The following is a 115,343-nucleotide window of genomic DNA, read 5'->3' on the forward strand; positions in this document are numbered from 1 at the left end:
AAGTTCTACAGTTATCGTAACATTGCAACCTTTATTTTCAATGGTCGGTGGTTATTTTTTATTTAAGGAACGGTTTACGAAAGGTGCAATTATAGGCTGCCTTATTGCAATTTCAGGAAGTATCGTGATTGGGTGGCAAGATTTTCAAATTAGTGGCGAGGCTTTATACGGCGATATTTTAGCTTTTATTGCTGCTGGCGTCATAACAGCTTACTTTTTCATTAGTCAACACGTTCGTAAAGACCTATCCCTAATACCATACTCGGTAATTAGTTATGGCAGCAGTTCACTCTTTCTCGGTATATTTGCTTACACGCAGCAGTCACCTTTCTTCAATTACTCTGCACAAACATGGTGGTCCTTTATAGGTCTAGCATTCATTGCAACGATTTTAGGGCAAACAATTTTCAATTGGTTATTAAAATGGATGAGCGCTACGGTTATCTCGATGAGTATTTTAGGAGAAACAATTGGAACTTGTATTTTAGCCTATTTCATTTTAGAGGAAACAATTTCTTTACAGCAAGGACTAGGAATTCTACTTATTTTCATTGGATTAGCATTATTTTTATTACAACCGAAACAATTGAATCACAATTTATAAACAAGAAAAGCATGACATTAGTTTGCCATGCTTTTCTTGTTTAGTTATTATTGAGGGGATTGTTCCATCTGCTTTTGCTGTAACCTTTGCTCTAACACATGAATCATAAAGAGAAAATGCTCTGCTTCTCTTGTAACATGATCAGCAAGCAATGGATTTATGACACTTCGAATTTGGCACGTTTGAATTAACTCTAACCCTGCTTTTTTGAAATTCCTTAACTCAACAGTGGCATTTTCACTATCCTTATTCATTTTTCCTATAATCGGATATGTCGGTTCTTTTTGATATAACATGGATTCAACATCTCTAGCTTGATTTAGAAGAACTTCAAAATCATCACCAAATTTCAGTGCTGTATGGACAAGATTTCTCTCCGATTGATCCAGTAATGATCCAATAAAACGGGAATGTTCCATCATAATACGTAACCAAAAAACATTCTCACTAATAATTGCATCTTGAATAGGATCCATTTTCCCCTCGTTAAACTTTTGGAGTGTTCGCATAAAATATTCTGCTTCTCGTGCAACATGATCCACTAAAAGTGGGAAATTAAACCCTTTCACCTTACAATTAATAATTAAAATAAGTAAATTTCTTTTATAATTACGAAAAGCATATACGAGTTGAATACTCTCTTCATTTAATTGCCGAACTGCTTGAACAGTTTGTGGAATAGTAAATGCTTTTTGCAGCTGCCTATCAAACAGATTATAAAATTGCTCAACTTGCTGAATCAAATTTTTATCGTTACGATTAAATCCCTCACCAAGAAATAAAGCATGCTCTTTCATTATACGTAACCAAAATCTATTTTCAGTTATAGATCGCTCAATAAATAATTGTTCTGTTAATGATTCAGATGGAGCCGCTTTCAATTCCGGTGGCAACAGCATCGCCCGTTGTGGGTCCATAATAAAATGGCCAGGAATAGGTTGTTCTTTTGACATTACAATCACTCCTTATTCCTTGAATGCACTATTTTGCTATGTATAAAAATAAATATAATTTAAATATACTTATACGATGATTTTTTCAAGGTTTTTGAAATTTCCACACATACATTTCCCTATCTCATACTTTTGTTTCCTGGCGCAGATTGATCTACACCTTTAATAAGTTTTGTTCATTCCCCTTACACATAGAAATAGATTCTATTAAGTCATATGCTTTCCGGATCAAGATGATTCCTAATGCTTCATCTGTTAAAATATCCGTTTAATAAAAATTGCTTTTTACTTTTAATAAACTAAAAAAGCATGGCGTCCTTTTGCCATACTTTTTTCAAAACAAATCGACATTTCCGTTCAATTTACACCTCTATTTATTATGTACAATCAAACCATTTGGCCTAAAACGACTCATCATGATTTCGTTAATAAAATTCCCATGAGCCTTCAAATTCCCAACCTTTATACCCTCTTCGATAAATCCAAATTTTTCATATAATACTTTGGCTCTAGGATTCGTTTCTAATACACCAAGTTCCACTCGTTCTAACATGAGCCAATTATCAGCTAAATCAAGCATTTTTGTAAGAAGTGCTTTTCCAATTCCTTTATTATGATATTCACTATCTACTCCGATGAATAAATCACCCGAGTGAGATCTTCGTCCTGGACTTTGGGTTAAACCGACAAATCCAACAACTTCTCCATCATACTCTGCTACAAATTCAAATTGATTCTGTGCTAAATTTCGAATTCTATTCTCCATTGCATCTACACGCATACTAGGTAGGAAAACCATATATGGTAAAACATCATCTTGAATGCATATACGATGAATTGCTCTAGCATCTTGTATTTCTACTGCTCTAACGTTAATCTCCATCTTTCTCCCTCCATTCAAATATCATTTCTAATATCCAATATTAAAATCCTGCCTACTCTTATTTCTTTGTGTTATTTTTATATAATTATTTCGATATAAAATTTATTTTTTGAACATCATCTCTTATATTCTTCTATTCTCTCGTTCAAAATAAAAAAATTACTTAGAAGATGCTAAGTGATTTTTTGTTTAACTTTTCACCCGATTATACAACTCAAGCAGTTCTTCTACTGGAATACCGTTTATTTTCATACCAGTTATATTACAATTTTCTATCTCAACGTTTTTAAGATTACTATTACTTATTGTACATTCTTCCAAATCACATCTTTCAAATAAAATAGGTTCCTTTTCCGCTCCAAGATTTGTATTCTTGAATTGAACTCCACCTAATGTCACCAAATTAAATTTACTTCCCGAGAGATTTAAATCCGCATATGAGGAGTTCCTTAAATTTATATTTTTAAACTTTGATTGACTTAAATTACAATTACTCATATTAATATTCATTACATTGCTATTAACAAATGAACTATCTTTTAAATTCACTTGATAATACTCTGTATTTGCCAAATTACAGTTTTCGTATTGCCCACTTTTCATATCTTTATTTTTAACTAAGTTCTCTTCACTTGAAGCTGCCTTTATTCTTTTCACATAGCAATATTCATCTTCCGTTTCAAAAATTGTTTCAAAGCCCATTTTTTTATAAAAATGGTGATTATTAATTTGTCTACTAGACGTCTCAAGATCCCAAATCCTTACGCTTGGAAACTCTTCTTCTATAAAATCAATAACCTGTGCTCCAATTCCTATTCCTTGATGTTTAGGTTCTACAAATATACGATCAATTCGACCGTAAGACTTACCAGAAATCGTAACTATAATTCCACCGACAATTTCTTCGTCCATTATCACTTTAAAATAATCCAATTCTTCGATCGAATACATAGTCATCTCAACTGAAGAATATCCTGGTGGTTGAATGTTATAATCTATTACACCCTCTTGGCCACATAGCCATTGTTTTGCTTCTTCATCGAATGTCCTTTTCATTATTTCTGTTAACTTTTTAGCATCTAGAATTGTAGCTTTTTCAATAAATATCATAGCCATTTTGAATCCCCCTTAATATCCCCTAAAAATAATTATAAAATAAAGAACATTAAAATAATATGTTATTAATTTATTAATTTATTAATTTATTAATTAATTCAATACAATTAAACCTACATAACATAAAAGCTCTAAATCGTGAACATTAATACAAGTCCATGATTTAGAGCTTTTATGTATTTTTTGTTGTTTCTTCGTTATGCACCTTCCGTACCATAATCTTCAATTGTTAACTTTACATTATATTTAATTGGTGTCTTACTAAACACTTTATCCCAATCCTTTTCAACTTTCTTCCATACTTTTGGATACTCGATTTTCAAACTAGTATTAAAGCCAGCAACATCAGTTTTATATTCCTTTTGAATTTTTTGTAATGTATGCTTCACTAATCGCTTCACTTCTTGCTGAGCAGATTGCTCCACCCTTTTGAGAAATTTATTTTTAAAAGCTTCCTCTGACTCAGACCAGTTTTCGGATAACCGTCCCACAGACTGTACATTGACATCGAAAGATATTTTATCCCCTTTGACATGGGGCGTAATTTTACTTTTTATAGATTTCACTTCATACATCACTAATTTTTTCGTCTTTTCATCATAACTTTTCACCAAACCACTTTTCCCTTTTGCAGTTATCCACATTAAGCCTTCTAATTCATTCTCGCTCAAAAAGCCACGAAGTTTTTTTGTGCTCCCTTTCATAACAGCAGCACCTACATATTTCACTTCTCCGTCTATAGAAATCACATTTGGCAAAAGAAAACTCGCTCCAGATTTCACCTTTCCTGGTAGTTTTGCAAGTGGCATCGGTGGTAAAATTCGTGAGGATCTATATTGATTATCCTCGATTTCAATTAAGCGAAATGCTGGAATTTCCCCTGATTCTTTTGATTTTAACGTATCACTAGCTAGCCCTTTACTAACCATAATAAAGCAACTCGGTCTCATCTCATTATCACGAACGTAGATGTCCAATAACTGCGTTAAATTATATGTTCGGGCGATACTTTCACTAACAACTATTACTTTCGTGTGATGAAAAATGATAGGCCTTTGCCTTCTTAATGCAACTTCACGTATTGATTGATGAAGAGAATCTCCTGTTTCTGCAACATTCATATAAGCTTTTTGTTGTGATACTCCACCTTTGCCTCCGTCTGATGATGATTGTGCTTTAACAAATTGATAGGTGGTTGTTATTAAATTCCTCTTTTTATATCCGCCGCCCTTTTCTTCAATTTCTTTCTCAATCTTTGTTTCCTTTTCTTTATCTATTGCTAAACCTACGGCGAAACCTAACTCCTCAATTTCATGACTACTCCAGCATCCTGTAAGTAATAAGAGAAAAACTATTGATGCTATGCTTATAATAATTTTTCTACCTTTAACATTTTGGTTCATGCCTTTTTTTCCTCCCCTTCGAAATCATAAGAAGAAGAAACGGAAGAATTCCAAATAAAATTATTGCTGCGTTACTAATCAAATTTCCAAATTCAAATAACTCATTTATGTTTTTTGGAATTTCAGCAACGATATATATTACTGGAAGTAATCCATACAAAAAGGAATGAATATTTTTATTAAAGAGCTGCGCTAACCCTAAAGCAGCTGCATAATAGCAAATTGTATATGTTGCAAAGATTTGCATAATCCATATCACTAGTAACAAAGATTCAAACCGTTCAAAAATTAAGCCCTGAATTTCAAAACTTCTCATAAGGTCAATTGTAGGCCATGTTCTCACCAATACACCATCGATAGAAAACGCTCCTATAACCATTACAACTGTAATAACATAAAAAAGTAAAGGAATCGAAGTGCCAATTATAACAACTTTTACACCTTGAGACGGTTTCTTCATAAATGCTAAAAGTAACAACATAATTTCTGCTCCCGAATATGCCATAGTTGTTGTTTTTAGACCTTTTAATGCCGGAACAATCCCTAATCCTAATACAGGACGAAGATTATCGAGTTCAAATATTCCAATACTCATAAAAGATGTAACTAAGAAAATAAAAACTGTAATTGGAAAAATAATTTCAAATAAACGTGCTATCGCATTTATTCCGCCTAAATTTAAATACAGACATATCCACATGAACGGCATAATAATAGCCCAGTCAGGCGTACCTTCTAGTAAAAAAAAACTTGTTATACCTTCCAACGATCTAAGCTCAAATGACGAAAGTGTTAAAAAGTAACCGATAATCAATAAACTAATTACCACCCCAAGCCATTTCCCTACAAGCTCCTGGCTATATTGATAAAATGTTTTTTCAGGAAATTGTTGACTCAATTTCACGATAATTATTCCTGCAACTATCGCAATTAATCCTCCTAAAATAACCGTTATCCAAACATCCGGTGTATTCACTTTCTCAGCCGCAGTTCTAGGCAAGGTGAGAATTCCGATAGCAAGTATATAATTGATAAGAATAACAACTGCTTGTGAAGTGGGAATTTTGTCCTTTGAGTTCGTAATCATTCCTCTTCACTACCTTTCCGTACATAGTCTTTTAAATTCAACATTTTTGGACGTCGCTTCATCATCTGAATTGGCATACGAACCATAAAATCCTTCCAATCAGTAAATTGATATAAGACAGCCGGGCTAGCATAAGGTACACCAAAACTTTTAAGCCTTGCAATATGACTGCATATAAAGAGGAAAAATAAAATAACTCCATATAACCCAAATATCGCAGCGAAAAACATAGCTACAAAGCGAAGAATACGTAATGGAATTGCTGTACTATAATGAGAAAGTGCAAAAGAAGAAATAGCTGTGGCCGCCACAACAATTACCATGATTGGACTCACAATTCCAGCTGATACAGCTGATTGCCCAATGATTAATCCTCCTACAATTCCCATCGCTGAACCAATAGGCTTAGGTAGTCGTAGCCCTGCTTCTCGTAAAATTTCAATTGCAATTTCCATAAATAATCCTTCTATAATTGCAGGAAACGGGACGCCTTCTCGTCCTCCTATAATTGAAATGGCTAACTTAGTTGGAATCAATCCAGGATGGAATGAAATAAATGAAATGTACAGAGCGGGAGCAAATAGAGAAATAATAGCTGTTCCAAAGCGCAATAAGCGAATCAGCGTACCTGGTATCCAACGTTCATAATAATCTTCAGGCGATTGCATCATCATACTAAATGTAACCGGAACAATTAATACAAAAGGGGTTCCATCCAATAAAATTGCAACCCTTCCTTCCATTAATGCAGCGATAACTTTATCAGGACGTTCCGTACTCTGTACTTGCGGGAAAGGACTAAGATAATTATCTTCAATAAGTTGTTCTATATAACCTGATTCTGGCACATTATCAATATTAATTTTCTCAATTCTCTTCTTAACTTCTTCTACTAATTCTGGATCAGCAATCTCCTTCATAAAGGTAACAACCAACTCTTTTTTAACTCGTTCTCCTACATGAAATTTCATTAAAGATAATCCTTCATTTTCACCATGTAACCGCAACAAAGCAGTATTGTCCGACAAAACTTCTGTGAAACCTACCCGTGGACCTCTGACCGATCCTTCTGATACTGGCTCTTCAACATTACGTGTTTTTCCTTTTTTTGTATTAAGTATGAATACATCTGATAATCCATCAATTAATAATGCTGTGGAACCAATTAGCACTTTTGACATCATTTTTTGGACAGATTGCACCTCTTCTACTCCACTAATAGGAAGAACTCGGTTTTTAATAAACTCTTTTGAAACTCTTTCTTCCTTATAGGATGATTCATCTTTATACTCATCAAAAAAATTACACATTAGTGATTTCATAATGTGCGTATCAATAAGATCTTTATCTGACAGCCCTTCTACAAAAACAAGAACTGCCCGGATGCTAGTCCCGCCAATGTTAAACTCTCGACAATAAACGTCCGAGTTATCAAGAGCTTCTTTTTTTATAACTTCTAAATCTAAGTTGAAATCACCTGTAAAATAGTCTTCAGAAACTTTTATCGCGTTATTCTCATATGTATTTCCTTGTTCTTGGCTTTGATTAACTATTGAATCCTGCGCTCTCACCTTCATCACTCTTTCTCAAAAAAACTTCCTATATACTCTTCTTTACATATCAATATTTGTTTTCACTTAAATGTAGTTCGTTATATTATTCTTTTTCTAATGTACGAATCCAACTAAAAAATCTTGAAATTATATATGGAATGAAAAGTACGATAAAGGCTTGCATAAAAACTTTCCACTCAGGTACATACAGAACAATCGTGTCCCACATTTTTATCATCCTATAACAATACATAATTTTAGAAATTCCTCACTCAATTGGAATTTCTTATGAATTATTATGTCTGATAAGAAAAATTTTAATGCACTTAAAACTTCATGTTACATTTCCTCTATATTTTTCGTTGCATATTCAAAATGGTCATTCTTTATCAGACAAACAAAAAAGAAGGTTGCCTAAAAATCAGTTTTACTGACCTTATCGGCAACCTTCTTTTATAAAGTATCTTCTTTTTGTAATTGCTTTTCTTCTTTCCAAAGCTTTCCTGGCCAAAATGCGAAGCGTCCTAAAACGACTGTAATAGCAGGCACTAGCAGTGGTCTTACAATAAATGTATCTAGCAGTACACCGATTGCTGTCACAATACCGAATTGAACTAGAACTTGAATTGGTAACGTACCTAACACCGCAAATGTTCCTGCTAAAATTAAACCTGCGGATGTAATTACACTACCTGTTTGTATAACACCATTTTTTACTGCATCCAAGTGATTTTGTTTCTTTCTGTTTTTCCATATTTCTGAAACCATAAAGATATTATAATCTTCACCTAAAGCAACTAAAAATACGAATGCGTATAATGGGATCGCGCCTTGTATTGCGGGAGCTCCCATACCAAAGTGAAGTACTATCCATCCTGCTCCTAGCGCTGAGAAGAATGATAAAACGACAGTTACAATTAAATAAATCATCGCGACGATAGAACGTAAGTAAACAAGCAATAATAAAGCGATAATACTAATCATCACAGGAATAATAACCGCTTCATCACGTTCTGTTATTTGTTTTGTATCATATAAGGAAGCTGTTTCCCCTCCAATCCACAATTGATTTTCTGCATTACTAATCCCTGTGTCTTTTAATACTTTTTTTACACTATTTTTCAATTCAGGGATTTGATCTAATGCTTCAATTGAGTATGGGTTTTCCACTAAAGAAACTTCATACATTTGCAATTGATTATTTTCTTTTCCCTTCATTGGTTCTTTCACTTTATTAACAAAGGATAATTTCTCTATTTCTTGTTTAATAGGTAAATCTTTTCCTTTTGAATCAACTACAATCTTTACTGGTGCTAATTCTCCAGCTGAAAAATGATCCGTGATTAATGTAAATCCTTCACGTGATGGCATATCTTTCGGGAATGATTCTAATAAATCGTACGTGTATTGAATACGTGGTACAAATGAAGCCAATCCTCCTAATAAAAATACAGTTAGCATAATAATTGTCCACGGTTTACGTACAACAATATCACCAAGCTTTTTACTAAAGTTCCCCTTTGTAGCTTTTACTTTTAAAACTTTCTTTTTCGCAAACTCTTCATTCATTGCAGTTGTTCTCGGTATGAATGGGAAGAATGCCACTCTACCAAAAATTAATAAAAATGCAGGAAGAATTGTTAATGCAGCGATTCCCATTATGAAAACAGCAACACTAAATGGTACTGCAAATCGATGAAAGGCTCCATAATGTGCAAGTAATAATGTTCCTAATCCAAGTACGACAGTTAATGCACTCATTATAATTGCCCCGCCAGATGCTTTAATCGCTAGTTGCAGTGCTTTATATTTACTTTCTTCTTCTAGTAAATACTCCCTATATCTCGAAATTAAAAATAGACAATAGTCCGTTCCAGCGCCAAACAATAATACTGTCATTATTGATATCGCTTGGGCATCTACTTTAATCCATCCATGATCGGCCAAAAAACCAAGTGTAGGACTTATAATACCGTACGCAAATCCAACGACAATTATAGGCAAAATCGCTAAAATCGGTGAGCGGTACAGTAAAATTAATAAAACTAATACAAGTAATACAGTAGCAACTAATAATTTCACATCAGCTTGACTAAATAAACTTACCGCATCCGTTTGAATACCTACAGGTCCAGATAATCGAACATGTAAACCAGAATCGGTAATTTTTTGTTTGAATGGATCTTCATCCACTTTACTATTCACTATTTTTCGTAACTCTTCTAAATTACCTTTTAATATATCCGTTCCAGCAGATTTATTAAAGAATATTGGTGTAACAAATGATGTACCATCTTTTGATGCACTTTTTGATAATACTTGCTCTGGAATTGTATCAAATGGTGGTAATGTTGATTGTTCTTTTAAAGGACTGGCCTTTAATTCTTTATAAACGTCTTGTATGAGTTTATAATCCTTTGACTGTAATCCACCATCTCGATGCCATACTACTAACAACGGATTTCCTGCATTATTAGGAAATTCTTTTTTCATAAGTGCTTCAGCTTGCTGTGACATAGCTGTTTCAGGTAAATTTTTCGGATTCGGTTCTTTCATACTGTTTACTTGTGGCAACGTAAATGAAAGTACCAATGTAATAAGAATCCAAACCGATAAAGTTATCCATTGCGTATTCTTCCCTGCTACAAGCTTCCCTAACATATTTAACGGGTGCTTTTTCATAAAAACCCACCTTCCTTTTCCCCACCAATATTAATTATATATACTGGTCGGTTAATTAATCAAGAATGATTAAAAAATTATGTTATAATTATCTCAATAATAAATGTCAGGAGCGAATGTATTTGGATCAAAAACAACGTCCTCTCGGAAGGCCTCGTCAAAATAAAAATACAAAATCTACAAAAGCAATCATTTTAGAAGTTGCAACTAGGTTATTTCTCACTCAAAATTATCAAGTTGTTTCGATGGATGAGGTCGCGAAAGAATGTGGTGTTACAAAAGCAACCGTCTACTATTATTATTCAACAAAAGCGGATTTATTTACCGCTACTATGATTCAAATGATGGTACGAATAAGAGAAAATATGGATCAAATCCTCTCTACAAATAAGACTTTGGAAGAAAGATTATTGGACTTTGCTACAGTATACTTGCACGCAACGATGGATATTGATATGAAGAACTTCATGAAAGATGCAAAACTATCCTTATCTGAAGAGCAATTGAAGGAATTAAAAAATGCCGAGGATAACATGTATGAAGTATTGGAAAAAGCACTCGAGAATGCGATGGCCCTTGGAGAAATACCTAAAGGAGATCCTAAATTTGCTGCCCATGCTTTCGTAGCTTTATTATCAATCGGGAATTTTAAAGATGAAAATCACAATCCTACTCTTGCAAATATAGATGAATTAGCAAAACAAATCGTTTCGTTTTATTGGAATGGGTTAAGTCATCAAAATTAAATTGATTATATTTAATAAAGAGCACGTTTGAAATTCCTTCCAACATGCTCTTTATTAATTTAAGGGTTTTATTTATATACTAGCAATTAGATTATACTTTAGCACCGATTAACAAAAAATTCTTATCTACAGCTTTTGAATTTGTGCATTTATATTCCCCTTACTTAATCCGCCATGGTAACAAACTACCGAATCAATTTTTAGATTTAAATACTTCTTCAAAGAATTTTGCGCTTCCTTTACGTCCAAAGTGGTTGGGGCATGAATTCCCCCTAAAATTCCGTTTACGCTATACATTGAATCCCCAGCGATAAGAGTTTTACTTTGTCTCAAATATAAACTAATATGACCAGGAGTGTGCCCTGGGGTATGAATAACAAGAATACCACCGCAATATGGAAGTTCTTGGCCGTCAACCAAAGTATCATCCACTTTTCCTTTCGGAGGATTCTGTACTTGTGCATCCTTCAATAAAGGTAACTCCCCCTCGATATATGGCTTATCTAGCTCATGAGCATAGACTCTTATATTACTTCCACAGTTATGTAATAGTTCAGGAAGACTACCTATATGATCTATATCTTGATGCGTCAAAATCACGGCTTTTAGTTTATCAAACGATACTCCAACCTTATCCATTTCTACTCGTATATCTTCAATTTGTCCAGGAAATCCAGTATCTATTAAAACTGCCATTTCATTATCCCATAAAAGAATTGGGTGAATAATATACTCTTGGAATTCAAGATGTAACATCTCTACTCCCTTAGCAATCTCCATGACTTTTGTCTCCTTTATTATTAGGTTTTTAAAATCTAAAAATAGATTTGAATACATAAAAAACTTAATAAATAAAACCCTGCTATCGTATAATATGTTTCGTCATACCAATCGAAAATTCCTCAAATCCAATTGATTCATAGTAAGATTTTAAATCTTCAACACACATAAGTTGTGGAATAACTCGTTTTTGTTCACAGTGCCGGATTAATCGTTCCACTATTTCCTTTCCAATGCCTTTGGACTGATATTCCGGTAATACACACACTCCGCAAATAATGCCAGTAATTACACCATCTGATATAACGCGTCCCATCCCTACTAACTTTTGGTCATCAAAAACATATATTGCATACCAACTTTGCTTACACATTTGCTCTAACTCGTTAACCGATAATTCAAGAGAATTCCATCCTAAAGATTCATACATAGTTAATAATTCATTGAAATCTTTAGGGGGGCAATCGTGTAATTTAAAATAGTTTTCATGTAAATACTCCCTATCATCCTTTTTGTTTTTATTCCATAAAATTTTTGACCGTCGTTAAACTGACTAGAACAATACTTCAATAAGAAAAAATGAAACTCCTTCTCTTTAAAAACACAAGGAACTTAATAAGATTGATACCATATATATTTCTCTATTTAATATTTGTTTAGTATATCAACTAATGGTGAGTATAAAATATATACATTTCAACCATCACCAAATACTGAATCTAAATTACAATTATAAGAAAAAGAAGGTATCTCATCTTTTTGAGATACCTTCTTTTATATCAATCTATCATTATATTATCAACCGAAAATCATACAGCTACATACGATAAGAACAAACAAAACTAATAAACTATTTGAGAAATAACCCATAGAATACTACCCCTTTATTTAATTATGTAAAAGATTTTACCATAAAATTATTAATAGTATAATGACTGAAAAAGACATTGGCTTCATTAGTTTTTTATGTATAAAGTAATATTTTATAATTTTTCCATTCTCCTCTCATAAAAATACTTTAACTTTTCCTCTACTATATTTCTCACGATTTAAATAACCTCATATTAGTAAATAATGACTAATATGAATGTAATTATTTGATTTTAAGTGAAAATAGCAATAAAATAATTACTAAATTGATAAAGGACACGAAAAATAGACGATACTATTAAACAATTTATTAGAAAACATCCGAATGCTACTATAGTAAATATCGGTTCTGGACTAGACACTACTTTTTCAAGAATTGATAACGGTACTATACAGCGGTATAACCTTGATTTGCCTGATGCGATCAATTTTCGCAAAATATTAATTGAAGATACACCTCGAAATATAAGCATTGCAAAATCATTCTTTGACACTTCTTGGTCCAACGCTATAAAATATGATCCGAAAGACGATATTCTTTTCATATCAGCAGGTGTGTTTTATTACTTTAAAGAAGAAGAACTGAAGGACGGGAGAGTGTTTTAATGAGAGTTCACGAAATACCCATTGTTAATAAAAAGGCTTACCTTTTACTGAATGTGGAAGGAGGACATGCTTCAGTTATAGTTTGTCACTATTTGGATTATAAATCAGTTCTTTTATCTTTATCTGGATTCTCGCCCAAACTAATGACCTCTTCTCCTTTTCAATAGTTTCGAGTTAGGTCCGGGATTTCTAAAGGTCGCGTACGTTCCAAACAATCTCACCGCGCTCGTCCCACGTACTGTGATGCCTCTCAAATCCTATCTTTTCTAACACCCGGAAGGACGCAACATTCCAAGCGCCTACAGTCGACCAAAGTCTGTGGCGCCCGGTAGCAATCGCAGCGTCTAGCACAGCAGATGCCGCCTCAGTCGCATAGCCTTTGCCATGAGCACTGCGGAACAACTCGTATGCGATCTCCGGCTCTTCCAGTGTGGAACGACCGATAATCAAGCCACAGTATCCGATGAAATCACCTTCGTCTCGTCGGCGAATAGTGAGAAGGGAAATACCATTTTCGACTGCCCTCTTACGCATCTCGATAAGTTGGCTACGAACGGCGTCAAGGGTTGGCATATCAACACCACGTTCGCCAATTAATTTTCTCATCCAAGCTGAATCGGATTCCTCCCACATATTCAGATCAAGTCGTTCAGTTTTCAGCTGGAACTCCATAGCTTTAAATAAAGCTGTCATAGTGGAAACCTCCTAGTTATGTTACTGCACTCATAATAGTTTCGCGCCTCATCAGGTTGGAAACCCGGTTGATTCGCGAATCTATTTTCCAACTCTCGCGAGAGTTTATAGCAACAGTATACAAAAAATTAGTGTTATTTCATGCATAAGTAATTACCCTACAAAATAGACCTTTTTGTCAAACTTTTTTCAAAACTAACTATAATATAAAGGCAAGAACATATTGTACATATCAAATAGGTCCTCTCCTTTACTTTTATTTACTTCAACAACTATAAACTAAATATAATTCGGACGAAGTCTTTTTTATTTATCTTTCAACTAAGCTAATTGCTAACTCACGTTTGTATCGAATAGATGTGAAACCTTCGCCTACAGGTAGCCCATAAGCTAGTCTTTCATCTTGATATTTAAATCCAACTGCTTCATAAAATGGAATTCCCATATCATTATCTTTAGCAACTGAAACCCATTGTTCTTTTGCACCACGTTCAATTTGATCATTTTTAATAATGTACACCATCTTCCAACATGTACTGAATCACTTATTTTCTCTCCTTATCGCTCATTTACTACCACCTAAATGTATATGTTCTAATTATTAACACCTTTTTCTTTTAAATTCTTTAGGCCCTATCCTCATTTATAGTAATAGCTTTCTTATTCGAAAAAAGATTTTTAAAAATTCCTACCCCTACAATTAATAGACCTATACCAATTAATTTATTTATTTGTATAGGTACTCTCCCCATTCCAAACAATCCAAATGTATCAATACATAATGCAACAACTAATTGAGTAATAAGGCTAATGAGCACCGTATAAGCTGGACCTAAACTCTTTATTGCACCCATTATACAAATAATTAATCCGATACCAAACAATCCACTTATATAAAATAAATAATTTGCAGTATAAAAGTTAATGCTTATACTTTTCTCTGTAATGATATGAAATAAAACAGAACTTATGAGACCTATTCCAAGAACACATGCAGTTGTAAGCCACTGTCCTACATTTTCATTCACTTTCGTATTAAAAACAGATTGTAAGCTAATTAATATTCCAGCTAATATAGCTAAACTAAATCCAATCATAATCCTTTTCTCCCTTTCATTACTCATATATATTATCTTTAGCAACTTCCTTCATTCTAGAAAAATCTTTAATTACAATAACTCCATTATTCTTTTCAATTAATTTTTCATTATAAAATTTTTGTAAAACTCGAATTGCATGCCTATAACTTACACCTATATAATCTGCAATACTTGATACAGAAGTTGAATCCAAATCCTCTTTATACATATTCCCATTACTATCTGTTGAAATTGAAAGTAAATAACTAGCTACACGTACTTCTACCGGATAAAGTAAATTTAGAGCTGTAAAACGAGTCGATATTTTTAACGTGTTCGCAATATTTTCAAGCAAAAAGTTCATAAATATAGGATCATGTAATAACTTGTTTCTAATAACCGTATTAGAAATGGAGATAGCTACAACATCAGAACAAGCTTCAACAACATTATGCGCTTTACTATTTTGTATTAGTTCAATATCACCGACAACTGCCAACGGATTTATAAAGCGAAGGATTAGTTTCTTTCCTTCTGGTGTAATCGTGTAAACTTTTACTTTTCCTTTAATAACAAAATATAAACGATGCATTTCATCATCTTTATCGCAAATAAGCTTGCCTTTTTCAAAATGATTTACTTGAAAATTGTCAGTACTTATTCCTGGAAAAATTCCAAGCATATTAAAAGCTTTCAAATATTGAATAATTAAGTCTGATTTATTATCCACTTACAATCCCTTCTTTCCTTACATATTAAACACAAAAATACCTAAAATCATTACTATTGTCCCCACAATATGGTATCTCTCCATTTGTATCTTTTTTATATGAAATAATCCTTTCATTTCAATAACAGTAGCTGTTAATAATTGAGCAACCATAAGTGTTCCAGCTGTTAATGTAACTCCCATTGAATATATCGCCATTGTTTCTGTACAAATAATCAAGCCACCAAGTGCACCAGCTGCTAAATATACTTTTTTTACACCCTTTAAATCTGTTACTTTCTCTTCTTTCTTTAACAAAAATATAGTTGTTGCAATAAGAAACCCAATTAAATGCGTCATAATACTCGTCGACCATATACCGATATCTGAACTAAGTTTCGCATTAAACGTACCTTGAAGTGTAATGAATACTCCTCCAAAAACTGCAAGTAAAATACCTTTCAAAAAATCACCTCCTAATCTTCTATCTATGATTTAATTAAAAGCTACAATGCTACAACGACAAAAGGACAAATGTCACATCGATATGAAAATAATTAGTGATGTACACGAAAAAACACATCTCAAAATATGTGAGATGTGTTTAAAACATTTTATCTATATATAATATTTTAGTAATTAAAACTACGCTACATTAACACCTTTATTCTTCAAAATAAACTTTCCAAATACGAAACGTACAAGAGGTCCCATTATTATTAATTGAAGTGGGTACGCCATAATAAAATTTTTAATAAAGACCGAAAAATAAATTGAAACGAATGAATCACCATGTAACCCATTATGTAAATACATCATAGCGATTCCGTAAAATGACATAAAGAATACCATTCCGATTACCATTGTTGTTGCCATCGCAATAATCATGTTTACTTTTTTTGATTTATCAAATGGTAATGCAAATACAATCTTTTTCGCACACGGTCCTACGATACATATTTCAATTAATAGCGCAATAATAAATCCAATTATTAGTTCTAATGCGATCTCCTTAATATGAATTGGCCCTCCTGCTCCATTCATTAATAAATTGTAAAACGTCATAACTATAACCATCCCAAGGCACATCATCATACCGAATTGGAGGTTTTCCTTTCTTGTTGTTGGCAATTTTCATCATCCCTTCTCTTTGAGTCTTTGTCATTATATCGATATTGGAAACTCCTTCGTAAGTGAACATTTTGTGAACGTTTTTAAAGCGTTTACGTGCATTTCTTTCAGGCTTCACTCCAATCCTCCCACTTTATAACTTTTCACTTATAAAGGTTTTATATATTTTAATGTTGAATTATTAAATTTAATATTGAATTATATGATAATTACTACTAGGAGGATAACCATGAATAAAGCAGAATTTTACGCATATCACATCGTTACAAGGAAAACAATGCGTATCGGACAAATCATTCATTTTGACAAAAATCAAACTAATACCCTCTATCACTTCTTTTTTGAAAGAGAACAATTAAATTCTAATGATGAAGACTCCATTCAAATTTTAAAAAGTCATTATCTCAATGAGGAATTACATATAAATAATGAAAATGCTAAAGTAGTTATGAATTATATAGATCAAACAATTAGAGCGGTTAGAGAAACGATTTTAGAAATGGTTAGACTGCAAGAATTTCCTGAATATCCTTCAAGGTTGTCTTGCTTATATGCTTCCAAAAGCTATGAAGATGCTTTGAAATGGAAAGCGCTATTTGATTCTTACAATCGAGAAGTTTTGCAGATTGTTAAACTACAAGTGATCGGTAGTTCTTTTGAAGGTGACGGAAATCTTTTACCGAAAGAAGATGGTATTCCTTTCGCTCAAAAAATTGAACAGGCTAGAGAGTATTGGAAAGGAAACGTTAGAAATGAACTTCCTGAGCTACTAATTAATGGGAGAATTGAAGTGGTAGAAATTATTGATGATTTTTCCCAAATTCATATTTAATTCCTGACTAAATATTATAGGATGGAGATTACAATGATGAAAAAAGTGTACTTCAATCATGATGGTGGTGTAGATGATTTAATTTCATTGTTCCTATTACTTCAGATGGACAATATTGACCTCACAGGTGTTTCTATTATCCCAGCAGATTGCTATTTAGAACCAGCGATATCTGCAAGTCGTAAAATTATCGATCGCTTCGGAAAAGGTAATATTGAGGTAGCAGCGTCCAACTCTCGTGGGAAAAACCCATTTCCAAAAGACTAGCGGATGCATGCATTTTATGTAGATGCTTTACCAATTTTAAATGAGTTTGGAAAAGTTATAACACTCGCGGCAGCTAAACCTGCACATCATCATATAATAGAGACTCTTCTACAAACTGATGGAAAAACAACTTTATTATTTACAGGGCCCCTGACTGACCTTGCTCGCGCATTATATGAATCTCCAATAATCGAAGATAAAATTAAACGTCTCGTTTGGATGGGCGGTACATTTCATACTGTGGGAAATGTACATGAGCCAGAACATGACGGAACAGCCGAATGGAATTCATTTTGGGATCCCGAAGCAGTAGCTCGTGTTTGGGATGCTAATATAGTAATTGATTTAGTAACTCTAGAAAGTACTTATCAGGTTCCACTAACTTTAGATGTACGTGAACGTTGGGCAAAAGAAAGAAAGTATATTGGTGTTGACTTCCTTGGTCAATGCTATGCAATGGTCCCTCCTCTCGTTCACTTTTCAACTAACTCTACCTACTATTTGTGGGATGTATTAACTGCTGCTTTTGTTGGGAGAGCTGATCTTGCAAAAACAAAAACGATTACTAGTATCGTTCATACATACGGACCCAGCCAAGGACGTACAGTGGAAACTGCTAACGGAAGACCAGTAAATGTCATTTATGATGTGAAACGTGATGCATTCTTTGAATATATTACTGAATTAGCTAAAAAAGCTGCTAATCACAACCAGTGTTGAAAGCCGTATAAACCCAGTTGATGAGCCAGCAAAAAAATTTAGAAATTGGTTGGGACTAAATATTTAATTATTAAAAAGAGTATTGAATTAATTTTCAATACTCTTTTTGTGAAGTCAAATTGTATTTGTTCAGAACAAGCACCAATTTATTTTGAGCTAGGTTTTACAGATTAACCATTTCATAACCATTTACAAAGTACGTTATTGTTTCTAGCTCATCTTCATTTAATTCTCTATCTAGTTCTTGTTTATATGCTGCCTTTATCTTCTCTTCATCGCCTTTATGAGTTTCCGTATAAGTTCCTACTGTTTTTAGCAATTGAATTTCTTGTAAAAACTCATCCCGATTTATAGCTGTCCCATGAGAAAGAATATATGTCTCAGCATCAAATTTCTCTAATTCTTGTATCAGTTTAAACGTTCGTTTCGTTGTATAGTTCCGCTTTGCAGAAAAGATATCTGCATATATACAGTCTCCTAAAAACAAAATCTTTTCTTCTTTAATATAAATGACAACAGAGTCATGTGAATGGTCTCCGCCCACATGCTTTAACACACATGTCACATCACCAAGGTCTAATTCAAGTTGTTTCTGAAAGGTTAAGGACGGCGGAAGAATTTGAATATTTCTTGGTTTTTCACTGAACTCTTTTTTTATACAGTCCGCACAAAATTCAATTTCTGTACCCTCTTTCACTCGTGCGTCCAATGCCTCATCCGACCACTCATAAGAAACAAGTGTGTTCATCTCTTTTTTTGTTTCAAAATGTGCGATAGACAATGCATTTTGTAATACAGGCAATCCAAAAATATGATCCCAGTGCCAATGCGTTAATGCTACAAAATCAGGATTTGAGATATTTTGCTCTTTTAGCATTTCTAAAAACAATTGTGTATGTGCTTCTGAATTACCTGCATCTATCATCAAAGTCTTTTCTTTTCCAACTACCATTCCTAAGATAGGTCTATCAGTCTCGGAAACAGGTGTCATATACCAAAATGCGTTTCCTATTTTTTTAATTTGCTGCATAACTATTGCCTCCATTTTATGACTGTGTAAAAATTCCCAGCCGAGAATTTTCTTTATTTTGATTACTAGTAAATAACAATGTCAGAAATGAAATCATTCTACATTTTTTATTATCTAGTGAAATACAAATACTAATTTTGACAAAGGCATCCTTTCTCAACATTTGTTACTTTTAATCTATTTTACGCTACGAATTTACATTTAAATTATATTACAATCTGTATAAATGAGATACATTTTACAATATCGAAGAGGTGTTGAACCTTGAATACAAAGGAAACAATCATTCCCTATTTCGGTAATGTGTTAACAGATAAAGAGTTGATTAATCAATGAATTTAATGAGGAAGGCTACCATGTTATCAGCTGAATAAAAGCAGCAACTATACAGTTGCTGCTTCCAACATTTCTTTTTGTATTTCAACACGTTTGATTTGGTGAGGGTCTTTAGAAAGAATTTTAAATGCATATCCTTCGCTATTTACTGTTTGCCCTTCCTGGATATCATAATTCTGCATCAGAATCCAACCACCAATCGTGTCAACATCACTATCATTCATATGTAATCCTAGTAAATCATTTAATTCGCTAATTAATACTTTACCTTCTACGACAACATGACCTTCCTTCATTTGCTGGATGGGCGGACGCTCATCTTCATCGTATTCATCACGGATCTCTCCTACAATCTCTTCCAAAATATCCTCAATGGTTACAATACCAGCCGTACCGCCGTATTCATCATATAAGACAGCCAACGGAATACGTTTCTTTTGCATTTGTAGTAAAAGATCATGTATTGGTATGGTCTCAATTACTTCAATTACTGGACGCGTATACGATTGAATAGAACTGAATTCTTTTGTTTCCTTATTCATATAACGGATAAAGAAATCTTTCACATTCACCATACCAATGATTTCATCTTTATCTTCCCCAAATACTGGGTAACGTGTGTACTTTTCATCACGGATTATTTTCATATGGTCTGCTAAAGAATTATCTACATGTAGCCCTATGATTTCTGTACGAGGGACCATGATTTCTTTCGCAATACGATTATCAAATTCAAAAATATTATTTACATATTTGTATTCAGCTTGATTAATTTCTCCACGTTCATAACTTTCAGAAAGAATCAATCGTAATTCTTCTTCTGTATGTGCTACATCATGCTCTGATGCAGGTTTTAAGCCGAACATTCCTGTTATCATCCTTGCAGAGCCATTTAACAAGCGAATAAACGGATACATGATTTTGTAGAACCAGATAAGCGGAGCCGAAAGTAATAAAGTAACCTTCTCAGCCTTTTGAATCGCGAATGTCTTTGGTGCTAATTCACCAACTACAACATGTAAGTACGTCATAATAGTAAAAGCAATTCCTAAAGATAATACACCTGCAATGGAAGGATTGATGTTCCACTTATCAAATAAAGGATGTAAAAGTCTCTCAATCGTTGGTTCACCTAGTGCCCCAAGTCCCATTGCTGTAACTGTAATCCCTAATTGACAAGCTGACAAATACTCATCCAAGTTTGATGTCACTTTCTTAGCTGCTAGCGCACCCTTCTTTCCTTCTAATACAAATTGATCAATCTTTGATCCTCTTACTTTTACAATAGCAAACTCAATTGCCACAAAAAATGCAGTACATGCGATTAAAACCGCTACCATGATTAAATTAAATATGTCCAACTAATTCCCTTAGCTTCCTTGAAACTAAAGGATTCACCTCCTGATATATTTTCTCTTTCCATACCTACAATTTCATACACATTAACATGAGATTGTATACAATCTACATTCTCAAAATGATGAGAGGTACTCTGAGAAAATCGAGGTCATTTAGCCACCTATCCGAGTCAACATCTGAGTCCAATACATTTCCACCGCCTTGATTAAATTATCTATATGTTAGCATGAGAAATAAATCCCAGTCAACGTTTACATTTTGTATACCCTGAAATTTAAACAAAAGCTTCTCTTCCCTGTTACATAAAATCTCTTAATGCGTGTACCAAACACTATAACATACCCTTCGCTTCCACTAACTATATTATTTTTTATTTACATTCCTTCTCACAGCAAAAAACAAAGCTCAGTAATTTTTGTCAGACTTTTCGAAAACATTTTGACACACATATTAGCCAATGCTAATATGAATAAAGAATAAACATATTAGTTATTACTAATACGAATGGAATGGAGAGGATACGATTGTGTAACTCAAATGACTTAGATATAAAAGCCAAATTTATTCGAGGATTTGCTGATAAAACTAGACTTCAGATTCTTCAATGTATGTTAGATGGTGAAAAAACGGTATCCGAAATTGTAGAAATCACTAAAGGAAATCAGTCAAATATCTCACAACACCTAAACTGTTTAAAAGGATGCGGCATCATCCTAGGTAGACAAGAAGGAAAGTATGTCTACTATTCTTTACGCAATACACAAATTGAACAGTTACTTACAATGTTCGATGTTGTCTTTCATGAGGTACAAAATGAAGTAGCATCATGTGATAAAAACGATAGTTGTTTATCTCAAAAAGGAGAGAACTGATATGACAGATAAAAAGGAGAGCGAAAAACAAACAAATTGTTGTGAAAATTCTTCCATAGCATCCACAAAAGAAGAATTAGCAACGGAAACTGCATCTTGTTGCTCTTCAAAAAAAGAGATTCCTATTGTGCCAGTTGTTAAAAACACTTCTTGTTGTAATGGTGAAAACAAAACTGAAAAAGAAAAAACTACAAAAGAAACATCGTCATGTTGCTCTTCTAAAACAGAGATTCCAATTATCCCTATTACTAAGGAAACTTCTTGCTGTAGTAGTAACAACAATTCTATTAAAACTGAAACTTGTTGTTCAGCTGAATTAGCCCTACCAAAAGAATCAATGACATCAAAATCTTCTTGCTGTAGTGATAACTCATGCGAAGACCCATCACCTCTTCTTAATACTCAAAAAATATCAGGAGATGGCGTACAAACTTATCTTGTAGAAGGTATGGATTGCGGTGCATGCGCTTTAACAATCGAAAAGCATCTACACAACGTTTCTGGCGTAGAGGAAGTTCGAGTAAACTTCGCTACTGGAAAAATGCATATTCGTCATGACCGAAATGTGGATGACATTATAAAAGAAGTGTCTAACGCAGGATTTGAGGCCTCTTTAGCAGGAACTCGTAGAGGAACGGCACCTGTTTCAAAATCAAAAAATACAACTTTGATTCTCCCAGGTTTATTTTTAGCTTTAGGATTTGGAGGAAGCTTTACAAACATATCCCCTCTTCTTATTACACTTCTCTATGCGGTGAGCATTGGAATTGGTGGTTATAAACCTGCTAAAAGTGCCTTTTATGCAATTAGAAGTAAATCACTCGATATGAACGTTCTCATGATATCAGCCGCTATTGGTGCTGCATTAATTGGTCAATGGCTAGAAGGCGCAACCGTTGTTTGGTTATTTGCATTAGGGGCAACGCTACAAAATAAATCAATTGAACGTACACGAGAATCTATTCGTGGATTAATTGATTTAGCACCATCAGAAGCTTGGGTAAAAGTCGGAACTGAACTTATAAAAAAATCCGTTGATGATATTGCAGTAAATACAACGATTGTTGTAAAGCCAGGTGAAAAAATCCCATTAGACGGCACAGTTATAGGAGGCACTTCTACTGTAAACCAAGCGCCGATAACTGGTGAATCTATCCCAATCGATAAACAAATTGGCGATTCCGTATATGCAGGAACAATCAATGAAGAAGGTTCGCTTGAGATTACAGTAACTAAACTTGTTGAGGGTACTACATTATCTCGAATTATTCATCTTGTAGAGGAAGCACAGGAAAATAAAGCACCGACAGAAGCATTTGTAGATCGTTTCGCAAAAATCTATACACCTATCGTTTTTGTATTAGCAATTGGTGTCATGATTATCCCTCCCCTTCTTGGTATGGGCGAATGGATGGAATGGATTTATAAAGGTTTAGAACTTCTTGTTGTTGCGTGTCCTTGCGCTTTAGTTATCTCTACTCCAGTTGCTATTGTATCTGCAATTGGAAATGCAGCAAGAAACGGTGTACTCATTAAAGGTGGTACAGCTTTAGAAATTGCAGGTTCTTTAAATGCTATTGCGTTTGATAAAACAGGAACATTGACTGAAGGAAAACCAAAAGTAATGCATGTACGAAGCGTAGATTGTACTGAAGATGAATTATTATCCATCGCAGCAACAATTGAAGAATACTCTAATCATCCCATTGCAAAAGCCATTACAGCATATGCGAAAGAACACCAAACTTCTATTCAAAGTGGAACCGACTTCCGCGCCATTGTAGGAAAAGGTGCGCAAGTCACGATAGATGGCGAAACATACTACGCTGGAAATAAAGTATTATATGAAGATTTTGGAGTTTCGCTTCAAATGTGGAACGAACCAATTCAGGAAATGCAAAGAATTGGTCAAACCGTGATACTTGTCGGAACGAACAAAGTCATTTTAGGTATGATTTCAGTAGCAGATTCCATTCGTTCTACTACTTATGGAACAATTCAAGAATTAAAACGATCAGGTATTCGGGAAACTGTTATGTTAACAGGAGACAATGAAGGAACCGCAGAACACATTGCACAAAAAGCAAAAGTAGATCGCTATTTTGCTGACTTACTTCCAGAAGATAAAGTTCATTCTGTCAAACAACTTCAATCTGAAGGGAAAACAGTAGCTATGATTGGGGACGGCATAAATGATGCCCCTGCCCTCGCTACTGCAAACCTAGGGATTGCAATGGGCGGTGCAGGAACTGATACCGCAATGGAAACGGCAGATATTGTATTAATGGCAGATAATCTTGAAAAACTTCCTTATACAATGAAACTAAGTCGGAAAGCATTGCACATCATAAAACAAAATATTTGGTTCTCATTGATTATTAAATTTATCGCCCTTGCCTTTATCTTCCCAGGTTGGCTCACTCTTTGGATGGCTGTCCTAAGTGATACAGGCGCTGCACTTATTGTAATCCTTAACAGTATGCGTTTATTACGGAACAAACAATAAGATAAGGAGCTACTGAGTAGCTCCTTATCTTATATACAAATTGAATTAGGATGTAGAAATGTTATCATTTAGTGGGCGTTTACAAAAATAAGCGTTACTGCGAGAACAGCTGAGTTACTATGAACCTATGCCAACACACTCTATCTTTTCCTCATCTTCTGATTTAAAGGTCATCCTCTTCTTGTTTTTCAAAATCACTCCATGTCCAATTGGTCCAATCATTGTTTACTTTCCCTACAGTTATCAAATTCACATTATTTAATTCAATCGCTTTAGCTAAACTTTGAAAGAATATGCTCTCACTCGTTTTTTGATCATCACTAATATCAGGATGTTCCCATTCTTCTGTTTGATAAAATAGATTTGGTTTAAATTCTGCATTGATTTCATCTAATATGTCCGAGGGCTGTATCCAGAATTTCTCCTTATATATAGAAGTTAAAAAACGAATAAGTTTGGTAGGATGAAATGAATCTGTTTCAATTCCTAAACGCTTATACTCTTCTATCATTGGTGTTAAGGTAATATGTTCTCCTTTCAAAAGTAGCTCCATATGAAAAGGATCTACAAGGAAACGATCTTCATCATCGTACCAATACTCTTCATTTACCAGCGTTAAGATTTCATCGAAACATGAAAAGAATCCTTTTTGTTTGCAATCTTATTCCCCATTTCACATCTTCGGTTAAATTCGATATATAGATTATAACGAATTGATAGATTTTTCTCTATAATCAAACACTATCATTTGGACTAATCTGCCTCGCCTGTTAGTAAGCTAAAAACAAGGGTATAAAATCGGAGTGTGATAATATGGAACGTTTATGGATTCCAATAATCGTTACGTTTTTTTCGTTCGGCGGGTTACTATTAGGAGGTGCTGTTGGAGTAGCAACACGCCAACTAATTGAAGAAAAGATGCATCGCTTATACGCATTATGTGGTGGGATTTTGCTTGGGCTTTTATCACTTGAAATTATTCCTGAGACATTTTCAAGCTATGAAATAATAGGTCCTATGCTCGGCATAGCTATCGGTATTTTAGTTATGAGCTTATTAGATAACTATTGTCACCATCCAATGATACATAACAAGGATCAACAAGCATGGCAAACCTTCCTTTTTCTTTCTTTTGCTATATTCATTCATAATATGCCGAGTGGGTTTGCGTTAGGTACAGCATTTACGAATCATAATGACTCTGCCATTCCTTTCTTACTTGCGATTGTCATTCACCATATTCCAGAAGGATTAGCTTTAATTATTCCATTTCTTTTTACAAAACATAAATATATTTCATTTTTATTAACAACTTTATTACTTTCTCTCATCCTAGGGACCGGTACTGTTTTTGGCATTTTGATGGACGGGAAAGCTCTCCATTTACAAGGACTTATTATGGGAAGCGCAATTGGTTCTCTTGGCTATGTCACAATTCACGAAATGCTTTGGAAAGCAAAGAAACAGCTCTCTTTCCTTACATTTCTCATGTGGGCAACTAGTGGTTTTTTACTAATAACAGTGTTTACTTTATTCGCTGGTCATCATTAAAGCGAATAAATTTATTATTTGTATATTTTTCCTTTTTCTCCAAAACATAATGTTATCTACCTATTATAAGGAGGAACAATTATGTTTGGAAAAACAGCCGGTGAAGCATTAGTTGATTTATTAATTGACTGGGGAGTAGAACACATATATGGTATGCCTGGAGATTCCATCAATTCAATAATTGAGGCTTTAAGAAAAAAACAAGATAAAATTAAATTTATTCAAGTTCGCCATGAAGAAGCTGGTGCATTAGCGGCGGCAGCCTATGCGAAATTAACAGGAAAACTTGGTGTTTGTATGGCTATTGCAGGACCTGGGGCCATCCATTTATTAAACGGTTTATATGATGCCAAACTCGATCAAGCTCCTGTACTAGCAATTTCAGGACAAGTAGAAACCGATTTACTCGGAACGGATTTTTTCCAAGAAGTAAACTTAGAAAGAATGTTTGATGATGTCGCGGTTTATAACCAGCGTATTATGTCAGCTGAACAACTACCTGCTGTAGTCAATCAAGCGATTCGTATGGCATATACGAAAAAAGGTGTATCCGTTCTTACTATTCCAGATGATGTTCCGAAATTCGAAGTAAAAAATGGTGCTCGTGTTACAAACACTTCTTTTACATTGCCTGAGCTATTTCCGCAAAAAGAAGATTTAGATGCAGCGAAACTCGCAATAAATGAAGCGACAAAACCTGTTATTTTAGCTGGAAAAGGAGCTAAACACGCGAGAGAATCTTTACTTGCATTCGCAGAACATATCGGTGCTCCAATCGTACTTACATTACCAGCTAAAGGAATTGTTCCTGATGAACACCCTCTTTGTATCGGTGGATTAGGATTAATCGGGACGAAGCCTTCTTATGAAGCAATGAAGCATGCCGATACTTTAATTATGGTTGGTACTTCTTATCCGTTCACTGGTTTCTTACCCGAAAAAGCAAAAACACTTCATATTGATACAGATCCCGCACAAATCGGGAAACGTTATACGACAGATATCGGCTTAGCTGGTGATGCTGATAAAACATTAAAATGGTTAATTGAAAATGTAGAAAAACACGAGGACCATTCCTTCTTAGAGCATTATCAAGAAATGATGAAAAAATGGGAAGAAAAATTACACAATCAAGAAGAAGATTCTTCGACTCCAATTAAACCACAGCGAGTTATGCATGCACTGCAGAAAGTGGCCGAAGATGATGCAATTCTTTCAGTAGATGTCGGAAATGTAACAGTGTGGACAGCAAGGCACTTCCGTATGACGAATCAGCAATTTATCATTTCTAGTTGGCTTGCAACACTTGGCTGCGGTTTACCTGGTGCACTGGCTGGACAAATTGCTTTCCCGGATAAACAAGTGTTTGCAGTTTGTGGTGACGGCGGATTCGGAATGACAATGAATGACTTCGTAACAGCTGTTAAATATAAACTACCAATCGTTGTCGTTGTATTAAACAATAATAAAATTGCTATGATTAAATTTGAACAAGAAGTTATGGGAAATATTGAATTTGGTACAGACTTAACGAATCCTGATTTCGCAAAATATGCTGAGGCGTGCGGTGGTATTGGATACCGCGTCGAACAGTTAGATGACTTACTTCCTGCCTTTGAAAATGCGGTAAAACAAAGTAAACCATGCATTATTGATGTAGTTGTAGATGTAAATGAAGCACCAATGCCAGCAAAAATCACATTTAGTCAAGCAGCTGGTTATACGAAACATATGATAAAAGAATTATTTGAAGAAGGTAAGATTGATTTACCACCACTTTAAACAAAAAAGATAGCTGAAAACAATTTGTCTTCAGCTATCTTTTTTATTTTTTCACCTCACTATGAAATGAAAAATCATTCATGGTAGGCTGTATTTGTTTCTCTACTTTCACTTCTTCCTTCTTCCGATTCGCTCTTCTAACATTTCCTAGCTTAATCGCATCTTGCATACTATTACTAATCAGATTTCCTGACAAAATTGTCATACTATAAAAAGCAATCGGAATAAGTACAATCCATGTATGAGTAGTTAAGTGACGGAAGTTTTGACCAATTAACCCTGTCCATTCTTTTGTTACACTATCTGCATCTATACCGCCAAAAAATAATTCCAACAAACCAAGATACAAGAGGAGTAATAAAGTACTTACAAATTGCTGGGCTACTAATAAAAGAAATGATGGTAACATATGCGGCCATACATGACGCTTCATTTAATGATATGTAGCTAAAATCTTTTTACGTCTCGCTAACCTTTTTAATTCTCTAAAGTTCGGATACATTTTATTTATTTTACAAATGTATCGCACATCCACTTATAAAATTTTTCTTTCTCTTCAAATTGTGGATAATGAGCTGATTTCTCAAAAGTAATAAATTCTTTTTGATCTGCTTCAATAGCATCAAAATATGTTTTTGCTGCATGAAATGAAGTGTTATAGTCATATTTCCCCATAAGGAAAAAAAGCGGTAGCTTCATTTTAGTCACCTTAGTAGGCAATGGATTCTTTAAATCCTTTTCTAATAAGACAGTTTGAGAATGTGATAATCCAACGTTATAACGAATTACGTCTAACAAGTTATATTCATTACTAAGTAACATCTCTATATTATCACCATCTGGATTTTCAATGAGTCTTGATGTTCCACCATATTTCGCAACATAATTTCGCGGAGTGTATGTATCGCCATTTTTAATTTTTTCAGTCAACCCATTTAAATAGGAGACCTCATCTGCGTTCCCAGCATTTTTCGCTTGATTGATAACAAACTTTAAACTATCCATTTCACTTTCTACTGTATCACTCATCTGTCCTATACCAACATACGCTTCATATTTTTCAGGAGCTTTATAGGCAGCTTGCATTCCAATATATGTACCGTAAGAATGCCCAATCAATATTACTTTTTCTTTGCCGAGACGTTTTGAAACATAATCTGTCATAGCTAATAAATCTTCTACAAGTAGGTCTGATGATAGATTCGAATAGTCTTCAATGAAATGATACGATTTCCCGCTTGCCCTTTGATCGTAATTAACAACTGTGAATTTCTCTTCCAATAAGTCTTGATATTTTTGAGCATATGGTATTTCTGAAGAACCTGGTCCACCATGTACAAAAATAATAACCGGATTCTTCTTATCTTTGCCGCGTATCATAATTTCATGACCACTTCCATTTATCTCTACTTGCTCTAATGTACTTATACTGTTTTTCCCCTTTATTTGCGAGGTCCATGTAGGAAATACTAACGCCATAATTATTAATAGTATAATAGTGACTGCAATACGTTTTACTAATTTTTTTATCTTCTTCATAAGACGTTTCCTTTCTTTTAAATTTATAAGAATATCAATTTAGTTCTGTAAAACTACCCCCAAAAAATATCAATATACATCAATTGCACTTTCCAATTTCATCTTGATTTTTTGTACATTCTTAATATCCCATACACTTCTTAACTTTCCTCTATATAAACCCTTAATATTTTTTAATTTTCAATATATTAATCATAGGAAGGCTTGGTCACAATGTATTACAAATAAAAAGAGTCCTTGTTTTCAAAACAAGGACTCTTTTCTTAAACTATTTTGCTACTTCTTCTTTTGGCATTACCATACCTTTATAAAGTTGAACAGTAATCCAGTAATAGATGAAATAAATGACTAAAAATATTCCTATTGGCACCCACACTTTCACAAACGGGTCAACTAATATAAAGCTGAATAAATTAAGCCCTACTAAAACGTGGGAAATACCAATGATTGCTGGGAAGATAAATAAATATGATATTTCTTTATATATACTTTTTGTTAACATACTACGTCTAACACCGATTTTTCGTAACATTTCATAACGTCGTACATCACGAGAAGCACCCGTTAATATTTTGAACATAAGGGAACTTGCCATCATTGCTAAAAAGGCAATTCCAAGGAAAAATCCCATAAACATTGTTCCGCTCATAAAACTGTTCATAAACTGATAAATTGTCATTTTCGTAAATAAGTCTACTTTTGCACCTGTTGTTTTTTCAATTTGTTCTTTTTGTCTCTTGTCTATTTCGATCAACAACGGTTTATATTTTTTCATATCATCTACTTTTGCTAATGTCACAGTATGTTCTGTTCCTTGAATTCCTTTATAATGCTCTTCATCAGCAATTCTTACAGGCTTTCCGTTAAATTGATTATGTGTAATTTGTATTTCTCTTACAACCGCATCTTCCCAATCTTTTGGCATACGAGGAAGCTTATTCGCTACTTCGGGAGCGTCCAAAGCAGAATATACAGGTTCAGTTAAAGGTTCAGCTACACGTTTACGAGCAGGTTCTTTTAAAGTTTTTGTATCAAAATGATCTGAAATAAGTGGTGGTTTTTCAGTTAAGTCGTTACGTAAATAATAAACCGCTTCTCCATCTACTTTATACTTGTACTTGCTTTCTTCAACAATTTCCATTTCTTTTAATGCAGCTTTATCTTGATCATTTGGATCATGAATTACGACATCATATACACGTGAGAAGTCTGTCATAATACCTACGTTCTTTTGAAACGCCATACCTGCTGTCATCGCACCTGCACCTAATGCAATTAACATCGCTACAGTACCCAGTACTCTCGATAAACTAGTTACTCGAAAACGTAACTGTGCATAAGTAAAACTATTTAAGCCCGTTTCATTTCGTTTTTTATTCCCCTTAATTTTCATCACGAAAAATGGGAGTAATGAGCTAAAAATGAAATAAGTCCCTAATGTTGTAACGATTGTCGCTATTATAAATCCTAGTTCAGCGAACATTTTTATATTTATCATAAAATAATATCCTGTACTTACAAGTAACACACCTAGTACTGTCATAATAACAATTCGAGTTTTACTTTTCTTCACTTCATCTTGCGTTTCATCTTCACGTATTAACTCTAATTCTGTTTTACGTAATAATCGGAAACTATTCATTAAACCAGTAATGAAAAATAATATTAAGAAGAATATAGATGTAACCAATATAGCTGGTGTGTATACAGATGCATAATTACCTTTTGCTGAAATTTCCATTCCATTCATTAAAAAATTTCCTGCTACACTAGCGAGTACTATTCCTACTAAAATACCGATAATAATACTGACAATCCCCATACCAAAAGTCTCAATAAATAATAATTGCGCTACTTTTTTCTTTTTCGCTCCAAGCATCATGTACATACCTAGTTCTTTTCTTCTTAATGTAAGTAAAAAAGAATTGGCATATATAATATAAAATACAGTTATGAAAGAAAGTAATATTGCACCTACCCAGAATACGAGCCTAATACTACTAATAAGGCTATTATCTTTTGTAAATTCACTATTCATCGCCATCGTTTGGAACATGTAGAAAATACTAATACTAATAACGAGACCAATAAGTAAAACCATATAATCCTTTAACATTTTTTTCATACTATGACGTGATAATTTGAATAACATAGTCTCGCCCCCTACTTCGACTCAGCAGCTGAGCCCATATGAGCAAGCACACCTAAAATGTCTTGATAGAAATTTTCTCGAGTCCCTTGACGCTTTAACTCTTTATAAAGAAGACCATCTTGAATGAATAAAATACGCTCACAGTAACTTGCACTAAACGCATCATGTGTGACCATTAAAATACTTACATTGTGATTTTCATGTAAATCTTGCATCGCTTCTAATAAACTTTTTGCATTTTTACTATCAAGTGCCCCTGTCGGTTCATCTGCTAATACGATTGCCGGATTATGTACTAAAGCTCGTGCTGCCGCTGTTCTTTGCTTTTGCCCACCAGAAACAGCAGTCGGATATTTTGTTAAAATTTCAGTAATCCCTAATTTCTTTGCTACTTCATTTACTTTTCCAGTAATCTCACTTGACGGTACGCCTTGCAGGGAGAGTGGTAAAGCGATATTTTCATAAATTGATAAATTTTCTAGTAGATTAAAGTCTTGAAAAATAAATCCTAATTTTTGAGAACGAAAATCTGATAATGCATTACCCTTCATAGAAGTAATATTTGTACCCGCTATTGTTACACTGCCACCTGTCGCTTGATCAAGTGTACTAATCACATTTAGTAATGTCGTTTTTCCAGATCCAGAAGGACCCATAATCCCTACAAACTCCCCTTCTTTAATACTTAATGAAACACCCCTTAATGCTTTTGACTGATTCTCATTTCTTTTCCCATACGTTTTTTCTACACGTTCTACAGTAACTACGTTTGTTGACATCTCTTTCACTCCATCCCTTTTGTATAAAATTAATTTCTCACATATTTCTTATCTTTTTCTCACGTAAATCCTTAAGTTTTTTTAAATTTTTCTAACAAAATTAGATACATAAGTAGAATGAACCTATTTCCTCTTTCATATTCTCACTTTTCTAAAACTCGTTCCTTCGATTTCCCTTACATTTACCTTACATTTTTGTAAGGTAAACAAGAAAACACACAACTTCATAAAAGCATTTCTTTGTAATGAGAAATGCTTTTTATTTTGTTAAAATTAAAAGGGTATTTTAATAACAATAATCACATAATAAAAAACAATATAATTTTATTGTAAAACAATAAATCCTATGATAAAATCATGTTGTTATTACATAAGCGAGGTGCTTTTTATGAAACAAGTTACGACACTTTTTTTAAAGCTAGCTATTATTTTTATAGGAATCCCAGTTCTTGCATTGTGTATATTTTTGGTGCCTAAGATCGGGAGTTTTGCTGGAGAATTGTATCCAGATATCGCTTATATGAAATCTCTCGTTTTAATCGATATGTACGCGGTAGCGATACCTTTTTACTTTGCTCTGTATCAGGCTTTTAAACTTTTAAGCTATATTGATAAGAACCAAGCGTTCTCGGAATTATCGGTAAAGGCTTTAAAGAATATAAAATACTGTGCCATCACGATCAGTACCTTGTACTTGCTAGGTATGCCACTCTACTATCTCATGGCGAAAAAAATTGATCCTCCAAGTTTCATACCAATCGGATTGACCATCATTTTCGCCTCTATGGTGATCGCCGTTTTTGCTGCTGTTCTCCAAAGACTTTTACAAGAAGCTATTAATATAAAATCAGAAAATGATTTAACGGTCTGAGGTGGAGGATATGGCAATTATTATTAATATTGATGTGATGTTAGCAAAACGAAAAATGAGCGTAACGGAGCTTTCGGAGAGGGTCGGGATTACGATGGCGAATCTTTCCATTCTGAAAAATGGGAAAGCAAAAGCGGTTCGTTTTTCAACATTAGAAGCGATATGTAAGATTTTAGATTGTCAACCAGGTGATATTTTGGAGTACAAAAGCGACGAATACACTCAATAAAGTGAAACTTTAATCAGTGGGGATTTTGTTCATCCCCCACTGATTATTAGCCTTCACCAATCGGGCTTTTACGGGTAGCCCGACTCCCACCTAACTTCTTTGCTCCAGCTGAATTTTGAGGTGGAGTCTTACTGCCCGCAAATAGCGGGATAAAAACAGATAACAACTTTCTTCAACCAATGGGATTAGATTGTGAAATTAAGATGAAGGGATAGCAATTAAGCTATCCCTTCTCTACGTTTATTATTGTTATTTAATATATCTTTAATTATTTTAACTTCAGCATTACATATTAATGGTGTGTTTTATTATCAATCTCTATTTCCTATTTTTTATTTCCTCCTTCATACTTTCCACAAACGCATCTAGTTCAACAACTTCTGACTTCTCTTCACCATATTTCCGTACATTTACAGCTTCGCTTTCCATTTCCTTATCCCCAATAACAAGAACATACGGAACTTTTTGCATTTGCGCTTCTCTAATTTTATATCCTAACTTTTCATCTCGTATATCTCGTTCGACACGAATTCCGGCTTGTGCTAATTTATCTGCAATCCTATTTGCATATTGTTCATGCACTGCATTTGAAACTGGAATTACTTTCACTTGAACTGGTGCCACCCATACTGGGAACGCACCTCCAAAGTGTTCAATTAATATTGCTAAGAAACGGTCTAAAGACCCTAAAACTGCTCGGTGAATGACAACCGGTTTTCTTTTTTCATTATTTTCATCTATATAATTTAAATCAAATTTCTCTGGCATTTGGAAATCAAGCTGAATTGTTCCGCATTGATGACTTCTATTTAAAGCATCTTTAATGTGGAAATCAATTTTTGGTCCGTAAAATGCACCGTCACCTTCATTTAATCTATATTTATAATTTAATGCTTGTAATACATTTGCTAATGCCGCTTCCGCTTGCTCCCATAATTTATCATCACCCATTGAATCTTCTGGACGAGTAGAAAGTTCTACTTCATATTCGAATCCAAAAGTTTTATATACGTAATCAATCTGGGCCATTACGGATTTGATTTCATCTTCAATTTGTTCTGGTGTTACAAATAAATGAGCATCATCTTGGCAGAAAGTACGAACTCTTAATAACCCGTTTAAAGCCCCGCTAAATTCATGTCGATGTACTTGACCGAATTCACACATGCGAATCGGTAATTCGCGATAAGAATGCAATTTATTTTTAAACATAAGCATATGTCCTGGGCAATTCATCGGTTTTAATGCGAAACTTTTTTTGTCTACTTCAGAGAAATACATATTATCTTTATAATGTCCCCAGTGTCCTGACTTCTCCCATAATTCTTGATTCATCATAAATGGAGTACGCACTTCTTGATAATTGTACTCTTTTTGAATTTCTCTTAAAAATGCTTCTAATTCATTGCGGATAATCTGTCCTTTCGGCAAGTAAAACGGCATTCCTGGAGCCTCTTCAGAAAACATAAATAACTCTAATTCACTACCTAACTTACGATGATTTCTTTTTGCTGCTTCTTCAACAAAATGTAAATACTCTTCTAATTCTTTTTGAGAAGAGAATGCAACACCATAAATACGCTGAAGCACTTGATTGTTACTATCTCCTCGCCAATATGCACCTGAAACGTGAGTTAATTGGAATGCTTTCAAATAACCTGTAGATGGTAAATGTGGTCCTCTACATAAATCTACAAATTCACCTTGTTTATATAGTGTTACACTTTCCTCATTAGGAATTGCTTCTAAAAGCTCTAATTTCAAGTGATCATTCATTTCTTGAAACAGTTTTGCTGCTTCTTCTCGAGAAACCTCTATTCGCTCTATATTTATATTTTCTTTTATAATATTTTTCATTTCTTTTTCGATTTTTGGTAAATCTTCTACGTTTACACTACTTGGAAGATTCATATCATAATAAAATCCATTCTCAATAACTGGTCCTACTCCAAGCTTCACGTCACCATAAATTCTTTTCACAGCTTGCGCTAAAATATGTGCCGCAGAGTGTCTTGCAATTTCTACACCTTCATTTGAATCAATAGTAATAATTTCTACTTCTGCATTCTCTTCAATGTTTCGGCGTAAATCAAAAGACTGCTCATTAACTTTTCCTGCGACTGCTTTCTTTTTCAAGCTACTACTAATTGCCCCAGCGATTTCTTCTAAAGTAATTCCTTTCGCAAATTCTTTAACACTACCATCTGGAAATTTAATTTCAATCATCTGTTCTTTCATTTTTCATCTCTCCATTTCATAATAAAAAGCACACTCATCCCTAAAATAGGGACGAGTGTGCTTTTACCCGTGGTTCCACCCAGATTCCCATCGTAAACATACAATGGCTTCTTTTACGGTAACGTCGCTTACACGGCACTAGTTACTTGATTTCCCCAGTGCAGCTCTAAGGTGGTAAGTTATTTTTCTGCGTTAGGAAGTTCTCAGCTCTACTTCCTTCTCTGTATAACCGTTTAAAATAACTCGTGTCCTTTTCTTCGCTTATTATGAAATTAAATATAAAAAAGCATATTCATCCCTAATAAATAGGGACGAATATGCTTATATTCGTGGTTCCACCCAGATTCCCATCACAAAAAACATAATGGCTTCTTTTACGGTAACGTCGTTTACACGGCACTAGTTACTTGATTTCCCCAGTGCAGCTCTAAGGTGGTAAGTTATTTTTCTGCGTTAGGAAGTTCTCAGCTTTCCTTCCTTCTCTGTATAACCGTTTAAAATAACTCGTGTCCTTTTCTTTGCTTTTATAAGTACATCCATTAATTGTTATTTACTATATCCTATTCATTTTATTTTTACAAGTGTTAAAAATATATTTTTTATTCAAAAAAAAGAAACCAAAAACATTTTTTGGTTTCCACTTCTCTTTTTTACCAATCTTGTGGTTCGTAATTCAAGTCTGAAAATAGGCGTTTTTTCTCTTTTTTCGATAAATCTCTCCACTGTCCGACTGGTAAATTATTCAACTCAATATTCATAATTCTCGTACGTTTTAACGTGTATACTTGATAACCTAAAGCTTCACACATACGGCGAATTTGACGATTCAACCCTTGTGTTAAAATAATTTGGAACTCATATTTTGATAACTGTGTAATCTCACAAGGAAGCGTTTTTGTATCTAAAATTTTAACACCTGCTGCCATTTTCTCTAAAAACTCCGGTGTAATCGGCTTATCTACTGAAACGATATATTCTTTCTCATGTTTGTTTTCAGCACGTAAAATCTCATTAACGATATCGCCATCATTCGTTAACAAAATTAAACCGTCTGAGTCTTTGTCGAGACGTCCGATGTGATTAATTCGTAAAGGATGATTCACTAAATCGATAATGTTACCTTTTACGGCTTTTTCACTTGTACATGTAATACCTACTGGTTTATTTAAAGCGATATACACATGGTCTCGAGCAATACGAAGTTGCTCTCCATTTACTCGTACGTCATCACCTGGATTTACTTGGTCACCAATTTTTGCAACCTTACCGTTAATAATTACTCTTCTTTCATTAATTAACTTATCTGCTCCACGTCGAGACGCTTTTCCAGCTTCACTAATAAATTTATTTATACGCAAGTTAGGCACATCCTTTTCATAAAAAATTTCAAGCTCACACTGCTTCTACCGTACAATACAAAAGGGTAAGCCTCCTATTATAACTTAAATATATTAACATGAAAGGGTATATGACGTCTTCACTTAATTACATGTTTATTAGAAAACAATTGGTCCTCTTTTCCTTTTCACATCAAACTGTCTAGCAGTCAATAGATTAACCGTTGAATATAACATCATTTATTTACTTTTTTCATAGATAATATACCGATATAAGTTTGATTAATAATGCCTAAATAACTCACAATATGTGAAAAGCAAAAAGAATCCTTTTGAAAATTTTATACAAAAAGATTTTTAATAATTATAACCTTTAATTGAAAACATCATTCAATATCGTTCAATAAACAAAGTACTCTCAAAAGCCCTTAATTTTTTACGCTTCAATATTTTCTTCACATACTCCAAAAAGAAGCCCTTGATTATCTATACAATAAGCAAAGTAGCCCATATTAGGAATAGCAGTTTTAGGTACAACTACTTGTCCACCATTTTCAATAACTTTATTTATGTACTCATCAACTGAAGATACTTCAATAGAATTAGTCGTCCTAGTAGCACCATCAGGGGATTTCATTAATCCACCATCGATACCGGATCTATCACTCTCACCTGTAATTATGAACCAATATTCATGTGGCCCAGGCATTTTTTCAAACTTCCATCCAAAACTATTTGTATAAAATTGAATAGCTTCTTCAGGGTTTGGAACTTGCAATTCAAATCTTAAAACTTTACTCATTTAAATACCCCCTCTTGTTCTTGTATAAAGTAATTACACAAGAACAAACGTTCTATATCAACTTTATCTAAACCAGCTATTTTAATAAGTTCTAACTTTATTTCGAAGCTGCAACAGACCATTCTTCCTTCCGTATAACTTGCTTTCCATTTATATTTTCAACATACTCTTTTACATTTGCTAACTGATATAACTCTGGGAAAATTTCTTTCATATAACGTTCATGTGCTATTTCATCTTGCCAATAAGTTAATACTATGTAACGATTTTCAGTCTTTAAAGACTTCCCAACAACTCCACCTAACATCCCTTTTGCATCTTCCATTCCTTTATTCCAAATTGTTTCTTGCGTATGTAAAAAATGCTTTTCTTTTCCTTCTTTCACATCGCAAATTGCAACTCTTACAAATGACCCTTGTGCAATTACGTCTTTCAAAGGAGTTTCTGTTATATCATACAACGTTTGAAACATTTCAATATTACAGGAAATATATGTGCCGTCTTGATTACTATTTAGAAAAATTGTATCATGAGCATCATTCATGAATGATTGATATACATTTCTATCCTTCCATAAAGTATACACACACGCTTCAGCTTCAGCTTCATTCCACCCACCAAATTGTCCATAGAATCCGTCTAAATACTGTAAATCACGCCATTTTTCTTGCGCATCAGAAAACAATTCCCTTTTCTCTTCTTCCACCTTGCAAAATATTGTTTTTAATAGCATTTCTAATCCCCCTTATGATACGATCCATCTCCCACTTGCAACAATTTGTTTACATAATAAAATTATGTAAACAAATTATATCTGCTTTTATACTCCATACACAAATAACCATTTTTAGTTACTCTAAATCTATCAAACCACCAAATTGATTTTATTTCAAATAATTCGGAATTTAAAGGGAATGTAATCCTATACGGATTACATCTCACTATTAACTCATTTACTATTTCAAAATAAAAAAATGATTGCATTTCACTAATTGTATATCTATAATGTGTTTATTGATTCTATACACAATCAATGCGTTTACGTTTTTAATTTTATAATTCGGATGAACCATTCAGGAGAAGATCTATTGATCTACCGACGGGGCAAAAAGTTGCTGAACCAACTTTGAAACTCTCAGGTCTTGTTTACAAGTAGAACTGCATGGGGACGAATCTCTGGAGAGACTCCCTCTCGCTTCATATAGCGCGGAGGAAAACGAGCACCGAAGGAGCAAATCCGCTACTATAGCGGATAATCTCTCAGGTAAAAGGACAGAGACAAGCGAAAGAAAAAGCCGATTTGTATCGGTTTATTTTTCTATCCCTTGTTTCTCCAGAGACCATTTCATTTCCTTGAAGTGGTTTTTATTTTTTCTAAAAAAGGAGAATACAGATGGAGACAGTAAGTAAAGTATTAGAACAAATTAATCAGTATGTGTGGGGGTTACCAACTTTGTTGCTACTCGTTGGAACTGGTATCATTCTCACAGTGCGCTTAAAAGGTTTACAGTTTAGTAAACTAATATACGCTCACAAACTAGCTTTTAAAAAATCAGAGGATACATCATCTTCTGGAGATATTAGTCACTTCCAAGCACTGATGACAGCTATGGCTGCAACGATTGGTATGGGAAATATAGCAGGTGTCGCAACTGCTGTGACAATCGGTGGACCCGGCGCAATTTTTTGGATGTGGATTACTGCTTTATTTGGAATGGCAACAAAGTATGCCGAAGCAATCCTTGCGGTGAAATACCGTGTTAGTAATGAAAATGGTGAATACTCCGGTGGACCAATGTATTATTTAGAACGTGGTTTAGGAAAAAAATGGTTGGCTATTTTATTCGCTATATTCGGCACAGCTGCTTCTTTCGGTATCGGGAATATGGTTCAATCTAATTCAGTTGCAGAAGCAATGCGAATCAATTTTTCTTTCCCTCCCGCATTAACTGGTATACTCATGTCATTCTTAATCGCTATCGTTATTTTGGGCGGTGTAAAAAAGATTGGTAAAGTTACTGGATATATCGTTCCTATTAAAGCATTCTTTTATATAATCGCTGGCCTTATTATTATTTTCTATCACTTTGATCAAATTCCAGAAGCATTTTCACTTATTTTTTCTGGTGCATTTCAAGGTACTGCAGCTGCTGGTGGTTTTATCGGAGCAACAGTTGCATCTGCAATTCAAATCGGAATGGCACGTGGTGTATTTGCTAACGAGGCTGGTTTAGGAAGTGCTCCTATTGCTGCGGCGGCTGCCAAAACAGATTCACCTGCAAAACAAGCTTTAGTTTCTATGACTGGTACTTTTCTAGATACATTTATTGTATGTACAATTACGGGGCTAGTATTAATTACTACAGGCGCATGGAAATCAGGTAAAACTGGTGTTGAAGCTACAACATTAGCATTCCAATCCGTATTCGGTACTGCTGGTAGTATGATTCTCGGTATCGCCATTATATTATTCGCCTACTCTACTATTTTAGGTTGGTCGTATTACGGAGAGAAGTGTGTTGCTTATTTATTCGGACAAGGTGCTGTACGATATTATAAAGCAATCTTTATCGTTATGATTGCTATTGGCGCTAATTTAAAATTAGGTGTTGTATGGACATTTGCCGATATTGCAAATGGACTTATGGCGATTCCAAACTTAATTGGTCTAATTGGATTAAGTGGTGTAGTTGTCGCTGAAACAAATCGGTTTTTACAAGCAGAGAAATTGAAAAAAAATCATAAAAAACAGGCAAGTTGATTTAATTTTAAAAGGAATGCTCCTAAACTGACGAGCATTCCTTTTTATTTACTTTATTATACGAATCACCTGTTTCTGCAATTCCACTTCTTTATCTGCTTTTACTATTCCTCTTTCTACAATTTCATGTTTATTTATAGTTTTATATTTTACATAAGTATAAAATTCTGTTTTAAATGGAAATGGTGTAATCCGAATCGTTTTTTCATCTATCCATTCAGCTTGTATAGGCTTATCATCCTTGTTATTAAAAATTTCTGTTCCTTCAAAACCATCTTTAAATAATTCAATTTCATCTTTCTTTTTTACACCCGGTTTATTCATACATACGTACAAGGAAAGTTCATCACAAAACTTTAATAATCTATAATGTTTATCGAACATAGCGTATTGTTCTTTTGTTAACGTTTTCAACATTCTTTTTTGTCGCTCCAATTCATGTTTATAAAAAGACATCATCTCATCATCTTCCTCATTTAATGGAAACGATAAAAAATGTTTACTACAAAGTAACGCCCCGTATGGATTTGACTCTTCAATTGCATTCAAACCAATCGTATAAAAAACAAAGCGTAATGAACTTGGACAATCCATAAATGTATATGGAATATTTTTAGCATCATTCAAAATTGGTACTTTATCAAGCTCTATCCATCCTCTATCATGTTCGTATATTGCATCAATTGTCTCTTTTAAGTATGTTTTATCTTCAAAAACATCTTCTTTTATATGGCTTGCAATCTCACCAGCTAAAAAACCATGATCATGTTGACGAATTAATATACTTTCTTTCTCATTCTTTTCACGAAAAATCATCCGTATACTCCCCCCTCATCTTCATATTATAGCTTGTCGTATGCATCAATTCTTAATAAATCCCTTTTAATTTGCAGGGATTCAGTTTCTTTCAACGAAATTAACATAAATATACAGCATTCTTTCTAATCACAAAGTTAGCTTTATCTTTACTAACCATTATACTAAAACATTCATTCTAAAAAATTTTTTATGAGGTGAAAACATGAACAAAACAGAATTAGTTAAAAATGTAGCACAATCAGCTGATATTTCTCAAAAGGATGCTTCTGCAGCTGTACAATCCGTATTTGACACAATTGCTAATGCATTACAATCTGGCGATAAAGTGCAACTAATCGGCTTTGGAACTTTTGAAGTGCGTGAAAGATCTGCTCGTACAGGGCGTAATCCGCAAACTGGAGAAGAAATTCAGATTGCTGCTGGTAAAGTTCCAGCATTTAAAGCAGGAAAAGAATTAAAAGAAGCTGTTAAATAAACAAGAAACCAGCCATTTTATAGGCTGGTTTCTTGTTTATTGTTTATTTCTTACTTAAGCAGTTCCTTTATATTCTCTGCATGATACACTTCACAAATATAAAATACACATTTGCAGTTACTTACAATTTGATATTTTCTAGTTGGATAAACATTCGCTGCAACAGAACATCCATCAAACAATTCGATAATATTTCCAGATGGCTGATATCCTTCATATAATACGTTTCTTCTTACTTCCATCTTTTCTATAAGGTTTTCAACAGGAATATTTCCACTCTCTAATTCACTCTTTATTGTATCCGGTAAAAACGAAGTGTCTGCAAAAATTAGATTTTCAGATAACACCTTACCTTTATAACTAACATTAGATACCCGATAAAGAAATCTTCCGTTTTTATCAAAGAAATTCTTTGCTTCTTTCGGAATATGCTGTCTATCTATTACCTCTTGTTCTAGAACATCAAATTGAACTGTATCATTCAAAAGCTTTTCTAAAGCAAGAATGGATGATGTATCTCCAGAAAATAAAATATTTTTAATTGCTTGTACATTATAAGTTAATTCGCTTTTTCTACTTTCCGCCACTAACATGAGGAACACCTCTTCTATAAAATATTTTATTAAATTGATTTATAATTTAATAGCGATACCGCGTCTAACTGCGTAATTTCAGTTACTTCTTTACTAAATATTGCAATGGAAGCCATATAATCTAAACTAGGTCTTACATCTTCCATCATTGTATTTTCTGCTAACTCTTGTCTATCTTTAAAAACCAACAATTTTGGAGGGTCATTTGGAGCTGATACTGTAATTTCTACTGGTGGAATCAATAGTCCTTCACCTGTCGCTTTCAGCACTGCTTCTTTTCGAGTCCAATATGTTAAAAATCCTTCTAGTCGCTGCTCATCAGGTAACTTCATAACTTGTGCTATTTCAATGTCTGTTAATACGCCCTCTGCCATTTTCATAGCATCTACATTTGGATTCATTTGTTCAACATCAACACCGACAGATGCAGATTTTGTAAACGCCACGACAACCCACTCACCCGAATGGGAAACGGATATTTGCGGCATACCTTCTGGTAACTGCGGCCTACCATGTTGTAACTTACATACTGGGCACATTCGATCAATCGGCACTTGAACTGGCGACATAGAAAGTATTTTTCCAAGAACTAACCTACTAATTACGCAACCTATTATAAAACGTGCACGATCTGCCGACTGATGATATGAATTTGCTTTCTCTCGCTCTACATCATTTAGTAAATTGTAATGCCATGATTGTAAATCTGAAATTCTCGCCCACCATATTTGACAACTATTCTCATTAAGAGTTGGTACAGAATCTACAACTTTACTCTCCATCATGTAAACTCTCTCCTTTTAAATGCCAATATTACTTTATTTCAAAAGAGTATTAGCATGCTGCAACTCATTCATTTACAACTTCTTTCTCTTTTTGTAATACAGATAACGGCTTTTTATTCTTCTTTGACATTACCTCTTTATCGGAAATACGTAAAGAAAATAGTAATGCTACAAGTAAAAATACCGCTGATCCAATTAATGCCGCTTGATATGGCAAGAAATCTGATTGTGCATTATTCTGTACGTTATTACTTCCAAAACCAGATAGTATACTAGCTAAAACAGCAACTCCTATTGCAGATCCTAATCGGTTTTGCACATTGAATATAGTAGTTGCTCTCCCCATAGAAGATGGTGCAATATTGTTAAAAGCAGAAAATTGAACCGCACCGACAGATTGACCTAAGAAAATACCAATGCCAAACAATAGTGCCCGAATTTGCCATGGATTCGTATTATGATTTACAAAACTTAATAAAACAAAGATAACCGCCGTACTTACTAATCCAATAGAGATTACCTTTCGTGCTCCTAATTTCTTATATGACCATGGCACAATCTGTGAAGAAATCATTAATCCAATCGCCTCCGGGAATGTCGTAAGACCTGATTCCAGCGCGGAAACTCCTATTACATTTTGATACATAAGCGGAAAAATAAATAGCATTCCTAGTAAACCAGCAGATGAAAACAAAGATATGAGACTCATTTTTCTAAAAACTGGTTCTTTTAATAAGCGTAAATCTAACATCGGTTGCTTTACTTTCAGTTCTACAATTATAAACAATGTAATGAATACAATCCCAGCTATCCCAGTACTTATTATTTCTGGAGAAATCCAACCTTTTGACGGACCTTGACTGAGTGCATAGATGAGCATTGCAAAACCTGGTGCTGAAAGAATAAAACCGAGAGAATCAAAACGACCAGCCGATTTTTCAATATGCTCTGCTAAAAATAGAAGTCCAAATAGCAACGCAATGATACCAAACGGCAAATTAATATAAAATGCCCAGCGCCAAGACATTTGATCTACAAAGAAACCACCAATAATTGGTCCAATCGCTGGTGCTACAGTAATTGGAAGTACAATAAATCGAGAAATTTTTGGTCTTTCCTCTGGTGAAAATGTTCGGAATAACATCGCCATCCCGACTGGTGTTAAAAGCCCGCCACCAGCACCTTGAATGATACGAAAAATGTTTAATGAAGTAATATCATTAGCAATTCCACATAATGCAGATGCAATTGTAAAAACGAAAAGGGCAGTTAAAAATACTTTTTTCGTACCAAAGCGATCGCCTAACCAACCAGAAATCGGAAGAAAAACAGCTAAGCTAACTAAATACCCAACATTTACTGTCCCCATTGCAGACGGGGGTACTTGTAGCTCTTTACTTATCGTTTGCAGTGCTACATTCACAATCGTTGCATCCATCGCAGCCATAAACATCGCTGTTATATAAACGATGCTTACAACTACTTTTGGATTTATTTTTGCTTTCATTATTGTTTTCCTACTAATATTTTTTCGCTAATTTGATTTTTTTTCGGATCTAAATCGTTCCAGTTAACTTCAACGTATTCTAGGCAAACTTGTCTGTTAGCTTCTTCATGTACGACATTCCAACCAATAGGTACATCGAGGAAAGCAGGCCAGAGAGAATACTGGTCCTCCTCATTCATTAATACTTTATATGTGTAATTATCATTTTCAAACGGATTCGTCATACTTTACTTACCCCTTTCTTATTCTGCAAATATTTCGCTAATACTTGTCCAATTTCTGTAAGTGGACCTGGTTGACATAAATCTTTATGTCTACAATCAATATCATGCTGCACGATTTCCCCGTCTAAATAATTTAGCCACGTATTTGGAGAAATAGGATCAAACCAGTCTGGTATAACAGTAGATCTAAAGAATAAAATATCCCCGTTATAAACTTTCGGTACGTATTTCCCTAACAACCCTACCGAATTTACATATGTTTCTTTCAAGTTCAAAATAGTCTCTTCTTCAAGACTTGCTAATGCACTTCCATCTTTGCGAAGTATTGCAACCGCACTTTCCATAGTAAGTGGTTTACCATCCATGTTATCTGGATCATATCCACCTAAAGCAAGTAATGCGATTAACGCTTCTTCTTCAGTAGGTGCTTCCGTATTCGGTAAGAAGTGACCAGGATAAGAATCAAGCATAACGAGTAATTCTACTTCTTCTCCTTCATTTTGTAGTTGCGCCGCCATTGCATGAACAACATTTCCTCCAAGCGACCAACCGAGTAAACGATACGGTCCATGAGGCTGTACTTCACGAACGTGTTTCAAATAATCCGCTGCCATCTCCTCTAAACTTTTTGGAAGTTCTTCATTTTCAGCGATACCACGTGCTTGTACACCATAGATTGGATAATCTGTTCCTAAAGATTTCATAAGTCCTGCATAGCACCAACTTAATCCACCCGCTGGATGTACACAAAATAGTGGTAATTGATCTCCGCTTGCTCGTAATGGAAGCAACACATCAAGTGCACTTTGACCATTCCCCATTTCAAGTCTTTCAGCAAGCCCTGCAACAGTAGGTGCTGCAAATAAAGTTCCGATATTCAGTTCCACTCCTAGTGCCTCTTTAATGCGACTCATAAGCTGTACTGCAAGAAGTGAATGACCACCAAGATCAAAGAATCCGTCATCAATTCCAATTTGAGACACACTTAAAACTTCTGTAAACAAGTCACATAACATTTCTTCTTGCGGTGTTCTTGGTCCGCGGCTAGAAGATGATGCAATAAATTCTGGAGCTGGCAATGCCTTTCTATCTAATTTACCGTTTGGAGTTAAAGGTAACTCATTTACTACTACAAAAGCGTAGGGAACCATGTAATCTGGTAAACTACCACCAGCATGCTGACGCATTTCATTCGTATCAATCGTTTCATTATTTGATGCGACGATATAAGAAACTAATCGTTTATCCCCTGGTTGATCTTCCCGTACAATAACAGCTACTTGTTCAACTTTAGGATGTTTCATTATTACCGCTTCTATTTCCCCTAATTCAATTCGGAATCCACGAATTTTAATTTGATGATCTGCACGTCCTATATAATCTAACGTCCCATCTTGACGCCAGCGCGCTAGGTCTCCTGTACGATACATTCTTGTACCTGGCTTACCAAATGGATCTGCGATAAAACGTTCAGCAGTTAATCCTGCTCTTCCTAAATATCCACGAGCCAGTCCTGCACCTGCAACATACATTTCTCCAACTACTCCAGGTGGCATCGGTTGTAAATAGTTATCTAATACGTATACTTTAAGATCCGGTATACTGCACCCGATTAAACTATTTGCTCGTAAAGAGACGATGCTCTCATCTAATTCAATATAACTAACATGTACCGTCGTCTCCGTAATACCGTACATATTAATCAGCTTCGGTGAGTTATGAGGATGACGACTATACCAATCTTCTAATCGACTTAGTTCAAGTGCTTCTCCTCCAAACACAACATATCGTAAAGATAATTTTTGACCAATCTCTTCATTTTCACGATCGGCTTGCATCAATTGATAGAACGCTGATGGAGTTTGGTTTAAAACAGTCACCTTTTCCTTAACAAGCAGTTGTAAAAATTCTTTCGGCGAGCGACTTACAGTATGTGGTACTACGACTAGACGCCCTCCATATAATAAAGGTCCCCAAATTTCCCAAACTGAGAAATCAAAAGCGTATGAATGGAACATCGTCCACACATCGTCTGAGTCAAATTGGAACCAATGATCAGTTGCTCCTAAAAGTCTTACTACATTTTGATGAGGTATCATAACGCCTTTCGGTCTACCTGTTGAGCCTGACGTATAAATAACGTAAGCAATATGTGAAGGAGATAACGGCTTAATGCGCTCCATTTCATCAATATTGTCTTCACTATATTTCTCAATTTCTTCTATTACGTTCACATCATCAACTAAAATCTTTAGTGCCTCATCACATTCAATTTCCACATCTGAATTTGTTAAAATACATGATGGTTTCGCATCGTGTAGCATAAATGAGATACGATCTGATGGATAATCCGGATCTAACGGAAGGTATCCCGCACCAGCTTTAAGAACAGCAAGTAAGCTTACAACCATATTTAAAGATCTCGGCATCGCTAAAGCAACGAGTTGATCAGGACCGATTCCTTTCGCTATTAACAAACGAGCTATTCTATTCGCTTTTCTATTTAGCTCTTCATAAGTTAGCTTTTCATTTTCAAAGACGACAGCAATAGAATTTGGATTTACATGAGCCTGCTTTTCAAATAATTGTGGCAATGTCATTTCAGGTACAATTTGAAAACCACCATTCCACTTTTCTAAAACTGTATTTCGCTCTGCTAAAGTTAATATTTCTAATCTACCAATTGATTGATCAGGATGTTTCGCTGCATCATCTAATAACAGAATGAATCGTTCTATTAGTTTTTGAACCGTTTCACGTTTATATAAATCGGTACTAAACTCTAGCAATCCGTGTAAGCCTTTTGAAGTCCCATCAACTCCGTTACTCTCGCTAATTTCAAATGTTAAATCAAATTTTGCAGAGCCAACACTTTGAATTTCAAGGCTCGCTTCTAAATCTGGAACATCAAACGTCGCTTCAGGCGTATTTTGGAAAGCTAACATAATTTGAAACAGCGGATGACTATTTCGGGTACGTACTGGGTTTAACACTTCAACGAGTCGTTCAAATGGAACATCTTGATTTTCATAAGCTGCAAGATTTACCTGTTTCACTCTATTTAATAATTCTTTAAAGCTTGGATCTCCTGATGTATTTGTACGTAACACTAATGTATTTACAAATAAACCAACTATATTTGATAGCGCATCGTCATTTCTTCCGGCAATTGGACTTCCAATTGGTATATCAGTACCAGCACCTAATCTCGTAAATAGCGCACTTAGTCCTGCTTGCAACACCATAAACAAACTAACTCCATTTTTACGAGCAAGCTCTACTAACCTACTATGCATACCTTCATCTATATGAAAATGAATTGTTTCCCCGCGATAACTCGTTTCAATTGGACGCTGATAATCTGTAGGTAACTCCATTTGATCTGGCAAACCGTTTAGCTCTTCTTTCCAAAAATCTAATTGTGTTGAAATAAGACTTTCTGGTGTAGTTGCATCACCTAATAGTTGCTGTTGCCAAAGTGAATAATCTGCGTATTGTACTGGAAGTGTCTCCAGCTGAACTTTGTCACCTTGACATCGTGCTTTATAAGCCGCTGTAAAGTCTCTCGTTAACGGTTGTAATGACCATCCATCTCCTACAATATGATGTAAAAGAATTAGTAATACATGCTCATTTTCACTCGCTTTAAAAAGTTGTAAACGAACTGCTGGCTCAACATCAAGGTTAAAGCTATATTTTACCGCCTCTGAAAGTACACTTTCTAATTCATCTTTACATGTTTTTGTTATAATCATTTCTAGATTTAAGTCTTCCATATTTAAAATTTTCTGATATGAACTACCTAATACATTAGGGAAAATTGTTCTAAGTGTTTCATGTTTCTTCACTACATCATAAAAGGCACCTTGCAGTGCTTCCTCATTCAATTTTCCAGACATACGAATGACTAACGGAATATTATAAGTAGGGCTTGGACCTTCTAAACAATTTAAGAACCATAACCTGCGCTGTGCAAATGAAAGTGGAACTTGATTTGGCCTACTTACTTTCTTAATAGCTGGTCTTGCGCTTTTTGCATGATCCAATTGTTTCGCTAATTCAGCAACAGTTGGTAATTCAAATAGCTTTCCGATTCCTAATTCTACACTTAACGTTTCACGAATTCTTGCCATTAAACGAGATGCAAGAAGCGAATGGCCACCCATTTCAAAGAAATTATCATCTATACTAATTCTTGAAATACCAAGTACCTCAGCAAATAAATCACATAATATTTCTTCTTTCGGATTTCTAGCAACTCTCTCATTGTTCATTCCATTAAAATCAGGAGCAGGTAATTTCTTTCTATCAACCTTACCATTTGGCGTTAATGGTAATTCTTCTAGCACAACAAATGCCGATGGTACCATATAATTCGCTAAACTTTCTGAAACATAAGAACGAATTTCTGAAAGATTAATTGGTTCCTTCTCTTCGGCAACGATATACGCAATGATTCGTTTATCATTTAGGCGATCTTCTCGTACCATTACTACCGCTTGTTGAATATTTTCATGTCGTTGTAATACCGTTTCAATTTCAGCTAATTCAATTCGGAAACCGCGAATTTTAATTTGATGATCTGCGCGACTAATATACTCTAACACACCATCCTTACGCCATTTCACAAGATCACCTGTGCGGTACATACGTGCTCCAGCTTTTCCATAAGGATTTGCAACAAACCGTTCAGCTGTTAATTCAGGTTTTCCTAAATATCCGTTCGCAAGCCCTTCCCCTGCAATATATAATTCACCTATAACTCCAGGTGGAACTGGTTGTAACCCTGCATCCAATACATATACTTCTGTATTCCAGATTGGCTTTCCAATAGGAGGTATACCACTTTCACTTTCATCAATGTTCATGTAAGTAGACCAAATTGTCGTTTCAGTTGGTCCATATAAGTTACTTATAGAGCAACCTAATTCTTTTAATTTATTTGCTAAATGTGCTGGTAGAGCTTCACCACCAACGAGTACGTTTAGCTCTTGTAGCCGCTCTGGATATTCAGTTACTAACGCCTGCCAGAGCGTCGGTGTAGCTTGCATAATTGTCACTCTTTCTTCTTGTAAAAGTGTCGTTAATGCAGAAGGCTCTTGGATTACTTCTTTTTGAGCAATTGTTATACTTGCACCACTAATAAGAGGTAAATATATTTCTAGAGCAGAAATATCAAACGCAAACGTTGTAACTGCTAATAAATGATCGTTTTCATTTAATGAAAACATGTCTTGCATAGCCAATAAGAAGTTACTTAAACCTTTCATAGAAACAATTACACCTTTTGGATTTCCTGTTGATCCTGAAGTGTAAATTGTATACGCTGGGTTTAAAAGTGATTCATTATTTTTAAATGATATATTCATATGAGAATATGTTTTTAACGCTATTTTCGTTTCTTCGCTATCGAATACGATTTTTTTAATATCATTTTCTATAACTAAAGAGGATGAAACAGATGAATGTGTTATGATACAAACCGGATTTGCGTCATTTACTATATAATTAATTCGCTCGGCTGGGTATTCTGGATCTATTGGTAAATATGCTGCACCTGCCTTTAGAACTGCTAACATACTAACTATCATTTCTATTGATCTTGGAAATACTAAGGCTACAAACTGATTTGCTTGTATTCCTTCTTCTACTAAATAGTTTGCAAGTTCATTCGCTCGTTCATTTAGCTCTTTATACGTAAGTTTTATCCCGTTACAAGTAACTGCTATATTATTTGGATTTTTTTGTACTTGTTTTTCAAATAATATAGGTAGATTAATTAGCTCTTCAGCTCTCTTAGTTTCATTCCATTCCAATAAAACTTTATGATTTTCTTCAGGAAGAGTAATGTTTATTTTTCCAATCGGCTCGTCTTTGTGATAATTATTTATCACTAAGTCTAATAGATTCATAAATCTTTCTTTATGCAATGCTAGTTCCGTATCGCTATATACTTCCGGATTCGCATCAAAATGAATCATTAACTCATTTTCATCGAAGCGCTTATATACATTTATCGATAAATCATCGACAGGTCCTGCTGATAAATTATGTGTAATGCCACGATTTCCAGCAAAGTTAAGCCCATAATCAAAAGGCATAACATTCACTAATGGCCCAAATAGCCTTTGATTTTCACCTAGTAACTTTAAGTCTCTTCTTAATTCCTCATGACGATATTTATGATGACGACGTATATCTCGAATTTCTTTAGAAACTTGCTGTATTAATTCTGCAAAAGTTATATTTGGAGTTAACTTTAGACGAAGTGGAACTAAATTCATTACCATGCTTGGTGTATGAATAGATACAGAACCAAGACGCCCCATCATCGGTAAACCTAAAACAATATCATTTGCACCTGTTAATTTATGCATATAAATACTTGTTACAGCTACAACAAATTCGGGCCAACTCGTTAACGAAATATTGATATCTTCTAGTAACGTTTTCGTACTAGAATTTGATAAATAAGCAGTTTCTCGTGAAAATCCATTTGATGTTCTCGGCGCTCGTTCTGCTAAACTTACAACTTCCGGTTCATCTGCAAACTTCTCTAACCAAAAAGTACGATCTTCCTGAAATTGTTTAGATTCACGATACTCATTATCTTCTTGTACAATTTTTGCAAGAGAGCCAAATGGCTTTTCATTCTTGTTTGTTTCTTCTATAAGTGATGTATACTCATTCGCTACCTTTTGGCTAAGAAGTGAAAATCCATAGCCATCCATCACAATGTGATGGATGCGCTGATACCAAAAGAAACGATTATTTTCAATTTGAATAAGTGCTTCAGTAAATAATTTATCCTCTGTTAAATCCACGGGCATAGATAAATCATTTTTCATCCATACCTTAGCAGCTTCTTCAGGATTTTTTTCTTTACGAACGTCAATAAAATGCATATGAAACTTTGACGATTCCTCAATAACTTGCCATGGGCCAATTTCATCCTCTTCGAAACGAACATGAAGTGCTTCTGCTTCTGTTATAACTTTACATACAGCTAACTCGAAAATTTCTTGATTAATATTTCCGTTTATTTCTATATATTCCCCAGTATTATAAATCGGATTAAGCGGATCTAATTGTTGCGCAAACCACATACCAGACTGCGCAGATGATAACGAATGACGAATCTTTTGACTGTTAGGCATTCTTTACTACCCCTTTATTATGTAGTCTATTTGTTACAGCACTTGTGCTGCTTGTGAAGATAGTAAACGGTACCAATCAGCAACATTAGGACGTTCTGCTAAATCTGCAAAAGTGATTTCTTTCCCTTCGCGGCGCCACTTCTCTACTAAACTCATAATTCTGACCGAATCAAGTCCTCTATTTAATAAATCTTCATCAACTTCAATACTCTCTACAGACTCACGGAGTAGTTGTGCAACTAGTTCATGCACTTCCTGTAAAGTGATTCCTTCACTCTCATCACCCTTTAAACTTTGTAAATCTTTTAACAGTAAGTTTGTTGATGTCGTTACTGCACATCTATTAGATGCATACTGCAATGCTTGTTTATGATGCTCTAGTGAAAAATCAGCAACTGCATCTGCTACAAAAAATGGCTCTATACCATCCATAAATGCTTCACAAGCTGTTAAAAGGCAACCAATATGGGCATAAATACCGCAAATAATAAGTTGATCTCTTCCCTGCTCATTTAAAATTTCTAATAGATTCGTCTTTTTAAATGCACTATATCTCCATTTTGTTAGGAATATATCATCCTCATCTGGAGTAAGCTCATCAACAATTTTCTTTTTATCTGGTCCAGCAGGAATACCGTCACCCCAAAAGTCTTGTAATAACCCTCGTTGTTCTAACGTTTGTCCACCAGGTTGTGCTGTATAAACAACTGGTATACCAAGTTCCTTGCATCTTTCTCTTATCACCTTAATATTTGAAATTAGTTCTACTTTTGGCGATTCTGTATCGCTATATGCATCAAGAAAATATTCTTGCATGTCATGGATTAGAAGAACCGCACGTTTCGGATCTGGCGTCCAATTCACTTTATTTTTTGGTAGTTCTGATTCAATTGGCATTTTATATACTGAAATAGATGGGATAGCCATCTAATCACTTCCTTCCGATTCTAATAGTTTTTTTTATCGTTTTACTGTAATAAGTTTTTCAGCAATAACTTTACGTAATTCTTTTTTGCTTACTTTTCCAACACCTGTTTGCGGGAATGATTCAATAAATTCGATTCGATCTGGAATCTTATACGCCGCTATACCACGTTCTCTTAAAAACATTTTTAATTCACTTACAGTTGGAGTTTGTCCGCGAGCTATGACAAAAGCGCAAGTACGTTCTCCTAAATAATCGTCAGGCATAGATACAATTGCTACATCATGTACTGCATCGTGTGCTAAAAGATGATTTTCAACTTCTTCCGCAGCAACTTTCTCACCACCACGGTTAATTTGATCTTTATCTCTTCCTTCTACAATGATGTAACCTTGTTCATTCACTTTCACAAGATCACCTGTGCGATAAAAACCATCTTCTGTAAATGATCTTACATTATGTTCTGTTGCTTTATAATAGCCACGAATTGTATATGGCCCTCGCGTTAATAAACTGCCTACTTCACCAGGCTTAACATCATTATCATTTTCATCAACAACTCTTACTTCATCGAATGTAGACATCGGTCTACCTTGTGTATGAATAATGATTTCTTCAGGATCATTTAATCTTGTATAATTTACTAACCCTTCTGCCATACCGAACACTTGCTGTAACTTGCATCCAAATGTAGGACGAATACGCTTCGCAACTTCGGCACTAAATTTCGCACCACCTACTTGAATAACTTGCAAGCTCGATAAATCGTCATTACGGGAAGATACAGCATCAAGCCAAATCATCGCTAATGGTGGAACGAGAGCTGTAATCGTAACTTTTTCTTTTTCTATAAGAGCAAATGCTTCATCTGGACTACCTCCAGTTGCCAACACTACTTTTCCACCCGCGTAGAACGTTCCAAAAGTTCCTGGAGAACTCATCGGGTAATTGTGTGCTACTGGAAGAACTGCCATATAGACGCTTTCTGCATTCAAATTACAAATTTCAGCGCTAACACGTAAACTATAAATATAGTCATCATGTGTTCTAGGAATTAATTTAGAAAGTCCTGTTGTCCCTCCTGATAATTGGAGAAACGCAACATCACTTGGCTGAACTTCTGGTAATGGAACAGGATCCATATACAGATTACTTATGTTCACAAATTCTTCTTCTTCCCCCACTACGATTACATGTTGTAAAGTTGGAACTTTCTCTTTTACTTCTCTTGCTAGTTTTCGGTAATCAAAGCCGAGAGCCTTATCTGAAATAACGTAAGCGCTCGCCTCACCAAACTCGCAAAAATAACTAATTTCACTACTGCGATGAGAAGGTAGCGCAAAAACAGGAAGAGCTCCAATTCGAAATAGCGCAAAACATATTTCGAAAAACTCTATAATGTTAGGTAACTGAATTACAACTCGGTCCTCTTGCTTTATTCCTAAATTCAGTAAACCTGCAGCTAAGCGATCTACCTTTTTATCAAGTTCACTATACGTTATTTGCGTATTACCACTTACAACCGCAATTTCATCTCCATATTTTTCAGCACGCTCTCTTAACATTCCGCCAAATGTTTCACCGATCCAGCATCCTTCTTCTCGATAACGATTTGCAAATTCTTTGGGCCATTCCGTATAACCTGCTAACATTCTTTCTTCCCCCTATTTTTCATTCACTGAACTATCGCTTAACCCTAAAGCTTTCAACATTGTTTGGAATTTAGCTGATGTTTCTGCTAACTCATCTTCTGGGTTTGACTCAGCAACAACTCCAGCGCCTGCATATAAGCGAAGTGTATTTTCTTGCACTTCAGCACAGCGAATTGTAACAATCCATTCACCATCTCCATTTAAATCGCTCCACCCTAACATTCCTGTAAAGAATTCACGGTCAAATGGCTCAATTTTTTGAATAGCTTCTCTTGCTTCTTCCATTGGAGTTCCGCAAACTGCTGGTGTTGGATGAAGAGCAATTGCTAATTCTAAAGCAGAAGTATTTGGATCCTTAAGTTCACCTTTTACCTCTGTAGATAAGTGCCACATCGCTTCACTATGAATAACAGCCGGTTTTTCTGGAACATGTAATGTATGACAATACGGAAGAAGTGCTGCGGCAACCGCTTCAACTACTACCGCATGTTCATGTAAATCTTTTGGAGAAGAAAGTAATTCTTCTGCTCTTCGTTTATCTTCTGCTGGATCGTCACTTCTTGGTCTTGAACCAGCTAATGGATTAGAAACGACTTGCATACCACTACGTGAAACAAGCAATTCAGGGCTTGCTCCAATTAATGTCTTATTGTTCTCGTTTTCATCTTTCGGTAAATTCACAGCAAATGTATAACCGTGCTTATTATGTTCTGCTAATTCACGAAGAAGCTTTTGTTTATCAATTACCTCTGAAGACTTAACATCCAACGATCTAGATAGAACGATTTTCTTTAAATCTCCGTCCTGAATTTTTGCTATTCCTTGCTTCACACCATTCATGTAAACTTCAGGCTCTGGAACTGGTGTCATTTCAAATGCCAGTTTCTCATTTTGTTTTATCTCATTTGTTTTCTCCAACTGTAAACGCTCAGTAATTCTGCAATATTCTGGTACAATAAGTTGAACTTCTTTTCTACGATCAAATGGCAAAGCTCCTACAACGATAGGATTTGGATTTCCATCCTGTTTGGCATTACTTAATACCGCCTTTACAAGCTCTGGAAAGCTTTCGATTTCACTATGTTTTACTATAGTAAACTCTCCTTCTGCCAATATCGTTCGATTTGGTGAAGCGAAAAAGAATGAAGATTCAGTCTTATAATCTTCTAAAAGTGTTTCTGACAGTTCCTTTACCGCCGTAAGTTCATTCATAGTATAATAACCTCCTGAATTTTTTATTAAGCTCCTAATGTAGCTCCGCCATCTACACATAAATTGTGCATTGTAATATGACTTGCTTTATCTGAAGCTAAAAACAATACTGCTTCAGCAATTTCTGAAGGCTGTGCAATTTTTTGTAAAGGAATTCCGAGTCTAAATGTATTTTGAGAACCAGCAATTATATTTTTAGCTCCATTCTCATCAGCCCATAATAATCTTTGCATTTCAGTTTCAGTAGAACCTGGAGAGACTAAGTTACAACGAATATTGTATGCTGCGAGTTCTAATCCTAAGCACTTCATGAACATCGTCGTTGCAGCTTTTGATGCAGCATACGCAGCCATCTCCATTCTCGGAGTATTTGCCGCATTTGAACCTACTGTAACAATTGCCCCTGACTTCCTTAACATCATATGTTTACTTACTGCTCGGGACATATAGAAAACTCCTGTAGTATTTACAGAGAATGTTTTATTCCACTCTTCGTCACTTAAAGAGTGAATCGCTCCCATACGTAGAACCCCTGCAACATTTACTAATATATCTATTGGCGCTATATCATTTTCAATTCGTTCTACTACCTCTTCAACAGCGGCACTATCACTCACATCTAAATGAAACGTCTTAATACGGCTTTCATTTGATGCATAATGATTTAAAAACATATTAAGCCCTTCTGCATTTTGATCAACCGCAATAACTGTAGCTCCTCTTTCTAAAAACATTTTTGCGACAACACTACCTATACCTTGAGCTGCACCTGTCACTAAAACGGTTTTTCCATCAAATTCCCCTAAATTCATTTCCTCTATCCTCTCATATAAAAATTAATCAAGTTTAATGACATAAATGATAACGATTTTCATTATCACTAATGATGTAAAAAATAATACACTTACTAAACTAATTGGTCAAGTGTACTTTTCATCAAAACGAAACCCATTGATAATGATTTTCATTTTCTTTATCTACATCGAAATGATAATGTTTCTCAATATACTTGTCAATCTTTTTTTATTTTTCAGATAAAATATTTTACGTTTCTATGCCATACTGCATCTATAAGCATTAAAACGTACTTTAAATAAAAATTTAATCCATAATTCCTTATCATCTTTTTTGTAATTGAAAAAGAGAACCTGTAGATTTCTTCACCTACAATACTTTATCAAAAATTTAAGTTTTTCTTTTCTCAATATTTTTCTGAAAATATTTTATTTTACATCTTGCATTTCTCAATGAATATCCTATATATAATCTAAGATTTTCATATATTATACGTGACTCAATGATATTCCAATATAATCCAATCGGATATTTTAATGACTCTTTTATCGGTAAATTCCCGTAAATAATAAAGACTGGTTAGAGAAAAACTATTAAAATTAGTTCATAAAGAAAAAAGGAAAGTGGTTCGACATCCACTTCCCTTTCGTAATTTTATTATGTATCGGAAAAAAGCACCCTATTTTATAGGGTACTTTTTAGTTACCTTAGTGCTATAGAAAATTTAAATACTCACGCTACACTGCGATACTCTTCTTCTTTTTCTTTTTTCTGATTAGGTGCTTGAATGACAATTGCGATAATAAATGACACGACACATAATACACCAATCACCATAAAAGTTGGTTTGAATCCACCTAGAATTGCCCCGATAAAGGAACCTGCAAGCGCTCCAAATCCAAATCCTTGATATACGATTCCGTAGTTTTTACTATGGTTTTTCATACCGAAGAAATCACCAACAATAGCTGGGAAAATAGTGATATTTCCACCAAAACAAAACGCTACACTTGCTACACAGACGAAGTAGATACCATAATTTAAATCTACGAAACTTAGAACCAAGACTGAAGTCGCCATAGCAACAAAAGTACCAGTAACGATTTTTAAACGGCCGATTTTATCTGATAACGGTCCCAGAATAATACGACCTAATGTATTGAAGATTGCAACCATAGCCACCGCATTAGCTGCTGTTGCTGCACTAAGCCCTACAAGTTGAACACCGATGTCTTTTACCATGCCAATTAAGTATAAGCCACTCATACATGATGTAAATAACATAATAAATAACAAGTATACTTCTTTTGTGCCTAGCATTTCTTTAGTTGTATATTCCTTAGTTTTTGTTGCCTGAACTGCACCTTGATCAGCAGCTTGATGGATCAAACAAGCACCAATTACTATCATAGCTGTAACAATTAAACCCCAGTATATAAACGCTTGCGATACACCAACTGAATCAATCAACATTGCGTTTATGTATTTAAATATTAGGCTACCTGTACCATATGCAGAGACAGATATACCGGCGATTAAACCTTTACGCTCTGGAAACCACTTTATTAAATTCGATAGTGAAGTGATATATGCTGTACCATCTGCGTAACCTACAACAACTCCCGCTAGTACATAAAGCATTAATAATGAGGAAGCTTGTGAACTAAGTATTAATCCGATTCCTAATGCTAATCCAGCTGCCATAATGAGTTTACGAAGTCCCCATTTTTCTTGTAATTTACTCGCAAACAAAGTTGAAAATGCTAAAGACAGGCTAGTAATGGAGAATGTTATAGCAACAGCGTTTAGACTCCAACCGTATTTACTCACTAAAGGCTGATTGAATAAACTCCATGTATATATCGTTCCAAGCCCCATTTGTACTATGACTGTGCCAAGAACAACAAGCCATGGATTAACCGATGATTTTTTCATACCATTTCTCCTCCTCTTTCTATTTCAATGCTATTCGCTAAATATGCTTTTTTCATTTTCATTTTCGCCACCTCATTCGATTTAACAACTTCATTGTATAGGATGTTCTTGATCATGTAAGCACTTACAAGACAGAGCGTCAAATATATGGAATCAGTTACAGAAACCGAAGGGTGAAATACAAAAAACTTCTTGTTAAATACGTAACAACTTTTTGTATTGTTTTGCATAAGTACGACTTACAGGTACTTTTGAATCCTCTTTCATAAAAAGTTATGCGTAAAGTTACGCCATGGCTGGACTTCAGAATTTTGATTACCGTATACAAACAAAAAAGCACCCTAATAATAGGGTACTAAAATATATAACCTCTTTTAGAAACTACAGGCTGTTTAAACAAACACAAAAAAACATTACATTAAAAATGTAATAAAACCTTCCCTTTTATATGTCTAAAAGTCTTCTTACTTTATGGGGTCACTTTATAAGGGTGACTTTCTTTGTACGTTTACAATTGTTTCTTCAAATGTAACAATTCGCTCTACAAATTCCATAATAACGAATGCGTTTTTAATGCGTCTTGTTAAAAAAAACGATCCATATACTCTGAAAAACAATACTGCTAATCCTAAAAACACTTAAAATACCTACATTTAATTTAGACTTATACACCCTCTTTTTATTGAATAATTTTTCTAGCTTCATAACTTAAATAAAAATACTGGATAGCTTTCTTTTCATTTGCAACATCAAAATATTGAATCGCTAACCGCTCCGCATATTTTTTTACTTCTATCCATAAATTTTGTGCTTTGAAATATTGAATTGCTTCTTCGATAATCACTTCTAACTCTTCAATCGGCATTTCTTCATTTAATGCTTTTAAAATATTGAAATGATACTCATATTCTCTGTTACATATTTTTAATCCCTTTTCAATATACCGACTCGCTTCTTTGAATTTTTTTAGTTTTGAATATTCACTCGCTAATAAAAATATTGTTTTATAATCTTTCTCAATTTCTTCAAAAGAATAAATTAAATGTCGGATAGCTAATTCTGAAAATTTTTGCTCTGCATATAATAAACATAAATTGCATCTAACTTTTATTATTAGTTGTTCTTCTTTTAGATTTGTAAATGTATTCATCGCCGACACTAAATATTCTTCTGCAAGCTCATATTGTCCTAGTGCTATACAACACACCCCTAAAGTATTTTTACAAGCCGCAGTTTTAACTTCATACCCTAAACTCTTACCAAAAAAATCTTGTGCTTTCAAAGCATAAGAAATCGCTAAAGTCGGTTGTGATATACAACAATGAAATAACGATACTCGATAATTAAATTCCGCTTTCTCCGCTTCATCTGGTATTGAAGCCAGCAAACTCTCAGCGACTTTATAATGCTTTTTTGCGTTATAATAATTCCCTAGCTCCATTGCGTAAATAAATTCAAAAAAATAATAATAATACTGTAAAAACGTATCCGTTCTTTCTGAAATCGAATTTATATTAGTTTTCTTACTATCAAATTCTCCAATCAACATTTTGTATCGAAAACTAAGCAAAGAATAATAAATTAAGATTTCTTGATCTTCTTCCATATTATAAATTTTACTATCTATTTCTTTTTTTAACTCCCCAGCTTTAATTACATGTTGCACTAGCATCTCTTGATACCAATCATTTAATAATCTTATAATTTGGCTTTTCATTACAATGCTTGTACTCAAATATCCCACCCTCTCTTTGTTCTACATATTAATACAATTATTAACAGAGAATAAAGTGTATTTCCACTTTCACTTTTTTTATTTTTCTAGCAAAATATTTGGAATTAAAGGGGTGGATTTTTACAATTTCCTACACATAAATAGAAAATATACAATTGATTAACATAATGTTACTCTATGTTTTTTATTAAATAACAAATATTTTATTGATAAACAAAACTAAATATTCACTATTATAACTATACGTGGTTTAATATATATAATAAACAAACATTTCTGTCTTTTATGAGGAGGTACTATGAAAGCAAACGTAGGGGATACTATACTTTTTCAAAGAAATAACCTGAAAATCACTGGCTCTGTATTAAAACTGTACACTGAATCTGTCTTAGTTGAAATTACCAATGTAAATGGTGGTACTTTTGAATTTGATCGAACTATTGTGAATCATAAAAACTATAAAATCTTAAATACAAACAAATAATGAAATACAAAATAGTCCCTCTGTTTTATAACAGAGGGACTATTTTGTACAATTAATATCTATTAGTTTATATATCCTAATACATTAACAATCTTACTTGCTTTTAAATTATTAATGTAATAATAAATTTCTAATCCTCTTCTCTCTGCTTTTAGCACTTTACCTTTCATTTTTGATAAATGCTGTGAAACAGTCGATTGCGGAATATTTAATATTTCTGTTAATTGCGTTACATTACAAGTTTTACGGACACTTAATTCATTTACAATTTGTAAACGTATTGGATGCGCCATAATTTTTAAAATATCTACATCTTCTTCAGTAACTAAAGTTTTTTTTATCTCGCTCGTATATGTTGTCATAAGACATTCCCCTTTTATATTGATTCCTTTTTCTTTAGATTCATTTCTAAAGAAAACCACAATACCCAATATGCAACTCAGACCCTTATATAAAAATAATAGGATTTTATTTCATTAAAAACAGAAATGCTATTTATTTTCTTTATTTGGTACATATACATAATACAATTTTAATATGTGCTGCATGTGAAGTTAGCATAAATTTATGGTGAAGATTCTTGATTCATTTATACATAAACTGATAGGACTTCTTCGTAGTTCATTTATTATTTCGATTGGTTTATTGTCTTTTATATAGATGCGAGGTATCCTTCTACTTAACATACAAGTAATCTCATAATTAATTGTACTTAATATATCTGCAACGCAATCTACACTTATTGATTCCTCGCCTTGATTACCATAAAAGACCACTTCATCCCCAACATGTATTGGCATGATTTTTGTTACGTCCAACATTAACTGGTCCATACAAATACGTCCTATAATAGGAACTTTCATACCCTTTATTAATACAAACCCTTTATTCGAGAGTTGCCTGCTGACACCATCCGCATATCCAACCGGTATCGTCGCAATCCATTCTTCTCCTGTCGCTGTATATGTTGCTCCATAGCCAACCCCATTTCCTTTTTTTACTTTTTTGATATGCGCAACTTTTGATTTAAATGTCAGGATAGGCTGTAACGAAATAGCTTCTTGGTTGACATCTGCAGATGGATAGAGACCGTATAACGCGATTCCAAGGCGGACCATATTTCCTTTTGTTTCTCTCATATCAATTGTAGCAGCACTATTATTGGCATGAATCCATGGAATAACAATTTGTAACTCTTCTGCTTTGCTTACGGCTTTTTGAAATACCTCTTGTTGCATGAGAGTATACATTTTATCCCTTTCATCTGCACAAGCGAAGTGCGTGTACATTCCTTCAACCTGAATATATTTTGTACACTTTAATGTTTGTAAAAACAATGTGACTTCATTAAGTTGTAAACCGAGTCGGCTCATTCCAGTGTCAATTTTAATATGGATGTACGCATTCTTTTCCATTTGTGAAGCAACCTCTTCTATAGCATGCAAATCCTCAATTGTATATACTGTCATGCTTAAATCATACGTAATTGCATCTACTATCGCTTCATACGGTGTGTATCCAAAGATTAATATTGGTACTGTTATACCAGCTTCTCTAAGTTCAATTCCTTCATCTACAAAAGCAACTGCCAAGTGACTTGTGCCTGCCTCTATTACCGCCTTCGCAATCGGAACTGCCCCGTGTCCATAGGCATTCGCTTTTACAACTGTCATAATCGCTGTACCAAATGGAATAGCATGTTTGTACTGTTGGAAATTACGTTGCAGTGCATTTAAATCAACTTCAATAATAGTATGTCTACCGTAGTTAACGTTCATAATTTATTTACCTCCTATATTAAGCTATCAAAAATGCTCTTCCTGAAGAGCCAAGTTCATGAATCCGTAAAAGTCATTAGTATTCAAACGAAAATCCGTCGGTTATTATTTTTTTAGTATTCCTTCAGTTGTTTTTATCTCGTAACCTTCCGTGAGCTAAAATCGTTAAAAATCACATTCACTCTCACCCTCATATTTTCACATATCTTCACCTATCCAAAAAGGTACACACATTATGTATTTTTACAGTCTAGTGGTATGGTGGAGAGGTATAGATATACCTCTTTGTAATACAATTTCTTTTCGAAGTAATACTATATGAGTAATAAATATATCTACTGTATAAAAATATTCATAAGATGACGTCATGTCCTACAACTATATAATTTAACAATTCATTTTTAAGGTAATTCCAATGTATATTAACCATTTAAATATAGTAATATATGGTTTGCGAATTGATAATTAGGAGGCTGTTGTAAAGTGAATTACAAAAAAGGTATTTTAGTTGGTCTTATATGTGTATTTGTATTTTCATTAAGTGGTTGTAATTTTATCGATGGGTTTAAAAGCGGATTTGCTTCTAAAACGGAAAAGATAGAATAATAGGAGGAAAAATAAATCCGTACAAAAAAGACGACATTTTATATGTCGTCTTTTTTGTTTCAACTTTAAAGTGAACTCTCATTATTACTTTATTGCACCAAAGCCCGTCAGTCAGTCCTTAGTTCAAAACCAGTAAAAGCTTACACTGTTTTCCATAATGATAAAGCATAAATCCAGTTTGGATCCCCATTTCCTTGGTAATTTTGGACAGCTTCATACACTTTCCCTTCGTGCATGACTCTATCTCCCTTTTTATATGCCTTTTTTGAATTCCACGCTTCGTATGAAGCGCTTTCAGTTTTTGTGGTAACTGTGAATACATCGCTTTGTATTGATTCATTACCAGCTACATCAACAGCTTTCACCACATATTTATATGTAGTATTAGCAAGCAAATTTTTGTCCATATGAGAAGTAGTGTTGGATGTTCCAATTTTTTTCATTACGCCTGATATGTCTCTGTAAATATCGTAATGGTCTACACCATCATTATCGTCAGACGGACTCCACATCAGATCAACACTTGATGCTGTCGTTCCCATGCTGTGTAATCCTTTTGGCTGTGTAGGTGGTTTTGTATCAAGAATCGCTACTGATGTTTTCACTTTAACTGCCGTACTTTCTTTCGATACATTTCCAGCTGCGTCAATCGCTTTTACAGTATAAGAGTATTCAGTACTTGGTTGTAATTGTTTATCAATAAAATGAGTTCCTGGTACTGTGTCAATAATCTCTCCATTGCGTAGGACCTGATAACCTTTTACCCCTACATTATCTGTAGAAGCGGTCCATGCTAGTTCTACACTATTTGCTGTAACTTTTGTTGCCTCAAGTCCGTTTGGATTACTTGGTGCTTCTGTGTCTGGTTTTTCATTATTGACTAGATTTACATCAATTACATTATAGAATGCATTTGCTGTATCAGCTACATCCCATACCGCTAAAATAACATGGTATCCACTACGATCAGTAGGTACGTTAATTTTGTGATTTAAATTGTTTGAAGCTGCAGAACCATCATGTTGTACAGTTCCAATTGGCTCAAAGTCAGCTCTTGTTAGCGGTTTATTTGGATTCCAATTCTTTTTCGTAATGTAGTAATGCCATTTGCTAGTTAAGTGAGGAGCTGTATATTTCCATGTAAACGTATTCTCTCCACCAGTTATCGTATTTTTAAACCAACGATCTGCTGTTTGTTGATCTAGAATACCACCAAATTTACCACCTGCAGAAGCTATTTGTCCATCAACTGGGCCACCTTGTGGAAATCCTTTTGTAGCTTCTAAACTTTGTGGTTCATACATAACACTTCCGCAGTTCATGTTCAGTACGCCGTAATTTGGGCTACATAAAGCAGAACGACTTCCAGGTTTTTCAACAAAACCATGTGCATATGCATTTTGAGGAATGAGAGTCGTGCCTATGATTCCAGCTGTTAATGCAACGGCTCCCAGGCCTTTCTTGTTCATTTTCATGTTTTGTAGGTGTTTTAAAATTCGATTATTCATGTTCGTATCCCCTTCTTGTTATACTTCGTAGTGTGATGAGGGCTTTGATGCAAAAGAATAACAATGAAGACACTTGTTTTGGGGAGTGCGTAAGAAACGCACACTTAATAATGAACGAATGTTTCATTCATTATTATTAAATATTTAACTTTACGGATATATAATGCCATATAAACTACTAAAACTTGTGCAGAAGTTGCGCAGAAACATTGAACTTAATCCTAACACTAGCTAAATATTAAATTCACTTAGATGCTTATACATACAACTTCTTCATTTTTAACACATGGTAGGCATTTGTATATACTATTACAAAACATATTTTTATTAGGGGGGATTTTATATGCCTACACCGTCACAAGAACAAGTTGAAGAAGCTCGTGAAACGTATGTCAGTCGTATTATTTTAGTTGGTGGATCAGCTTTATTTTTAACAGGTGGTGTTATATCGGCAATTTCAGCCTTTAAAAGTTATAACCGTTTGGCAAATACGCCACCTTCTTCAGACAACTCATAGATATATAGTAAAAGGCAGTCTCAACGTGAAACTGCCTTTTGTTTGTCATAATGTCCACATTTAATCCACTAGCAGAATTTATCTACTTCTCTTTTGTAAGATTTCTAGTAAAGTTAGAGGTCGAACAAAGCGCGTTTCACAAACTTTGAAGAAAAACGAAAAAAAATTAGGAAGGGAACATATAATCTCTTCCCTTCCTAAAGTATTTAATATTAAAGAACAATTTCAGAAAAGCTCGACGAGGTATTCCAAAAGCGTGACTAGTAATAAAAATCGAAACAAATCTACCTATTTCACCACAAACCTCGTCTTACTACACCCATCCTTCTGCTTCGTTACCTCTAATACGGCTGGCATTGCGTTTTTCAGTTCTTGAACGTGTGAAATTACGCCGATAAAGCGACCAGATTTTTGCAAATCGATTAGGGCGTCAACCGCTTTCGTTAATGACTCTTCATCTAATGAGCCGAACCCTTCATCGATAAACATCGTTTCGATGGAAATACCACCCTCATACGCTTGAATTACATCTGCCATTCCAAGTGCTAAGCAAAGTGATGCGTTAAATTTCTCACCGCCAGATAATGTTTTTACATCTCGGGTTTGACCTGTGTATGCGTCGTATACATCTAAACCTAATCCACTTTGTCGATTTCTCTTTTCAACTCGTTCGCTTCGCTTTAAATAAAATTGTCCATTTGATAATTTACGTAGTCGTTCGTTCGCAATTTGAACAATTTGTTCTAAATACTCAATTAAGATGTAACGTTCAAAGGATATACGACTATCGTTATCCCCTTTCATTACTTCATATAAATCAACAAGTTCTTGGAATGCTTTTTCTTCCTCATGAATTTGTTCATCAATTCGTTTAATATTTTCATGTAAATCCGTAATATATGATACGGCGTTTTGAGCACGTTGTCGTTTTTCTTTAATAATATCAAGGTTAATTTCCAATTCTTTCACTTGCTCATCTAATGAAGAAATGTCCGTATACTCTTTATCTTTTAATTCTGCCTTTAATTCTTCAATTTGTTTTGTAAGTACTTCTAGAGATGAGTAATAACTTTGGATTTCTTGTTGTAACTTATCCATCTCAGCATCATTTAATTTGGATTCTCTATATGTTAATTGATCTGTAAATCCGCTTTGTTCTAGCTCTTTCATAAAGCGTGTGAAAGTCTCTTCTTTCTTCGCTTTTGCACTATTAAATTGATTAGAAGCACTATCATGTTCTGCTTGAATACGTATATTTTCATTTTGCCAATGTTGATACGCTTCTTGTACTTTCTCCCATTCATCTTCCATTAAACGAAGTTCTTGTAGAGCTTGGTCAAACTGTACTTTCCAAGCCTGTACCGTTTGCAAGCTTTCCGGAATATTTTGCCTATCATGTTCATATGACGTACGAAGCTGCATACACTCCATTTCAGTACGGTGCTGTATTGTTTCTACTTCATGCTTTTGTTTCTGGAGTTCTTCTACTTTTTCTTCTACGCTTTTTATATTCACAGCAATTTGCTTACGCGTTTCTTCACTTGATTTTAACGTATTTACTTCTGCTGCTAATTGCTTTCCTTTTTGAACGAGCGCACTATATGTTTCTACTAATTCTTCTGAGCGATACCCTCGCTTTAGGACTTCTTCTATCACTTGTTCATATTGAACTCGATAGAAATTCCACTTTTCTTCTAATTGAACATGTGATTTTTCCGCAACGTTTTTCTTTTCTCTTAGTCCATTTAACTCTTTTTCATCAATTGCATTACTTTGCTCTGTAGCTTTTTTCGGGTGATCCATACTGCCACATACTGGACAAAATTCACCATCATGTAAATGAAGAGCTAATATACCAGCTTGCTCACCTAACCAGCGGCGTTCCATATTTTCATACGCACTAACTGCAAGTTGCATCTTATGAAACGCAATTTCTTTTTCTTGCTCGTATTTTTGTTTTTCTTGCCATACATCATATGCCTGCTTTAATACTTTTGCATCTTCTCGCATATTCGTTAGTTCTTCTACTTTAGCTACATATTGTTCAAGCGCTACTTCTAATTGCTGTAATTCGCCAGACATTCTTTGTTTTTCATTTTTATGCGCTTCTAGTTGTTCATCTAACTTTTGCATACCTTCTTTTAATTTTCCTATTTGAATTTCAGCATTTTGCAAATTTAACTTTTTCTCAGCTAATGATGCAATAATTGGTTGTAACTCTTCTAGTCTTTGAACTTGTTTTTTAGCATTTTCTCGCTCGGATGCCTTATTCTTTAATGCTTCATATTTCTCCTGAGCAAGTGCAAAACTGTTCATTATATGCTCTTTTTTTGCGATTATCTGTTTTAACAAACTTTCAGACTGCTGTTCATATTGCATCGCTTCCTCATACCATTGCTCAAATGGTAATAATCGCTTCGCCTGTTCCGCATGTTTAAAAGATTTTTCTTTCATTTCGATTACGGCACGGTTTTCTTGTAAAGTACTGTACTTCTCATTCTTTTGTTCTAAATCTTTGAATTTCTCATTTACAGCTTTTGCCGCATGAAAACGTGCCTCTGCTTCTTTTAATTGTTTCGTTTTGTCATTTTGTTCTAAGTGTAATTGCTCAACCTCTACATTGTAACAAATTGTTTCTTGTTCTAATGCCTCTACTACTTGATGTGTATTTACATGCTCTTGCTCCACTAATGTCTCTAATAATGCCCCATCACGTACTGGTAATTTAAATACATTACGGAAATATAGCTCACGTTCTTTTTGTTTTTCTTGTAAGACGTCTTTCCATTGTTTACGCTTTTGATCTAATATCTCACGCATTAATTTATAACGATCTGTTTTAAAAATGCGGCGTAGTATTTCTTCTTTATTTTCCGTTTCAGATGTTAATAATTTTCGGAACTCTCCTTGCGGTAACATGACAATTTGGCTAAATTGATGTTTACTTAATCCAATTAAATCTTCAACTTTTTTATTTACATCCGTTACATGAAAACGATCGACACATGGAACTTTTTCCTCATCAATTACTTCATATAATTCGACTGCATGTCCTGTAATTGTTTTATTTCCTTGTTTTTTATGGCCCAATTGTCGTTTAATTTCATAACTTTTTCCTTTTAATTGAAAAGTTAATTCCACACTTGTATAAACATCATCATCAGCAAATTGGCTACGAAGCATGTTTGTATCACTGCGCTCTTCTCCACTAGCCTCTCCATATAATACATAACAAATCGCATCAAAAATCGTTGTCTTTCCAGCTCCTGTATTTCCAGAAATAGCGAAAATACGATGCTCACCAAGATCTTTAAAATCGATTACTTCTTTCTGTTTATATGGACCAAATGCGGTCATTATAAGCTGAATCGGTCTCATCCTCGTTCACCTTCCCGTTCTTGCACTGTTTGCAAAACATCTAAAAATAGACGTTCTTTCTCTTCTGATAAATCTAGCCCTTTCATTTCTTTATAAAATGCTTTTAAAAGAGATAAATCATCCGTTTTATGTCTTGAAACAGTTACTTCATTTTCATCTGTGAACTCTCGTCTTTGAATAGATCTTTCAACATGCATTGCATTTGGGTATACAGAACGTATTTTTTCCATTGGCTGCAAGACAGGATTTTCATCTAATAATTTCACAAATACATAATCTTCACTCACTGGATGAAGCAATAAATCGTCTATTTTCGCTTCTACTGTACGCATTTTACGACGTGGTGTAAGTAAACGTTTTTCAATTGTTGTTTCACCTTTTTCATCCAGTTCCACAATATAATATCCTTTTTTATGCTTTTCTTCAGAAATAGAATATGCAAGTGGTGAGCCTGAATAACGAATTGTCTCATTACGTACAAAATGCGCTTGATGTAAATGGCCAAGCGCCGTGTAATGAAACTTATCAAAATAATGACTATTTACATATTCAGCACCACCAATTGAAAGTGGTCGTTCCGCATCACTCGTATTTTCCTCTGCCTCTCCTGAAGAAGTTACAAATGCATGTCCTACAAATATGTGTCTCGCTTCTTTATCCATCGTTTCAGAGAGTTCGTTCATAAAAATACGCATCGCGTCATCATGAGAACGAACATCTTCATTTTTCAATATATGTCTAACAATACTTGGATCTGCATACGGAACGAGATGGAAATGAACCTCTCCGTATTCATCATTTAAAACAACAGGATTGTATGGAAATTGAAATTGTCCAACAATATGTAATCCTTGTTTTTTCATTAAATTACTACCAAAATGTATGCGGTCCGGACTATCGTGGTTTCCTGCAACTGCGATTATTGGTGTTTGTAAATCAATAACTATCTTTTGTAATACATCATTTAATAAGTCTACTGCTTCTGTAGGTGGAATTGCTCGGTCATATAAATCTCCTGCAATAATTACAGCATCCGGTTTTTCTTCTTCAACAGCTTGTACAAACTGATCTAACACAATTTTTTGATCTTCAGTCATATATACACCATGAACAAGCTTACCTAAATGCCAATCCGCTGTATGAAAAAACTTCATATTACCCTTCTCCTTTTAATTTACTGATTGTAGTGAAACAAGTTGATAGTTTAGTGTAGTTTTTCCGTTCTCCCATTCTAACTTTTGGACAATTGCACTACCGATTCTTTCTTCGTTTGATTTATATAAAGGTAATATTTCTTGAACAGTAAATAAATGATAACCATCTAAAATTAATTGGAATAAATTATCTTCTATATGTACTCTTACTTCTTTTTCATTTGAAATAATTTTTGTGTGCATCTCAAATTTCATGCTAGATACAACCCCTTTTTTTCTAATCTCTACATTTTAATAGTATAGTGGTCATGCAAGATTGACAAGTAAATACACTGCGATGTACATACTTTTTTAATTATAAGTATTTTATGTTTTTTTATATAAAATACGGTATGTGAAATTATTAATATACAAAAATAAAAATGCCCTTTCAGGCATCCTTATTTTTGCAAGTACTCTTTCATAACATAATACAATACAGTTATTAAGACAATCGCTACAAAAAACGCGAATACGGCCACAACATACCCATCTTTATTTAGTAAAAAACATATGGAAATAGATATTATAAAAATCGGAAACACGAGACGCACCTTATCCTTCACCTCTTCTGTCGTATCTGTATGATGAAAATACTGTGTAATTCCTACCATAAGAGATGACAAAATAATTACCGACAATAGTAAAGGTCCTGGCATTCCGATCTCTCCTTTCTCTATTTCTAATTATATACAAACCCCAGACTCTTTAAAAGTTAGATAATTCAGCCTTTTAACCTTTTCTACATCCACTCTTTAATGTATTGTTACGCCACGTATACTAACTCAATATAAGTTATACATATAATAGCGCCTTCAACACTATGATTTCAAATAATTGCGCTTACAGTAATGTTGTAATATTCCTCTTCATTCTCTGAAATCCTGCAAATATAACTCGTCAAAATATGCGATAAATAATAACACTAAGCACCTAATTTAGACAAAAATTATAGAGGACATTTCAGCATGTATCAAGAAATAAGAATAGAAAGATAAGTAAGGGAGGATTTATTATGACCGAACACGTTTTATTTTCTGTTAGCGAAAACGGCGTTGCATCAATTACTTTAAACCGTCCAAAAGCACTCAATTCTTTATCCTATGACATGTTACAGCCAATTGGGAAAAAACTTAAAGAATGGGAGCAAGATGAGCGTATTGAACTCATCGTTTTAAAAGGAGCTGGGACGAAAGGTTTTTGTGCAGGTGGTGATATTAAAACGCTATACGAGGCACGTTCTAACGAAGTTGCATTACAACATGCAGAGCAGTTTTTTGAAGAAGAATATGAAATTGATACATTTATTTATCAATACAAAAAACCAATTATCGCTTGTTTAGATGGAATCGTAATGGGTGGTGGTGTCGGTCTGACAAATGGAGCTAAGTATCGAATTGTAACTGAGCGTACGAAGTGGGCAATGCCTGAAATGAACATCGGTTTCTTCCCTGATGTCGGTGCTGCGTACTTCTTAAATAAAGCACCTGGATATACTGGTCGATATGTTGCTTTAACAGCATCTATTTTAAAAGCTCCTGATGTATTATATATTAACGCTGCTGATTACTTTATGACATCAGATTCATTACCAAATTTCCTTACCGCACTTGAAAATGTAAATTGGCAAAAAGAAGATGTACATACTCATTTAAAAGAAGTTATTCGTACATTTGCAACTGCTCCAAACTTAGATGGCAATCTTTCTTCTTCATTAGAAGAAATTAATTCGCATTTTGCATTCGATACAATTGAGGGAATCATTCAATCGTTAGAGAAAGATCAAAGTCCATTTGCCCAAACAACGAAAGAAAAGCTATTATCAAAATCCCCTGTTTCATTAAAAGTAACATTAAAACAGTTTATCGATGGCCAAGAAAAGTCCGTTGAAGAATGTTTCGCGACAGATCTTATACTCGCTAAAAACTTCTTGCGACATGAAGATTTCTTTGAAGGAGTACGCTCCGTTGTAGTTGATAAAGACCAAAATCCAAATTATAAATATAAACAATTAAGTGATGTTTCAGAAGAAGATGTAAATCGATTCTTTAACTTACTTAACGCCTAAAGTGAAACTTAATAAGTGGGGGTTCATCGCACGCTTATTTTTATCCCTCACCAATCGCCCGTTCATACGAGATAAAATCGAGGCTATATAGTCGTGTAATTACACGACTATATAGCCTCTTTCCTATTTAATAATTTTTAATAAAATTTAATTTTATTAAATCAAAATATGTGCTACACTATTTTTAATCAAATATTCTAAAAATAAAAAAGGAGGAGCGACTATGATTGAAAATTTTTTTCTTTTCATCATTATGTCTATTTGTCTTATTATTTTACCCGGTCCTGATACTGCAATGGCCACGAAAAACACATTAGTTGCTGGTAAGATGGGTGGAGTGAAGACAGTGTTCGGTACATGTGTTGCACTTTTAATTCATACTTTAGCAGCAGTAATCGGCCTTTCCGCACTTATTGTAAAGTCAGCTCTTTTATTTTCTATTTTCAAGTACGTTGGAGCCCTATATTTAATTTATATTGGTATTAAAGCCCTTTTAGCGGTAAGAAATAAAGAAGGCGTTGATACGAACGATATATCTTTGAATACTGAAGACGAACACACTTCTTGCTTTCGCCAAGGGTTTCTTACGAATTTATTAAACCCTAAGGTTGCAGTCTTCTTTTTAACCTTTTTACCGCAATTTTTAAATCCAAATCATAATACGTTTATCCAACTTCTCGTAATGGGCCTTACTTACCTCGTTTTAACAGTTATTTGGTTCGCTTTTTATATATTTTTAATTGATAAAATTAGTGCTTTTATGAAAAAACCGAAGACGCAACGTTATATTCAAGGGTTAACAGGAATCGTCTTAATTGGGTTTGGTATTAAACTAGCTTTTGAAAAAAATAATTAACAAGATGAAAACCACCACTATTAATAGTGGTGGTTTTCATTTAATAACTGATTTGGCTGTTTACTCTATATTAAAACCAGCGCTCAGTTACAACTTTTTTGCGTGTATAAAATTGAACGCCATCCGTACCATTTGTACCAAGATCCCCAAAGAATGAAGCTTTGTTTCCTGCAAATGCGAAGAATGCCATTGGTGCTGGAACGTTTACGTTTACACCGATCATACCAGCATCGATGTTATCACGGAATGTTTGTGCATGCTTACCATTTGAAGTATAAATAACCGCACCATTTGCAAATTTAGATTGATTTGTCAGTTTGATACCTTCTTCTAAATCTTTAACTCTTACAACGCTTAATACTGGGGCAAAAATTTCATCTTGCCAAATTTTCATCTCTTGATTTACGCCATCGAAGATTGTTGCACCAACAAAGTATCCTTCTCCAACTTCTTCATTAATTTTACGACCATCTACTAATAATGTTGCTCCATCTGCTACACCACTATTAATATAGCCTAAAACACGTTCTTTATGAGATTCACGGATTAATGGTCCAACATAATTATCTTCGTTGAAACCGTCACCTACTTTTAACTTCTTCGTTTCTGCTACTAATACATCAATGAATTCATCAGCAATTTCATCAACTACTGCTACTACTGAACATGCCATGCAGCGTTCCCCACTACTTGCGAATGCAGATCCAATTACACCTTGTACTGTTTTCTCAAGATTGCAATCTGGCATAACAATCGCATGGTTTTTCGCGCCTGCTAACGCTTGTACGCGTTTTCCGTGTTTCGTACCTGTTTCATATACGTAACGAGCTACCGGCTCAGATCCAACGAACGAAACAGCTTGAATATCTTTATTTTCTAAAATGCTATTTACAACATCTTTTCCGCCTTGTACTAAATTTAATACCCCTTTTGGAAAACCAGCTTCATAGAATAACTCTACAAGTCGCTCTGCTAAAAGCGGTGTTCTTTCAGATGTTTTTAATACGAATGTATTACCGCAAGCAATTGCAAGTGGGAACATCCATAATGGAATCATCATCGGGAAGTTAAACGGTGTAATACCAGCAACAACTCCGATTGGGTAGCGCCAAATCGATCCATCAATTCCACTAGCAATATTCGGAAGAGCTTGTCCCATCATTAAATTTGGTGCTGATGTTGCAAGTTCTACCGCTTCAATACCACGCTGTACTTCACCAGTTGCATCCATTAGCGTTTTACCGTTTTCTAGCGTAATGATTTTTGCAAGCTCATCTTTATTTTCTTGTAACAGTTGTAGATATTTGTATAGTTGTCTTGAACGATTTGGAACTGGCACTTTAGACCATGTTTTGTATGCCGCTTTTGCCGCTTCAACAGCTTTTTCAACATCCTCTTTCGGAGATAGTGGAACGTAAGCAATAATTTTTCCAGTCGCTGGATTCGGAACCGCTTCTACTTCAGTACCAGTAGATTCTACCCATTCACCATTAATATGATTTTTCACTCGTTTAATTTCAGTTGTAATCATTATATTCTCTCCTTTTTTATCATGATTTTTATACGTGCACTATTTTTGATTAGAAATTAATTGTTCGCTAACTTTCTTATATAAAGCAGCCATATCGTTTTCACCATATCCTGCCTCACTCGCTTCTTCATATACGTTTAATAGCATCTCACTTACTGGTAAGTTAAGTTCACTTTCTTTAGCTAAATCAACTGCAAATCCTAAATCTTTCTTTAATAAATTTACAGTAAAGCCAGGCTCATAATTTTCTGATGCAATGAAACTTTTATAATTACGCTCATAAATTCTACTTTGACCGTAACTTACATTTAAAATATCAAACATTTTATCTAAATCCATATTGTTCTTTTTCGCTAATGTTAAAGCTTCACTCACACCAGCTGTATAAAAACCAATTAATAGATTATTAATTAATTTAACAGTTGTACCGCTATCAATCTGCTCACTAACATGGAAAACATTCGCTCCAAGCACTTCCATGACAGATTCAGTTTTCTCATATACTTCTTTCGATCCACCAACCATAAACGTTAATGTACGGTTTTCTGCACCAATTACCCCACCGCTAACAGGTGCTGCTAAAAAGTCTACTTTCTTTTCCTTCGCCGATTCCTCTAATTGTTTGTTTAATTGTGGAGATACTGTACTTGTATCAATTAAAGCTACATTCGAGTGGCTATTTTCAAATAATCCTTCTTCCCCAAAATATACCGCTTCCACAGCACGAGGTGAAGGCAGACTTGTAAAAATCACATCGCATGTCTCTGCTAGTTTTGAGATTGATAGGCCGATAATTCCTCCTTCTTTTTCAAAGGAAGCTTCCGCCTCTTTATTCAAGTCCACTCCATATACTGTGTAGCCGGATTTAACTAAATTTTTAGACATTGGAAGACCCATGTTACCTAAACCGATAAAACCAATCTTTTTCATATCGCTTTCCTCCTATTTACACAATATATTTCCCGCGATTTATAATAACTTTCGCAATGTCTCTCTTTTTCGTAAATAAGTTCGAGTATAACGGCACTAATAATTGACGGATTTCAGCTAAAATTACGTGTCTATCTTGTTCTTCTGTGACAGCTGCTGAAAGAATAGAAATCGCAGCTTCTTCTACTTTACGATATCCTTCTTCACAAATAACATCTGTAATCATTTGCTTCGTACGCTCTTTTTCCTCACCATTTTTACTAATTGCTTTCCTCGTACGTAAAAATGCTGATTCCATGACGTACACGTCCGTCAACATATTTGATAATACGCGTGAATATTCTTGCTCTTGATCAATTTTTAAGCCTGGAGTTTTAGAGAGCGTTTTCAAAGATTGTTTCAACAATTTTTTCGATAATAAAATGTAACGATGGTTTCTTTCTACATTTGATATATCACTTTCTACTACATGATCTTCAATTTGCTCGAATTGTTTCATTAACATTTTGGCAACTGTTAATCTATTAATTTCGTTCGTTCCTTCAAAAATACGACTAATTCTAGCATCACGATATAATCGTTCTACCTCGTACTCTTGCATATAACCGTAACCACCATGAATTTGTACAGCTTCATCTACGATATAAGCAAGTGTTTCAGAAGCGTTCACTTTATTCAGTGCACATTCAATTGCAAATTGAGACATTTTTTTCATAAGATCTTCATCACTCTCATGAATTGCGTCATCAATTACACCTGCTGTACGATAAGCTGCACTTTCTGCTCCATATGTTGTAATGATCATATTTGCAATTTTCTCTTGTATCATCGTAAAGTCTACTAATTCCGTTTGGAACTGTTTTCGCTCTTTTCCATATTGAACTGACAATCCGATTGCTTGTTTTGCTGTTCCAATATTTCCAAAAGCTAGTTTTAGTCTAGCGAAGTTAAGAATATTAAGAGCTACGTGATGCCCTTTTCCAACTTCCCCTAAAACATTTTCAGCAGGGATTACAACATCTTCTAAAATAAGCGTCGCCGTTGAAGAGCCTTTTATCCCCATCTTCTTTTCTTCTAATCCTATTGATACACCCTCACATGTTCTTTCGACAATAAACGCTGTCATTCCTTTATTTGTCTTCGCAAAAACAACGTATACATCTGCCATATGAGCATTTGTAATCCACTGCTTCTCACCATTCAACTTCCAAGCTGTACCATCTTCATTCAATATTGCGCTCGTTTTTGCACTTAATGCATCAGAACCAGCATTTGGCTCAGTTAAAGCATAAGCCCCAATCCATTCTCCCGATGCAATTTTCGGCAAATATTTTTCTTTCTGTTCTTTCGTTCCGTAATATATGTAAGGCAATGTACCTACACCGGCGTGTATATTAAAAGAAACGCTAAATGCACCAGCGTAACCCATTTTCTCTGCTACAAGACCTGAGACAGCCTTTCCTAACTCGAATCCACCATAATCTTCTGGTACCTCAATGCCTAATAATCCAAGTTCCCCAGCTTTCTCAAATAATTGACGAGAAACTTTATAGTTATGTTGTTCAATATTCTCAATTTGTGGGACAATTTCTTGTTTAACGAATTGTTCTGTCGTTTTTGCAATTAAATCTTCATCCCCTGAAAAATCTTCTGGTGTAAAGAAAGTATTATTCACATCTTTATTGAGTGAAAAAAATTCATCCCATGGTAACTTCGTTTTCTCCATCTGAATCCCCCTATCATTTCGGCCTTCATTGCTCTTTGCATATGCTCGTCTACGATGAGTGGAATATCTTATTATTGAAAACAGAAGGCGATGAATTTTCACATCAAGCAGTTCGTTTTGCCAAAGATGTATTCTCATCGCCTTAGTTGTTCTACCTATTGATCTTCAGATAATACGGTCTTTGCAATTCCAGTATCTAACTCTTCAAAGTCATGATATGAAATTGTTTCATATAACTCACTTCTCGTTTGCATATTAGAAAGTGCATCTTTTTGAGAACCTGTTTCCTTAATTAAAGTAAATACATTCTCATACGCTTTCGCTGCAACGCGAAGTGAAGTTACAGGATAAATAACCATTTGGAAGCCCATATTTGCAAATTCCTCTGCACTATAATATGGAGTTTTACCGAATTCGGTCATATTCGCTAATAAAGGGGCATTTACTTTACTATTAAATAGACGGAACTCCTCTTCTGATTGAAGTGCTTCCGGGAATATAGCATCTGCACCTGCTTTTACATATGCGTTTGCTCTTTCAATCGATGCATCTAATCCTTCTACGCCGCGAGCATCTGTGCGTGCTACAATATATAAACTTGGCGCAACTTCTTTAATCGCTTTAATTTTTTGAACTAATTCTTCTGTAGTAACAAGTTTCTTACCATTTAAATGTCCACATTTCTTTGGTAATTGTTGATCTTCAATTTGAACAGCCGCTACTTTCGCTTCTACCATTTCTACAGCTGTTCTCGCTACGTTTAGTACTCCGCCAAATCCTGTATCAATGTCAACAAGGACTGGTAAATCTGTAGCTCTTACTAGATCTCTTGCTCTCTCTGCTACTTCAGTAGACGTCACGATTCCTAAATCTGGTAGCCCTTTACTTGCAGTATAAGCAGCTCCCGATAAATATAGAGCTGAAAAACCTGTATTTTTCGCAACAAGAGCCGCCATTGCATCATGAGCACCTGGAATTTGCAAAATTTCATTTGCTTCTACTAAAGCTCGGAAGCAATTCGCAAGCTCTTCTTGTGTTGATTGTTTATTCACAACCCAAGCCATTCTAGATTCCCCCTATTATTAAATTAAGAATAGATCTACAAATTCATTTACATTCATATTTTCTAGTTTTTCTTCATTTAAACAAACTTCATGAATTTGTTCTTGTTGCTTACTAGAATAATGACCTGCCATATTTGCAGTGAATTTTTGAACAACTTTTGGAATCGCTTCGTCTCTACGGAAACGGTGACCAAGTGGGTATTCACATTCCACATTTTCTGTTACAGTACCATCTTTAAAGTGAACTTGAACAGCGTTGGCGATTGAGCGCTTGTTCGGGTCAAGATAATCTAAACTGTACTGTTTGTTTTCAACAACAACCATCTTATTACGTAATTCATCTACACGTGGATCATTTGCTACTACATCTTCATAATCGTCTGCAACGATATCTCCTTTTAATAAACCAATTGCCGTAATGTATTGTAAACAATGATCACGATCAGCTGGGTTATTTAATGGACCTTCTTTATCGATAATACGAATTGCTGACTCATGAGTTGTAATTGTAATACGGTCAATTTCATCTAATCTTTCTTTAATTTCCGGATGTAATTTCACAGCACATTCTGCAGCTGTTTGTGCATGGAATTCTGCTGGGAATGACACTTTGAATAATACATTTTCCATTACATAAGATTCTAGTGGTCTAGCTAATTTTAATTCTTGCTTGTTAAATAATACATCTTGGAATCCCCATCCTGGCGCAGATAATGCTGTTGGATAACCCATTTCACCTTTTAGAGCAGTCATTGCAAGATGAACACCGCGACTCGTCGCATCACCTGCTGCCCATGATTTACGTGAGCCAGTATTTGGAGCATGACGATATGTACGAAGACTAGAATTATCAATCCACGCATGTGATAATGCATTAAAGATTTCTTCACGCGTTCCGCCAAGCATTTTCGCAACTACAGCAGTTGTTGCTACTTTTACATATAATACATGGTCAAGACCAACACGGTTTAAGCTGTTTTCTAAAGCAAGTACACCTTGAATTTCATGTGCTTTAATCATCATTTCTAGTACTTCACGTACTTTTAATGGTTCTTTTCCTTCTGAAATACGAACGCGGCTAATATAATCTGCTACTGCTAAAATTCCGCCTAAGTTATCAGATGGATGTCCCCATTCTGCTGCAAGCCAAGTATCGTTATAGTCTAACCAACGGATCATACATCCGATATTAAATGCACCTTTTACTGGATCTAGCACATAAGATGTTCCTGGTACACGTGTACCATTTGGCACGATTGTTCCTGGTACAACTGGTCCTAGTAATTTCGTACACTCTGGATATTGTAGTGCTAAAATTCCACATCCAAGTGTATCAAGTAATACGTAGCGAGCAGTACTGAATGCTTCTGCACTTGTAACCTCTTTATTTAATACATAATCCGTAATTTCTTCTAATAATGCATCTTTTTGTTTAATTTCATTTGTTTTAATCATGCTAATCTTCCCTTTCTGTCGAAAATTCGTTATTATTAATGATGGGTGTCGGTCAAACACCCATCTGGCGGGCGGCGCTAACAACTCCCCAGTTGTTTTTATTTACTAAGTACATGTCGCTCGCCAATATAATTTACGCGTGGACGGAACAAACGATTATTTGCATGTTGCTCAATAACGTGCGCACATAATCCTACTGTTCTAGAGCTAAAGAAGATTGGTGTATACAGTTGAATTGGAATACCAAGCATCCAATATACTGGAGCTGCATAATAATCAAGATTCGGATAAATTCCTTTTTCCTTCTCCATAATCTTTTCTCCAGCTTCACACATTTCATATAGTGTATAATCACCTTTTACATCACATAACTGCTTTAAAGCTTCCTTCATCATAAGTGCTCTTGGATCCATCTTCTTCATATAAACACGGTGTCCAAAACCCATAATTTTTTCTTTGTTATAAAGTTTCTTCTGTAATAGTTCTTCAAATTTCTCAACATTGCCAGCTTCTAAAAGCATGTACATAACCGCTTCATTTGCACCACCATGTAAGCTTCCTTTTAAAGATGCAACTGCACCTGTAAGAGCACCGTATAAATCCGATTGTGTTGATGCAATTACGCGAGCTGTAAATGTAGAGTTTGGCATTTCATGTTCACTATATAAAACAAGGGAACGATCAAAGATCTTTTCCTCAAGTTCAGTTGGTTTTTTACCAGTTAACATATAGAAGAAATTCGCGCTATATGACAATTCCTCAAGCGGCTGAATTGGCTCCTCATTATTTAAAATATGATAGCTATTCGCTACAATATTTGGCACTTTACTTAAAAGCTTGTACCCTCGACTTTTATTCACTTCTAACGAGCGGTTTTCGATATCATTATCGTAACCAGCTAATGCAGACACACCTGTACGTAACCCATCCATAGGATGTGTTTCCTTAGGCAATGCCTTTAGCACATTAAATACACCTTCTGGCACTGCATATTCTTCTTTTAATTTCTTTTCAATTATTGCTTTTTCATCCTCATTCGGTAGATGTTCTTCTAATAAAAGGTGCACAATGTCTAAATACTCTTTTGTTTTTGAGAGTTCGATTAAATCATACCCTTGAATTACAATTTCACCTTTTACTGTGTCAAGAAACGAAATTTTCGTCTCCGCTGCTACTACACCATCTAATCCCGGGGAAAATTTTTCTTCAGCTTTCATCATTATTTCCTCCAATCCTAATAGATCTTCGTGCACATAACTGTAAGCCTTTACAATACTGTGAAACTACATTTCTATTTCAATGTATCAGAGTTTTTAGAAGATTTCAATTTATTTTATAATGATAAGTTTCCTATACTTTTACCGATGTAATAATACAATTTTTCAAAAATAACTTTCATCTTTTATAAAGAAAGGACAGGTATCCTTTTACAATTTTTTAAAACGAAATATAACAATTATCCATATAATCCCACTAAATATACCTTTAATCTCTTTTTCTTAAACAAATATAAAAAAACGAGCTGCACTCATGCACAGCTCGTTTTTTTATAATATCTATTTCATATTCCAATAAATATAATTCTTATATACAATTTATTTATTTTTAATAAAGTTATTATTTTACATAATTAAATTAAATTTCTTCCGTTCCTTTACGATAGCTGACACCTAAATCATAGTTTTGAAAGTACCAAAGATTATCAAAATCTATAAAAATAAAATACCGTCTTTCTCAACTGACACTATTTCCCGAACTGGTTTCTCAGAAACAATTCCTAAAGAATATACTAGATGAATTGCACTATTTCCTCCGCACATTACAATAAAGTGAAACTTTAATCAGTGGGGGGTTTTGTTCATCCCCCACTGATTATTAGCCCACACCAATCGGGCATTTACGGGCAGCAGGGCTTCCGCCTAACTTCTTTGTTCCAGCCGAATTTTGAGATGGGAGTCTTACTGCCCACAAATAGCGGGATAAATCAAATCGATTCATCATACTTTATACGCAATTCTTCCTTAAACCATCGTAGAGCATCATGTTCAATTGAAATTTTCACCTTCGCTCTTCCTGTTTACGCAAAATCCTTTTTTCCTAATCGTTGTTTTACAAAAACGACGAAAAGAATTAAAGCTATTAATCCAGAAATTGCACTACCAACAAATAAAATACGGTAACCAAACATTTGTGAAACAACTCCAAGTAAAATCGCACCTAATCCAATCCCTAAATCAAATGCGGTAAAGAATGAAGCGTTAGCAACTCCTCTTTTACTAGGATCAACAATTGTCAGCATCGCTGCTTGCAAAGCGGGCTGTGCTGAACCGAATCCAACACCATATAATGCCGCCGCAATCATTACACCTGTCAAACCATTTGAAATCGTTAGTACAACTATCGCTAAAATAGTAAGACATAGTGCCGGAAGTATGATAAAAACTTCTCCATATTTATCTAATAGTTTTCCTGAAATAGGTCTTACAATTGTTAAAGCAATTGCATATACAAGAAAGAATGTCCCAGGATTCACATCAATTGATGACGCGAATAACGGTAAAAATGTTGTTATTCCTCCATATGCAAATGATAAAAAGAAAACAACAATCGTTATTGATAAAACGGATTTTTCAAACAGCTGAATTTTCCCTTTTTCTTTTTGCGGCGTGAATGGCATTTTCGTTATTAACGATAATACTACTGCCATAAAGGATAAAAGAGTTGCTAACAAGAATAGACCATGAAATGAATAATTTTGTACAACCCATAATCCAATCATCGGGCCAATTGCCATCGCGATTGTCATCGCCATCCCATACCAGCCCATCCCTTCACCACGACGTGAATCTGGAATAATATCAGTTATCGCTGTTCCAACTGCTGTTGTAGAAACAGCCCACGTCACTCCGTGAATAACGCGTAAAACAGCTAAAAGGACAATAGTCGATGCTAAATTATACGAATACATCGTTATCCCAAAAAAGATGAGTCCGAAAATAATAAAAGATCTTCTACCATATTGATCTAACATTCCTCCAATAATCGGTCGTATTACAACCGCAGCTATTGTAAACATTCCCATCATCAGTCCAACTTGTGATTCATTTCCACCAATCTCTTTAATAAAGAGCGGTAGCGTTGGAACAAGTAAATAAAACCCTGTAAATAAAAATAACATCGCGATAGTCATTTGAATAAATGATTTCGTCCATAATCGTTCCATTAAAATTCCTCCATAAACACGCAAAATATTGCAATCAACACATCAATTGTATATTTTTCATGCTCCCTTTCCCTCCGCTAATAGACGTATCTTTTCATAATAAATGGTCTACCATCAATTTAAGTTGGTCTTACGACTTTATACCTATGTTTTAAGCGAAAGTCCTATATATGTACCTTTATATGTTCTAAAAGAATATACTATTTTATTATTAAACTTAGGAGTGATCGTTTCATGTGGGTATCACCAAGAATAGTTACTGCAGTTCCGTCAGTTCCTTCAATACATGTCCCCTCTGTTCATACAGCTAGCTCCGATGTTGGTATTGAACTTCCTGCTACTTGGCAACAATTCCAAACTCCTGGGCAAGTCACCCCTGTATATTGGAATCATGGCACACATCCTAGTAGTACTGGTTTTTATAACCCAGGCTATCCTCCAATACCTCCTACTCAAATTTTTTATCATTTCCCATCAATTTACTTTCAAAATTTCTATGGTACTTTTAACATTTAAAAATAATAGTAATCTTTATAATATAAAAAGCACCAAAGGAACCGTTTTATCGGTACCTTTGGTGCTTTTTTATATACGTTATTTATTGTCCATTATTGACAGGGACTTCTCCTGTGTTCCCACCAGTAGTTGGTGGCGTTGTTGCTGGTGGCGTTGGAGTTGTATTCCCTTGGCCCCCTCCACCGTTATTCGGTGGGGTTGTATCCCCCTGACCTCCACCGTTGTTCGGTGGGGTTGTATTCCCTTGGCCTCCACCGTTGTTCGGCGGGGTTGTATTTCCTTGGCTTCCACCGTTGTTCGGCGGGGTTGTATTTCCTTGGCCTCCACCATTGTTCGGTGGAGTTGTGTTTCCTTGACCATTTCCATTATTTTGTTCATTTTTCTTATTTAATTCATCTTGTTTCTTTTGCTCTTCTTGCTTCTTAAGCTCTTCTTGTTGCTTAAGTTCATCTTGTTTCTTTTGCTCTTCTTGTTTCTTAAGTTCTTCCTGTTTCTTTAATTCTTCTTGCTTTTTCTCTTCTTCAGTTTTTTGCTGTTGATCTTGTTTTGGTTGTTCCGTTGCATCCGGTACGCTCGTATTTGGAGATGAATCACGTTTTTCACCTTTTATACGCAATTCACTACCTTCCTGAATAACACTACTTGGCATTTTAAAGCGTGATTTATCTGTAGCCATTTCGCTCATCATTGATTTAAAAATCAACTGCGCAATTTTCGTATTTTTACTACTAATATACTCATCTTTGCCATCTTTCATATATCCAGTCCATACTGCCATCGTATATTGCGGTGTATAACCTGCAAACCAACTATCACGAGTTGCACTTTCTGGAATTCCATATTGTGCTAGTTGTTTTGAAGAATAGTTAGTTGTACCTGTTTTACCAGCTACATCTAAAGAGGCCACATTTGCCGACGTACCAGTACCTGATGTAACTACAGAACGAAGCATATCAGTAATCATATATGCTGTAGAATCGGCCATAACTGGTTTTGATTTTTGTCCAAAACTTTGTGACTTGCCGTCTGGATAAACTACTTTCTTAACAAAATGCGGCTTCGTATACTTACCATCATTACCAAATGCCGCATAAGCACCCGCTATTTCAGTTGGTGATACTTCGTTTGTACCAATCGCTGTAGATTCTGTCGGTGCTGCATTAAATGTAATACCTAATTTCTCAGAGAAATCTTTCGATTTACTAATTCCCACTTCTTTTGCAGTTTTAATTGCCGGAATATTACGCGACATCTTTAATGCATCACGCATAGTAATTGGACCTAAATGACTTCTGTCTGCATTTCGAACTTCTTGTCCAGTTGAATATTTAAATGGAGAGTCATCAATTTGATGGTACGTAGCCCATTTTAAATATTCAATCGCAGGAGCATAATCAAAAATTGGCTTCATTGTCGAACCAGCTGCACGATCTAATTCAATTGCCATATTATGCCCTTTAAATACCGCTTTATTTTCACCACGTCCGCTACCTATAGCACGAACTTCTCCTGTTTTCGTATCCATAAATGTGAAAGCGCCTTGAAATTTCTCATTTGGATAATTAATAATATTTTCATTTAAAAGCTTGTCAGCATAATCCTGTGCTTTTGGATCCAATGTTGTATAAATTTCTAAACCATCAGAACCAATATTAGCATCTGGTAGTTCTTTTTCTACTTCTTTCACAACCGCATCCATAAATGCAGGATATGGCATTGTTTGTACAGTTGCAGTTTTAATCCCATCTGTTACTGAAACTTTTGATGCTTCTTCCATTTCTGCCTTTGTAATATAACCATGTCGATTCATTAAGTTTAGTACAGTATTTCTTCTCTCTGTTGCCCTTTGAACATTTTCTGATTTCGTTGGATCATAGTTATTTGGTGCTTTCGGTAAACCAGCAAGCATCGCAACTTCTGGTAATGTTAAATCTTTCAATTCTTTACCATAATAGTTTTGTGCTGCTGTTGCGATTCCATATGAACGGTTACCTAAATTAATTTTATTTAAATACATCTCTAATATTTCATGTTTTGAATACTGTTGTTCTAGCTTATACGCTAAATATATTTCCTGAACCTTACGTTTTGACGTTTTTTCCATCGATAAGAAGTAGTTTTTAATAACTTGCTGCGTTATCGTACTTCCACCTTGTGAACCGTAATCTCCTTTAAGACTAACTAAAACTGCACGAGCAGTACCTTTAAAATCCACACCGCTATGTTCATAAAAACGTGCATCTTCTGTCGCTAAAAATGCTTCTTCTACTAATTTAGGGATTTGGTCATACGTAACATTCGTTCTTTTTTCTTTCCCATATTCATATACCAAATTCCCGTCTTTATCATAAATTTTTGAGGATAACGGATTAACAAGTTTTGCTTTCTCAAGTTTTGGTGCATCCTTTATCATAACGAAAAAGGTAGCAACCCCTGCCACTAAACCTACAATACCAAGTAGTAAACAACTGATTAAAAATTTACGAAAAAACGATGTTTTACCTTTTGGTTTTGTTTTTTTAGAAGCTGGCTGTTTTTTCTTTTGAACTTGTCGTCGCTCCTCTCGAGAACGATAATTTTCTGACATGTTACTTTCTCCTGCCTTTCAATTCTCCCGTTGATTTACTTGAAAATATTGAGGTCACTTTCCCAAATACATTTAATCAAGAAAGTATATTGACCTGGAGCATTCAATATTTTCCCAATTCACAGATTATACATTTTAGAATACTTCTTATGCAAACTATTTTCACTTCTATTTTTTCTAATAATACTGCCCCTTAAAGCATAGAATGTAAGAAGTGAATTTTTAATACCTCGTATAAATAATATACCTTTTTTTCAAATGGTCAATATTTTCTTATTTATAAATCAAAGGTGAAATAAAAATAGCACAACGATATGTACTTCGTGTGAACTTCCTTATAATTACGTATAACAAACATTTAATATATTGCATATAAGTATAATACCTCTTTAATTATTAGGATTTCAACACGACAATTCCCTTATCTACAAGAAACCATCTAAAATGAAACATAAGGAGTTGCGTAATGATGAAGCTATCTCCCGTTATTTCAAAAAATGTAGTTGCTGTTGGCTATAATCCTTTTTCTATGATTTTACGTATTCAACTAAAGAATGGTATGTATGATTTCTTTAATGTGCCAGAAAGCATTTACACCGGTTTATTAAACGCACACTCTAAAAGTTATTATCATAATACTTATATTAAAAATTCTTACCGCTATACTAAAATTTAAACTTGATTGGCATACAAAAAAGAAAGGCGAATCAAATCCCCTTTCTTTTTTTGTATGTTTCCACTCGCAATTTACCTTCTATTTCTTTTATTAATTTCATCGTACGCTTGAACTTGTCTTTTAAGTCGCCTGTCGGCTTTTTTATCATGTACGACAAGAACTGCATGTATCGCTCCTGGAACCCAAAAAATTAAGGTTAAAATGAAATTAATAATCGCTTGAAACGGCTTTCCGCAAAATAAAACAGCTACCGGCGGAAGTAGAATTGCTAATAAGTACATCATGTCTGAAAAACTCCTTAATGTTTATTTTTCAATTCTTACCCATCCATCTCCTATACTATCAAACCTATGAAATCATGTTATTTCTAAAGACGTATATAAGAACTCATCATTACAAAAATCACATATAATAGTATAACTAAATGAAGAGCCTCTCACTAACGTTAACAAGCTATTTTCACCTGTTCGTTTATATGTATATTCTACGCCTATATGAAAAAGCCTACAAAAAGAATTATCACATCAATCTTGTCCTACTTCTAAAATTGAAATACTCCAAACTTCATTTAAATGAGTATTTCATTGCCTTTTCTTAGATTCCAATCTTTGTTCCTCTACTATTTCTGTTAATCCAATTGCTGAAATTACAGTACCTATTGCCTGTATCCAAATACCTATTAGCCCTATTATACGTTGATCTTCTTTATCTATATTACTGTCTTCATTTCCCTCTTCTTCTTTTGATATATTGTGAATACCTTCATATGCTTGTAATCCTGCACCTAAACTTTGCATGGAATTCCCTAATACAATAATCCACTGTATTCCATTTTTCTCATTCAATGCTACTTCTACTCCTAAAAAAGCTCCAATTGATTGCAAACTATTTCCAGTAATTATAAGAAAATCATTTTCTTTCATTTGTTCATTTAGATTAAAATACGTTCCTATTACATTAGAAATATTACCTAAAGCTAATAACTCAATCCCCGTCTTCGCTAGCGCTTTATTTTTATTATCTATAGTTACATCTTGCTTCTCACATTTATCTTCATCTTTCACATCAATAGTTGCTATAATTTGTAATATATATCCGAGGGCTTGTAATGAACTCCCTACAATAACAAGATCCGACTCAATCTTTTCTTCTCCTGCAAACCCTCTAGTTGTTCCAATAGCTGCTATAAGATTTCCTCCTACTTGAAACCATGCCCCTGTCAATTCTAAATCGCGTAGGTTCATTTCCCATCACCTATATTAAAATTTTCTAGTACATTCGAAATAAACAAATATCATCTTTAATTCATTATTTTATTTTCCATATGTAATTTTGTGCATCACATAATGTACTAATAATAAAAAAGAGCACCTTTCAGGCGCTCTTTTTGAAAAGGAGTTTCTCGATGAATGTGTAACTTGCAAATGCTTCCTACATACTTCAATATATGCTTGTCCTTCAAATCTGTGAATATAACATTTAATACCTATCTGAACGTTAAATTCATACAGGACATGTCAGTGAATCTCCATTTTTATCTATTGATATATTTAATATATAGTGAATTGCTTTATGTGACCACATTTCAGGTGTAGGAGATTCTTTTACATATTGAGGTGCACATAAATCAAGCATTGGAGTGCTAATACTTCCACCTGGATCTAACGCAACTACGGCCATGCCATTTGGCAGTTCCATTGCCATAGACTGCGTGATACCTTCAATAGCAAACTTCGAGGCACAATATGGCGCAAGTTCAGCCTCGCCTTCTCTTCCCCAACTAGAGCTCATATTAATAATAATCCCTTTTTTCCTATCTATCATCGCCGGGACGAACGCCCTAATGACATTTACTACCCCGTTCACATTTACACTCATTACACTTTCAAATTCTTGAGCGGTAACTTTCCATAGCGGTGCATTTTGATTAACAATCGATGCATTATTTATTAACATATCGGGAGCCCTATACCTATTAAGAATACGCCTTGCCCATTTACTAACTTGGTGATGGTTTGAAACATCAATTATTTGAAAATCATGTGAAGCACCGTAATATTTATTAAGCTCTTCAATTTTATTTTTTGAGCGTCCACACCCTGCTATGTTCCATCCCAATTCATGAAACCTATCAACCATTGCACGTCCTAGCCCTTGCGTTACTCCAGTAATAATTACAAGTTTCCCAATGTCGTTTCGCTCCAAATTCATCTCCTCCTTTCAATTAATATTACTCTTTTTATTCTTATTCAACTTCTCACTTAAGTATCAATTTATTTCATACTTTAGAAGTATTTTTGATATTACATATTACAAACAAAAAGAGTAACCATCATGATTACTCTTTTTGTTTATATCTTTATTATTTTTAAATTGTATCTTCTCTCTCCTACATTTCTCACATCTATAAATATAGGCTACACCTTAATGAAAGTATATTTATGTTTACAGCTCGATTTATCCAAATACTTTTCAATCCACTTTTTCAACTTGACAGAGCCCACCTCTATCCAAGCAGTTCTACCTAGTCTTAAACACGCTTTTATTTAAATTCTCAATCTCATTTTGCAACTTTTTAAATTGCTCAAAATGCATTGTTATAGATTGAATACTATTCCTTTCAACATTTTGCTTTACTAATAAAACGCCTGTATCGTGAAAAATCGCTTCAAGTTCCTTCCTTATAGATACTTTCGTAATATATGCTGTTTTAATTGCCGATAAAATTGCTATTTCATTAAACTTTAATTTTATTTCATTAGGACAAAATGCTTTTTCGATCAATGTAACATCATCACTATAAATAATAGCAACAAGTTTACTTGATTCTGCATCTGTTAAATCCACTGTTTTTATAACATTATCCATTACATTTTGCCTCCTTTAATTCCGTATATATTAATTATTTAAATTTATTCTTTTAAAAATTCAACTCTTCGTTAATTTTAACATACTTTTTGCTCGATTGATTAAACAAAGCTTATAACATTTTTCTATTCCGGAATATTTGTCAAATGAACCAATTAGACTATACCTTCATATAGTAGTGCAAACAGTTACTTATAAAGTAGGTGAAAATTATGCCCTCAGTTGTGGGGAATTTAGTTGTACAAAATAGTAACGGATCTTTCAACTTAGGTGATTTCTACAACGTCTCTCCAAAAGAGAATACGAAAGCTTATAACGGCTCTGGCGCATCTAACGTTGGTTTCGTAGTGAACACTTTTAGTGGGGTTAGCGCGACTAATACATTTGATTCTGATCTAGCAGATCAAAACCAAGTTGGTACAGCATAACCAGGTCTGTAATCATTTTTGTATAACATTTTCAAATTTGTCTATACTATACTCAGGCTGATAAACAGCTATCTTCGATTTTTTGAGTGCCAATCTTTTCTCCCTTTCCCTGGGACTAAGCAGCTAGCTTGCATCTAGCTGTTTTTTCATTTAGTTCTTCAAAAAAATTAGATTTTTGCAGGCAGCCTGACCCACAGCCGAATTTTGAGGTGTGAATCTACCTGTCCGCAAATAGCTGGACAAATTAAAGAAGCTAAATTTCAAAATCCAGCTTCTTTTAAGTTACATCAATTATGTCCCTTGCAGCAAATATATATGTTTTATAAAATGCATCTGTACATTTTACAATTTGTTGAATTGGATTTATATGAACCACTGTCATATAACTTGTAAGTATGTATCCTTCTTCAAAATATGTCACTAACATCTCTTCTTCAGACAATAATGAAGTTAATAATTTGTCTGAAATACTTTCTTTCACTTCATTCGTTAATAACGGCCTTTGGACTTTTAATTTCTCTCCAATAATTTTTCTCAAACTTAATAATTGTTCCGACATTACTGTAAACGGAACCCACTCTCTTCCTTTTTCCTGTATCTTTACATAATTCATTTTCTTTACTCCTCAATTTTCTATATCTATCCATTCATAAGAATAGAAACTTCACTTCTAAATACACGTTATCCATCTCTTATTTATATGTAGCATAGCTTTCAAATTCAAAACTATTTATGAATTTGTCTAAATCTCCACTTCAAAAAGAACGTTTGTTCTAATTATACACGAACGAACGTTCTTTTTGAAGTGCAACATGTAAATTTTTCAAACAAAATGCAACTTTAATCTATGTAATTTATTCATACTCATTGATTACTCCCTTTTATTAATCAACTTTCTTTGCATTTCCTATCGCACCATAGAATACATGTAGCAACAAAAAAAGCGACTCCACCTAATGTGAAGTCGCTTTTTTTGAACTAATTATATTTCTAATTTTACTTTTCTATCCTAACTAACTTTCTTTCTGGAATACAAATTTCAGCTATATCAAATTGATTAATATTTCACTTTCTTTATTGAATAAGTTTAGGTTGCATAATAATATGTAATTCTCTCTCTGTTTCTGTTTTTTTCGGATTTCGATAGTATTCCAGTTTATATTCTAATACTTCATACTCAACCATCCCAATCTTTATCCCTTTTGTTTCCTTTAATACAGCTAATAGAACGCTTATATTTTCATTAGATGATTCAAAAATTTTCCCTCCGCCTTCTCTCTTAAAAATAACTTTCATATATTCTCCCCCAAATTAATTTAATAATCTAGTAAATATAAAAATATTCATCCTATTTTAATAAATAATTCATATCATCATGAAGAACATTTTTTTGTAATAAATGTTCAACATTTCACTTCCTATAAAGTTAGCTTATACTCCAATAAATATGATATGTACAATTCTTTAAATTATGTCCTCTATTCAATTTCTAAGAAAATATATTTAGTTTATATTTAACAAAACTAATTAACTAAAACATTATCATTTCAACATTTTGCGAAGTAATTACTTATTCCTTTTTATTTACACCAAAATTTTCTATTGTAATTCTTAATATTTAAATGTAATATTGTATTGTCTTACTATCTATTTATAACTCACACACACTAACGAGAAAAGGGAACTCTATATGAGTTCCCTTTTCTATTGAAAATTAAAAAACAGAAATATAGCACTATGCTAAATCTCTGTTTTTCTTCTAAACTTTACTTCTCATCTAAGAATTTAAATGTATCTTTAAATTCATTATCTGTTACTTTAATATCCGCTTCTTTCAATAGATCATTGATTACTTGTTGTTTCCATTTACCTGTCGCATCTTGTAGTCTTTGTTGTTCTAAATCTTTTCGAATCGAATCTTTCACTTCATCAAATGGTTTCAATTCTTTTTTATCCGTCACTTTTATTATATGATAACCAAAAGATGTTTTTATCGGCTCACTTACTTGTCCTGCATCTAATTTATACGCAGCTTCCTCAAATTCTTTCACAGTTTGACCAGGAGCAAAACCAGCTATTTCTCCGCCCTGTTCCTTTGAACCAGTATCTTCCGAATATTGTTTCGCTAAAGCAGTAAAATCTTCACCATTATTTATTTTCTCTTTTACTTCTTTCGCAGTTTTTTCATCTTTCACTAAAATGTGACTTACCTTCATTTCTGGTTTATGGTTATCTTTCACATCTTTATCTGTGACAGTCGCTCTAATCGCTTTCTCAAGTGCAATTTCTGGCTTCATTTTCTCTTTTAATTCATCTTCATTTTTTAATCCTACTTGCTCTAACGCCACTTTAAACTTGTCACCCATTTGTTCCTTCGCTGCGTCTACTTGTTTTTTAGCTTCTTCATCTGAAACTTCATATTTATCTAGCAATGCCTTATTTAACATCATTTGAGATAAAGTACTTTTTCCATATGTTTGCCTTAATTCTTTACTAAACTCTTTCTCTGTCACGTTTCCTACTTTTGATGTTGCAACATTTTCTGAGGAACCACACGCAGACAATGTTAGCGCCACACATGTAATAATAGTTCCCATAAATAGCTTTTTCTTTTTCAATTCAAATACCTCACTTTAATAAATGTATATTAGGAACTATACAGCGCTATTGTGAAATTAATGTGTTTTCCGCAAGTATTTCTCTTCATGCCAGAGACAAGCTTTATTAAATAAAAAAGCCGGCATAAAGCCGACTTTTTAACATCATTTAATCTGCACATGTTCTTCTTTAATCCATTTGTTCCCACCTATATCTACATATCCATCTTGACGATTCCAAATACGATAAGGGACCTCCCCATCGACCGCACCTGTATCATTCCCGTTTGGTCCATCGTACGTTCTAATTTCATATCCAGGTGTGTATTTTGAATATGCATAAAACCATTGTACATTAAAATGTTCTAACTTAGCCCACTGTTGGTCACCACCTAAACAAATCATATCTTTTTCGCCACCTCCCCAATAACCTTTATAGATTAAATATGGGATTTTTTTCGTAAGTCTTCCTGTAAACTGCGGATTCACAGGATTTTCATATAAATTAATGCCGTATCCATCATCATATTTTGAAACCGCAATACCAATTCCATTTGGTTGCTTACTATCTCCAATACTAGATTGATTTGTTTGATTTGAACCTATAAACCAAGAAAGATTTTTATTCCCAATTAATTGATTCAAATCACATTTTCCAATACCAGGAACATTTCCTGAATCAGTATATTGCCAAATATCACAAGGATATGCTGGTTTATTCCCCCCATAACGAGGAATCCAAATAAAATCAGCATCAATATTGCGAGCTCCAAATGATACATACGTGTGATGTCCTACATATAAACCAATTTTTTTTGCACCTAATCGGCGTAATTCATCAATAAATGCTTGAGTCCCGCCTTGCATATCTACCATTGTTTGAACTTCTACATCTGCCACCCAAAATTTAGCGTTTTTATCGCCACGATTCCAAAAATCTTGTGCTTCTTTTTTTGCATCTGAAATAGATATAAAACGGCAAAATGCATAATTCCCAAATGGGATACTACGTTTCTTCATTTCTTTCACATAACCTTGATACATAAAATCGCCCGTATTCGAACCATCTTGAACTCTAGCAATAACTAAATCTAGCTGAGACGCTGCAATATCCCAATTAATATTTCCATTCCATTTTGAAATATCTACAATATAGCCCATTACTAATCAACTCCTTCTTACTATCATATTCAAAGCTTGTTTTATTGTTAGACCCCTATGCCTAATAGCAAGCTTCTATAAGACAAATAAATATATTTTCATCATTTTTTAAAACTAAATAATTTCTTTTTATCCATAATAAACAAGTTCTTCTTTTTTGCATTTGTAAACGATAGACTTGCGTTTATTTCATACTAAATATTGGGATAAAACTATAAATAATGTGCATACTATATATAAGCAATTTTTGCTTATACTCATGAATGACCTCCAAGATTTTTCAATCTCCCTGTAAAAAGGCAGCTAAAAAAGCTGCCTTTTTACAATTTATTATATAGAGACAAGTTAATTACCGCTTATTCCCTCATATTCGTCTGTTTTTAAGCTTTGTATAAACATGATATATATTTTTTCACAACACTATTTGGATACGTAATAGAAATTACATCAACTCATACAGTATATGTAATAATCAACTACAATAAAAATTACATATTATATTAATATGTCTTCCTAATTAAAAGGAAATAAACATATAACGTCTTTTATGTAAGGAGTTTATTTAATGAAAAAAATCCCTATCGTATTCAAAGTTCCCCCGAATTCAAAGCTAAAAGTTACATTCTATGGTCCTTGTAACGAAGTAATTACAAATGTATCTTTAATTAATCAACTACTCAACCCTACCTGCCAAACTGTATCTCAATATCCAGACTTTAAGAAGTATATAACTGAAGTCCGATCATTATCAAATTGTTAATCGTATAATTTTATGATTTATCATTTCGAACAGTACGATAACAAAACAGTAAAAAGAGCCGCATCTTTCAAAAGAAACGGCTCTTTTTCATTTCACAAAAACATGACTTCATTAAAAACTAAAATAACTCATTAATTGATATTCTGTTGATATTTTGTTGATATTTTACACATATTAATGAAATGCGCATATATTATCGTATGGAGATTCTCCACTCATAAAACCTATCTTTTTTTGAGCATACTTTATTTGTATGCTCTTTTTTTATTCTTTACTTAACGGCTTATCCTGTTAATATTTCCAAATATCCACCTGAACAAACATTTTATACGCTATGAATATAAGTTTAATAATTTATCTGTAGCTACATTTTCAGTATCACTTAAATCGACAAAATAATGAAGTTGCCACAATTGACTCTTCTTAGCTTGATTACTAATAGGTTTATCCCAAATCGGGTAAACCCTCATAGCCATTTTCCCTTTTTGATTTTGAGTTTTTAATATTTTTTCTTTTAGAAGAATTTCTTTTGGAAAAATAAATTGTCCTAGTTTATTATCCGCTATACAAGTGATAACTAAAAGGTTAGGAGCTGAATCATAAGAAAATGCCTGATTGCTCATGGAGGCATTCTTCTCCCAAAAAGAAACAAATTGTCCAATCTTATTAGGCGTAATTTTTGATACCCTAAATCGGATGCTTCTATTATTTAGCTGGAATACCCCTCCTGCATATTCTGAATTTTGCTTTTCTTCTTTTCGTTTAGTAATTAATAGATTATTAGGTTTATAAATCATTTCATCTAGTTTTTCAATTGTATTACTAAAATTTGTCATGTAAACGCACCTTTTTTATTTTCCAGTATACCAAGAACATTTGTTCTTGTATATCGAACTTAAACTTTAATCAAAAACCACTGTAAAGATACTTAAACGAATGATAGCTTTGTATCGTCTTTTCAAAGATTATTTTATCTACTCCATCCATAACTTCAAATTTACTTTTATAGTATTTATTACATAACTCTTCCAATTTTTTGTATTATTTATTATTATATTAATATACCAACAAAAAGAGGTACATATTACATGACTCAATCCAAAATTGACTTTGGCTCCATAGAGCACCCTTTCTTCCTATTAGTTTTATATCTTATCGCAATTCTTTTAACACTCGGCATTACATTTAGTATATGTCATTCCCTTTTACTAAATTTAAATGCACCGAGTTGGGTAGCAAAACTATTAGCTATCGTATTAACTCTAGGTGTTGCTTATCAAGTATTTATGAACTTATTTTAATATATTACCAATTTAACACCTTTAACTAAAAGGCCCTACCATAAGGTAGAGCTTTTTTTAAAAAAATAGTCCATAAATCACAAACATGTCTTTTATTTTATTGGAGATGGAAATCTAGCAGCCTCAAAATGAGAACCATCTTCTGAACTACTAATAACCCCATCTATACTACTTTGCGCAAAAATCTCAACAATATCACCTGCATGTAATTGGAGTATTGTTGAAACACTTACGACATTACCGAAATTTATTGGACCAAAAAAGTCATTATCTATAGCAATTGCCGCATTTCCATTCACTCGAACTTCTACACGCGCTCTATAATTTAAATTTGTATCGTTCGGAAAGAAACCAATCGTTCCAATTACAGAATAAACTCCTCTAGTCTTCGGAGTAAAATCTGATGTTGCTGGGTTATATTCGTTCGCTAAATCAAATTGTTCATTTTGAAATAATACTTTAACAAAAGTATTGGCCGGAAGGTTTTGATCAACTGTATTTACAGCTCTAAAAGCAGATGCTCTTACAAGGTTATTCTCCTTATGATCGCAAGAACAGTCATCACATCTTTTACCGCACTTATTATAATAATCACTTCTTTTTTTACAGCAATCATGATTTTTCTTTTGGTAACTCTCACAATTCTTACAGTAGTAATAACAAGACATATATAGCGCTCCTTTCTACTCTTTTACTGCATACTATGTATGCTAAAGTTGGAAAGTTTGGACAAGTTGTTGCTATTACAAAAAATAAAAATGCCCCACCATAAGGTGAAGAGAAAGTATAACTTTTAAAAAACAAGCACTCATGTAATATTCCGGTTATATTAGTAATACAAATTATCTAGTTTCATCAACTCGGGTTTTCAGAAAAAAATTCCTCCATGCGATTTTATTATTATTGAATAGATTATATTGTTCAGCGAGATATGCAATATTTCATATTTTATTATTTCAATATTCCTTTATTATCGTTGAGTTGTAAACATTCTCTTAAAAACACTTTAAAATCAACACTTACTCTATAACAAATACTTTTTCATCCTTTAGAATTACCTGTAAGCATTATATTCAAATATTATTATTGTAAATTATTGACCTGTACAAACATATAATTTTTGTGTATTCTATGGACAAGGAGTAAGGTAAGAGTTACTCTTTGCCATTTTAGGAAAGGCCCTGTTGGAGACAACAGGGCCTTTTTTCATAAACTAAATCGGTAAGATCCCCTAACCAGTAAGCTTTCTTTACCTAAACATCATGCATTTCTTTTTGCATACACCGCTACTCTTCTTCGACTGTTTCGTTTACAATCATCAGACACTATTTAACAGTACATAGTTCATTTATCCAGCGCTTTCAAAACAGCTTGTACACCGTTAAAATATTTCATGCACTACAAATAAATTATCCGTTCTTGTACAGGGTGAGTATAAATTTTGGAATGTCCTGATATTAAATTACTTACAAGGTTTCATACCACTTATACTTTTGGAGACGGGAATCTTGCAGCTTCAAAATGCATACTATCTTCTACATTACTAATAACTCCCGCTACGCTACTTTGTGCAAAAATCTCGACTAAATCCCCTGCATTCAATTGAATTATGGATGAAACAGCTACAACATTAGCAAAGTTTATTGGACCAAAAAAATCATTATCTATTTCATAGACACCATTTATCAAACACTCCATGTTTCTTCACCCCTTGAATGTTTTTTTAATAAAAATACATACTATTTTCAAGCCGTCGTATCCACGGCTTGTACTTCTTTCTTTTGTTACAGTAGTAAGCAGGCAGGTTCTTCACCTATCTGCTTTCTCTGTATATTTTTTTAGATATCGAAAATACTACCTACAAGCTGTTTGAACTAGCAGCTTCACTCTTCTTGTAATGGGAAAGCAATTTATCACAATTAGCTAACTCATTCAACTCACAGGCAGACAACCAAAATTGTTGTCTGCTTTTTGTATGGAATTTTTCATTTTGCATATACTACTTTTGAGCCTGTTTACCAACGTAAGCCATTTTGGTGTTTTGAATTCCGACTAAGCTTTTATGTTGCACAGATTATTACATCTTTGACAACACTGGTTAAAAGCGCGTTTTCTGGTTATTCGTAGTTCTAGTCCAGAATAATTTTCCTCCTATAAAGGACAGCAGGTACGACTGCTCGTCCTTTTTTATTGCCCCAAATACTTTTGTAACAATTCTAACGCTTCATTAATGCTCCCATTTAAATCATCAAGTTCAGCATCTTCTGGACAATCCTGCAAAATCACTACCGCTCGACTTATAACATCTTGTAAATTTTCGATATCGATAGAAGTTGTAATAATTCCCTCTTGTTCTTGCGGATCAGCTTTGCCGTAGCCATTGTGCATGGGCATCAGGTTTTCTAGCATCTAGCTCACCTCCTTAAAAAATGCAGGATTTTCCTTTCCATTATCGAATTAGTAATGTTTGAAAAGGGGGTGTAATATGGCAGAAATTAAAGTAGGACTTACACAATTTCTAGACTTCACACTGAAAAGTAGTGCAGCTAAAACAAACTTTGTAAAAAATCTAAAATCTCAACCGGAATACCAACCAGCTTTTGATTACTGGAAACAATTACGAGACACTGTTATTAAATTTCATCAAAACGAACTACCTTTTGAATGTTTCGAAACATTAGTGCAAACGGTTGATCAGAAGAAAAAGCAAAACTACATTGATGTCATAAAACAGTACAAAAAATTTATTAAAAACAAAGACGTCTCTTGGTTCGATCCAGGTAAATCACATTGGATATCAGATGATTTAATCGTCCGCTCATCACCTGAACTCGGCTTGCTCATTAATGATGAGCCGCATCTTATCAAGCTGTTTTTCAAAGGAAAAAAAGAACGAATTGATAAATACAACATCAACTCAACGCTGACATTATTAAACGAATCAACATTTTCAAATGAACATAACGATGTGAATTATACGGTTCTTAACATCCAAAAGAACAGAATGTATACGAATAACTCTATTAATAATGATTATTTAATAGCGCTTGAATCAGAAGCTAACCAGCTTTGTTATATATGGAATAAGATGTAAAGGGTACTATTCATCTCTTTCAATACCTTTTTCATGCATAATTTGGGCACAATTTTCACAGGTCCTATCAGTTTCGTTTAATTGAAGCTCACCTTCTTGTTCCTCACAAACAATGCAGGGTGGGCGTTTTTTCGAAAATAGTTTCTTTAACCATTTCCGCATCCTAACTCACCTCCTCCGAAAGAGTGATATAATGAGCTCTTTCCACTAAATCAGCGTTAACACCCTGGCTTTTTAACCGATGAAGAAGTTCTTCGTTTTTTAGAACATGCAAAAGAAAGCCATTATTATATCGCTTATCTTCTTGCTATTACATGTGGAATGCGTAAAAGTGAAATCCTAGGTCTACAATGGAAAGACATTGATTTTGAGAGACGAACGTTATCTGTTAACCGTTCCCTCTCTCACATTACAAAGGGATTCCATGAACTAAAAACCTCTTCAGGAAAGAGATTGCTGATTTTGCCTGACATTAATTTAATGGCACTAAATGACCATCTGCAAAAAATCTCTGAGGAAAAAGAGCGATATGGTGAAGACTATAATGACTACAATTGGGTCTGCCGTTTCAGAAGTTTGACACAGCTCTGGAAAAAGCTTATAAAGAAAAGTGAGGTTCCTGATATTCGGTTCCATGATCTAAGGCATACCCATGCAACATTAATGTTGAAACAAGGTATACATCCGAAGATTGTGAGTGAGCAATTAGGACATAACAGAGTAGGTATCACACTGGACACCTATTCACATGTTGTACCAGGACTTCAGGAACCTGCGGTAGATCAATTTGCAAACGAATTATTCGGAAAGAAAAACTCTTGTTAGAAGTTTTCGTTTCTGGGCAAAAACACCGCCTAAATAACCCAAAATATTATAAGTGAAAAAGGAGCAACAAAAAATGAGAGAAATCAAGTCTGACAAGGAATTCAAAGACATCATCGCAAGCGAGGAGCCAGTAGTTGTTAAGTTCTTTACTACATGGTGCCCAGATTGCGTGCGTATGGACAACTTTATCGGAGATGTAATGGAAGAGTTCAATAAGTTTGAATGGTATTCTATTAATAAAGATGAGTTCCCAAGTATTGCTGAAGAGTATCAAGTAATGGGTATTCCAAGCCTACTTGTATATCAAAATGGCGAAAAGTTAGGTCACTTACATAGTGCAAATGCAAAAACGGAAGAGCAAGTTACTGAGTTTTTAGAAGCATACTAAGAAACGAAAAACCTCTGAAAAATCATCAGAGGTTTTTTCATTTTCAAATTGTTCTTTGCCTTTGTCTCTTTCTGGAAGATGAACATTTTTATGCTTTTCTCCTCTTCTTATTCAAGATTTTTTTATCATTTCTTACTTATTACTCACACGTGGAATTACAAAGATTCCTTTTGTGAAAAATATATATGAAAGAGGGCGAGAATCAGCATTAATTGTTTAATAAATTTCCACTTTGTGCTTTTCAACATATTTTTCCTTAACGAAACTTTGTTACCCCCTTCTTAAAAAGCTATAAAACGTCAACAATGTTTGTATAGACCCACACGAGTTTCGTTTGATAATCTATGTATAGAAAGAAATTCCTTGCAGAAAGGCGAGTGATTAAAATGGATTCTCTTTCTCATAAAGAAGCTGATAAAGGTGCTATTGTCAGCATTATAGCCTACATATTTTTATCCTCTATGAAAATCATCATCAGTTATATTACCCTCTCTAGCGCATTACGTGCTGACGGTTTGAATAACTTAACGGATATTGGTGCTTCTTTAGCAATATTAATTGGCCTAAAAATTTCTCGTAAGCCTCGTGACCCAGATCATCCATATGGGCATTCGCGTGCAGAACAAATCGCATCACTTGTTGCTTCCTTTATTATGGCAACGGTCGGATTAGAAGTTGTGATTAGTGCAATTCAATCGTTTTTAAATCCGAAACAAGCAGCGCCTAATGTACTCGCTGCGTGGGTTGCTTTATTTTCTGCCGTCGTAATGTATTTCGTATATAAATATACGAAAAAGATTGCGATTCAAACAAAGAGTAAGTCGTTAGAAGCCGCTGCAAAAGATAATTTATCAGATGCTCTCGTAAGTATTGGTACAGTAATAGGTATCGTCGGATCACAGTTCAAAATGCCTATTTTAGACCCTATTGCTGCTTTAATTGTCGGTCTTATTATTTGTAAGACTGCATGGGAAATTTTTGTAGAAGCTTCTCATATGTTAACGGATGGAATTGATCCTGAAAAAATGGATGAATACGCTGATGCTATCGGGCATATTTCAGGTGTAGAACATATTGTAGATATTCGCGCTCGTATGTATGGGAATCAAACGTATGTAGATATTACAATTGAAGTAGATGCTCGAATGGATGTTAGCGAAAGCCATTGTATTACTGACAATATTGAAGATATGCTTCGAAAGAAATTCGGAATTTACCATGCTCATATTCATGTGGAGCCCATGCAAAAAGAACCTATTTTGACATAGGTTCTTTTTTAATGAACGCCTTATGAAATATAACACATAAAACGAGCCAGCTACCGCCCGCTGCCCATCCGGCTAATATGTCAGATGGATAGTGCACGCCAAGATAAATTCGGCTAACTGAAATAGATAATACAACGAAGCTTGCTATAAAAATAATCAGCAACTTTTTATGCAATGAAATACGATCTTCTGTAATTGTGACGTATGCAATAAATCCTAAAAAAGCAGTAGCGTTCATCGTATGACCGCTCGGAAAGCTATATCCAGTTGCTGTAACAAGCTGCGTCACATCAGGTCTTGCTCGTTCGTACCATAGTTTGAGCATACTGTTCAAATAACGTGATCCGTAATAATTAATTGTTAGAAGTAATGCACTTAATATTTTTTTTCTAAGGAGAAAATACATTACAAGTATAATGAGTAACGGGAAATATATTCTTTTTGAACCGATAAAGGACACCCAAGTAAAATAGGTTGTCAAATACTCGTTTCGGAAACTTTGAATAAAGTGTGCGACTACATTATCAAATTTTTCAATACAAGCGGTATGATACGAAAGTGATAGTGCGACAAAACAAATGAGTAGTGTACAACTTAACAAGTATAAATGTCGGTATCGTTTCACATACATAACCTCACTATGCAAAAAAATGGAGCGGTTGTTTTAGTTTTCCTCTCCATTTCTTTTTTATGCATAGTTTATTAAAAAATATTATTGTTAATTTTTTGCTGCATCGTTGGAATATCTTCGTTTGTTACTGTAAAGCGAATAACCTTCTCATCAAGATCAAGCGCTTCTGCGAATAAACCAGCCAATCCACGTGATTTTCTATCTACTTCCATAATAATTTCTAATCGGTCGTGGGCACTTGGCAAAATTAATAATTCTAATTCATCTAATTTCCCATAATACTCTCCGGAAACTGGAATAAACTCAAATTCTTGCGCGAATGGAACTTGCTTACGTAATCGATACGGTAATTCTTCGCATTCTATATGACGCGCTTTAAAACCTAATTGATTTACACTATTTAATACACTGTTCAATAGCGCATTCGGCAATACTTGAATATAATCACGGTCACTTGGATCAATACTACGTTTAATATCAAGACCTGTATGAACCCAAACCGTTTTCATTCCAAGTGTTAGTGGTGCTTCAATTGGCATTAAAAACGAAAATGGAATTTCCACTTTTTCATTTGGCTCTACAGAAAATGGATCTGTTAAACGAACTCGCTCTAAATCATACGATGTAGTTACTTTTTTATCATCCACTTCTCTTACATATGACGTCGACAACGTTAAGTAAATGCTTTCAATTTCTTGGCTAACTGAACCTCCAGTTATATGAACCTTCCCTACTATCTCTTCTCCAACTGTATACTCATCTCTTTCAAGAACAGTATCTACTTTTGCACTTCCAATTCCAACGCTTGCTAAAAACTTTTGAAACATGGGGTCTCCATCCTTTCTAAAGCGTAAGCTACATCTTTTTTCAAATCTTGTACATTTTCATAGTATGGCGCTTTCATTTGTAACATTCGCATTAGCATGTCGCGATTATATTCTTCCAGCACTAACTCTTCATACCAAGGTTTTTCCTTTTTTTCAGTCGATTCATAACCAGCATACAATAAAAATAATACGAAATGACCGAGCGCATAAAAGTCGCTACGAAAGTGAACTTCTCGCATCAAAGCTTGTTCACCTTCATAAGTTATAGCTCGTTCATCACCCTCACCTTTCAATTTAGCCAATCCAAAATCAATAATACTAATCTGATTTTCTTTCATTAATATGTTTGGAATACGTAAATCTCGGTGAATGATACCTTTACTATGAAAATACGAAACAATTCCTAGTACTTCATATAAAATTTCAAAAACTTCTCGTTCATCATATACTTGCCCATCTAAGAAAATATAATCTTCGAAATTTTCCCCCGGCATATACTCCATTACAAAAAAGTTCTTTTTCTCCCATATGAAATGATCATGTAGATTAGGAATTGACGCATGATTTAATGTTTGTAAAATCACTTTCTCTTGCTCAAATGATTTTCTACCAGACTCATATCTTTGTTTACTTTGCCTTAATTGTTTTAAGACTTTATATTTATTTATTTGTAAATCATTAACGACATATGTAACCCCATAACTGCCCATTCCAATTACTGATTCAATCTTATAACGCTCTGCAACGATTGTATTTTTTCGCAGTGGTCTATCAAATAAAGCTAGTATACGACGCCATTTCATCAGCTACTTGAAAAGAAGCTACGGCTTTTACGTTTTCTTTTATAATGCTGATGTCCATAACCAGATGAACGTCGTTTATTATCACTACTTGAATACGAGCGTCCTCTATGACGATAATCACTACTTGAATACGAACGATGTTTTTTCTTTCCTAATAAAGAATCAATAATTTTTTTAAACATCCCTTCACCTCTTGTATAAAATTTTCTCTTAATTATACCAACAATTCTTGTCTATATTTGTGACAGGTTTGTAAAGAGTAAAAAACGACGAGTTAAGCCCGCCGTTACTTTCAATCTTCCTCTTCATCAAAAACTTCATCAATCATGCATTTCTCTAATAAATACTCAAATGTAATATCTGCCAGGTCCTCAATTTCTTCTCTTTTTGGAACGTACCCTCTTTCAATTAGTCGCTCATAAAAAAACTCCGCAATCTCTTCCGTGTCAATTACGACTTCAATTTCCTTCATGAGCATCACTCCTTTATTTCTGTTTTATGAAAAAATCTCAAAATTATGTATATGAGATTAGAAAAATAGTTTTTTCTTTTTTATAAGTCATATCATGTAGGCAAAGGGCATACGATGTTAGTACAAGCTATCCAAAGGGGGAAATAATAATGGAATACCAATACGAAGTAGAGCAAACAAAAGAAGAGTTCATGCATGAAGATCAATGGGCAGACTCTCTTATTAAATGGCTTTTTATTTTTTTAATAATTGTAGGCATACCTTATACTGCATATGTTGTTGTTCAATTTATTCTCTCTTTCTAGTTAACTATTTTTTCTCTGTCAATTTAACTAAATAATTTTGAACAACATCCATAACAATTTTATATTCTTCATCTTTAAATGTATCGAATAATAAATGATAATCATTATAAATATCTAATAAACCATCAATAATTTCTTGGCGATTCGTCTTTACACTTACTTTTTTAGAATTGTTAATTGACTTCAATTTTCCTAAATCCAATTTATTCATGCCAGCTTTATCTTGTTTCATTTTCTTCAAAATTGCATTTGCCGTTTGTGCATTGGCAAGTAATGTTAAATCAGATTCATCAGCTTCTAACCATTCACCATCAGTAATTCGTGACAATTCATATATAGTATCTTCCCATGCATCATTTTTATATCTCCATACTTCTGTACGAAAACCAACAATACGAAAAACATCTTTATCATATCCAGTTACTTGCACGAGATCACCAAACGTAAAGTTATAATTTAATTCAATCCACTCTGTATCGCCCTTTTTCATTTCTTGCTCTGTAACATGCTGCAAAGTTTGCTCAACGTAAAACCCATCGTGATTATTTACTTCGTATACGTAAACTCCATCTAAAATCTTCATATTCGTAATTTTTCCAACGGTTCCATATAGTGTAATCACGACTATGTCCCCTACGTTATATTTAGGTTGTTTTTTCCTTGCCATCTATATCTCTCCTTTTTTAAACGTCGTGATTTTGATAACAGTATATGCAACCTACATAAAAACGCTTATCACAGAAGCTTATATTCATAAATTTTTTCAATAAAAAAGTAGAATTTGTATATAACTCAAAAAAACTAGTATTTAAACTAGCTTTCACTTTTCATTTATGTTCTAACAGCAAGACGTATTGTAAATAAAAAAACATAATGAATACTTCACTTCTTTCAAAGTAATGTATTCATTATGTTTTCATTTTCCTAAAACTTCATATCGTTATCTCTCTTGTATATATAAATCCCATGCATCATCAAATATAGACATACTTTCTAGCATTCCACTTAACTCTAAGTATGAACTAATTACATCATAGTCTTCAGATTGCTTCGGAAAACTTAAATCATCATACATCGCCTCTGCTAAATCTGATATTTCATTTTTAAATAAAGCTGCACGATGCTTCATCATATAATGGTAAAATGTCTTTTTCAAAAATATTCCCTACCTTTCTAACTTGGGTACATTATACAAGGCGAAAAAGAAAAAAACCAGCATAAAAGCTGGTTAAAAGTCGAAATAATTCCTTTTTAATAAACGTGGTCTTCCCATCAACTCTTCGTATGTTAGTTGTTTTGGCAAATCTTTTGTATAAATTAAAAACAACTGATCTTCAATTTCTTTTACAGTATGGTCTGCTTGATAGTCCATTCCACATGAGGAACAAGTAATACATGGTGTCTTTTGGATTTCAATGGCTTTCGTACCATCTGGTAACTCCCAATATACAGTATTCAAGCTTTCTTTCGCTTCTGTACTGTCACACCACATACAATTCATACTGCGTCACCCTCATTTTTTTTGTCATCATCTAACTTTGCCATTTGCGCTTGATATTTTTTATCTTTTAATTGATCACGCTTATCACGTTTATCTTTTAAAGAAGCATGCGTTTCATTGACTTCATAATCTTTGCGGCGATTCATACGTTGTAAATCATCTGGAACAAGATTAAATTTCTTATCACTCATCAATCCTGCAACACCGATATCAGAACGTTTCTCTTCATAAGTCGGATAAATTTCTTTAAAGTAGCCTTCTGCTCTTCCTGGGATATAGTTTTCTGGTTCTGGATACGTTGTAATAACCCCTTCAAAGTTACGTAGAACAACTTTATCCGCACTTTGTGAAATTAAATAGTTTGGCTGTAGCGCAATTTTTCCGCCTCCGCCAGGTGCATCGACAACGAAAGTTGGTACTGCATAACCAGACGTATGTCCACGTAAGCCTTCAATAATTTCAAGGCCTTTAGACACTGGTGCACGGAAATGACCGATACCTTCTGATAAATCACATTGATAAATATAATATGGACGAACACGAATTTTCACTAAATCATGCATAAGTTTTTTCATAATTGGAACGCTGTCATTAATTCCAGCTAAAATTACAGCTTGGTTTCCAATTGGAACACCTGCATTTGCAAGCATTTCACATGCTAGTTTCGATTCTTCTGTAATCTCAATAGAAGTATTAAAATGCGTATTTAACCATACTGGATGGTATTTTTTAATTATGTTACACAGGTTTTCTGTAATACGCTGTGGGAATACAACTGGTGCTCTCGTTCCGATACGAATAATCTCAACATGCGGGATTGCTCGTAAATTCTTTAATACATATTCTAAAATTTTATCATTAATTAGAAGTCCATCACCGCCAGAAATTAAAACGTCACGTACTTGTGGTGTTTCACTAATATAAGCAATCGCATCATCTAATTGCTTTTTCGGTACGCCCATTCCAATTTGTCCACTAAAACGACGACGTGTACAGTAACGACAATACATAGAACATTGATTCGTTACTAAAAATAGTACGCGGTCTGGATAACGATGCGTTAATCCTGGAACTGGTGAATCTTCATCTTCATGAAGAGGATCTTCTAAATCATATTTTGTTTTATATAACTCTTCCGAAATCGGTACTGATTGCATCCGAATCGGACAGCGTGGGTCATCAGGATTCATTAGCCAAGCATAGTACGGTGTAATGTTTAACGGGATCGTTTTCGTTGAAATTTTAACGCCTTCTTCTTCTTCAGGTGTTAGGTTAATTATTTTCTTTAAATCATCTAAAGTTTTGATCGTATTCGTTAATTGCCAAACCCAATCATTCCATTGTTCTTCTGTAACATCTTTCCATAATTCAATATCCTTCCAGTGACGATTTGGTTTGTATACATCATGTAACATTGCTATTCCCCCTTTTTATACGCTCATCCTTTATATAAGCAATAATTATGCCAACTTCATATTCTTGATAAGTAAATGCGAGAAATACCCTATTATATAAGAGAATAAATATTTTAAGTGCTGTACTAAAACGATATTTACTATCATATTCATTACTTGTTATATATGTAAACGCTCTTTTATTGGTGCAAACACACAAAAACCGCCGATTATTCGGCGGTTTTGTCGTACTTGCTCAGTTTATATTGAAGCGTTTGACGCGGAATACCTAACATTTTTGCTGCTTGCAAAATATTCCCTTCCGTTTCAATTAACGCTTGATCGATTAATTCCTTTTCCGTTTGATGCAGAGCTTCCCTAAGCGGTAATATACTTTTCTTCTTCGGAAGTTTCTCTTTCCGAAATGTTCGTGGTAAGCAATTTGCTGTTAACGAATTCCCTTCCGTAATAATGACAGCATGTTCAATCGTATGTTTTAACTCACGAACATTTCCAGGCCATTGATAAGCTTGTAATCTTTCTTTCGCTTCCTTATCAATTTGAAGTACACCTTTTTTATAACTTTTATTATATTCTTTCAAAAAGTAAGACGCTAATAACAGTACATCCTCAGTTCTTTCGCGAAGTGGCGGGATATATAATGAAAACACATTTAATCGATAGTATAAATCAGTGCGAATTTTATTTTCTCTTAAACATACTTCTGGAGGCTGATTCATTGCAGTAATAACGCGAACATCTACTTTTCTCGTCTTATTATCACCAATGCGACGAATAACTCCATCCTCTAATACACGTAGCATTTTCGCTTGTAAATCGAGCGGCATTGAATTCAGTTCATCTAAAAACAATGTCCCTCCATCCACAAGTTCAAACAATCCAGCTCGTTCAATTGCCCCTGTATAGCTCCCTTTTGTCGTTCCAAACAATAAACTTTCTAATAGCGACTCTGGCAAAGCTGCGCAGTTTTGTGCAATAAATGGCTTATTTTTCCGTTTAGAAGCTTCATGAATCGCTTGCACAAATAGCTCTTTCCCTGTTCCGGTTTCACCATATATTAAAACATTTGCATCAGTTGGCGCTACTTTTTGCGCTAATTCTTTCGTCTGTTTAAACCGAGCATCATTAGTTACTATCGTCTCAAATGCAGCATGCTTTTTTATCACTTTTTTTCTAGATGATCGCTTTATTTTCGACTGTAAATCGACAATGGTATCAGTAAGCTTTTGAATTGTAGAATAATCTTTCGCAATTTCCACAGCACCAGCAATATTCCCATCTATTAAAATAGGTAACGTCGTATTTACCGTACAAACATCTTCTCCATTTAAATTTTGATAATGCTGCACTTGATGTACAATTGGTTTTTTTGTATCTAATACTTTCATCAATGTACTCGTTTCCCTAGTTAAAGATGGGAATGCCTCTAACAAATGCTTTCCTAACACTTTTTCAATTTTGGATCCATCGTGTTTCGCAGCCACTGTATTATAAAAAATTGTAATACCATTTTCATCTACTGCGTGTATAGCCTCATCAATACTGCCCAAAATCGCTTCAATGACTTCTTGTGTCGAAACTGCTAGCAATGTCATCCCCCCTTTTGCCGAAAATCCAGCAAATACTATGCCGAATTTTCGGCATACCTATGTGCGATTATAAGCATGACGATTCCGTTCTATTATTTTGATGAAATTTATTTTTGATTAGATAAAGTAAAACTTTAATTAGTCGGGCTTTTACGAGCAGCACGATTCCCACCTAACTTTTTCACTTTACAGCCGAATTTTGAGGTGGGAGCCTTCATGCTTTCGAATAACTAGATAAATCCTTTACCCATATATTCATATCTTCCAACTTATCGAAAATGTAGCAATTGTTCGCCAGTCTTCCTGTATATGTATAGCCTAACTGATGAAAGGCAGCATTCATACCGAAAGATAGCGACCGAGCGATTGTATAGGAACAGAAAATAGATTTTTCTTGAAGCTCTTCTTCTAACTTAATGAGCAAACTTTTCATAAACCCATGTTTACGATATTCAGGTAAAGTAGCACAATTCGTTAATTCTGCATTGCCTTCCTTTACGTTCATTTCTGCAGACGCTGTACTAATGATTTTCCCCTCAAATTCATATACGTAGTAAATTGTATCGTCTTCTTTCATCGTCTGTAATACATAACTCGCTTCATTTAAAGGTGTCGGATACACTTCAAATACTTTTCCAAAGACAGTTGCTAATTCTTCTGCATCTTCTTCAGTCGCTTTTCTTAACAAAAATTTCTCTGGGACTACTTTTTCTTTTACTTCTTTTGCTTTTACACCACTTAAAATAGTATCTTCCTCAGACCAATGAATACTATTTCGTCTTTCATCATTATTATATTTCACAAAGAAGTATGCATCGTGTCCTTGAAAATAATGAGGTATCGTCGCTTCCAATAAGAAACCGAAAGAGAGCCATGTTGAAACATGCTCTCCCTTTCCTTTAATAATACATTTAGTGAAAGAATGTTTCTCTGCTAGTTCGTCAATTGTCTGTATAATACTTTCAACATTTCCTGTATAGTGATCTACTCGAATACGTTTATTAAAATAATCTAAAACTCCTTCTACTGTATGGCAATTTGTCTGCTCTCTAAAAGATTCATAGTATTTCATTTTTTCACCTCACACCAATCTAGTAATGTACATGCAATAATTTTTGCGGCAGCTATCATTTTATCAATTTCTATATATTCGTTTGGATAGTGTGCTACTTTCGTCTCTCCCGGACCAAATACTATCGTTGGTACACCTAAGATTTGTGTAAATAAACCTCCATCAGTCCCCCACGGAGATGCTTCAATCATTGGTTCCTTCCCTTCAATTTCAACAAAGTTATGCTGAAGTGTTGTAATTAACTCATGATTTTCGTCTAGTTCACCAGGAACCCATCTCGCTCCAAACCATTCTACTTCTACTGGGTTTTCAACAAACCAATTGTCCACATCATGTAATTCAGCGATCCAACTCTCAAATTCTTCTTTTGCTTCCTCTATAGTCTCATTCGGCGCAATACCATATCTTCCTTCTAAAATTAACGAATCAGGAACAGAACTTGGCCAGCTACCACCTTCAATTTTCCCAATATTAATTGGAATTGGAATCGGAATTCCTTTAAATAACGGATCAGTAATTCGACCGTTTCTCTTCTCTTCTAATTTTCTCAAATGATCTACAACAAACATACTTTTTTCAATTGCACTTACTCCTTCATAACGTGTACCACCGTGTGCTGCTTTGCCTTTTATATGTAGACGAAACCACATTGACCCTTGTTGTTTCGGAAAAAACTTCATATTCGTCGGCTCAGGAATAATAACGCCATCTGCCTTATATCCTCGTAAAATAGCGGCTAATGTTCCTGCTCCACCGCTCTCCTCTTCTATTACACTTTGAAAATGTATATCACCTTTGAGTTCAATACCAGATTCAATAATCGCTTCCATCGCAAGCATAAGTGAGACATTGCCGCCTTTCATATCTGTTGTTCCACGTCCATATATGCGGTTTCCTATTTTCTCTCCACTATATGGATGATGGTCCCACTGATTCACATCCCCTTCTGGCACGACATCAATATGCCCGTTTAAAATCATAGATTTCCCTTCGCCACTTCCTTTTAAAGTCGCTACAATGTTCGGGCTATCTGTAAAATTTGTACGAGGTGATACGAAATAAGGGTGATCTTTCATTTCATTAATAGCAGGCTCCCAAATATCAAGATCTAGACCTAGCTCACGCAATTTTTCAATAACAATTGCCTGCGCACCACTTTCATCACCAGATACGCTCTTTTCTTGAATTAATCGTGTTAAAAATTTTACGCTCTCTTCTTCATGACCCTCAATATAATTACAAACTTGTTTTTTTAATTGCTCCATATATTACAACTCCCCTCATTCAATTACTAGTAAATTTGAGCTTATATGAAAATCAGCTGTCGTATGTCGTTTTACATCTTCTACAGTGTATGGACTCATTAATTCTTGTAAGACAAGTCCTCTTGGAGTCACTTCCATGACAGCCATGTCTGTAATAATTAAATCTACACATTTTTTCGAAGTTAATGGCAATGTACATTCCGAAACAATCTTTGCATTTCCGTATTTATCAACATGATTCATCACAACAACGACCCGCTTCGCTTTTTGCGCTAAATCCATCGCTCCTCCGATACCTGGAACTCGTTTTCCTGGTACAATCCAGTTCGCTAAATCACCATTTTCACTTACTTGTAACGAACCAAGTATCGTAACATCCAGTAATCCTTTTCGAATCATACCAAACGCCATGCAGCTATCGAAATAACTTGCTCCTGTAATAAGAGATGTTGGTAAACCAGCTGCGTTACATAAATTCTCATCTTCATTCCCTTTACTTGGCGTTGGTCCCATACCAACAATACCGTTTTCCGCGTGAAACATTACATTCATATCTTCTGGCAAATGATTCGGTACAAGTGATGGAATTCCAATACCTAAATTTACAAGCATACCATTTTGAATTTCTTTTGCTGCACGTCTTGCAATCTTATCTCTTACTTCTACGCCCATACCCATTTCCAATTCACCCCTTCCGATGGAACGATATAATTTACAAATACACCAGGGACGACAATTTCCTCTGGATCTAAACTTCCAAGTGGAACAATTTCTTCTGCTTCTACAATCGTTATGTCCCCAGCCATAGCTACGTGCGGATTCATATTACGAGCGCTTTTATCAAATACAAGATTGCCAAACGGATCCGCTTTTTTCGCATATACAATTGCGACTTCAGCCGTTAAAGCTGTTTCAACTAAATATGTCTTTCCATTCATTTCAACTGTACGTTTTCCTTCTTCTACAATCGTATCAACACCAACGTCAACTAAAATACCACCAAGTCCTACACCACCAGCACGAATACGCTCTGCAAGTGTTCCTTGCGGAGAAAATTCAATTTGCAGTCTTCCTTCATTTAATTGTCTTCCCGCATTTGGATTTGACCCAATATGAGAAGTAACTAAAGATTTAACCCTTTCATTCGTAACAAGACGACCGATTCCTACATCAGGAAATCCAGTATCATTTCCTATTAAATTTAAATTTGTAATGTCTTTATCTAAAACAGCTTGAATTAAAGATGGAGGAGATCCAATCCCTCCAAATCCCCCAAACATTAATGTCATATCATCATGGAACAAAGAAATTACTTCCTCTATTTCTTTTAATTTACCGAATGTATTTGTAATAGTTGTCATGCGATACTATGCCCTCCTTTTTGCATCATCTCTTCCACGCTCTTTACAAAAATTGAAAGTAATTCATCTAACTCCGAATATGTAGTTGTCATTGGCGGTGCCACAAGCAGTGCACTATCCTCTTTTCCTGCTTGCCCTGAAACAGCTTGGTATAAGAGCAGTCCATTTTTAGCCGCAACTGAAATAAGCTCCGACGCTTTTGTAAACGGTTGCAATTCTATTCCAATTAGCAATCCTTTTCCACGCACATCAGCAATGATTGTAGATTGTTGCTGAACTTTCTGTAAACCTTTTATTAAATACTCACCCTTTTCTGCTGTTTTTTCAGGTAGATTATGTTTCTCCATATATTCAATAACAGCTAAAGCCGTTGCTGCAGACAATGGATTTGCACTTAACGTATGCCCACTCATAACAGAACGTGATCCACGTAAAATTGGCTCCATAACACGGTCACTTACAATCGTCGCTGCCATCGGTGTATACCCAGCTCCTAATCCCTTGCCAAGCGTCATAATATCTGGTTCTACACCCCAATGCTCCATCGCAAACCATGCGCCAGTACGACCAAGCCCAGTCATTACTTCATCAGCAATAAATAAAATATCGTAATGACTACAAATATCTTTAATCACTTTATAATATTCTTTAGGCGGAACAACCGCACCTCCAGCCGCTCCGATAATCGGCTCAGCGATAAAAGCTGCAATATGCTCTGCACCAATTCGTTCAATAGATCTTTCTAGTTCAGTCGCACAAGCAAGCTGACAAGTTGGATATACCTTTTGCATCGGACATCTAAAACAATATGGAGCTGGAATAGTCGGATAATCTTCCAAAATTGATACGAAACGTTGTCTACGTAGCGGATGCCCCGACATAGATAAAGCTCCCATCGTAATACCATGATAGCTCATCCATCGCGACAAAATTTTGTGTTTCCCTTGAATGCCACGTTCCTGAAAATGCTGAATTGCAATTTTCATAGCTGTTTCATTTGCTTCCGTACCACTATTTACAAAAAAACTCCAGTTCAAATCTCCTACACTTAAATCACTTAACTTCTTCGCTAATTTTTCAGCCGGTTCACTTGTGAACTGTGATCTATAAACAAAAGCAATCTCCTCTGCCTGCTTTTTAATAACTTCCGCAATCTCTGTTACGCCATGTCCAATACCTGCCGTAATCGCTCCTGACGAACCATCAAAATATTTATTTCCATTTTGATCATATAAATAAACACCTTTTCCATGTGAAATCATTGGATACGGCTGACCAACAAGTGGCTTAATTAAGTAATCGCGCATAGCGCTCCCCCATTTCTCCAATTTGTATATGTATATGAAGAAAATTGACGTTTCTTTCATAAAAAAGAATCCTCTGCGAAAGCAGTGAATTTATCAAAAAACTATTATAAAATATACAAATGAGTGCTAAATATTATTTTAAAAACAGAAAATTCAGAACTTAAAATGAAGACCAACCCTTACCTGTACGCTTAAATACCCCTTCCTGATTTAAGATAACAACAAATTGAATATTTTTTTAACATAATATCAGCTTCCCTCAATTGCTGACATTGTGTAAACTTCGACGGAACTCCCGTTATTCTCCTTCCTATTATCCTACTTTATATTGCATATTTTCAAACAAAATTCGACATTTTACTTCGCCACATTTACCGTAACTATTACTTAACAAATAGTACCACCTATTTAGAACAATAAAAAAAGAACCGATTAACCACATTAATCAGTTCGGCACGACGCTCTTTTATCGGTATTACCTTATCAAACGCATCACTAAAATTAATAGAAATACTCATAATGCAAATCCATAATTCGTCCCACAGCCTATAGCACCAAATCCTCCATAACTTCATTCCCAATAACTATTGGGATATCCACATCCCAATGGTTCCACTCCTTCCATCAAAGTCAAACTACCTTTCCTTTATAATTTATGTAGGACAATTATCGATTTGTATGTGTGTTTGCCTATAAATAAAAATATCCCCATTTTAACTTTTCCTTCTAGAAAGGCAAGTTTTTTGCATAACCTCTTTCTAGCTTCGCATATATTTATAATGATGATAAAGGAGGAATGTTCATGACTCAATCCGAAATTGAAAAATACGGACAAGAAGCTGCACGTTACGAACAACTCGCTCGTTACTATCAATATAGCAATCCTAAAAGATATGTAGAACTCTATATGAAATACCATGATGCAATTACAAAACTTGTACAAGCATATGAAAAGAGAGATTCACAAGAAGCGACTTTACCGTCACATATGAGAATTTTCCACACAGCTCCCCATACACCAGCAGTTGATATTATAATAAACGGACAAAAGGTTATTAAAAATATTTCTTTTAAACAATTCAGTCCTTATTTATCATTAGTGCAAGGTAAATACCGTATTGATATTGTCCCTGTCGGAAATGAAACTCCAATATTCTCAGCATTAGTACCAATAATGGGGAATCACACTTATACCCTTGCAGCGGTCAATAGCGATAACCATCTTCAATTACAACCTATTCTTGATAATACTCATTTACCATCTGGTCAAGCAAAAATACGGTTTGCACATTTTTCACCAGACACTCCAGTTGTAAATGTAGATTTAAAAGATGGGG

108 protein-coding genes, 7 pseudogenes, 1 riboswitch and 2 other annotated features (2 of these 118 running past the window's edge) are annotated in these 115,343 nt (G+C 34.4%); of the genes and pseudogenes, 29 read left to right on the forward strand and 86 right to left on the reverse strand.

Annotated elements, in window-relative coordinates; translation table 11 throughout:
• Positions 1-604: the 3' portion of a DMT family transporter gene (locus tag QCI75_RS15115; RefSeq protein WP_353760778.1), read on the forward strand. 287 nt of this gene lie to the left of the window's left edge; the window shows 604 of its 891 coding nt (coding positions 288-891); its start codon lies beyond the left edge, outside the window; its stop codon occupies positions 602-604.
• 47 nt (positions 605-651) lie between these two features.
• Here the strand turns inward: QCI75_RS15115 and QCI75_RS15120 are convergent, their stop codons facing one another.
• From QCI75_RS15120 to QCI75_RS15150, 7 genes are all read right to left on the reverse strand, one after another.
• Positions 652-1,557 carry a DUF2935 domain-containing protein gene (locus QCI75_RS15120; RefSeq protein ID WP_144505565.1) on the reverse strand — a complete coding sequence of 302 codons (906 nt, stop codon included), beginning with the start codon at positions 1,555-1,557 and terminating at the stop codon, positions 652-654.
• Between the two features lie 370 nt (positions 1,558-1,927).
• Complete coding sequence (locus QCI75_RS15125) at positions 1,928-2,440, reverse strand: GNAT family N-acetyltransferase (protein WP_144505566.1); 513 nt, start codon at positions 2,438-2,440, stop codon at positions 1,928-1,930.
• 189 nt (positions 2,441-2,629) lie between these two features.
• Positions 2,630-3,556 carry a GNAT family N-acetyltransferase gene (locus QCI75_RS15130; RefSeq protein WP_353760779.1) on the reverse strand — a complete coding sequence of 309 codons (927 nt, stop codon included), beginning with the start codon at positions 3,554-3,556 and terminating at the stop codon, positions 2,630-2,632.
• Between the two features lie 197 nt (positions 3,557-3,753).
• A complete protein-coding gene (locus QCI75_RS15135; RefSeq protein ID WP_353760780.1) occupies positions 3,754-4,959 on the reverse strand; it encodes a Ger(x)C family spore germination protein in 1,206 nt (401 codons plus the stop codon).
• Positions 4,943-6,046 (reverse strand): spore germination protein, encoded by a 1,104-nt coding sequence (locus tag QCI75_RS15140; protein ID WP_144505569.1) that lies wholly within the window; start codon positions 6,044-6,046, stop codon positions 4,943-4,945. Before QCI75_RS15140 ends, QCI75_RS15135 begins: the two co-directional genes overlap by 17 nt.
• A complete protein-coding gene (locus tag QCI75_RS15145; protein ID WP_353761546.1) occupies positions 6,043-7,623 on the reverse strand; it encodes a spore germination protein in 1,581 nt (526 codons plus the stop codon). The genes QCI75_RS15140 and QCI75_RS15145 overlap by 4 nt, the downstream gene beginning before the upstream one ends.
• A 429-nt stretch (positions 7,624-8,052) precedes the next feature.
• On the reverse strand, positions 8,053-10,281 hold the full coding sequence (locus QCI75_RS15150; protein ID WP_144505570.1) for an MMPL family transporter: 2,229 nt from the start codon (positions 10,279-10,281) through the stop codon (positions 8,053-8,055).
• Between the two features lie 122 nt (positions 10,282-10,403).
• Here QCI75_RS15150 and QCI75_RS15155 point away from each other — a divergent pair, with 122 nt between their 5' ends.
• Positions 10,404-11,027 carry a TetR/AcrR family transcriptional regulator gene (locus tag QCI75_RS15155; RefSeq protein ID WP_144505571.1) on the forward strand — a complete coding sequence of 208 codons (624 nt, stop codon included), beginning with the start codon at positions 10,404-10,406 and terminating at the stop codon, positions 11,025-11,027.
• 126 nt (positions 11,028-11,153) lie between these two features.
• Here the strand turns inward: QCI75_RS15155 and QCI75_RS15160 are convergent, their stop codons facing one another.
• Both QCI75_RS15160 and QCI75_RS15165 read right to left on the reverse strand, forming a co-directional pair.
• Positions 11,154-11,807, reverse strand: a complete 654-nt coding sequence (locus QCI75_RS15160) for an MBL fold metallo-hydrolase (protein ID WP_353760781.1) — start codon at positions 11,805-11,807, stop codon at positions 11,154-11,156.
• 82 nt (positions 11,808-11,889) lie between these two features.
• Positions 11,890-12,237 (reverse strand): GNAT family N-acetyltransferase, encoded by a 348-nt coding sequence (locus QCI75_RS15165; protein ID WP_353760782.1) that lies wholly within the window; start codon positions 12,235-12,237, stop codon positions 11,890-11,892.
• Between the two features lie 713 nt (positions 12,238-12,950).
• Here QCI75_RS15165 and QCI75_RS15170 point away from each other — a divergent pair.
• Positions 12,951-13,268: pseudogene (locus QCI75_RS15170) on the forward strand (class I SAM-dependent methyltransferase); the annotation flags it as partial.
• Between the two features lie 204 nt (positions 13,269-13,472).
• Here the strand turns inward: QCI75_RS15170 and QCI75_RS15175 are convergent.
• The 7 genes and pseudogenes from QCI75_RS15175 to QCI75_RS15205 all read right to left on the reverse strand — a co-directional run bounded on the left by QCI75_RS15175 (position 13,473) and on the right by QCI75_RS15205 (position 17,013).
• Positions 13,473-13,976 (reverse strand): GNAT family N-acetyltransferase, encoded by a 504-nt coding sequence (locus QCI75_RS15175; protein WP_144505574.1) that lies wholly within the window; start codon positions 13,974-13,976, stop codon positions 13,473-13,475.
• A gap of 310 nt (positions 13,977-14,286) precedes the next feature.
• A pseudogene (locus QCI75_RS15180) lies at positions 14,287-14,490 on the reverse strand (N-acetyltransferase); the annotation flags it as partial.
• Between the two features lie 112 nt (positions 14,491-14,602).
• Positions 14,603-15,073, reverse strand: coding sequence for a DMT family transporter (locus QCI75_RS15185; RefSeq protein WP_353760783.1), 471 nt, complete (start codon positions 15,071-15,073; stop codon positions 14,603-14,605).
• Positions 15,074-15,092: 19 nt separating this feature from the next.
• Positions 15,093-15,785, reverse strand: coding sequence for a Crp/Fnr family transcriptional regulator (locus QCI75_RS15190; RefSeq protein WP_353760784.1), 693 nt, complete (start codon positions 15,783-15,785; stop codon positions 15,093-15,095).
• A gap of 18 nt (positions 15,786-15,803) precedes the next feature.
• Positions 15,804-16,229, reverse strand: coding sequence for a DMT family transporter (locus QCI75_RS15195; protein WP_353760785.1), 426 nt, complete (start codon positions 16,227-16,229; stop codon positions 15,804-15,806).
• A gap of 180 nt (positions 16,230-16,409) precedes the next feature.
• Positions 16,410-16,859: a DUF2798 domain-containing protein gene (locus QCI75_RS15200; protein WP_235676332.1), complete on the reverse strand. Its 450-nt coding sequence runs from the start codon at positions 16,857-16,859 to the stop codon at positions 16,410-16,412.
• The gene (locus QCI75_RS15205) at positions 16,777-17,013 is read right to left on the reverse strand and encodes a hypothetical protein (RefSeq protein ID WP_235676333.1); all 237 of its coding nucleotides are present in this window, start codon (positions 17,011-17,013) and stop codon (positions 16,777-16,779) included. Before QCI75_RS15205 ends, QCI75_RS15200 begins: the two co-directional genes overlap by 83 nt.
• Before the next feature lie 111 nt (positions 17,014-17,124).
• Here QCI75_RS15205 and QCI75_RS15210 point away from each other — a divergent pair, with 111 nt between their 5' ends.
• Both QCI75_RS15210 and QCI75_RS15215 read left to right on the forward strand, forming a co-directional pair.
• Positions 17,125-17,727 carry a DUF2441 domain-containing protein gene (locus QCI75_RS15210; RefSeq protein ID WP_144505580.1) on the forward strand — a complete coding sequence of 201 codons (603 nt, stop codon included), beginning with the start codon at positions 17,125-17,127 and terminating at the stop codon, positions 17,725-17,727.
• A 33-nt stretch (positions 17,728-17,760) separates the two neighbouring features.
• Positions 17,761-18,714: pseudogene (locus tag QCI75_RS15215) on the forward strand (nucleoside hydrolase).
• A gap of 163 nt (positions 18,715-18,877) precedes the next feature.
• On the opposite strand, the gene QCI75_RS15225 reads toward QCI75_RS15215, so the two are convergent.
• Together QCI75_RS15225 and QCI75_RS15230 are read right to left on the reverse strand one after the other, a co-directional pair.
• Positions 18,878-19,744, reverse strand: a complete 867-nt coding sequence (locus tag QCI75_RS15225; protein ID WP_144505582.1) for an MBL fold metallo-hydrolase — start codon at positions 19,742-19,744, stop codon at positions 18,878-18,880.
• A 383-nt stretch (positions 19,745-20,127) separates the two neighbouring features.
• Positions 20,128-21,441, reverse strand: a complete 1,314-nt coding sequence (locus QCI75_RS15230; protein WP_144505583.1) for a hemolysin family protein — start codon at positions 21,439-21,441, stop codon at positions 20,128-20,130.
• Between the two features lie 522 nt (positions 21,442-21,963).
• Between QCI75_RS15230 and QCI75_RS15235 the strand changes: the two genes are divergently transcribed.
• A complete protein-coding gene (locus QCI75_RS15235) occupies positions 21,964-22,311 on the forward strand; it encodes an ArsR/SmtB family transcription factor (protein WP_144505584.1) in 348 nt (115 codons plus the stop codon).
• Position 22,312: 1 nt separating this feature from the next.
• Positions 22,313-24,817, forward strand: coding sequence for a heavy metal translocating P-type ATPase (locus QCI75_RS15240; RefSeq protein WP_353760786.1), 2,505 nt, complete (start codon positions 22,313-22,315; stop codon positions 24,815-24,817).
• 163 nt (positions 24,818-24,980) lie between these two features.
• On the opposite strand, the gene QCI75_RS15245 is transcribed toward QCI75_RS15240, so the two are convergent.
• The gene (locus QCI75_RS15245) at positions 24,981-25,439 is read right to left on the reverse strand and encodes a DUF7003 family protein (RefSeq protein WP_483299474.1); all 459 of its coding nucleotides are present in this window, start codon (positions 25,437-25,439) and stop codon (positions 24,981-24,983) included.
• A 191-nt stretch (positions 25,440-25,630) separates the two neighbouring features.
• Between QCI75_RS15245 and QCI75_RS15250 the strand changes: the two genes are divergently transcribed.
• A complete protein-coding gene (locus QCI75_RS15250; RefSeq protein WP_353760788.1) occupies positions 25,631-26,368 on the forward strand; it encodes a ZIP family metal transporter in 738 nt (245 codons plus the stop codon).
• Between the two features lie 81 nt (positions 26,369-26,449).
• Complete coding sequence (locus tag QCI75_RS15255) at positions 26,450-28,150, forward strand: pyruvate oxidase (RefSeq protein ID WP_353760789.1); 1,701 nt, start codon at positions 26,450-26,452, stop codon at positions 28,148-28,150.
• A 43-nt stretch (positions 28,151-28,193) separates the two neighbouring features.
• Here QCI75_RS15255 and QCI75_RS15260 read toward each other — a convergent pair.
• The 4 genes and pseudogenes from QCI75_RS15260 to QCI75_RS15275 all read right to left on the reverse strand — a co-directional run.
• A pseudogene (locus tag QCI75_RS15260) lies at positions 28,194-28,583 on the reverse strand (peptide ABC transporter permease); the annotation flags it as partial.
• 74 nt (positions 28,584-28,657) lie between these two features.
• Positions 28,658-29,689, reverse strand: a complete 1,032-nt coding sequence (locus QCI75_RS15265; protein WP_353760790.1) for an alpha/beta hydrolase — start codon at positions 29,687-29,689, stop codon at positions 28,658-28,660.
• Between the two features lie 268 nt (positions 29,690-29,957).
• Positions 29,958-31,841, reverse strand: coding sequence for an ABC transporter permease (locus tag QCI75_RS15270; protein WP_353760791.1), 1,884 nt, complete (start codon positions 31,839-31,841; stop codon positions 29,958-29,960).
• Positions 31,842-31,852: 11 nt separating this feature from the next.
• A complete protein-coding gene (locus tag QCI75_RS15275) occupies positions 31,853-32,620 on the reverse strand; it encodes an ABC transporter ATP-binding protein (RefSeq protein ID WP_000106412.1) in 768 nt (255 codons plus the stop codon).
• A 388-nt stretch (positions 32,621-33,008) separates the two neighbouring features.
• On the opposite strand from QCI75_RS15275, the gene QCI75_RS15280 reads away from it, so the two are divergent.
• Together QCI75_RS15280 and QCI75_RS15285 are read left to right on the forward strand one after the other, a co-directional pair.
• Positions 33,009-33,491, forward strand: a complete 483-nt coding sequence (locus tag QCI75_RS15280) for a DUF2975 domain-containing protein (RefSeq protein WP_144506289.1) — start codon at positions 33,009-33,011, stop codon at positions 33,489-33,491.
• Between the two features lie 10 nt (positions 33,492-33,501).
• The gene (locus QCI75_RS15285; RefSeq protein ID WP_353760792.1) at positions 33,502-33,720 is read left to right on the forward strand and encodes a helix-turn-helix domain-containing protein; all 219 of its coding nucleotides are present in this window, start codon (positions 33,502-33,504) and stop codon (positions 33,718-33,720) included.
• Between the two features lie 318 nt (positions 33,721-34,038).
• Here QCI75_RS15285 and thrS read toward each other — a convergent pair whose 3' ends face one another.
• The 4 genes from thrS to QCI75_RS15305 all read right to left on the reverse strand — a co-directional run bounded on the left by thrS (position 34,039) and on the right by QCI75_RS15305 (position 38,830).
• On the reverse strand, positions 34,039-35,958 hold the full coding sequence (gene thrS, locus QCI75_RS15290; protein ID WP_353760793.1) for a threonine--tRNA ligase: 1,920 nt from the start codon (positions 35,956-35,958) through the stop codon (positions 34,039-34,041).
• Positions 35,959-36,002: 44 nt separating this feature from the next.
• Positions 36,003-36,225 (reverse strand) — a binding site (T-box leader).
• A 37-nt stretch (positions 36,226-36,262) separates the two neighbouring features.
• Positions 36,263-36,486, reverse strand: a binding site (T-box leader).
• A 122-nt stretch (positions 36,487-36,608) separates the two neighbouring features.
• Positions 36,609-37,316, reverse strand: a complete 708-nt coding sequence (locus QCI75_RS15295) for a pseudouridine synthase (protein WP_144506291.1) — start codon at positions 37,314-37,316, stop codon at positions 36,609-36,611.
• A gap of 415 nt (positions 37,317-37,731) precedes the next feature.
• Positions 37,732-38,097, reverse strand: coding sequence for a VOC family protein (locus QCI75_RS15300; protein WP_144506292.1), 366 nt, complete (start codon positions 38,095-38,097; stop codon positions 37,732-37,734).
• 97 nt (positions 38,098-38,194) lie between these two features.
• Complete coding sequence (locus QCI75_RS15305) at positions 38,195-38,830, reverse strand: DUF4937 domain-containing protein (protein WP_144506293.1); 636 nt, start codon at positions 38,828-38,830, stop codon at positions 38,195-38,197.
• 433 nt (positions 38,831-39,263) lie between these two features.
• Positions 39,264-39,383: riboswitch (glycine riboswitch) on the forward strand.
• Positions 39,384-39,490: 107 nt separating this feature from the next.
• Between QCI75_RS15305 and QCI75_RS15310 the strand changes: the two genes are divergently transcribed.
• Positions 39,491-40,858 carry an alanine/glycine:cation symporter family protein gene (locus QCI75_RS15310; protein ID WP_144506294.1) on the forward strand — a complete coding sequence of 456 codons (1,368 nt, stop codon included), beginning with the start codon at positions 39,491-39,493 and terminating at the stop codon, positions 40,856-40,858.
• A gap of 48 nt (positions 40,859-40,906) precedes the next feature.
• Here the strand turns inward: QCI75_RS15310 and QCI75_RS15315 are convergent, their stop codons facing one another.
• The gene (locus QCI75_RS15315; RefSeq protein WP_144506295.1) at positions 40,907-41,674 is read right to left on the reverse strand and encodes a DUF3891 family protein; all 768 of its coding nucleotides are present in this window, start codon (positions 41,672-41,674) and stop codon (positions 40,907-40,909) included.
• Positions 41,675-41,879: 205 nt separating this feature from the next.
• On the opposite strand from QCI75_RS15315, the gene QCI75_RS15320 reads away from it, so the two are divergent.
• Entirely contained in the window at positions 41,880-42,152 is a 273-nt protein-coding gene (locus QCI75_RS15320) for an HU family DNA-binding protein (RefSeq protein ID WP_002012780.1), read from the forward strand.
• Positions 42,153-42,202: 50 nt separating this feature from the next.
• Here QCI75_RS15320 and QCI75_RS15325 read toward each other — a convergent pair whose 3' ends face one another.
• From QCI75_RS15325 to QCI75_RS15390, 14 genes and pseudogenes are all read right to left on the reverse strand, one after another.
• Positions 42,203-42,745, reverse strand: a complete 543-nt coding sequence (locus tag QCI75_RS15325; RefSeq protein ID WP_144506296.1) for a cold-shock protein — start codon at positions 42,743-42,745, stop codon at positions 42,203-42,205.
• Between the two features lie 29 nt (positions 42,746-42,774).
• Positions 42,775-43,530: a 4'-phosphopantetheinyl transferase Sfp gene (sfp, locus tag QCI75_RS15330; RefSeq protein ID WP_353760794.1), complete on the reverse strand. Its 756-nt coding sequence runs from the start codon at positions 43,528-43,530 to the stop codon at positions 42,775-42,777.
• Between the two features lie 64 nt (positions 43,531-43,594).
• The gene (locus tag QCI75_RS15335; RefSeq protein ID WP_353760795.1) at positions 43,595-45,037 is read right to left on the reverse strand and encodes an MDR family MFS transporter; all 1,443 of its coding nucleotides are present in this window, start codon (positions 45,035-45,037) and stop codon (positions 43,595-43,597) included.
• Positions 45,037-45,261 (reverse strand): MbtH family protein, encoded by a 225-nt coding sequence (locus QCI75_RS15340; protein WP_353760796.1) that lies wholly within the window; start codon positions 45,259-45,261, stop codon positions 45,037-45,039. Before QCI75_RS15340 ends, QCI75_RS15335 begins: the two co-directional genes overlap by 1 nt.
• Entirely contained in the window at positions 45,258-52,418 is a 7,161-nt protein-coding gene (locus QCI75_RS15345; RefSeq protein ID WP_353760797.1) for an amino acid adenylation domain-containing protein, read from the reverse strand. Before QCI75_RS15345 ends, QCI75_RS15340 begins: the two co-directional genes overlap by 4 nt.
• Positions 52,419-52,451: 33 nt before the next feature.
• Positions 52,452-53,345 carry an isochorismatase family protein gene (locus QCI75_RS15350; protein ID WP_353760798.1) on the reverse strand — a complete coding sequence of 298 codons (894 nt, stop codon included), beginning with the start codon at positions 53,343-53,345 and terminating at the stop codon, positions 52,452-52,454.
• A 33-nt stretch (positions 53,346-53,378) separates the two neighbouring features.
• Entirely contained in the window at positions 53,379-54,995 is a 1,617-nt protein-coding gene (locus QCI75_RS15355) for a (2,3-dihydroxybenzoyl)adenylate synthase (RefSeq protein ID WP_144506302.1), read from the reverse strand.
• Positions 54,996-55,007: 12 nt separating this feature from the next.
• Entirely contained in the window at positions 55,008-56,207 is a 1,200-nt protein-coding gene (gene dhbC / locus QCI75_RS15360; RefSeq protein ID WP_144506303.1) for an isochorismate synthase DhbC, read from the reverse strand.
• A 26-nt stretch (positions 56,208-56,233) separates the two neighbouring features.
• Positions 56,234-57,019 (reverse strand): 2,3-dihydro-2,3-dihydroxybenzoate dehydrogenase, encoded by a 786-nt coding sequence (dhbA, locus tag QCI75_RS15365; RefSeq protein WP_144506304.1) that lies wholly within the window; start codon positions 57,017-57,019, stop codon positions 56,234-56,236.
• A gap of 715 nt (positions 57,020-57,734) precedes the next feature.
• The gene (locus QCI75_RS15370) at positions 57,735-58,937 is read right to left on the reverse strand and encodes an L-lactate MFS transporter (protein WP_144506305.1); all 1,203 of its coding nucleotides are present in this window, start codon (positions 58,935-58,937) and stop codon (positions 57,735-57,737) included.
• Positions 58,934-59,167, reverse strand: coding sequence for a hypothetical protein (locus QCI75_RS15375; protein ID WP_353761577.1), 234 nt, complete (start codon positions 59,165-59,167; stop codon positions 58,934-58,936). The genes QCI75_RS15370 and QCI75_RS15375 overlap by 4 nt, the downstream gene beginning before the upstream one ends.
• A pseudogene (locus QCI75_RS15380) lies at positions 59,133-59,254 on the reverse strand (LytTR family transcriptional regulator DNA-binding domain-containing protein); the annotation flags it as partial. The pseudogene QCI75_RS15380 and the gene QCI75_RS15375, both read right to left, overlap by 35 nt.
• Positions 59,255-59,419: 165 nt before the next feature.
• A complete protein-coding gene (locus QCI75_RS15385) occupies positions 59,420-59,575 on the reverse strand; it encodes a hypothetical protein (RefSeq protein ID WP_353761579.1) in 156 nt (51 codons plus the stop codon).
• 41 nt (positions 59,576-59,616) lie between these two features.
• Positions 59,617-60,654, reverse strand: a complete 1,038-nt coding sequence (locus QCI75_RS15390) for a response regulator aspartate phosphatase (RefSeq protein WP_353760799.1) — start codon at positions 60,652-60,654, stop codon at positions 59,617-59,619.
• A gap of 316 nt (positions 60,655-60,970) precedes the next feature.
• Here QCI75_RS15390 and QCI75_RS15395 point away from each other — a divergent pair, with 316 nt between their 5' ends.
• Positions 60,971-61,156, forward strand: a complete 186-nt coding sequence (locus QCI75_RS15395) for a YkvS family protein (RefSeq protein ID WP_144506307.1) — start codon at positions 60,971-60,973, stop codon at positions 61,154-61,156.
• A 62-nt stretch (positions 61,157-61,218) separates the two neighbouring features.
• On the opposite strand, the gene QCI75_RS15400 is transcribed toward QCI75_RS15395, so the two are convergent.
• Together QCI75_RS15400 and alr are read right to left on the reverse strand one after the other, a co-directional pair.
• Positions 61,219-61,518, reverse strand: coding sequence for an ArsR/SmtB family transcription factor (locus tag QCI75_RS15400; protein WP_070142537.1), 300 nt, complete (start codon positions 61,516-61,518; stop codon positions 61,219-61,221).
• Between the two features lie 192 nt (positions 61,519-61,710).
• Complete coding sequence (alr, locus tag QCI75_RS15405) at positions 61,711-62,934, reverse strand: alanine racemase (RefSeq protein WP_353760800.1); 1,224 nt, start codon at positions 62,932-62,934, stop codon at positions 61,711-61,713.
• A 483-nt stretch (positions 62,935-63,417) separates the two neighbouring features.
• On the opposite strand from alr, the gene QCI75_RS15410 reads away from it, so the two are divergent.
• A complete protein-coding gene (locus tag QCI75_RS15410; protein ID WP_353760801.1) occupies positions 63,418-63,540 on the forward strand; it encodes a hypothetical protein in 123 nt (40 codons plus the stop codon).
• Positions 63,541-63,680: 140 nt separating this feature from the next.
• Here QCI75_RS15410 and QCI75_RS15415 read toward each other — a convergent pair whose 3' ends face one another.
• On the reverse strand, positions 63,681-65,048 hold the full coding sequence (locus QCI75_RS15415; RefSeq protein ID WP_144506437.1) for a lytic polysaccharide monooxygenase: 1,368 nt from the start codon (positions 65,046-65,048) through the stop codon (positions 63,681-63,683).
• A 343-nt stretch (positions 65,049-65,391) separates the two neighbouring features.
• Here QCI75_RS15415 and QCI75_RS15420 point away from each other — a divergent pair, with 343 nt between their 5' ends.
• Complete coding sequence (locus tag QCI75_RS15420; protein ID WP_001143088.1) at positions 65,392-65,565, forward strand: hypothetical protein; 174 nt, start codon at positions 65,392-65,394, stop codon at positions 65,563-65,565.
• 288 nt (positions 65,566-65,853) lie between these two features.
• Here QCI75_RS15420 and QCI75_RS15425 read toward each other — a convergent pair whose 3' ends face one another.
• From QCI75_RS15425 to QCI75_RS15440, 4 genes are all read right to left on the reverse strand, one after another.
• Positions 65,854-68,943 (reverse strand): AAA family ATPase, encoded by a 3,090-nt coding sequence (locus QCI75_RS15425; RefSeq protein ID WP_353760802.1) that lies wholly within the window; start codon positions 68,941-68,943, stop codon positions 65,854-65,856.
• Entirely contained in the window at positions 68,940-70,097 is a 1,158-nt protein-coding gene (locus QCI75_RS15430) for an exonuclease SbcCD subunit D (protein ID WP_002012752.1), read from the reverse strand. The genes QCI75_RS15425 and QCI75_RS15430 overlap by 4 nt, the downstream gene beginning before the upstream one ends.
• 15 nt (positions 70,098-70,112) lie before the next feature.
• Positions 70,113-70,352: a DUF2584 family protein gene (locus tag QCI75_RS15435; RefSeq protein ID WP_070142530.1), complete on the reverse strand. Its 240-nt coding sequence runs from the start codon at positions 70,350-70,352 to the stop codon at positions 70,113-70,115.
• A 185-nt stretch (positions 70,353-70,537) separates the two neighbouring features.
• Positions 70,538-70,795 (reverse strand): hypothetical protein, encoded by a 258-nt coding sequence (locus QCI75_RS15440; RefSeq protein ID WP_001119412.1) that lies wholly within the window; start codon positions 70,793-70,795, stop codon positions 70,538-70,540.
• 356 nt (positions 70,796-71,151) lie between these two features.
• Here QCI75_RS15440 and QCI75_RS15445 point away from each other — a divergent pair, with 356 nt between their 5' ends.
• Both QCI75_RS15445 and QCI75_RS15450 read left to right on the forward strand, forming a co-directional pair.
• Positions 71,152-72,204, forward strand: a complete 1,053-nt coding sequence (locus QCI75_RS15445) for an enoyl-CoA hydratase/isomerase family protein (protein WP_353760803.1) — start codon at positions 71,152-71,154, stop codon at positions 72,202-72,204.
• A gap of 223 nt (positions 72,205-72,427) precedes the next feature.
• Positions 72,428-73,060, forward strand: coding sequence for a LysE family translocator (locus tag QCI75_RS15450; protein ID WP_144506434.1), 633 nt, complete (start codon positions 72,428-72,430; stop codon positions 73,058-73,060).
• 70 nt (positions 73,061-73,130) lie between these two features.
• Here QCI75_RS15450 and QCI75_RS15455 read toward each other — a convergent pair whose 3' ends face one another.
• The 8 genes and pseudogenes from QCI75_RS15455 to QCI75_RS15495 form a co-directional block, all read right to left on the reverse strand.
• The gene (locus QCI75_RS15455; RefSeq protein WP_002065273.1) at positions 73,131-74,591 is read right to left on the reverse strand and encodes a CoA-acylating methylmalonate-semialdehyde dehydrogenase; all 1,461 of its coding nucleotides are present in this window, start codon (positions 74,589-74,591) and stop codon (positions 73,131-73,133) included.
• A gap of 39 nt (positions 74,592-74,630) precedes the next feature.
• The gene (locus tag QCI75_RS15460; protein WP_144506433.1) at positions 74,631-75,521 is read right to left on the reverse strand and encodes an NAD(P)-dependent oxidoreductase; all 891 of its coding nucleotides are present in this window, start codon (positions 75,519-75,521) and stop codon (positions 74,631-74,633) included.
• Between the two features lie 16 nt (positions 75,522-75,537).
• The gene (locus QCI75_RS15465; protein ID WP_353760804.1) at positions 75,538-77,247 is read right to left on the reverse strand and encodes an acyl-CoA dehydrogenase family protein; all 1,710 of its coding nucleotides are present in this window, start codon (positions 77,245-77,247) and stop codon (positions 75,538-75,540) included.
• Between the two features lie 155 nt (positions 77,248-77,402).
• On the reverse strand, positions 77,403-78,311 hold the full coding sequence (prpB, locus tag QCI75_RS15470; protein WP_144506431.1) for a methylisocitrate lyase: 909 nt from the start codon (positions 78,309-78,311) through the stop codon (positions 77,403-77,405).
• Between the two features lie 18 nt (positions 78,312-78,329).
• Positions 78,330-79,766 (reverse strand): 2-methylcitrate dehydratase, encoded by a 1,437-nt coding sequence (prpD, locus tag QCI75_RS15475; RefSeq protein WP_144506430.1) that lies wholly within the window; start codon positions 79,764-79,766, stop codon positions 78,330-78,332.
• A gap of 98 nt (positions 79,767-79,864) precedes the next feature.
• On the reverse strand, positions 79,865-80,986 hold the full coding sequence (mmgD, locus tag QCI75_RS15480; RefSeq protein ID WP_144506429.1) for a citrate synthase: 1,122 nt from the start codon (positions 80,984-80,986) through the stop codon (positions 79,865-79,867).
• Between the two features lie 415 nt (positions 80,987-81,401).
• Positions 81,402-81,595, reverse strand: a pseudogene (locus QCI75_RS15485) (HesB/YadR/YfhF family protein); the annotation flags it as partial.
• 248 nt (positions 81,596-81,843) lie between these two features.
• Positions 81,844-82,989, reverse strand: coding sequence for an MFS transporter (locus QCI75_RS15495; protein WP_144506428.1), 1,146 nt, complete (start codon positions 82,987-82,989; stop codon positions 81,844-81,846).
• A gap of 234 nt (positions 82,990-83,223) precedes the next feature.
• On the opposite strand from QCI75_RS15495, the gene QCI75_RS15500 reads away from it, so the two are divergent.
• Entirely contained in the window at positions 83,224-83,505 is a 282-nt protein-coding gene (locus QCI75_RS15500; RefSeq protein ID WP_071747332.1) for a hypothetical protein, read from the forward strand.
• 82 nt (positions 83,506-83,587) lie between these two features.
• On the opposite strand, the gene QCI75_RS15505 is transcribed toward QCI75_RS15500, so the two are convergent.
• Positions 83,588-86,092 carry a transglycosylase domain-containing protein gene (locus QCI75_RS15505; protein ID WP_144506427.1) on the reverse strand — a complete coding sequence of 835 codons (2,505 nt, stop codon included), beginning with the start codon at positions 86,090-86,092 and terminating at the stop codon, positions 83,588-83,590.
• Between the two features lie 466 nt (positions 86,093-86,558).
• Here QCI75_RS15505 and QCI75_RS15510 point away from each other — a divergent pair, with 466 nt between their 5' ends.
• Complete coding sequence (locus tag QCI75_RS15510; RefSeq protein ID WP_070142508.1) at positions 86,559-86,768, forward strand: KTSC domain-containing protein; 210 nt, start codon at positions 86,559-86,561, stop codon at positions 86,766-86,768.
• Between the two features lie 71 nt (positions 86,769-86,839).
• On the opposite strand, the gene QCI75_RS15515 is transcribed toward QCI75_RS15510, so the two are convergent.
• The 4 genes from QCI75_RS15515 to QCI75_RS15530 form a co-directional block, all read right to left on the reverse strand.
• Positions 86,840-87,052 carry a YqaE/Pmp3 family membrane protein gene (locus tag QCI75_RS15515; RefSeq protein WP_002065263.1) on the reverse strand — a complete coding sequence of 71 codons (213 nt, stop codon included), beginning with the start codon at positions 87,050-87,052 and terminating at the stop codon, positions 86,840-86,842.
• A gap of 297 nt (positions 87,053-87,349) precedes the next feature.
• Entirely contained in the window at positions 87,350-88,012 is a 663-nt protein-coding gene (locus QCI75_RS15520) for a DUF6944 family repetitive protein (protein WP_353760805.1), read from the reverse strand.
• Positions 88,013-88,271: 259 nt separating this feature from the next.
• Complete coding sequence (locus QCI75_RS15525) at positions 88,272-88,973, reverse strand: SDR family oxidoreductase (RefSeq protein WP_353760806.1); 702 nt, start codon at positions 88,971-88,973, stop codon at positions 88,272-88,274.
• A 315-nt stretch (positions 88,974-89,288) separates the two neighbouring features.
• Entirely contained in the window at positions 89,289-89,636 is a 348-nt protein-coding gene (locus QCI75_RS15530; protein ID WP_144506424.1) for a hypothetical protein, read from the reverse strand.
• Positions 89,637-89,848: 212 nt separating this feature from the next.
• Between QCI75_RS15530 and gerPF the strand changes: the two genes are divergently transcribed.
• Positions 89,849-90,064, forward strand: a complete 216-nt coding sequence (gene gerPF, locus QCI75_RS15535) for a spore germination protein GerPF (protein WP_001141569.1) — start codon at positions 89,849-89,851, stop codon at positions 90,062-90,064.
• A 277-nt stretch (positions 90,065-90,341) separates the two neighbouring features.
• Here the strand turns inward: gerPF and QCI75_RS15540 are convergent, their stop codons facing one another.
• The 4 genes from QCI75_RS15540 to QCI75_RS15555 all read right to left on the reverse strand — a co-directional run bounded on the left by QCI75_RS15540 (position 90,342) and on the right by QCI75_RS15555 (position 93,822).
• A complete protein-coding gene (locus QCI75_RS15540) occupies positions 90,342-90,677 on the reverse strand; it encodes a YolD-like family protein (protein WP_144506423.1) in 336 nt (111 codons plus the stop codon).
• 461 nt (positions 90,678-91,138) lie between these two features.
• The gene (locus tag QCI75_RS15545) at positions 91,139-91,360 is read right to left on the reverse strand and encodes a hypothetical protein (RefSeq protein ID WP_002157948.1); all 222 of its coding nucleotides are present in this window, start codon (positions 91,358-91,360) and stop codon (positions 91,139-91,141) included.
• 470 nt (positions 91,361-91,830) lie between these two features.
• Positions 91,831-92,682: a peptidylprolyl isomerase PrsA gene (locus tag QCI75_RS15550; protein ID WP_002157949.1), complete on the reverse strand. Its 852-nt coding sequence runs from the start codon at positions 92,680-92,682 to the stop codon at positions 91,831-91,833.
• 144 nt (positions 92,683-92,826) lie between these two features.
• Complete coding sequence (locus QCI75_RS15555) at positions 92,827-93,822, reverse strand: glycoside hydrolase family 25 protein (protein ID WP_144506422.1); 996 nt, start codon at positions 93,820-93,822, stop codon at positions 92,827-92,829.
• Positions 93,823-94,387: 565 nt separating this feature from the next.
• Here QCI75_RS15555 and QCI75_RS15560 point away from each other — a divergent pair.
• On the forward strand, positions 94,388-94,582 hold the full coding sequence (locus QCI75_RS15560; RefSeq protein WP_144506421.1) for a hypothetical protein: 195 nt from the start codon (positions 94,388-94,390) through the stop codon (positions 94,580-94,582).
• A gap of 332 nt (positions 94,583-94,914) precedes the next feature.
• On the opposite strand, the gene QCI75_RS15565 is transcribed toward QCI75_RS15560, so the two are convergent.
• Positions 94,915-95,418 (reverse strand): MepB family protein, encoded by a 504-nt coding sequence (locus QCI75_RS15565; protein WP_144506420.1) that lies wholly within the window; start codon positions 95,416-95,418, stop codon positions 94,915-94,917.
• Positions 95,419-95,670: 252 nt separating this feature from the next.
• Here QCI75_RS15565 and QCI75_RS15570 point away from each other — a divergent pair, with 252 nt between their 5' ends.
• Positions 95,671-95,883, forward strand: coding sequence for a hypothetical protein (locus QCI75_RS15570; RefSeq protein WP_098501142.1), 213 nt, complete (start codon positions 95,671-95,673; stop codon positions 95,881-95,883).
• 92 nt (positions 95,884-95,975) lie between these two features.
• Here QCI75_RS15570 and QCI75_RS15575 read toward each other — a convergent pair whose 3' ends face one another.
• From QCI75_RS15575 to QCI75_RS15585, 3 genes and pseudogenes are all read right to left on the reverse strand, one after another.
• Positions 95,976-96,551 carry a C1q-like domain-containing protein gene (locus QCI75_RS15575; protein ID WP_144506419.1) on the reverse strand — a complete coding sequence of 192 codons (576 nt, stop codon included), beginning with the start codon at positions 96,549-96,551 and terminating at the stop codon, positions 95,976-95,978.
• Between the two features lie 817 nt (positions 96,552-97,368).
• A pseudogene (locus tag QCI75_RS15580) lies at positions 97,369-97,554 on the reverse strand (hypothetical protein); the annotation flags it as partial.
• Positions 97,555-98,070: 516 nt separating this feature from the next.
• Positions 98,071-98,292, reverse strand: coding sequence for a hypothetical protein (locus tag QCI75_RS15585; protein WP_144506417.1), 222 nt, complete (start codon positions 98,290-98,292; stop codon positions 98,071-98,073).
• Between the two features lie 76 nt (positions 98,293-98,368).
• Between QCI75_RS15585 and QCI75_RS15590 the strand changes: the two genes are divergently transcribed.
• Positions 98,369-98,977 (forward strand): hypothetical protein, encoded by a 609-nt coding sequence (locus tag QCI75_RS15590; protein WP_353760807.1) that lies wholly within the window; start codon positions 98,369-98,371, stop codon positions 98,975-98,977.
• 6 nt (positions 98,978-98,983) lie between these two features.
• Here the strand turns inward: QCI75_RS15590 and QCI75_RS15595 are convergent, their stop codons facing one another.
• The gene (locus QCI75_RS15595; RefSeq protein ID WP_186320986.1) at positions 98,984-99,139 is read right to left on the reverse strand and encodes a hypothetical protein; all 156 of its coding nucleotides are present in this window, start codon (positions 99,137-99,139) and stop codon (positions 98,984-98,986) included.
• A gap of 129 nt (positions 99,140-99,268) precedes the next feature.
• On the opposite strand from QCI75_RS15595, the gene QCI75_RS15600 reads away from it, so the two are divergent.
• The 3 genes from QCI75_RS15600 (at position 99,269) to QCI75_RS15610 (ending at position 101,458) form a co-directional block, all read left to right on the forward strand.
• A complete protein-coding gene (locus QCI75_RS15600; protein ID WP_353761548.1) occupies positions 99,269-99,802 on the forward strand; it encodes a site-specific integrase in 534 nt (177 codons plus the stop codon).
• A gap of 73 nt (positions 99,803-99,875) precedes the next feature.
• Positions 99,876-100,190 (forward strand): thioredoxin family protein, encoded by a 315-nt coding sequence (locus QCI75_RS15605; protein ID WP_001206934.1) that lies wholly within the window; start codon positions 99,876-99,878, stop codon positions 100,188-100,190.
• Between the two features lie 386 nt (positions 100,191-100,576).
• Positions 100,577-101,458 (forward strand): cation diffusion facilitator family transporter, encoded by an 882-nt coding sequence (locus tag QCI75_RS15610; protein ID WP_142344591.1) that lies wholly within the window; start codon positions 100,577-100,579, stop codon positions 101,456-101,458.
• Here QCI75_RS15610 and QCI75_RS15615 read toward each other — a convergent pair.
• The 5 genes from QCI75_RS15615 to QCI75_RS15635 form a co-directional block, all read right to left on the reverse strand.
• Positions 101,445-102,083 carry a phosphatase PAP2 family protein gene (locus QCI75_RS15615; RefSeq protein ID WP_070142484.1) on the reverse strand — a complete coding sequence of 213 codons (639 nt, stop codon included), beginning with the start codon at positions 102,081-102,083 and terminating at the stop codon, positions 101,445-101,447. The genes QCI75_RS15610 and QCI75_RS15615 overlap by 14 nt on opposite strands.
• Positions 102,084-102,160: 77 nt before the next feature.
• Entirely contained in the window at positions 102,161-102,916 is a 756-nt protein-coding gene (locus tag QCI75_RS15620) for a sporulation protein (RefSeq protein WP_098776366.1), read from the reverse strand.
• A complete protein-coding gene (locus QCI75_RS15625; RefSeq protein ID WP_144508571.1) occupies positions 102,898-103,719 on the reverse strand; it encodes a serine/threonine protein kinase in 822 nt (273 codons plus the stop codon). The genes QCI75_RS15620 and QCI75_RS15625 overlap by 19 nt, the downstream gene beginning before the upstream one ends.
• Complete coding sequence (locus QCI75_RS15630) at positions 103,719-103,901, reverse strand: hypothetical protein (protein ID WP_002141661.1); 183 nt, start codon at positions 103,899-103,901, stop codon at positions 103,719-103,721. Before QCI75_RS15630 ends, QCI75_RS15625 begins: the two co-directional genes overlap by 1 nt.
• A 110-nt stretch (positions 103,902-104,011) precedes the next feature.
• A complete protein-coding gene (locus QCI75_RS15635; protein WP_002012644.1) occupies positions 104,012-104,191 on the reverse strand; it encodes a YozD family protein in 180 nt (59 codons plus the stop codon).
• Positions 104,192-104,340: 149 nt separating this feature from the next.
• Between QCI75_RS15635 and QCI75_RS15640 the strand changes: the two genes are divergently transcribed.
• Complete coding sequence (locus QCI75_RS15640; RefSeq protein ID WP_002018281.1) at positions 104,341-104,496, forward strand: DUF3930 family protein; 156 nt, start codon at positions 104,341-104,343, stop codon at positions 104,494-104,496.
• A gap of 4 nt (positions 104,497-104,500) precedes the next feature.
• Here the strand turns inward: QCI75_RS15640 and QCI75_RS15645 are convergent, their stop codons facing one another.
• The 10 genes from QCI75_RS15645 to QCI75_RS15690 form a co-directional block, all read right to left on the reverse strand.
• A complete protein-coding gene (locus tag QCI75_RS15645) occupies positions 104,501-105,163 on the reverse strand; it encodes a hypothetical protein (protein ID WP_002119090.1) in 663 nt (220 codons plus the stop codon).
• 273 nt (positions 105,164-105,436) lie between these two features.
• Complete coding sequence (locus QCI75_RS15650) at positions 105,437-105,652, reverse strand: YozE family protein (protein WP_002085796.1); 216 nt, start codon at positions 105,650-105,652, stop codon at positions 105,437-105,439.
• 72 nt (positions 105,653-105,724) lie between these two features.
• A complete protein-coding gene (locus QCI75_RS15655) occupies positions 105,725-105,997 on the reverse strand; it encodes a YokU family protein (RefSeq protein ID WP_098776369.1) in 273 nt (90 codons plus the stop codon).
• Entirely contained in the window at positions 105,994-107,412 is a 1,419-nt protein-coding gene (gene kamA, locus QCI75_RS15660) for a lysine 2,3-aminomutase (protein WP_098776370.1), read from the reverse strand. The genes QCI75_RS15655 and kamA overlap by 4 nt, the downstream gene beginning before the upstream one ends.
• A gap of 209 nt (positions 107,413-107,621) precedes the next feature.
• On the reverse strand, positions 107,622-109,007 hold the full coding sequence (gene rocR, locus QCI75_RS15665; RefSeq protein WP_144506339.1) for an arginine utilization transcriptional regulator RocR: 1,386 nt from the start codon (positions 109,005-109,007) through the stop codon (positions 107,622-107,624).
• A 208-nt stretch (positions 109,008-109,215) separates the two neighbouring features.
• Positions 109,216-110,073: a putative beta-lysine N-acetyltransferase gene (ablB, locus tag QCI75_RS15670; RefSeq protein ID WP_353760808.1), complete on the reverse strand. Its 858-nt coding sequence runs from the start codon at positions 110,071-110,073 to the stop codon at positions 109,216-109,218.
• Positions 110,070-111,338, reverse strand: a complete 1,269-nt coding sequence (locus tag QCI75_RS15675) for a peptidase (protein WP_144506341.1) — start codon at positions 111,336-111,338, stop codon at positions 110,070-110,072. The genes ablB and QCI75_RS15675 overlap by 4 nt, the downstream gene beginning before the upstream one ends.
• A gap of 15 nt (positions 111,339-111,353) precedes the next feature.
• Positions 111,354-112,016, reverse strand: a complete 663-nt coding sequence (locus QCI75_RS15680) for a CoA transferase subunit B (RefSeq protein WP_002202118.1) — start codon at positions 112,014-112,016, stop codon at positions 111,354-111,356.
• Complete coding sequence (gene atoD / locus QCI75_RS15685; RefSeq protein WP_144506342.1) at positions 112,001-112,699, reverse strand: acetate CoA-transferase subunit alpha; 699 nt, start codon at positions 112,697-112,699, stop codon at positions 112,001-112,003. The genes QCI75_RS15680 and atoD overlap by 16 nt, the downstream gene beginning before the upstream one ends.
• Positions 112,696-114,006: an aspartate aminotransferase family protein gene (locus QCI75_RS15690; protein WP_098776376.1), complete on the reverse strand. Its 1,311-nt coding sequence runs from the start codon at positions 114,004-114,006 to the stop codon at positions 112,696-112,698. The genes atoD and QCI75_RS15690 overlap by 4 nt, the downstream gene beginning before the upstream one ends.
• A gap of 802 nt (positions 114,007-114,808) precedes the next feature.
• Here QCI75_RS15690 and QCI75_RS15695 point away from each other — a divergent pair.
• Positions 114,809-115,343 carry the 5' portion of a DUF4397 domain-containing protein gene (locus tag QCI75_RS15695; RefSeq protein WP_144506343.1) on the forward strand. Its footprint extends 215 nt past the window's final position, so 535 of the gene's 750 nt are visible here — the first part of the coding sequence; the start codon lies at positions 114,809-114,811; its stop codon lies off the right edge, out of view.

The sequence above is a fragment of the Bacillus cereus group sp. RP43 genome (assembly GCF_040459645.1).
GTDB lineage: Bacteria > Bacillota > Bacilli > Bacillales > Bacillaceae_G > Bacillus_A > Bacillus_A mycoides_C.

Bases quoted from the DNA above. Each gene is read 5' to 3' on its own strand.
- QCI75_RS15340 (WP_353760796.1), bottom strand. From the start codon at position 45,261: ATGACGAATCCGTTTGAAAATGATAATTACACATATAAAGTATTAATG.
- QCI75_RS15210 (WP_144505580.1), top strand. From the start codon at position 17,125: ATGAATAAAGCAGAATTTTACGCATATCACATCGTTACAAGGAAAACA.
- QCI75_RS15120 (WP_144505565.1), bottom strand. From the start codon at position 1,557: ATGTCAAAAGAACAACCTATTCCTGGCCATTTTATTATGGACCCACAA.
- QCI75_RS15625 (WP_144508571.1), bottom strand. From the start codon at position 103,719: ATGAAATGGCGTCGTATACTAGCTTTATTTGATAGACCACTGCGAAAA.
- QCI75_RS15140 (WP_144505569.1), bottom strand. From the start codon at position 6,046: ATGATTACGAACTCAAAGGACAAAATTCCCACTTCACAAGCAGTTGTT.
- QCI75_RS15370 (WP_144506305.1), bottom strand. From the start codon at position 58,937: ATGAAAAAATCATCGGTTAATCCATGGCTTGTTGTTCTTGGCACAGTC.
- QCI75_RS15150 (WP_144505570.1), bottom strand. From the start codon at position 10,281: ATGAAAAAGCACCCGTTAAATATGTTAGGGAAGCTTGTAGCAGGGAAG.
- QCI75_RS15240 (WP_353760786.1), top strand. From the start codon at position 22,313: ATGACAGATAAAAAGGAGAGCGAAAAACAAACAAATTGTTGTGAAAAT.
- QCI75_RS15635 (WP_002012644.1), bottom strand. From the start codon at position 104,191: ATGAAGGAAATTGAAGTCGTAATTGACACGGAAGAGATTGCGGAGTTT.
- QCI75_RS15255 (WP_353760789.1), top strand. From the start codon at position 26,450: ATGTTTGGAAAAACAGCCGGTGAAGCATTAGTTGATTTATTAATTGAC.
- QCI75_RS15515 (WP_002065263.1), bottom strand. From the start codon at position 87,052: ATGATGTACTTATTAGCAATTCTACTTCCGCCGGTAGCTGTTTTATTT.
- QCI75_RS15315 (WP_144506295.1), bottom strand. From the start codon at position 41,674: ATGATTTTTCGTGAAAAGAATGAGAAAGAAAGTATATTAATTCGTCAA.
- QCI75_RS15575 (WP_144506419.1), bottom strand. From the start codon at position 96,551: ATGTCTTGTTATTACTACTGTAAGAATTGTGAGAGTTACCAAAAGAAA.
- QCI75_RS15520 (WP_353760805.1), bottom strand. From the start codon at position 88,012: ATGAACCTACGCGATTTAGAATTGACAGGGGCATGGTTTCAAGTAGGA.
- QCI75_RS15690 (WP_098776376.1), bottom strand. From the start codon at position 114,006: ATGCGCGATTACTTAATTAAGCCACTTGTTGGTCAGCCGTATCCAATG.
- QCI75_RS15420 (WP_001143088.1), top strand. From the start codon at position 65,392: ATGCCTACACCGTCACAAGAACAAGTTGAAGAAGCTCGTGAAACGTAT.
- QCI75_RS15320 (WP_002012780.1), top strand. From the start codon at position 41,880: ATGAACAAAACAGAATTAGTTAAAAATGTAGCACAATCAGCTGATATT.
- QCI75_RS15285 (WP_353760792.1), top strand. From the start codon at position 33,502: ATGGCAATTATTATTAATATTGATGTGATGTTAGCAAAACGAAAAATG.
- QCI75_RS15430 (WP_002012752.1), bottom strand. From the start codon at position 70,097: ATGAAGTTTTTTCATACAGCGGATTGGCATTTAGGTAAGCTTGTTCAT.
- QCI75_RS15350 (WP_353760798.1), bottom strand. From the start codon at position 53,345: ATGGCTATCCCATCTATTTCAGTATATAAAATGCCAATTGAATCAGAA.
- QCI75_RS15655 (WP_098776369.1), bottom strand. From the start codon at position 105,997: ATGAATTGTATGTGGTGTGACAGTACAGAAGCGAAAGAAAGCTTGAAT.
- QCI75_RS15270 (WP_353760791.1), bottom strand. From the start codon at position 31,841: ATGTTATTCAAATTATCACGTCATAGTATGAAAAAAATGTTAAAGGAT.
- QCI75_RS15630 (WP_002141661.1), bottom strand. From the start codon at position 103,901: ATGTTTAAAAAAATTATTGATTCTTTATTAGGAAAGAAAAAACATCGT.
- QCI75_RS15160 (WP_353760781.1), bottom strand. From the start codon at position 11,807: ATGGAGATTGCTAAGGGAGTAGAGATGTTACATCTTGAATTCCAAGAG.
- QCI75_RS15325 (WP_144506296.1), bottom strand. From the start codon at position 42,745: ATGTTAGTGGCGGAAAGTAGAAAAAGCGAATTAACTTATAATGTACAA.
- QCI75_RS15185 (WP_353760783.1), bottom strand. From the start codon at position 15,073: ATGATTGGATTTAGTTTAGCTATATTAGCTGGAATATTAATTAGCTTA.
- QCI75_RS15510 (WP_070142508.1), top strand. From the start codon at position 86,559: ATGATGAAGCTATCTCCCGTTATTTCAAAAAATGTAGTTGCTGTTGGC.
- QCI75_RS15425 (WP_353760802.1), bottom strand. From the start codon at position 68,943: ATGAGACCGATTCAGCTTATAATGACCGCATTTGGTCCATATAAACAG.
- QCI75_RS15345 (WP_353760797.1), bottom strand. From the start codon at position 52,418: ATGCCTAACAGTCAAAAGATTCGTCATTCGTTATCATCTGCGCAGTCT.
- sfp (WP_353760794.1), bottom strand. From the start codon at position 43,530: ATGATGGAGAGTAAAGTTGTAGATTCTGTACCAACTCTTAATGAGAAT.
- QCI75_RS15500 (WP_071747332.1), top strand. From the start codon at position 83,224: ATGTGGGTATCACCAAGAATAGTTACTGCAGTTCCGTCAGTTCCTTCA.
- QCI75_RS15400 (WP_070142537.1), bottom strand. From the start codon at position 61,518: ATGACAACATATACGAGCGAGATAAAAAAAACTTTAGTTACTGAAGAA.
- QCI75_RS15440 (WP_001119412.1), bottom strand. From the start codon at position 70,795: ATGCCAGGACCTTTACTATTGTCGGTAATTATTTTGTCATCTCTTATG.
- QCI75_RS15460 (WP_144506433.1), bottom strand. From the start codon at position 75,521: ATGAAAAAGATTGGTTTTATCGGTTTAGGTAACATGGGTCTTCCAATG.
- QCI75_RS15680 (WP_002202118.1), bottom strand. From the start codon at position 112,016: ATGGGTATGGGCGTAGAAGTAAGAGATAAGATTGCAAGACGTGCAGCA.
- QCI75_RS15450 (WP_144506434.1), top strand. From the start codon at position 72,428: ATGATTGAAAATTTTTTTCTTTTCATCATTATGTCTATTTGTCTTATT.
- QCI75_RS15280 (WP_144506289.1), top strand. From the start codon at position 33,009: ATGAAACAAGTTACGACACTTTTTTTAAAGCTAGCTATTATTTTTATA.
- QCI75_RS15640 (WP_002018281.1), top strand. From the start codon at position 104,341: ATGGAATACCAATACGAAGTAGAGCAAACAAAAGAAGAGTTCATGCAT.
- QCI75_RS15175 (WP_144505574.1), bottom strand. From the start codon at position 13,976: ATGACAGCTTTATTTAAAGCTATGGAGTTCCAGCTGAAAACTGAACGA.
- QCI75_RS15540 (WP_144506423.1), bottom strand. From the start codon at position 90,677: ATGAATTATGTAAAGATACAGGAAAAAGGAAGAGAGTGGGTTCCGTTT.
- QCI75_RS15620 (WP_098776366.1), bottom strand. From the start codon at position 102,916: ATGTTTCAAAAGTTTTTAGCAAGCGTTGGAATTGGAAGTGCAAAAGTA.
- QCI75_RS15335 (WP_353760795.1), bottom strand. From the start codon at position 45,037: ATGAAAGCAAAAATAAATCCAAAAGTAGTTGTAAGCATCGTTTATATA.
- QCI75_RS15465 (WP_353760804.1), bottom strand. From the start codon at position 77,247: ATGGAGAAAACGAAGTTACCATGGGATGAATTTTTTTCACTCAATAAA.
- QCI75_RS15455 (WP_002065273.1), bottom strand. From the start codon at position 74,591: ATGATTACAACTGAAATTAAACGAGTGAAAAATCATATTAATGGTGAA.
- QCI75_RS15275 (WP_000106412.1), bottom strand. From the start codon at position 32,620: ATGTCAACAAACGTAGTTACTGTAGAACGTGTAGAAAAAACGTATGGG.
- QCI75_RS15435 (WP_070142530.1), bottom strand. From the start codon at position 70,352: ATGAAATTTGAGATGCACACAAAAATTATTTCAAATGAAAAAGAAGTA.
- QCI75_RS15495 (WP_144506428.1), bottom strand. From the start codon at position 82,989: ATGGAACGATTATGGACGAAATCATTTATTCAAATGACTATCGCGATG.
- prpD (WP_144506430.1), bottom strand. From the start codon at position 79,766: ATGATTAAAACAAATGAAATTAAACAAAAAGATGCATTATTAGAAGAA.
- QCI75_RS15250 (WP_353760788.1), top strand. From the start codon at position 25,631: ATGGAACGTTTATGGATTCCAATAATCGTTACGTTTTTTTCGTTCGGC.
- QCI75_RS15415 (WP_144506437.1), bottom strand. From the start codon at position 65,048: ATGAATAATCGAATTTTAAAACACCTACAAAACATGAAAATGAACAAG.
- gerPF (WP_001141569.1), top strand. From the start codon at position 89,849: ATGCCCTCAGTTGTGGGGAATTTAGTTGTACAAAATAGTAACGGATCT.
- thrS (WP_353760793.1), bottom strand. From the start codon at position 35,958: ATGAAAGAACAGATGATTGAAATTAAATTTCCAGATGGTAGTGTTAAA.
- QCI75_RS15355 (WP_144506302.1), bottom strand. From the start codon at position 54,995: ATGTTAGCAGGTTATACGGAATGGCCCAAAGAATTTGCAAATCGTTAT.
- QCI75_RS15390 (WP_353760799.1), bottom strand. From the start codon at position 60,654: ATGAAAAGCCAAATTATAAGATTATTAAATGATTGGTATCAAGAGATG.
- QCI75_RS15505 (WP_144506427.1), bottom strand. From the start codon at position 86,092: ATGTCAGAAAATTATCGTTCTCGAGAGGAGCGACGACAAGTTCAAAAG.
- QCI75_RS15570 (WP_098501142.1), top strand. From the start codon at position 95,671: ATGACTCAATCCAAAATTGACTTTGGCTCCATAGAGCACCCTTTCTTC.
- mmgD (WP_144506429.1), bottom strand. From the start codon at position 80,986: ATGATGAAAGCTGAAGAAAAATTTTCCCCGGGATTAGATGGTGTAGTA.
- QCI75_RS15610 (WP_142344591.1), top strand. From the start codon at position 100,577: ATGGATTCTCTTTCTCATAAAGAAGCTGATAAAGGTGCTATTGTCAGC.
- ablB (WP_353760808.1), bottom strand. From the start codon at position 110,073: ATGAAATACTATGAATCTTTTAGAGAGCAGACAAATTGCCATACAGTA.
- atoD (WP_144506342.1), bottom strand. From the start codon at position 112,699: ATGACAACTATTACAAATACATTCGGTAAATTAAAAGAAATAGAGGAA.
- QCI75_RS15675 (WP_144506341.1), bottom strand. From the start codon at position 111,338: ATGGAGCAATTAAAAAAACAAGTTTGTAATTATATTGAGGGTCATGAA.
- QCI75_RS15445 (WP_353760803.1), top strand. From the start codon at position 71,152: ATGACCGAACACGTTTTATTTTCTGTTAGCGAAAACGGCGTTGCATCA.
- QCI75_RS15375 (WP_353761577.1), bottom strand. From the start codon at position 59,167: ATGCAAAACAATACAAAAAGTTGTTACGTATTTAACAAGAAGTTTTTT.
- QCI75_RS15560 (WP_144506421.1), top strand. From the start codon at position 94,388: ATGAAAAAAATCCCTATCGTATTCAAAGTTCCCCCGAATTCAAAGCTA.
- QCI75_RS15545 (WP_002157948.1), bottom strand. From the start codon at position 91,360: ATGAAAGTTATTTTTAAGAGAGAAGGCGGAGGGAAAATTTTTGAATCA.
- QCI75_RS15130 (WP_353760779.1), bottom strand. From the start codon at position 3,556: ATGGCTATGATATTTATTGAAAAAGCTACAATTCTAGATGCTAAAAAG.
- QCI75_RS15565 (WP_144506420.1), bottom strand. From the start codon at position 95,418: ATGACAAATTTTAGTAATACAATTGAAAAACTAGATGAAATGATTTAT.
- QCI75_RS15225 (WP_144505582.1), bottom strand. From the start codon at position 19,744: ATGCAGCAAATTAAAAAAATAGGAAACGCATTTTGGTATATGACACCT.
- QCI75_RS15310 (WP_144506294.1), top strand. From the start codon at position 39,491: ATGGAGACAGTAAGTAAAGTATTAGAACAAATTAATCAGTATGTGTGG.
- QCI75_RS15645 (WP_002119090.1), bottom strand. From the start codon at position 105,163: ATGGCAAGGAAAAAACAACCTAAATATAACGTAGGGGACATAGTCGTG.
- QCI75_RS15305 (WP_144506293.1), bottom strand. From the start codon at position 38,830: ATGCTATTAAAAACAATATTTTGCAAGGTGGAAGAAGAGAAAAGGGAA.
- QCI75_RS15300 (WP_144506292.1), bottom strand. From the start codon at position 38,097: ATGAGTAAAGTTTTAAGATTTGAATTGCAAGTTCCAAACCCTGAAGAA.
- dhbC (WP_144506303.1), bottom strand. From the start codon at position 56,207: ATGAATGAACTTACGGCGGTAAAGGAACTGTCAGAAACACTTTTAGAA.
- QCI75_RS15530 (WP_144506424.1), bottom strand. From the start codon at position 89,636: ATGGATAATGTTATAAAAACAGTGGATTTAACAGATGCAGAATCAAGT.
- QCI75_RS15555 (WP_144506422.1), bottom strand. From the start codon at position 93,822: ATGGGCTATATTGTAGATATTTCAAAATGGAATGGAAATATTAATTGG.
- QCI75_RS15595 (WP_186320986.1), bottom strand. From the start codon at position 99,139: ATGCGGAAATGGTTAAAGAAACTATTTTCGAAAAAACGCCCACCCTGC.
- kamA (WP_098776370.1), bottom strand. From the start codon at position 107,412: ATGTTACATGATGTATACAAACCAAATCGTCACTGGAAGGATATTGAA.
- QCI75_RS15165 (WP_353760782.1), bottom strand. From the start codon at position 12,237: ATGTATGAATCTTTAGGATGGAATTCTCTTGAATTATCGGTTAACGAG.
- alr (WP_353760800.1), bottom strand. From the start codon at position 62,934: ATGAACGTTAACTACGGTAGACATACTATTATTGAAGTTGATTTAAAT.
- QCI75_RS15125 (WP_144505566.1), bottom strand. From the start codon at position 2,440: ATGGAGATTAACGTTAGAGCAGTAGAAATACAAGATGCTAGAGCAATT.
- QCI75_RS15265 (WP_353760790.1), bottom strand. From the start codon at position 29,689: ATGAAGAAGATAAAAAAATTAGTAAAACGTATTGCAGTCACTATTATA.
- QCI75_RS15145 (WP_353761546.1), bottom strand. From the start codon at position 7,623: ATGAAGGTGAGAGCGCAGGATTCAATAGTTAATCAAAGCCAAGAACAA.
- QCI75_RS15590 (WP_353760807.1), top strand. From the start codon at position 98,369: ATGGCAGAAATTAAAGTAGGACTTACACAATTTCTAGACTTCACACTG.
- QCI75_RS15605 (WP_001206934.1), top strand. From the start codon at position 99,876: ATGAGAGAAATCAAGTCTGACAAGGAATTCAAAGACATCATCGCAAGC.
- prpB (WP_144506431.1), bottom strand. From the start codon at position 78,311: ATGGCTTGGGTTGTGAATAAACAATCAACACAAGAAGAGCTTGCGAAT.
- rocR (WP_144506339.1), bottom strand. From the start codon at position 109,007: ATGACATTGCTAGCAGTTTCGACACAAGAAGTCATTGAAGCGATTTTG.
- dhbA (WP_144506304.1), bottom strand. From the start codon at position 57,019: ATGAATTTAGGGGAATTTGATGGAAAAACCGTTTTAGTGACAGGTGCA.
- QCI75_RS15135 (WP_353760780.1), bottom strand. From the start codon at position 4,959: ATGAACCAAAATGTTAAAGGTAGAAAAATTATTATAAGCATAGCATCA.
- QCI75_RS15395 (WP_144506307.1), top strand. From the start codon at position 60,971: ATGAAAGCAAACGTAGGGGATACTATACTTTTTCAAAGAAATAACCTG.
- QCI75_RS15200 (WP_235676332.1), bottom strand. From the start codon at position 16,859: ATGATGATGTGCCTTGGGATGGTTATAGTTATGACGTTTTACAATTTA.
- QCI75_RS15585 (WP_144506417.1), bottom strand. From the start codon at position 98,292: ATGCTAGAAAACCTGATGCCCATGCACAATGGCTACGGCAAAGCTGAT.